We start from the raw sequence: 115,000 nt of genomic DNA, 5'->3' as shown, positions 1-115,000 counted from the left end.
TCGCCGAGTGTCCCGTCATCTTGGATCGGAAACGCCATCCAGATCGGGTTTTCGGGATCGCTTTGTGCGACGTACAAAGTTTTCTCGTCCGGTGACAAACCGATGCCGTTGGGACGCGTCATCTGCTTGGTCAACAGACTCAACTTTCCGTCGCTGCCGAGACGGTAAACCCCGCAAAAGTCTAATTCACGACGCGGATCCTCGGCACGTTCGGGCAACCCGTATGGCGGATCGGTGAAGTACAGATTGCCGGCCTTGTCGAACGTCAGGTCGTTCGGGCTGTTCAGCCGTTTGCCTTCGAACATGTCGACCAGTGTGCGTTTCCCGCCGCCTCGAGTGAGCACGGAGACACGCCGGTCACCGTGTTCGCACATGGTCAGTCGGCCTTGGGGGTCGCGGGTCAAGCCGTTGCTGCCAGGTTCCAACCCGTAGTAGCTGACACCGGTGTAGCCGCTAGGACGCATGAACAATTCCACGCCGCGGGCCGCCGACCAGCGAAAGATGCTGTTGCGGGGAATGTCGGAGAACAGCAGGTAACCGCCACCGTCACCACCGAACCAGACCGGACCCTCGGTCCAGGTGAAACCGCCGGCGAGAACCTCGATCTTGGTTTCCGCGTCGACAAACTTTTCCAGTTTGGGCGAGAGAACTTCGATGTGCCCCAACGTCGCGGGGGTCTGCGCGTCGCAGGGGACGGTGCACACGCAGGCGGCGAAGGCGGCGAGCAGGAAACAGAGATTTCGCATGGATCGGATCACAAAGACGGGGAGGAGGTTATTCCGCGTCTTGTAGTGTATCCAAATCGTTTTCCGGTTTCCGTATCTGGGCCCGAGGTTTTTCGGTGACGGTGCCCGGAACCAGCCAGGGACCCGTCCAGTTCTCTTCGATCACACGCATCAGTTCGGTGTTGTCGATCGATTCGACTTCCAACAGTCGCTGCGTGATTGCTTCCAGGACTTCACGCCGCTGCGACAAGATTTCGCGGGTCTGCACCAGCATGTCGTCGACGATCCGTGAGACTTCCTTGTCGATCATTTTGGCGGTGTCTTCACCGTAGGTCGAACTGTGCCCGTTCCCACCGCCGCCGGCCAGGAACGGCGACCCGGTGCTGCGGCGATAATTGATTCGACCCAGCCGGCTCATGCCGTAGTCCATCACCATGCTGCGGGCCAGCTCGGTACAGCGTTCCAGGTCGTTTTGGGCACCGGTGCTGATGTCCTGCAGCACCATTTCTTCGGCCAGGGTGCCAGCCAGCAGGACCTTCATCCGGCTTTCCAGTTCCAACTTGGTCATCAGGTAGCGTTCGGATTCGGGGCGTTGCATCGTGTATCCCAGCGCCGCGAAACCACGCGGGATGATGCTGACTTTGTGCACCGGGTCGGTGTTCGGAAGGGCGGCGGCAACCAGCGCGTGTGCGGCTTCGTGGTAGGCGACGCGGATCTTTTCGTCCTCGTTCATGACCCGATTCTTCTTTTCCAGGCCCGCGGTCACGCGATCGACGGCCTCGTCGAATTCGCTGGTGCTGACGGCGTTCTTGTCCGCGCGGGCGGCCAGCAAGGCAGCTTCGTTGACCAGGTTCGCCAAGTCGGCACCGACGAAACCGCTAGTGATCGACGCGATGTGCTTCAGGTCGACGTCTTCGCCAAGTTTCACACTTCGCACGTGCACCTTCAAAATCGCCTCCCGTCCGGCCAAATCGGGTCGGTCGACCAGCACCTGACGATCGAAACGTCCCGGCCGCAACAGCGCCGGGTCCAATGTTTCCGGTCGGTTGGTCGCGGCGACGACGATCACCCCGTTGTTGGAATCAAATCCGTCCATCTCGACCAGCAGCGCGTTGAGCGTCTGTTCGCGTTCGTCGTGGCCGCCGACGACCGAGCCGGACCGGCTTTTGCCCAGCGCATCCAGTTCGTCAATGAAGATGATGCAGGGGGCCCGGCTGGTTGCTTGCTGGAACATGTCGCGCACCCGTGCGGCTCCCACGCCGACAAACATTTCCACAAAGTCGCTTCCGGACAGACTGAAGAACGGAACGCCGGCTTCGCCCGCGATGGCTCGCGCCAGCAGCGTCTTGCCGGTTCCGGGAGGTCCGACCAGCAGCACACCCTTGGGGATTCGCCCTCCCAGGGCTTGGTACTTTTCACTGTTCCGCAAGAAATCGACCACCTCGCGGACCTCTTCGACCGCTTCGTCGATGCCCGCGGTGTCTTCAAAATTGATCGACAGGTCTTCCTGGCCGTGCAGCTTTCCCCGACTGCGAGAGAAGGACATCGGCGAACCGACTCCGCCGATCCGACGCAGCATCACCACGCCGATAGCGATGATGGCGGCCAGCATCACCAGTTCGAACCAGTGGTCATTCAGCCAGCGATTCGGACGGGCGTTGTCCCAGGTCACACCGGAATCTTGCAGCAACTTGTCAAATCGCGCGTCTTGCGTCTCATTGCGAACTCGAACGGTTCGAAAGTTGACCTTCTCGGGCTCGTTCTCCGGCACGTCGGCATTGGCACCGTCCAACCCCAGCGATCGGTACATGACCGTGCCGGTGATCTCCTCGTCGCCAAGCTGCACCAGCTGCAGGTCGGAGTATTCCAGCTGAACGCGAGGATCCTTTGGAGACGGGACAATGATCGAGGGCGTTGCCGTTTCTCCACCCGCTTCGGCAATCCGTCGCTGTTCGGCGTGTTCGGCCAACAGGCGAGCCAAATCAGGGAAACGCAGCGGCCGGCTGCCGTTGCCGAACAGCATGGCGCTCAGCAACACCGCCAGAATGACACCGATGATGACAAACCAGACGCCCCCGCCACGGGTTTCATTCGGACGGCCGTCGCCACCGCCGCGAGGGTCCAGGTCGCTCAGATTCTTGTTCGACTTTTTCTTATCGCTCATTCGATTCTATTTTTGCTATGAGGGGGGCCGGCGCCGGCCGGCGACCTCCCGATGATGCTTTGGTTGTTTCCAAAACTGAAATCCGGTCCGATTCGGATCCTTTGCTCAGCATTGTTCGACTGATCCAGGATCGGGGCAACCCGCGGCGAATTTGTTTGCCGACCGGGTCGGGTCGCCACAATGATGCCGATCGTCCATGATAGAGCCTTCGGGAGAGATCCCTGCGGTCGGAATTTGCCCTGCGACCGAAAACCCCTCGTCCGAAAACTCCTCGTCCGAAAACCCTGCGACTAAAAGCCCCGTGACCGAAACCCCCGCCAACCCGCCGCCAGCCGATCCATCGACGCGACCGGGCGTCCAGAATGTGGCTGTCTTGGGAGCAACGGGCAGCATCGGCACGGCCACCGCGGAGGTGTTGGCGCATTTGAATCGCGTCGACGATCGGTACCGGTGGCGGTTGTGGGCCGCGTCCGGGCACCACAACGTGAAGGGACTGACCGACCTGGCGCGCGATGCCGCACGATTTGGCGGTCCGCCCGAACGTCTGGTGTTTTCCGACCCCACCGTGCAAAGCTCGCTGCGGAATCTGGAAGGCCCGCTGCAGGCGACCGAACAACGTTGGGGCCCGGAAGAGCTGGTTGGTGCGGCGTCCCATCCGGAGGTGGATGTTGTGGTCGCGGCGATTGTCGGCCGTGCCGGGCTGGAGAGCACGTTGGCTGCGGTCGAATCCGGCAAACGCGTGGCTTTGGCGAACAAGGAAACCCTGGTGGTGGCGGGCGGTCTGGTGCAGGAACGCTCGCGGGCAACCGGTGCCCAGTTGCTGCCGGTCGACAGCGAACATTCGGCGATCTGGCAGTGCATCGCCGATTCACCGAACCGGGTCCGGCGGCTGATTTTGACCGCCAGCGGCGGGCCGTTTCGCACCGCCACCGCGGCCCAGATGGAAGCGGCCACACCGGAAACCGCGCTGGCGCACCCGACGTGGCAGATGGGGCGGAAAATCAGCATCGATTCAGCCACGATGATGAACAAGGCGTTGGAAATCATCGAAGCCCGGTGGCTGTTTGATTTGCCGGCCGACCAGATCGAGGTCGTCGTTCATCCGCAATCGATCATCCACTCGATGGTCGAATTTGAAGACGGCTCGGTGCTGGCCCAGTTGAGCCCGCCGGACATGCGGCTGCCGATTCAATATGCGCTGACGCATCCCCGCCGTCTTCCGTGCGAAGCCCCCCCGCTGCAGCGAAATCGCCGCTGGGATTTGTCGTTGGAGCCGGTTGATTTGGAACGTTTTCCCGCTTTGGATCTAGGGTTCCAGGTCGCCCGGGTGGGCGGGACGGCCGGCGCGGTGGTCAATGCGGCCAATGAGGTCGCAGTCGGGCTGTTCCTGAACGACCAGATTCGGTTTACTGACATCGTGACGGTTTGTCGCAAAATAATGGAAAACCACACGTTCGAGGAACGGCCGACGCTTTCGACCCTGCTGCGACTGGACCGCTGGGCTCGCGAGGAGGCGACCGAGTGTGCGGCCGGTGTCGGATGATTGCCGCGTAATTGCCCGGGCCAATATTGGCCGACTGCCGTAGAATACGAGATCAGTCGGGTCGACCTGGCAGACCGCCTGCACCGCATCAGACTGCCCCGCACGAAACCGTGGAGATCTGTCCGTGGGCGAGAACGCGGATCGACCCCGCGGGGGCTCGGTCCGTACGCATCAATCCTTCGTGGCTTCGTCCGCGGCCCGACGTCGGGTTCCTGCCCTGTTTCCGATCACCAGACCTGGCCCTGACACCTGACCAGCGACCACTTCCCTTCCCCAATCTTTCGTAGACAGAAACCAAGATGTTTAGCGACTTGCTCCTGATGCTGGCCGACTCACAACCGGACGGTCTGGCAGCCTTCGGAGCCAAATTCTTACTTTGGACACGGGTCGCCCTGGGCATCGGGCTGGTCATCTTTGTCCACGAATTGGGTCACTTCGTTGCTGCCAAGATGTTTGGCGTCAAATGCGAGAAGTTTTATGTCGGATTTGATCCGCCGTTGAAGATCGGTCCGATCAAGTTGCCCAGTTCTCTGGGAAAGTTCCGCTACGGCGAAACGGAGTATGGGATCGGGATCATTCCCCTGGGCGGCTACGTCAAAATGCTGGGGCAAGATGATGACCCGCGAAAGATGAGAGAAGAGGCTGAGCGGGCGCGGGCCGCCGCCGAAAACGACGACGACGAGGAAGAAAGCGCAGACACGCCGGCCCCGGTCGCGGTCAGCGATCGCGAATTGGACCCGCGGAGTCTGCCGGCCAAGCCGGTTTGGCAGCGGATGATCATCATGAGTGCCGGCGTGTTCATGAACGTGGTCACCGGGATGATGTTCGCCGCGGCGGCCTTCTTCTACGGCGTGCCGTACAACCCCGCGATCATCGGCGGCGTGTCACCGGGCGGTCCGGCCTGGAAAGCCGGCATCGAGCCGGGAGGGCGAGTCGTCTCGATCGATGGCCTGGACGATAAGCAAATGCACTTTCGTGAAATGCGCTCGGCGATCGTGCACGCCGGATTGGAGGAACCGGATCGGCCGATTCCGGTTTCGGTCAGCTACGACGGTGGAACCCAAAAATACAAACTGACCACCGAACCGCATCCGCTGCGGAAGAGCTTTCGGATGATCGGAATCACCAGCCCGACGTCCACCAAGTTGAGCGATACCGATCTTGCGGCTCCACTGAGTGCGGCCGAATCGGTGTTGAGCGATGCAGATCTGGGGGCTTCGATCATTTCGTACGACGGCAACGCCATCAACGAAAAGGCGATCGTTCCGGGCAACGCTTTCTTTGACTACCTGTACACGCACCCCTCCAAGCCGATCGAGTTGGGTCTGCGACGCGCCGATGGATCCGAACAGACGGTCACGCTGCCACCGCAGGCTTCCAAATGGCTTGGGCTGCGAACCGCGGTCGGTCCGGTCACGGCCTTGGTGTCCGAAGGGCCGGCGGAGAAGTCCGGGCTGCAGGTCGGAGATGTGATCGAATCGGTTCAATCCGCAGATTCGACCGCCGACCCGTTGGATGCAGAGTTGCTGTTGTTGCAATTGGCCAAACGCCAGAGTGTTGAACTGTCGGTGCGGCGCGGAAAGGAATCGTTGACGATCAAGATCGACCCGGATCGGTCTCCCCAGACCCTCTCGCCAACCACGGGAACCGGTCGCGAAGCGGCGATCAATGCCTATGGGTTCGCCTTTGAAATGCCCGCGGTCGTCGCGTCGTTTGATGCGGGCGCGCTGGTCAGCGGCGACCCGTTGCAGGCCGGGGACGTGTTGCAGGAAGCGATCCTGTTGCCCAGCAATGACTTTCCATCGCAATACAGCGAAAGCCCGCTGGATCAGGTCGTCGAAGAGTTGTCAAAGACTTGGGAGTTTGACGACACCAAGACGATCGCCGCGTTCCTGGAATCGATCCAATTCATGCCAGCCGGAACCAAGTTTAAAGTCTTGGCCGAACGTGCCGGTTCCGGCGTGATTGTTGAATCGACCCTTCAACTTCGCGACGACGAGGGACGTTTCCGATTCGAACGCGGATTGGGGCTGACCGCATCAGAGTCGGTTCAGACCGCCAGTTCGCTTGGCGAGGCGACGGTGCTCGGGATCCGTGAGTCTCGACGTCGATTGGGCGAAGTGTTCCGGTTCCTGAAGATGTTGGTTGGCGGACGCGTGGCGGCCGATCAGGTCGGTGGTCCGATTCGAATTTTCCAGGTTGCGGGCTCGGAAGCCGAACGCGGCGTGTCGGCCCAGTTGTTGTTCCTGACCATGCTGAGCATGAATTTGGCGGTTTTGAATTTCCTGCCGATCCCCGTGCTTGATGGCGGACACATGGTGTTTTTGATCTGTGAAGCGATCATGGGACGCCGTGTCAACGAAGAACTGGAGATGCGTTTGACGCTGGCCGGTGGGTTGATGTTGTTGGCGCTGATGGTGTTCGTGTTCTTCAATGACTTGATCAACATCTGAATTTCCAGTCGCATCAGAGGCATCGACGCGAGTCTGTCGCCGTGTCCGTAGGCCGCTCTTTGAAGTAGCGAAGTAACGAGTAGCCATGCTCGCCAGAGCGTGGACTTAGATCGCGGTCTGTTGAAAATGGCTCCAACGTGAGCGGTGCGCGATCGGATTCATCCCTCCATCGCAGCGCGGCTTGTCGGTTCAGTGAACTTCTTCTGTCCAAAACGCTCGTGATGTGGCTGACATTCCGCTTGTCACACCTTTGAGGGCGCAGACGAACGCAACGGTCGTCGTCTTGTGCCTGTTGCGACTGTCGTGCTCGTTGGGAGCATCTTGCCCAGTGCGCTGCCCGCCTGGCCGCGAGCTTGCAACTCTGACGGCACTTTGGTGCACCGCTGACGGTGTGGCGACGATACGTACCTTGTTCGACTGACTCTCGAACCGATTTCGACTGACGCCCCTCCCTCCCCACGTCGGTTGAGTTCGCGGTGCGCTTGAGCATCGACGTCTACCGTCCTGACTCCCTCTACCGTCTGACAACCCGGAACGATCCCGATTTATTTCGGGTGCGACTCCGGGACGCTCGACGGGTGGTTTGGTAGACGTCGCTGCTCGCCCGCCGCGTTCCCTGCCAACACTTTCCCCACGCGACCAGCCTCCCTGGTTGCCCGGCAAGCCTCGTTCGCCGGCAAGGGGAACAACGCAGCGGCGTCCGACGAAATCCGCGCATCCTTCCAACTCATGCGCCACCGAGAGTCATTCGGTCCTTCCCAATCCGAATCCTGCGCCACTCCCCGTTTTGGAGGCACCATGGCCAAAAAAGATACGTTCCGCGTGGTCACACGCGGCAGCGACGGTTCGCTCATGATTTCCGACTACCCGTCGGTCGATCCGTTGATGCAATCCCACCAGCAGATCGGTATCGATGATTGCAGCACCGATCTGGCGCTGCGGGGGATGCCGGTGTTTCGAGGCCTGGTCGGTCCGATGCCCGAGGGGAAAAACATCGTGCGGTATGAAACCCCGGAGGTGTTTGAAGTGCTGACCAAGGAATGGATGAACGCCAAGCCGAGGAAACGCCGCCGCCGCACCGCCGCCCAAATCGCCGAGGAAGCCGCGTTGGCGCTGGAGTTGGAAGCCCAGATGGCATCCAGCTCCTGACAAGATGGGCCGCGGGGCATTGAATCCGGCATTCGAATCCAAGGTTCCAACAATCATGACAAACGGCCGGGCCGTTGGCCCTGCATTCGTTGTTGTTGTCGATTTTCACCCAGCCCTGTCGGGCTGGGCTGGGCAAACCACGGACCTTCGGCCCGACGGATGTCCGGGAGTAACATAACATTCGCGTGTGCTCTGTCCCTTACCCGACCCGACCCTTACCCGACCGAATGCGGCTGATGCGGCGGTTGCGTCAATCGCAACACGGATTCCAGGCGTTCCAGACGCGGAGGCAGGTCGCTGTCGGACCACTTCAACAAGGGTAGCGAGACAGTCCCGTCACCGCGGATCGTTGTGCCGCGGTGGTGGACACCAGGTTGCGAGGCCGGGAGGTAGGCGTGGGCGTGATCGACCCCCGGATCGATGCCACCGATCTGAAGCTGGACTCGACCGACGGGATGGCCGGACGCCAGCCTCGGAGATCCGATGCGGATGTCGGCGGTTGGCGTCGCCGTCCAGGTCGAAGCCGCATCTTGGTTGGATCGCCATCGAAACACGCTTTGCAGATTCTGTTCCGCGGAGACCCACAACAGGGCCGCCCGCGATTTGGGCTGTGAATCACCGTCGTCAGAATTCGCCTCCGCCGGGAGGCGTTCATTGATCTGCTGAATCCAACGGTTCAACAGTTCTGCGGCGATCACTTCGGTGCCTGGATCAAACGCGTCGGCCCCCACGACGATTCCGGTGTAACGACTCCGGCGGAGCCGATCCATGATCGAGGCAATCTCGGTAGGGGGCGAAATTCGTTGCTTCGCTCCCGTACCCGTCTGAAGCCGGGCCGTTTGGAGCTCCGCCAGCAAACTGAGCGAAGCGGTGCCCAGATCGATCCGCGAAGCCGAACCCGCGGAGACGCGTTCTCCCAGCCGAGGCCAGGGACGCTGCAGATCGCCAAAGGTCAAGATCAGGTCCGCACGGTGGCAAATCTCCGCGAGGGTTGCCGCGATCATTCCATCGCGCGATACGGATTGGGCGAGCGCAAGCTCCGTCGGCGTCGCCGATCGGCACAGCCGCAAACCGTACGTCTGGACCAGGCGATGCAGCTGTTTGCATTCCTCGATCGCCAACCCGTTGGCTTCCACCAGCGGCCGGGGCGAAAGTTGAAGCTTGCCGGCCAGCGTCGGCAGATCAATCGCACGGAGCAGGTCGCTCTCCAACCGCGCCGGCGGTGCCCCGAGTGCTACGGCAAGTTCTGCGTCCGCGAGCTCGCATCCCACGTCCGTTGCCGCCGTATTGACCGTGACGTCGTCACAGGCCAGGGGGCAGAACGGACAGACGATCGAATGCGACGACATCAACAGGCTCAGGACTTCGGAGTCTTGCGCAGGTCCAGCCACTCGCTGTGGAAAGTGCCTTCCATGTCGACGCGTTTGTAAGTGTGGGCGCCGAAGTAGTCACGTTGCGCTTGCAGCAGGTTGGCAGGCAGGCGAGCCAGTCGGTAGCCGTCGTAGTAATTCAAAGCGGTGCAAAATGCGGGAACCGGAATGCCCAGCACCGAGGCGGTCGCCACGACCGCTCGCCAGGATTCCTGGGCCTCTTGGATCGCGTCGTCGAAGAACGAATTGAGCAGCAGGTTTTCCAGATTCGGCTCGGCATCAAACGCCTCTTTGATCCGATCCAGGAACTTCGCCCGGATGATGCACCCGCCTCGCCACAGCAACGCGGATTGACCATAGTCCAGATTCCAGTCGTGTTCGGCCGAGGCGGCTTGCAGTTGCACGAATCCCTGAGCGTAGCTGACGATCTTCGAGGCGTAGAGCGCCTTGCGCACGGCTTCGATGAAGGCCGGCTTGTCGCCGATCAACTTCTCCACCACCGCCCGCATCTCGGGATTCTGCGATTTGCCCGGGCCTTCCAGTTTCTCGCTGGCGCGGACGCGAGCTTCCTTTTGCGCCGACAGTCCGCGGGCGAACACCGCGGTGGTCACCAGCGTGCTGGGAACGCCAAGATCCAATGCCAGCTGGCTCATCCATTTTCCGGTCCCTTTGGCACCGGCGATGTCCAAAATCTTGTCGACCAGGTAGCCATCGCCGCCCTGGTCATCCTTGGCACTGAAGATGTCGCGGCTAATTTCGATCAGGTAGCTCTGCAGGTCGCCGTCGTTCCAGGAGTCGAAGACGTCGTACAGTTCGTCGTTGGACAGGCCACCGAGTTCCTTCAGCAATTGATACGCTTCGCAGATCAACTGCATGTCGCCGTACTCGATGCCGTTGTGGACCATCTTGACGTAGTGGCCGGCACCGCGGGGGCCCACCCATTCGCAGCATGGGATGTCGTTGTTGGGGCCGACCTTGGCGGCGATCGACTGAAACATGTCTTTGATTTCCGGCCAGGCGTCGGCCGAGCCACCGGGCATCAGGCTGGGGCCCTTCAAGGCGCCTTCTTCACCACCGGAAACGCCACAGCCGACATAGAGGAAACCGGCGTCTTCGACGCGTTTGGTTCGTCGTTCGGTGTCGGCGTAGTAGGTGTTGCCGCCGTCAATGATGATGTCGCCGGGCTCACAGAGCGGCAGCAGTTGGTCGATGATGGCGTCGACGGCCGGACCGGCCTTGACCAGCATCATCAATTTGCGGGGACGTTTGACCGCTTTGACGAAATCTTCGATCGTGTGGGTGCCGACAAAATCCTTCCCCGCGGCCCGACCGGCGATCAGGTCATCGACCTTGCTGGTGGTGCGGTTGTAGACGGCGACCTTGTAGCCGCGGCTCTCGACGTTCAAGGCAAGGTTCTCGCCCATGACCGCCAAACCGATCAAACCAAAATCGCAATCGCCGCTCATCTTTTTCAACTCGTTGGTAGGGGATCGTCGGAAACCGAGCGGAGATTCTAAAGCGTGGGAAAAAAACCGAAAGGGTACCGCGGGACCGCTATCGAAGAGCTATCGTTTGGCGAACGAATGTCCAACGGCCGAACACAGGCGTCGCCCGCCACGGGGGGACGCTCCGGGATTCCGGGCGTCGCCGATCCGACCCACCCACCGACAAGGCCGCTCCGACGCCGTCCGGAATCCACCGGCGGACTGGTCGCGGCCCCGGAAAGCCGTCAGAAGCCCTCCGACCGTCGCGGTGTGGTACGGAAATTGCCATTCGTCGCGCAGCGGATGACCGCTGGCGGCGGCGGAACGTCCGAATCCCAAACCCAACGCTGCGGCCAAATCCCCTCGATTTGTGCTTGTTTCTTGCCGTTTCGCGACAGACTGATTACTGTCACCAGTAGTGACTTTTCCCCATGCGCCGGCTTTTCCTGGTCGCAAAACGAATTTGGTTTTACCGATGACACGACTTTTCCGTCCCTTGCTGGGCGTGGCGGTTGCCACGCTGTGTGTCTTTGCGCAACCCGCCGCTTTCGCCCAAAACAATGGCGGTGGGACCAATATTAACTTCGCCCAGCCGATCGCCGGTGTGGACGTTGACGCCAAGGGTGTGCTGAAGATTCGGCAATTCGATCCGCGGCTGGCCAATCAGCGATTGATGGCCGCTCGTCAGGCCGGGGACAACGAAGTGATGCGTCCCAGCCCGCTGCGAAAGGTCTCGCTGCAGCGGTTGGAAGCCGCCGTCAAAGAACAACTGGCCACCGCCGGTCAGCCGAGCGAAGAACAGCAAGCTTTGGCCGGACTGACAGCGATTCAATACGTCTTCTACTATCCCGAAACGCAGGACATCGTCGTCGCCGGACCGGCCGAAGGCTATGTGGCCGACCCGACCGAACGCTTTGTCGGGATCCAGTCCGGGCGACCGACCGTATTGCTGGAAGACCTGACCACGGCCTTGCGAGCTTACGCACCGGGCCAACCCGGAACCGGCGTGATCAGCGTTTCGATCGACCCGACCCCGGAAGGACTGCAGCGGATGCAGCAGTTCCTGGCTTCGGTGCGAGGTCGCGTCCAACCGAGCGATGCGGCCCGTTTGGCCCAAGGGCTGAAAACCAATTTGGGTCTGCAGACCGTTTCTATCCGCGGCATCCCAGACGACACGCACTTTGCTCGCGTGTTGGTGGAGGCCGACTACCGCATGAAGTTGATCGGCATCGGCTTGGAACGTCTGCCGATGCGGTTTCAAAGCTACGTGGACCGGGCGAATCCCGCCGCGGTGGCTGCCAACGCGATGGAGCGTTGGTATTTCCAACCTCGCTACGATGGCATCGCCGTCAGCGAAGACGGCTTGGCGATGAAGATCAACGAGCGTGGTGTGCAGTTGGTCGGCGAGAACGAGCGCGTGGCGGGCGGGCAGCGGACCGCGACCAAACGCGTCAACAAAGCCAGCCAGGCCTTCTGTCAGGATTTCACCCGCCAGTTTCCGGAAATTGCCCAGCGGGTCAGAATCTACGCGGAGTTGCGGCAGCTGATGGATGTTTCGATCGTCGCCGCTTACATCCAGGAACAGGACTTTTACGGTCAGGCCGAATGGGCAATGCCCGTGCTGGGCGATGAATCCCAGTACTCGATCCAGACCCGCACGGCTCCCGAGCAAGTCGAAACGGCCGTCAATGCCGTCTGGCGTGGCAACACGCTGATGACGCCTCTGGGTGGCGGTGTTCAGATGCAGCCCCGCAAAGCCCTGACGCCCGAGAATCTGGTCGTGGACCAAGCCGCGACCAGCGACGTCAAACAGTCCGCCGGACCCTCCGATTTGCAGGACGGTCAGTGGTGGTGGGATTGATCCCGCTTACCGCCGATTTGTTCGGCGAATAAGAAAATCATTGCTACACTGGCGCACGACCGTTGTTTCGCGCGCCGGTGTTTTTTTATGGACCAACAGCGAATCACAGCTTCCCATCGCGCCTTTCCGGTTCGCTCGGGTTCGGATCGTTCCGCACCCCCACGACCGCCGCTGGTCGTCGTCTATGATTCGCTCCAGGCGTGTCCGTATCTGGATGGAAGGATCGCTCGAATGCCGTTGGAATACCCGCGGCATCCGCTGTCACCCTCGGATTTAGACGAACTGCTGGCGCTGGGATACCGACGCTCCGGCCGGATGCTGTATCGCACGCAGTGTCCGCAGTGCAGTGAATGCGTTCCCACGAGGGTGGACGTGCGCGAGTTTCAGATCACCCGCTCGATGCAACGGGTGCTCAATCGCGGCGAACGGGAACTGGAATTCGAATGGGCGGTTCCGACGGTCGACAGCGATCGCGTTCGTCTCTTCAACCAGCACCGCCAGCAACGTTCGCTGACCTCCTCCGGTCCGGTCGGACCAGCGGACTATCATGAGTTCCTTGTCGATACCTGTGCCGAGACCCGCGAGCTGGTGATGCGACATGACGGCGAAGTGGTCGCCGTGGCGGTGGCTGACTTCGGGCAACGTTCAATCAACGCCGTCTACACGCACTTTGACCCGGCGTTCGCCCGATACAGTTTGGGAACGTTGGCAGTCCTGAAACAGATCGAGTTGGCGCGTCAGTCTGATCGCCAGTTCGTCTACCTCGGATTGTACGTGGCTGCGAATTCCCACCTGAATTACAAGCAGCGTTTCCGGCCGCAGCAACGGTTGTTGTCGGGACAGTGGCGGACCGTGTGATTGCCAGTTCCGACAGAGTGATGCCCGGCCGTCTGATAGCCGACAGGGTGATGCAGAATGCGACAGCGGTGTTGTTCAATTTTGCAACGGATCTTCGCTCGCGTTCCCGCCGGGGACGACGCAATCCCAGGAAAGGTTGCTTTGGTATGATTTTTTCTCTCGTTCGTTTTTCCTATTCCCGGTAGTGATCTGTCGCTGCCGCTGCTCCTTTACATCGTCGTTGGGATTTGCCATGTCACGCCTGCGGAGTCTCCGTCCCATTCCCGCCGTGGGGTGCCTGTTCGCGGTGATGTTGACCTGGGGGTCTTTGACGGTCCCGGGCAATGTTCTGCGGGCTGAACCACCGGCTACCCAGAAGTCGGACAACCGGTCCTCCACGCCGATCGCCCAGGCCGCGGCCGCGGGTGAATTCGCATTGGCGAAGTCGCTGCCCGGGGCCGACCAGGAGGCATTGGCCGGGTTGGCGGTCCGGCAGTCCATGTTGGGGGAGACCGCCGCCGCGATTGCCACGCTTCGTCAAATCGATTCGCCTTCGTGGCGACGGGAAGTGATTGACCGAACCCGTCAAGCGGCGCGGGGCCAGTGGGGTGGCGACGACGGCCAGGGTCTCGCGGTCGAGGCTCCGATCGGAAAGCAAGCGGATCTGGCCGGCGGCAGTTCGTTCGCGGACTTCAGTTCTCTGATGAACCTGATCGAAACCACGGTCGCTCCGGACACGTGGGAAGCTTTGGGGGGCAACAGCACCATGGCTCCCTATCCCCAAGGGGTGTTTGTGGATCTGGAGGGGACGGTGACCTCGGTGCAATCGGCGTCCGATGGAGGGGAGACGCTGGCGAAACTGGCTCATGACCTGACAACGGATACCGATGGCGGGGCAACCGACTGGCGCGAGCCGTCGGACATGCGGTGTGTCTCATTGCGTCGTCTGCGAGACGAGATCGCGGCCCGCCGGATCACGGGCTTGCCGTTGGGGGATGATCTGACGAATCTGGCCGGTCTGTCGGAAGTGCAATACTTGGTCTTTGACGACCAGGATGTGGTGCTGGCCGGTCCGGTGGGCGGAATCGTCAATGACCGCGGTTGGTTGACCGATCGAAGCAGCGGTCGCACCACTTTGCGGGTCGATTTTCTGGCTCGCTGCCTGGCAGCGGCGCAAGCCCAAGCGGCCTTCGGATGCACGATCGATCCGACCCCCGACGGGATGCGATCGGCGGCCGAAGTGGCCGCGCAAATCCGCGCCGGGACCATTCCCATTGGCGCTGCCGCCGAGCGGTTGAAGTCGGCCTTGGGAGGGCAGCGAATTGAGGTTTTCGGGGCGGCAGGTGATACGCCGGTGGCTTTGCTGATGGTCGAAGCCGACCGCTTGATGAAACAGTTGGCCCTCGGCCAGCGGCCGATGCCCGATGGGGTGGGGAATTACCTTCAAATGGTCGATGCCCTGATTGATCAAGGGCCGCCGGACGGATTGTTGTTGCGGCTGTGGTTCAAGGCGGAGCCGCAAGCTCTGCGTGCAGACGCGAAACGCAAAGTCTTCGAACTTTCCGGGCGCGGCGTTTCGCTCAGCGGAGAGAATCAACTTGCCCTTCGCGATGGCAGCCGAGGCGCGGTCACCGTTGATCCACGCAGCCAACGATTTGTCGAAGAGTTCAATCAGCACTGGAACGCGATTCGGGACGACTACCCGGTGTTCGCCGCCCTGGAATCCTTGTATCGATTGGCCGCCGTGGCGCAAACCATTCAGCAGCACGGTCACCCCGATTCCCACGGGCGATTGGCGGCGGCGCTCGCCATCGAAGACGATTCGATGGACTACTCCCTGGTCGCCCCCAAACAGGTCGATTCCATCGCGACGATGCACACCGTCCGTCAGGGCAAGCAACGCCATCACATCCTGCTGGCTTCCGGCGGAGTCGCCGTCGATGTCGCGCGAATGGTTTCGAAGCAGGTGGAGGTTTACCCGACGTTGTCCGCTCAGCAGGGGCTGGCCTCACGAGCACCGCGAGCGGTGAATCGTTGGTGGTGGGATGCCCGGTCGGCGCCTTAGTCAGGCGGCGTCGATTCTGGCAGTGTCCGGGCGTGGAGTCTCTGGCTGGACAGCGCCACTTTGGGTGAGCCGCGTGGCGCTAGCCGCGGGTTTTCTCGCCTCGACCGGCGGCTAGCGCCTTGCCGCTCATGGCACTGCAAATCACGGTGTTTTTTGATTGAAAGTGGCGCTGTCCAGCTGGCAGGGCACTGTCTGGCGACGATAGCTACGGTTCGGAAGTGACGCGATGAACCCTTCGCAATCAGTAGCCACGCTCGCCAGAGCGTGGGAGAAACTCGAAACCGCCATTTCAATTCAGCGGCGATCAATCTTTTTCACGCGCCAGGTAGCGAGCCAATTCGTCCTGGTTGATGGCCTTGTTGCCGTCGCGATCGATCTGTGGCAGGTCCTCTTTTCCCAGGTACCCTCCGCCGCTGACTTCCTTTAATTCGTCGGCTTTGATCTGTTGGTCACGGTTCTGGTCGTGCCGCATGATCAACCGCCTCGCCATCGCCGCGTCGCTGTCCGAGTAGCCTTTTTCGTCACGTCGTTTGCTGAGCGTCTTTTCGATTTCCAGCAACTCAATCGTTTCGTCCGAATTCGTGTCGTAGCTGAGCAAATCAGAAATCGGGTCGGGGAAAGACTCCTGCAACGGTTTCCATTCCGGCAAAGTGACTTTGCTGTCGCCGTCGCGATCGAAGCGTCCGATCAAGGCTCTGGATGCAAGTTGGTCTTTGGCGGTCAGCCCCAAAGATTGACGGTGTTTGGCCAGCATGGTGGCGATCTCCATCAATGACAGACGGTCGTCTTTGTCTTCGTCAAACTTTTCGGGACGATCGGGCAAGGGGGCCGCATCCCATTCACGTTTGTTCAAGCCACCGTCCTGATTCTCATCGAATCGATTGCGAAGTTTGATCGCCCATCCCTGATCGACACCAATGATCCCGAACTCGCTCCGAACCACGCGTCGGAAGGCGAACGCTTCGGTCAATTCATTCAGCGTCAGAATGCCGTCGCCATTGACGTCGATTTCGTCAGGTTCTTCCGGCCAGGCACTGCTGATTTCGCCTGGATCGATCTGACCATTCCGGTTGGCATCATGTTTCCGCATCGCGCGGTTTGCGACCGTTCGATCGATCTGCTCGACGTCCTTCTCGTCTCGAACGGAAGCAAAGTGAATTGCGATTTCCAAGTGCGTCAGTTTGCCGTCTCCGTTCAAATCCACCTTCTTTGCATCATCGGCCCATCGCAATGAGGCCATCTCTTTTTTATCCAACAAGTCATCGTCGTTCAGGTCCTTCATCGCAAGCGTCTTATCGGCGTCCTCCAAGTCGGCCGAAATCAGCTTGAGCGAATAAACATCCGTGGGCGTTTGCAATTGACCGGTCGCGTTGGAAACGACCAGCAACGCCATCAATAACGCACCGGAAGGACAGCACGACCGTTTGATGAACCGACGCATCGGATCCCCCGTCAAAGAGAAGGTGTAGAAACAGACGAGCTCCGTCCTCCAGCTCAGAATCGTTGCAAGTGGGAACTGGAGGTTGAAATGTGACATGGCGTCTTGATCGCCGCAGCGGCGAATGATGGACGCGTCCGTCTTGTTGGAAAGATTCTAGCGGATTCAGGTGGTCCGGAGCGGTGCATTCGTCCGCAAGTCGATTGGTCGGTGGCGCGGGTTGGTTGGCCGGTCTGGCGGGAATCGATCCGGATTGGCATTCTTTCAAGACATGTACGAACGGCGTCGATCGCGAAGTAGACTAGGGAGACGGCGCCACTTTCAATCAAGAACACCGCGATTAGCAACGCAATGAGCGGCAAGGCGCTAGCCGCCGGTTGTGGCGAGGAAACCCGCGGCTAGCGCCACGCGGCTCACTTAGAGTGGCGCTGTTCCGCGAGGTTCTGACCGAAACGTGTCTCACCGCTGGCCCGAGCGTGAACGACTTACCAGATGATCATCGAGGATTGGCCGATAAGGCACCCGCAACCATGAAGCGGATTTTCTTGACCGGAGCGACCGGATTCGTCGGACGCCATCTCGCCAGCCATCTTGCCGGCTTGGACTGCGAAGTCGTCTGCCTGGTGCGGGATCGGAAGCGTGCCACCCACCTGTATCGCTCGGGGTTTGAGTTGATCGAGGGAGATTTGCAGAAACGTGCCACGTACGAGGATGCCCTTCGAGATTGCGACGTTGTCTTTCACGTAGCGGGTTTGACCCACGCCTTGCGCGCGAGGCAATTGTTCGAGGTCAATTGTGATGCCACCGAGCGACTTGCACGGGCGTGTATGAGAATGACGTTGCTTCGCCGGTTCGTCTTCGTGTCTTCGCTTGCGGCGGTCGGACCGGCGTCGAGGGTGGGGCAGCCGGTCGATGAAGAAACCGTCCCCGCACCGGTTAGCGACTATGGCCGGAGTAAGCTGGCCGGAGAGAACTCGCTCCGTGAGTTTGCCAAGGATTTGCCAACGACGATCGTTCGACCGGGGATCGTCTTTGGGCCCCACGATGCGGTCGCATTGCCGATGCACCAAATGATTGCCAAAACCGGTGTGCACATCACGATCGGATTCCGCACGCCTCCGTTGGCAATGGTCTATGTGGATGATCTGGTGAAATTGTTGATTGCCAGCACCACCGGAGAGTGCCTTTCGAGTGATCCAGCGGACGTCGGCCTTGGCGTCTACATGGCCTGCGACGACAGAGAGTTTCCGACCTATGGGCAACTCGGTCGCAGGATTGCGACGGCTCAAAACCGTCGCGTCATCGTCTGGCCGCTTTGGCGCTGGGTGGGAAGAACCGTTGCCTGGGGAAGCGAACAGGTTGGGAAACTGAAGGGCCGGCCTCAGTTTCTTTCGTCCGATAAAGCCCGCGAGGCGGTGGTGCGCAGTTGGGAATGTTCCAGTGAAAAAGCCAGATCGCAATTGGGGTTTGCCGCCAGCCAGTCTCTTCAAGAACGCATCGAGCAGACCGTCCGCTGGTACCGCGAAAATGGCCAGTTGTGATCAGCCGTTTCGCAACTTTTTGCGGCAGCAGTTCTTGTATTTCTTGCCGCTGCCGCAAGGGCATTTGGCGTTGCGCCGAATCCGTTTGGGACGACTCGGAACACCGGAGAGTAAACGCCGCGTGTTCTGGTGATAGATGCCCTGCATCATCTGGTACAACTCGGGAGCTTTCTTTTGCAGCACCTCGGGGGACTCGAAGAAGTACTCCGAAAGCACGGCGAAGTATTCCGCTTCGTTGGTGTACGCGTAGTCGTCGATGTGATTCCGGCCGGTCGGCCTGCTTTTCAGTTCTTCACCGACCCACTGGATCCAAGGGCCGGCGGTCGCGAGAGTCATTCCGGCGGGGATCCCGTCGACGTCGCCGTCTGCTTTGTCGACCAGGTGGGCAAACTCGTGGATGCCCACGTTGCGTTTGTCATCGGGGTTGGTGAAACCGGACCAGAGGTCGGGTTTGGACAGAATCATCACACCGCTGAGGTGTCCGACACCGACCATCCCCAGTGTTCGACGCTGCAACGCATGGTCACCTTCGGTGCTGAAGTCGTCTCCGAAGGCATTGGGATACACCAGCACCTCGCCCAGTCCAGAGTATTCCCAGTCCTCGAATCCGAACGTGGGGATGATCGCGCTGGCCGCGACCAGAACCCGCGTTCCCGCGTCCACGTCCGTGCGGATGCCGGTGATCGGCGTTTCGTCCAAGAAGACTTTGACCAGGTTGCGGAATCGCTCGCGTCCGGCATCGTCCAACGCGCGAAAAAAGGCCACATTTTGCTGCAGAACGGTTTCGTACTCCGGCGGAAACGGCTGGCCGATGATCTGCAGACGCCTTCGCGTGCGGCGTCGCCACAACCAGTACGCCAGTGCGGCCAACGGAAGTCCCAACAGCCACCACTTCCAGACAACTCCCAAACCCAAGAACACGGCCGCGACGACGGCCGATAACAGCCATGCGTTTCTGCGATTGGTCCGATTGGTGGCGTCTGTTTCAAGCATGTTGATCCGAATCAGGGTCGTGATGAAGTGTCAACCGCGATCGGAACGCTTGCAAGGCAGCGACCTGCCCCGGCAAATCCCGATGTTCGATCTGGCAGATTTGACCGGATTCGTCCAACTGGATCCATTGTTCGCAGCGAAAAGTGTGCTGCAGTCCTGCGTGGGTGATGTGGTCGACGAACGACACGTGGTAGCGTTCGGGTGATTCCGCGACGACTTGGCTTTCGTACCGAATTGCGTCGAATGACTTTGCCGCGTTTCCGTTGCCCTGGTAGGCAGCGATGATCGCCTCGGGGCCGATGTGTCGCTCCCCCCGGCAATTGTATCGGCAGCGTTCACTCAGCAGCGATCCGGCTGTGGCGTAGTCCTCCTTGTCGAGTGCCTTGGCGAATCGATTCGCGGTCTGCAGATGATTGGACATGGCAGGAATTCGCGGTTGAATCGGGCCCGGTTGGGGTGCTGTCGAATCGCCTGGGTGCGATTCTCAGGCTGGATGGCATGAGCGATCGACAACATTCTACGGGTTTGGCGTCGATTTTCAGGATTGTCATGCCGCCCGGGCGGCTTTCATTGATGCGAAGTTCGGAGACAATGGGCGGTCAGCCGGCCACCAATATCGCTTGGCCTTTTTGATTCTCCCACTTGGTAGCTTGAGACCGTGACCGAAACCACCCACCGCATCGGCGCCAAGAGCGCCGCCGCATTTCAGCGAGCCTGTCAATTGATGCCCGGCGGGGTCAACAGTCCGGCACGAGCGTTCGGTGCCGTCGGCGGATCGCCCCTGTTCATCGACCGTGCCGAAGGCCCCTACCTGTACGACATCGATGGGAATCGGTACGTCGACTACATCGGTTCCTGGGGGCCCATGATTCTTGGACATCGACCGCCACAGGTCATCGAGGCGATTGAGCGGGCGATCGCCAAGGGCACCAGTTTTGGAGCTCCGACCGAAGCTGAATCGCAGCTGGCCGAACAAATCATCGACGCGGTGCCCAGCATCGAGAAAGTCCGTCTGGTCAACAGCGGGACCGAAGCAACGATGAGCGCCGTCCGAGTCGCGCGCGGTGCGACGGGCCGAAACAAGATCATCAAGTTTTCGGGCAACTACCACGGACACGTGGACAGCCTGCTGGTTTCTGCCGGCAGCGCCGCGGCGACTTTGGGCGTTCCCGATTCGCCGGGTGTGACGCCGGGTGCGGGGCAGGACACGATCGTGTTGAACTACAACGATGTCAGCGCGGTGCAGAACGTCTTTGATCAGCATCCCGGTGAGATCGCGGCGGTGATCTTGGAACCCGTCGTGGGCAACATGGGCTGCGTCCCGCCGACCCAGACATTCCTGGAAACCCTCCGGGCAACGACGTTGAAGGACGGCGCCATCTTGATCTTTGACGAAGTGATGACGGGATTCCGGTTGGCGTTGGGCGGAGCGCAGGAACGTTTCGGCGTGGTGCCGGACATGACCACCTTAGGAAAAATCGTTGGCGGCGGATTGCCGTTGGGTGCCTATGGCGGTCGCGCCGACATCATGGACAACGTGTTGCCGGCAGGAAAGGTGTTCCAGGCCGGCACCCTAAGCGGGAACCCCGTGGCAGTTGCGGCGGGGAGTGCCACGCTCAGCTGCCTGGCGGAGGATCCCCCCTACGAATACCTGGACCAAATGGGCGACCGGCTGGCGACCGGGTTGAGTGCTGCTGCCAGCAAACACGGTGTTCCCCATCAGGTGCAGCACGTCGGCAGCATGCTGACGCTGTTCTTCAATGAGCATCCCGTCAGCAATTGGCCGCAGGCGGATCAGTCCGACCGCGACGCATTTGGACGCTACTTTTGGGGATTGATTGAGAAAGGCATTTACATGCCTTGCAGCCAATTCGAAGCGCTCTTCTTCAGCACATTGCACACGCCGGCGATCATCGACCAGACCGTCGCGGCCGCCGAAGAGGTGCTGGGGAACCTTTGACGCGATCCGACGTCGCCCAATCGTCTGAAGGTTGCCAGCCTGGAATTTGGAAACCGCGATGGTCTTGAACGAAGCCGCCACGAGCGAATCGGCGCCACCCAGCGTGTCCGTCGCCATTCCGCTGTACAACGAAGCCGACGGCGTGCAGGTATTGTTGGATCGTGTGTTGGCCGTGTTGGACCAGTTGCCCGGTGACGGTCACGAGGTCGTGCTGGTCGATGACGGCAGCACCGATGCGACCTTCCAATTGCTGCGTCGCGCCGCGGAGAAGGATGAACGCGTCGTCGCCATTTCGTTGTCACGGAATTTTGGGCACCAGGCGGCTTGCGCGGCCGCACTCCGTCACACCCGCGGGCAGGTTGGCGTGTTGATGGACGGCGACCTGCAAGATCCTCCCGAACAAATCCCGGAAATGTTGAAGCGGTATCACGAAGGATTTGATGTGGTTTACGCGATCCGCGCGAAACGCAAGGAAGGAGTCCTGTTGCGGTCGTGTTACTTTCTGTTCTATCGGGTGATGGGCGCATTGGCCGATCAGCCGATGCCGTTGGATGCCGGCGACTTCTGCTTGATGTCACGCCGCGTGATCGATTTTCTGAATGCGTCCGGGGAGCGGCAACGCTATCTTCGCGGGTTGAGGGCTTGGGTCGGGTTCCGCCAGGTCGGGATTCCCATCGAACGTGAGGCACGCCAGCACGGCGATTCAAAATACTCGTGGCGGGGGTTGCTGGGGCTGGCTGTCGACGGAATCTTTTCCCATTCGGTATTGCCCCTGCGTGCCGCGGCGTTGCTTGGTTTTGTGGCGATCTTGGTCAGCTTGTTGATTGCCGCGCACGCTCTGTACGGAAAACTGGTCCAAGGCGACTCCCCTCAGGGCTACACCGCGTTGGTCATCACGTTGATCTTCTTCTCCGGGGTCCAGCTGGTATTCTTGGGGGTGATTGGCGAGTACGTGGGCCGGATTTTTGAAGAGGTAAAGCGTCGGCCAAGTTTTATTGTGGATCAGGTCATTCGCGCGGACGACGCATGCAATCCGACTACGCCCTCCAGTACCGCCGACTCTACAACCAACATTGGTGGTGGCGAAGTCGAGAATCGGTGATCCTTTCGATCTTGGACCGCTACGCCGCGGGGCGGACGGATCTTCGAATCCTGGATGTCGGCTGCGGTGACGGGCTGTTCTTCGATGCTCTGTTGCGGTTCGGCGACGTCCAGGGGGTCGAGAAGGATCCAACGATCGTGGACCCCATTGGCCCCCATCGATCGCGGATCCACGTGGGGCCGTTCGAAGCTTCATTTCGGCCCCAGCAACCATTTTCCGCGGTGTTGATGTTGGACGTGCTGGAACATCTGGACGATCCCTGGACGGCGCTGCGGCATGCCTTGACGCTGTTGCGAGACGACGGACTGATGGTCATCACCGTCCCCGCGTTCAACGAGTTGTGGACGCAGCATGACGACATCAACCACCATCGCATCCGCTACACGAAACGCTCGTTCGGAAAACTTGCCGAAGAGTGCTCGTTGCGCGTAGACCGTTGCGAATACTTTTTTCACTGGGTCGCCGCAGCGAAACTCGGTGTGCGGCTGAAGGAAAAGATTCGTCCCACGGATCCGCGTCCGGCCGAAGTGCCACCGGCCGCGGTGAATCAGTTGCTGCGTTGGGGATCGGAAATCGAACGCCGACTGTTCGGCTGGATGAAGCTGCCATTCGGCAGTTCTTTGTTGGTCGTCGGCGGAAAATAGAATCGGTCGTCAATGCTACGCCGAACGGGCGTGAAGCGATCAGGGCAATCGCCGGTCATTGCCGGACCGGCACAGGATCAAGGCCCGCGTTTGTTCAGAACGTACAGCGTGCATTGTTTTCCTGCGGCGGCCCAGGATCGCCAGGAGATTGTTTTCTCCACCTCCCAGCCTGGCCGTGGGCCAATCGCCAACGCATGCTGCGCAAGGCCACGCCAAAAGGGCGTGTCGTCGCCCGGCCGACCGTGCGTGGCAACGTCTTCCGCCGATCGCAGCCAGCCGTTGATCCCGTTGCCCGCATCGAAGTCTCTGGCCGCTAGACCTTGGTCAAGCCAAACGCGTACCTGATCGTGTCGGGCGTCATTCCACGCCAGAAAGTCATGCACGAACACGAATGACATCGTGAACATCAACAGGATCATGGCCGCGACGGCCGCCGTCACTCCGCGAACGGTTCGCACTGGTGGCACCGCCGGAAAGATTCGCTGACTTCCGATCCAGGGAAACAGCATGGGATACAGCAACATCCAGTATCGGTCGTAGACCATTTCCACCATCGCCAACAGGGCCGCCGATGCCGCAAGCATGCACCCGATCAGTCCGGCGATGAACCAGTCACGTCGAAGCACGGCATCAACGGCTCCGGATTCATGGGGCCGACGAATCAATCGTCCGATGCTGGTTGCTGCCAAACCTGCCAGCAGAGCCAGGCTGATGATGCTGAGAGCCGTCACGATCTGCCAGATCCAGGGCGGCCAAGAGACTCCGCCGATGTCGCTCCACCTGCCCGGATCGTCCTGGTCGGCCAACAGGATTGGCCCCAGGTGAGCGTTGTAGAGGATGTAGCCCGTTGCCTGGGTGATGTAGGTTCGCAAACCGGTCACGGCGAACACCCCGGCCCACAACAGTCCCACCAGGCCCGTTGCCCACGATTGGGCCTTCCTCAGGGCGACATTTTCGGCGGGACGACAAACCCGAGCGACAAGCAGTGGCAACAACGGCAAGGCGGCCAAACCGGTCAGCAGGCCTCCGGCGTAGACGAAGACGATGGTCTGTTTTAACCAAGCCAAGTCGCGGGTTTCCACGTCAACGATACCCACCCGCGCGTCATCGCCTGGGACCAGCCAACCCAATTCGAAGACGAGGAAGCTGAGTAGTGGCAATGCGCAACTGGCCAGCAGGCCAAATGCGGCCCGTCGGAACCGCCGCCGATGCCAGGCGTCCCCGATCAACGCGATCGTCGGCACCGCGATCACGCAAAGATGCGTCTGACGCGACCACATGGCCAGGGATGCGCCGATGCTGCCGACAATCAGCCACGCCATGGAGTCACGCACGACGCCGCGGGCGTATCCGAAAACCGCGATGCTCGCCATGGACGCCGCCGTGACGTCGGTCATGAAGGTGAACGACATGCCGTAATAGAAGGGGCCAACCAGCATTGCCATAGCTGACAACAGGGCGATGCGATGGCTGCCGCCCAGCTCCCGAGCGGCCAGATAGATTGCGACGACGCCAAGCGTTGCCGCCAATCCCACCGCCAAGTGCAGCTGGTCGTAGCTAAATCCCGTCGGCAGGCAAACCAGGGCGCCCCACAGGCAGTGACTTGCCACGCTGGCGGCCAATTGCCCGTGTTGCGAAACGTGTTGGTAACGTCCTTCGTCAATCAGAATCTGCGTGCAACGCGCGTACAGAAAATCGTCATTGTGGGCGTACGCATCAAACGATTGAAAACAAAGCTGCCCGATCAGAATCGGACAGCACAGCGCCAAGCAGGCCAACAGAGACAGGGCGGCGGATCGGGACAAGAAAGTCTTCCAGATAACGGATTGAAAGTTCAGCCTGGTCCAGAATCCGGCCAGTCAAAATTCGGCCCGTCCCACGAGACGCCTCGGGAATGAGACGTTCCGCGATCGGACCTCGTCCGGAATCACTTCGGTTGATTGCGTCGTCCGGATGCCACCAAATCGTCTTCGTCGGAGTGTTCCTTGGAAATGACTTCGTCGGTCGTTTGCGGATCAGCCTTGCGGCACGACTCCGTCAAGAAGTCGGCCAGTTCATCCAGCTTGTCTTCCCAGGTTTCCACGGTGGTGCCTTCGGGAGGAACGTTGGCCATTTCGTCCAGGAACAAGATCATTCGCAGACAATGCCGCAGCAAGATTCCTTCTTCCTTTTGAAGCTTTTTGGTGGTGACGTATTTGTTGAAGTCACCGTCGTAGTTCAAGAGTTCACCAACGATCCAGACAGGCCGGATGCGGACACCGTCGACACGCGGAAACTCATGTTGGAACAGACGGTGAATTTTTTCGCCAATGGTCAACGGCCAGACTCTCGGTTCGTCAAACATCACGCGGCCAAATCCGCGATCGCGCACCTCGTCGTCTTCTTCGCCGGCTTTCGCGCCCAATTCTTCTGCAGTCGCCAGCCCTAGCGTCAGTAGTTCCGGATCCAACTTGGATACCGCCAGATTCCCGGGCGGCATCTCTTCCAGGGGTGGGACCCGGGTCAAACGGGCGACCGTGGCGGGAACTTCCAAGACACTCTCCAGCGCCGCCAGACGTTCTTCCGGATCTGCGTTGGCCAGCAAGTCCGCCAGGTAGACGCCGTACAGCGGATTGATGCTGCGAAGATGGACCAGCCGATCCAGTCGCTCGGTGGGCCGGGCTTCGATCGGTCGGTAATTGTCCAATTCAAAGGTTTGCCGCAGCTTCGGATTCTGATCGCCGGCTTCGCCTTTCGCCGCATCCGCTTGCGTTTCGTCGTCTTTCTCTCCGGCGGTTTCTTTTTCGACGTCGTCAGGCGTCTCATCACGCATCTGGTCCAGGATCTCGCCAAACAATCCGCCCGTCGCGGGTGGCGATTCTGGCTGGTCGTTATTGTTTGACGCCTTCGCCGGACCCGCGGGCGATGATTCTTTGGAAGCGGCGGGGACCGGAGTCGGATCTAGCTGGATGTAGTCGGCCTGCCACAGGGTGATCAGCATCCGATTCAGTTCCTTTTGGGACTCCTCGATTCTTTTCTGCGTCATCAGACGCTTGCCAACCAGATCACGCAGCTGTTGGACGTTGGGGGCCCGGCCCAGCAGGTAGGCCAACAACCTCCAGGGCAGCTGACCGCGGCTGGAGAGATCGGCTGCGTCCGCTTCGCGCAATTGCAGGAACTGCTGTTCGGTCCAGTACGTTTCTCCCGACCGACGCTTCGGCATCTTTTTTTTCAGTTGTTTCTTAGCCTTCAGCAGCCCGGGGTCTTTGGTGTCTTCGGGGATCGAGTCAAACTTCTCACGCCATTTGTTCAGTTTGACATCGTCTTCGTGTGCCAGCGCGTACACATAGCCTCGATCGTCAAACTGCGGTCGACCGGCGCGCCCGAAGATCTGTTGCGCCGAAGCGGTGTCGATCAGTTTCCGTTTCGTCTTGGGACCTTTTAATAGGCTGGGGAGAATCACGCTCCGGGCCGGCAAATTGATTCCAGCCGCCAGGGTCTCGGTGCAAACGCACATCGCCAGCAGTTTCCGCTGGAAAAGTTCTTCGACCATCCGGCGATAGCGTGGCATCACCCCGGCGTGGTGGACACCAACGCCACGCATCAGAATCTGTTTCAGCTTTGGGCCGGCACCGGCGCTCATCTCCGCGGCTTCCAGGTAGTCGGAGAGCTCCGCTTGCCGCTGTTTGTCAATCAAGCGTTTGCCCTTCAGCATTTCGGCCACGGTCCAGCATTGGGATCGGCTAAAGCAAAACACGAGGGCCGGTGTCCTTCGCTGCTCTTCATCTCCCGCGGCAATCTTCTCCGCAAAGTCATTCAGAATCTCGTCTTCGACCCATTCGTACTGAAGCGGCACCTTGCGTTCGTTTCCCGTGACCAGCTGCAGCCTTCGATCGTGGGCTCGTGAAAGCCAGGAGGTGAACTGAAGTGAATTGCCGACGGTCGCACTGAGCAACATGGTGCGAACGTGTTTGGGCAGCAGCCCCAACGTCAGCTCCCAAACGATCCCGCGTTCCGGATCGTTGAAGGAGTGAAACTCGTCCATCACCACCGAAGTGACGTCGGAGAAATCAAAGTTCTCCGGATTCAGGAGACGATTGAGCAGGATCTCGGCGACGACAACCAACACGGGGGCGTCCGCGTTGACGCGTCGGTTTCCGGTCACCAGCCCGATCTGATCGGGGGCGAAACCCCACCTGGCCGCACTCTCCCGCAATTCATCCAGCTTCTGATCGGTCAGGGCGATCAGGGGCGTCGTGTAGTACATCCGGCGGCCGGTCCGCAGCGCCTCGTAGACGGCCGATTCGGCGACCATCGTTTTCCCCGTCCCGGTGGGGGCGCAAACCAGCACCCCCTGGTCACCCCGGTCGGGATCTCCGGCAAAGTAGGCCAGCATCGCCTCCTCTTGCACGGGATAAGGTTCGTAGGGCAACAGCGAAAAATACTCGGTCGCCAAGCTGTCCCGATCCAGGTCCGGGTCGACAAGAGGGGACGCGGGGGAGTCGGCGGAAGGTTCGGGCGTGTGATTCATAGGTTCTGTTTTAACAGCCACAGGCTGGACTGTGCATGGCGACGGTGTGGGGCGGTCGAGGTCGGGGGGCTGGCGGAGCCAGGGTTCAGTGCGTTCCCAGGCGGGAGCCTGGGAACGAGCGGGGTGTGTTTTTCCTGGTTCCAAGGCTCCGGCCTTGGAACCCGCTGCGAGCCAGGCTTCGGCTGGCAACGAACCCTTTGGAAGTGGGCTTGGCTGCGGGGGCTGGACTTTGCTAATGCTGGCGGTGAATGCACGAATTGCGCGGCTGGTCCGACGCACCCCTTTCATTCTCGGCTCTGGAATCTGAATGTTTTCCGTCTCTGTGCTCTGCTCAGCGAAATCCGCGGTGAAGAAACGCGCTGTCGATCCCTTGCGGGATAACGGATCAGGCCTCAGGCCGCTGCGCCCTGGTGTTCCGCAGCGTTCACGTCCGCAGCGTTCACGTCGGCTGGGCCTGATCGTTGTCCTGGTGCTCGGTGTCATCACCGCATTTTCCGGCTGCCAGGATGGGCCAATGTACGCGCTCAAACACGTCAATCCTTATTTTCCGCTGCGCGAATGGAAGCGGGACCGGGCACTCGGGGTGACCGACAACCAACGCCGCGATGAGCTCGCCTCCTTGGCGTCGCAAATCGGCGACATGTCGCAAAAAGACCAGACCTTCTGGGCGGGGCACCTGAATCGCATCATGAACAACGACCCCAGTCCGGAGATGCGTCGCCTGGCGGTCCTTGCGGCCGGACGGATTCACGGATCGGAATCGCTTGAGTTGGTGCAGCGCGGTTTGGGCGATGAAAACGTCAAGGTCCAGATGGAGGCCTGTCGGGCGTTGGGAAGACGTTCCGAGCCTCAGGCGGCTCGAATGCTCGCATCCACGGTGGGCACGACCACCGAACTGGACGTGAAGAACTCCGCGATCGAGGCTTTGGGAAACCACAAAGGGGCGATTCCAATGGATTCGCTTCGGATCGCGCTGCAGGACCAGGATCCCGCGACCACGGATCTGGCCATCCAAAGTCTTCGTGGAGTCACCGGCAAGGACTTTGGCGACAGTCCACAAGAGTGGATTGCGGCGCTGGATCAGATGCAACCTCCCGCCGCCACTCCGGATCCGGTGGACGGAGACGCCGATCGAATTCGTTACGCCCAGGAGCAGCGAACGCTGCGCTAACTGGCCGGTGCCACTTTGCGTGAGCCGAGTGGCGATCGCCGCGGGTTTCTGCGTCTCAACCGGCGGCCAACATCTTACCGCTCATTGCACTGCCCCTCGCGTTCTATCGGCGGGGCAGACCACCGACTTCTGCGGGCCGAACAGATTGACTGTTCGGAAAAGTCGCCGTGCCAAAGGGGACGACCGGGCTAATTCCGGTGATCGTCACACTTTTCCTCAGCGGTTCTACCGGAAATAAGCAAACGTCCGGGGCCGTCTGTGCCGATAACTCCGCCTGAAGCGATTTTTCTCGACCTGTTGGTGATGCCTTTTGTGCCGCTCAATGCGGTGATAGCGGGCTGGCCACGATGGAGAGAACCGCAACAAAGTGACCTATCCGGGGGGAAGGGGCGACTGGTCGGCGAGCAGCCTTGCAGCACCTGCTGTCAGGGTTGAGAGCTGACGAGACGCCAGCCGTGCGGCTGACGACGGTGCTTTCTCCCAACTATATGTGGCTCGGGATTCCAGCGTGGCGAAATCGTCCACATTGGCTCGGGCGAACGAGCCCCCACTGCCAGGCGGCTGTGACCGCGGAGACGTTTGCGATGCACCGAATGATTCGAAACATGGCCAACCCCTACAGACTCTTGCATGACCCGGACCGAACCGCCCGATCGTCCGCAGCGGCATTGCGACGGCATCTGATCCCGGTGATCACGGTGATCGGCACCGCGATGGCGCTTTTGGCGGCCGAGCCGGCCAGCGCCCAAAGCCGCGTGTCGCAAGCCAACTACGATTTCGATGCCAGCGGATTTGTGGTGCCAGCCGGCATGCCGCCGCTGGCGTCGCCTTCGCAGGTCATGCCCGTCGGCTACAACGCTGGTGGATGTGCGAGCGGAGCCTGTGACAGCATGCCAATGATGATGGGCATGGGCGGCGGCTATCAACCCGCGCAGTCCATGCAAGTGTGCGGGACCTGCGGCAGCGGCAGTGGCTGTGGATGCCACAGCCTTCTGGGCGGCGGCGGCTTGCTGGAAAAATGGCGGCAGCATGGCGGGACGCCGTGTCTGTTCTGCCGCGGTGCTGGCTGCACGGCGTGCCGCGAGCTCCCCTTCGGATACTGCGGATCGGTCCTGGCCGGATGCCTGGACTGCTTGAAGCCCTACGAGGGTGCCAGCTTGTGCAACCAGCGATGGTATGACCTCAGTGTTGAAGCACTGATCATGGATCGCGAGCTGGGCGGCAGCGTCCCGGGGGTTGTCACGACACGTGGAATTGATGGTGATCCGGTCCTGTCTCTCGGCGACATCGACTCCAGCGATCTGCAGGGCGGTGTCCGCGTGTCGGCCGCAATGATCTTCGGCGTCGGCAGCAACCTGGAGTTGACCTACATGGGCGGCAACGAATGGAGTGGCGGGGCAGCCGCTGTTTCGGACTCGCCGAACCTGTACTCGTTCATCAGTGATTACGGGACCAACCCCAGTGGCGGCTTCGACGACACCGACCGGTCGCTGCGTCAGAGCCTGGATGCGGAAAGCTCCTTCCACTCGGCCGAACTGAACTACCGACGGCGAACGATGTTCCCGTACTGCCGGTTCCAAAGCTCCTGGCTGGTCGGGCTGCGATATCTCCGCTACGACGACTCATTGCTGTATCAAACGACGGGCTTGGACAACGACACGGTCAACGGCAACCTGCCCCGGTTTTTCTCCAGCCTGTCTGATACCGAGAACAATCTGTTCGGCCCCCAAGCCGGTTTCGACTTCTGGTGGAATGTTTACCCGGGGATCTCGATGGGCTTGGGATGGAAAGGGGCTTGGGTGCAGAATGACGTGGACCGTCGCGTGACGCTGCGAGCCAATTCGATCCCCACCGGTCAGTTCATCGACGAAACGCCGGTTTTCGTCGCTCGCAGCGAGTTCGCCGAAGAGGGCGACCGAAAAGGAACCTTCATCAGCGACTTTGAACTGAAGATGGTGTACCGCTTCGCCCACTCCTGGACCTTCCGGACCTCATACTTCGCCATCGCGGTCGACGACATCGCCTATGGCGGCTTGGATCCGAACACGCAACCGTTGACCCTGACCGGAGCCGTTGCACCGCCCCGCATCGCCTACGACGATCTGGTGCTGCAAGGTTTCACGGTCGGCCTGGAATACCTCTGGTAACCCAGTCTCCCGACAGGGATTCGCGAAGAAAGCCCGCGCGGCGCAATGCCGCGCGGGTTTTTTTTTGCTTGTCGGCAATCGGAATCAACGATCCTTCGATGGCGCGCCGCTGCAACGACTTCACCCTCCCATGCTCAGCGATGGGAGGGTCGAGCTGTAAGCTCGGGAAGGGGCCGCGCGGCCGCGGGATGGGCAACTTTGGCTTCGCGCAGGACCCGGCGTCAGCGACGGAGATCGATTGCGACGATCTCTTTGTCGTTGCGCATGAAAGCCGTTTGCCCTGCGTAGGCGGGGTAGGTCCAGACAACCGGACGTCCGAAGGCCTCATTGGTCGGTTCGACGGCGCGCATCCGGCCTTTCTCCGAATAACCCTTGGCCGTCAGTTCGGCAATGATCAGGTCGCCGTTCTCGCTCATCACCAAGTACCGATCGCTGGATCCGATGCGAGTCAGGAAGGCGGTGCCGTGTTTGATGAAGCGTTCCTCGCCCGGTTTGGTCGGTTGAAAGGTTTCCCACAAGCGGTCACCGTTTGATCCATCCACGGCGATCAAGTCCCCCTGGGTGCAGTCGGTGCCGTAGACGATGCCGTCGACGAACGCAGGGGGCGCATTGCTGCAGTGCACGGCATTCTTGTTTTCGCCCCGCCACAGTTCCTTGGCATCAGGCTGGGTGCTGTTCAGTTCAATCATCACCGCTTCGGCGTGAATGGAACTGGCGTACAGGTGGTCGCCGTCGCGCATCGGCTGGGCGATCGACATCTCATAGGAGGGACTCATGGGAACGTCCCAGTAGGACTGACCGGTCGCCGGATCCAAGCTTTGGACGCCTTGCGGGTGAAACACGATTAACTGTTTGGTTCCGCCGGCTTCGATGATCTGCGGAGCGCAGTATCCGGCGCTCACGTCCAACGCCTTCCAGCGCACTTTGCCGGTCGCCTTTTCGAAAGCGACGACGCCTTGTCCCTGGCCGTCTTTTCCTTTGCCGCCGACCATGGTGTAAACCAGGTCTCCGGCGACCAGCGGATGGGAAGCGAATCCCCAAATCGGGACTTCGGCGCCAAAATCGTTGGGCAAGTTGCGGCTCCACACCAGGCTGCCGTCGGCGACATTCAGACAGCGGAAGTCACCTTGGGCGCCCAAAATGTAGACCTGGTCTCCGTCGACCGTGGGCGTGCATCGCGGACCGGCCGGATAGCTGATTTCGTAAGGGCATTCGTAGGAGTGCTCCCAGAGTGTGTCACCCGACGACGCATCCAATGCCAGCAAGCGTTCACGTCCGTTGAGTTCGGCGCGGGTGTTGGGGTCATTGACCCGCTCGCCCGACGAGGTTTGATAGTCGAAGACAAAGACCTTCCCGTCGGCTACTGCCGGGCCGGCGTAGCCACCGGCAATCGGTTTCCGCCATTTGAAGGGCAACCCACCCTCAGGGATCTCGTCGACGATCCCCGATTCCCGGTAAACTCCGTCGCGTGACGGTCCCAGCCAACCCGGCCAATCGTCCGCGGTCGCTGTTCCGCCGGTGTGAAGGACGCCGAAGGTCATAAGCACGCACGTGGTCCGAACAAGGAAGGACGGTTGGGACATGTTGAATCACTCCGGAAGCGAAATGGGTCGGGCTTCGGGCGCCGGGGCACCCGCTGAATTTCATCATACCCGGGACAACCGGTCGAAGGGCACCATGGCAAACCAGCTGATTTTGATGCGTCACGCGAAAAGTTCGCATGACGATGCGGCGCTATCCGACCACGACCGCCCGTTGTCACCCCGCGGGCGTCATGACGCGCCGCGGATGGCCGACTGGCTGGACCAACAGGATGCGGTGCCGCACCTCATCCTCTGTTCCACCGCCACCCGGACGCGACAAACCGCCGAGCTGATGTTGACGCGGTGGGGGAAAACACCGATCGTTTCGTTTTGCAAGTCGCTGTACTTGGCTTCTCCCGAGGCGATGTTGGCAACGGTCCGCAGCGACCACTGCGACCAAGGTTCGATCATGATCCTGGCGCACAATCCGGGGATCTCCGAATTGGCGTCAATCTTGGCTGGTCAGTCGCTGCCAATGCCCACGGCGGCGGTGGCAATTTTTGATCTGCCGGCGACTCAGGCAGACAAACCGGGGCGGGAGTCGCGATCGGCGTTGGATCGCCTGTCGGTCGACAGCCGATTGCCGCTGGTCGCCTTCACGCGGCCCAAGGCCTTGGACCCATGACGGCTACCTTGCTGAATCTTTGCGGAACATGAGAGACGTCCTGCCGTGGTTGCTGTTGTTGCTGGTCCTGATCGGGCATGGCGGGCTGCACATCGCAATCTACAACCGGATCAACGCCATCGGATGGCCGCGGAAAGTCGTCAAAGGCCTGACCAAGTTTTTCCTGCTGACGACGATTGGTATTCCCGCGGTCGCACTGGCGTCGGCAATGGATCCATTGCGTACCTACCTCAGCGGTCAGGGATCCTGGAACGTGTTGCCCGTCTGGATCGTGACGTATTCGGTTTGCTGTCTGGTCAGCTTGTTGGTGTTGGGGATCCCCTGGCTGCTATCGCGTCCCCACCTGGCCTCCGATCGCGTCCGGGCACCCCGCGACGTCGATGTCATCGACGTCCGTCAACATCGAAGCGGACCGTTGACTTTGACGTCCAAGGCATCGTGGCAGTCACGCATGCCAATGAATCAGTTGCTGCAGCTTTCGGTCGAACGCGTGGAATTGCCCGTGATCGGATTGCCGCCGGAATTGGACGGCTACCGCATCGCCCACCTCAGCGATGTGCACCTGACCGGTGACATCCATCCCGAATACGCGTCTTTCGCGGTCGAGAAAGCGACGGAGTTGAAACCGAATCTGATTGCGCTGACCGGAGACATCATCGACCAGCGGTCTTGCATCGACTGGTTGGTCGATATTTTCTCACCTGCGGAAGCTCCGGACGGTTGTCACTTTATCCTTGGCAATCACGACACCCGCGTGGTTGATTCTTGGGAAACACGCGAAGCGATGGATCGCGCCGGCTGGATCGATCTGGGCAGTCAGGTGATGCCCCGGACGTTGAACGGCGTTGCCTGCGAGTTGATCGGCAATGAGCACCCGTGGTACGCGCGACCGGAATTGACGCCTGGGACCGATCGGTTTCGATTACTGCTCAGCCACAGCCCCGATCAGTTTAGCTGGGCACGTCGCCACGGCGTGCACCTGATGTTGGCCGGGCACACGCATGGCGGACAGGGCCGTTTGCCCCTAATTGGACCCGTGCTCAGTCCCAGTTTTCATGGCAGCCGGTATGCGTCCGGGCAGTTTTATCGGCGTCCGACGACTTTGTTTGTGACGCGTGGGCTCGGTGGCGTTCACTTGTTCCGCATCAATTGCCGTCCCGAATTGGCGCTGCTGACTCTCCGCCGGATGGAAGCCAGCGGACCGTGAGTCCGCTGCAAGTGTGAGAGGCGTAGGTGGATTCGAAGGTATGGTCAACGCACATCTTGGACTTGCCGCGGCGCATCGATCAGACCAAAGCTCTTAAAATACCGTTTCACGGTTCATGCGATGACCAGCGTTCATTGACTGGCGGACGGAAATGATCCCGCTTGTCGAGACGCCAGAAAACTCGCTTGTCGTCCAAACGGCGGAACACCGCTGGGGGAAAGGTTCGATGGAAAGTCTTCGATTTCGATTTGCGCGACTTAGAATCGCTTTGTCGATCATTGCACTTTTGATCTGGTTTGCCGTTGGCGCAGGAGCCCAGAACGCGGAGACGCCGGCATCCGGAGAGCTGACAGGCAACCGTTCGACGAAAGCGATTCCGGACGAGCAAGCCGCGTCAGAAATGGATGCGTCGATTCCCGCACCGCTTCGGCGGGACGACTTTGGGGCCAGCGAGATCGCGTCGGCCAATACCTTTGTGGAATCGTTGCATTTGGCCGATTGGCTGGGCCCTCTGGCACCCATCGCGTTGTCGCCGTTTTTCGGACTGACCGTCCTGTCCGGGTTGGCACTCTGGGGACCCGCCTGGGTGACCGACAACGCGTTGCTGTCCAACGCGGGGCCGCTCCATCACGAATCGGTCTTCGTGGTGTTCCTGATCCTGACAGTTTTGACCAGCATTCCGCGGCTGTCCAAGGTCAGCAAACCATTCGCCCAGGCGATGGACCAAGTCGAGGCGTACTCGGTGATCATCATTCTGTTGGTCATCAAGATTCTGGCCAGCGTGGATGCCGAACCGGCACCTGTCGCCGTGGTTCAGCTGGGCGTGCTGTCCTTTACCGCACAAACGCTGCTGATGATTGCGATGGTGATCAACCTGATCGTGATCAATAGTGTGAAGTTCTTTTTTGAGGTACTGATCTGGTTGACGCCGGTGCCGGCAATCGATGCCCTCTTCGAGATCGGCAACAAAACGATCTGCGCGGCGTTGTTGGCCTTGTACGCCATGAGTCCCACCATCGCGACCCTCGTGAATCTGGGAATCCTGTTTGCCGCGTTGCTGGTCTTCCGGTGGGTCAGCCGTCGGTTGACGTTCTACCGAACGATGTTTTTCGATCCTCTGTTGTCGATGGTTTGGAAATCCTACGGCCGACCCCATGCGGCTTCGCTGGTGGCGTTTCCAAAGGCCAGCCGGGATCCGTTTGTCGCCAAAAGCCGCTGGCGGCTGGCGAAGGACCAAGAACGTTGGGTGGCGTCCCCCTGGGGCTTGCTGGGAGGCCAGGACTATCCACTGGATGTCGTGAGCACCCCGGAAATCCGCCGCGGCTGGATCGCGCACACGTTGTGGATGGAAACAGCGGAGTACGGACCGCTGGAGTTTCACGTCAGCCGCCGCTATGACGGGGCATTGCAACGGTGGATGGAACTGTGTGAGTTCCGCATGTGCGAAGCCGAAGAATCGCAATCACGCGACGTGACGCAAGCCCGCACCGAGTTCGGCTGACCGAGTCTAAGCTGAACGTCAGGCTGTGCCTGACGAGGGATCTGATCACGTGGTACCTTGCCAGATGGGCCACACCGCCGGCCTTTTCCAGACGGCGGTGTTCCACCAGGCACTACGCCAATTGCGACTGGTCGTCGGCCAGAAGGCTGAGCAGGGCTTCGTCTTCGTCGCTACCGGCATTGAAGTCCAGCAGTTGCGTGCTCTCCGGCGAATCGCTGCTTCCGCTGCTATCGACGGTAACCAGCTTGCCGGGGCCGCTCAGATCCGCCAGAGCTTCGTCCAGCGGTGCCGAATCATCAACCGCGATCGAAGCAACTTCCAGTTGGTCGCTGACGACCGATTCGCCTTCGCCGGCCAGTGACAGTTCGGCGTCGCGAGCGAGTCGGTTGATCACACGCAGGGCATCGACGGCCGAGGTCACCTGGTCACCGTTGACGTCGGTGTATAGACCTCGGAAGCTGAGTTCACCCTCACCACCGCGAGCGATCGCATTGATCACGCTCAGGGCGTCCGACGGTGTCACGTTGCCGTCGTTGTTGACGTCTTCCGGCAGAGCCGTGTTTTGTTGCGGACCGGCCGGATTGATGGTGATGTTCAACGAGTCGTATCGGATCTGCGAAACTTCGACCGGGTCATCGCGGTCAAACAGCAGCGTGTCCTGGAACGGCGAGGCGTCCGCGGGGTCACCGACGATGCGGGTGGACGTCGGCGTCAGCACCTGTCCGGCAACGAAGTACACCGTGGCCATCAGGTTCGGTTCGATCACGCTGCCGCTTTCGGCAACGGTCTGACGCAACAGGGTTCCGAATTCGTCGATGATGCCGTCACGGGCGGCGGTGCCGACACCGGAGCTGGTATCAAAGTCGGAATCGAAATCCACGTCGAAGTCAAATCGGCCGCCGGGCGGGACGGAAGCCGGGCTGATCAAGCCGCTGTCGTACAGCATGTCCAGGTAGGCGGCGAAGACGTAGGTGTTGCCCTGCAATTCGGGCCGCAGGTCTTCCACCAAGACTTGCACACCGAAGGTGTCACCGGACCGTACCGAACTGATCGGATTGCCAAGTTGGTCCACCAGATCGAAGCTGATCTCCACCAGGTCGTCCTGGGACGCGTTGCCCAGTGCCAGCGATACTTCCGCGGTGCTGCGGACGCCGTCGTCGGTGACGATCAGGTAGGTGAAGGTGTCAAAGCCGTTGGCGTTGACGTCCGCGTAGTACTCGACGTAGTCGTCGTTCAGATTGTCCGGGGTGTTGTTGTCATTGATCAACACCGTTCCACGGCCGGCCTGGGTCGCGATCCCGAACTCTCGGATCTGGCCGGTCGGGCCAAGGTTGTCATTGGCCAGCACGTCCAACCGGTTCGGCGCGTTGCCGGCGGTGATGACGCGTCCGTCCGAATCGGTGCCCGACGGGAAGGAATCGTCAATCGCGCTGGAAAAGTTGTCGCTGGCGGGGAAGATGGTCAGTTCGGTTCGCCCCAGGCGTTGCTGGGCAACCGTCAATGCGACGTCTTCGCCGACCAAAATGGTTTCGGCCACCGGATCATCGGCCGGATCCGATGCAAACACCGCGACACCCGGAGAAACCGCGGTCATGGTGATCGTAAACAGTTCCGCCGGGTCACTGTGCTCGATCAAGTTGCCGTCCGACGGAATCGGTTGGACCGCACCGACGTCATTGATCAGACCGGGGATCGTAGCGTCACCCAGTTTGAAACCGCCGCCCTGGAAGTTGGGGCCGAAGGTGATGTCGAATCCGAAGGCGTCGTCCGGATTGGTGTCACGTGTGGAAACCAATTCGTCGGTGTACAGCAGGTCCAGGAAGGCCGAAGCCACGCCCTCGGGGCTGAAGTTCGGGTTGTTCAATTCCTCGACAAAGACGCGGACGTTGAACGGTTGGCCGACTTGAACGTTGCTGATCGGCTGGTTGTTGACCACGTCGTAGATGCCGATCGTGAAATCGATCAGGTCGTCGTTGCGTGCGCCCGGCAGCGTGTTGACGGTGACTTCCGCCTGGCTGGTGCTGCCGTTGGCGTCTTGAATGCTGTAGGTGAACTGTTCGGTTCCGGCGAAGCCCGGTTGGGGCGTGTACCGGATCGTTTGTCCGCCACCCTCGATCGAAACCTGTCCGCCCTGGTCGCCGGCACTGACGCTGGTGATCGACAGGCCGCCAAAGATGCTCGGGACGTCATTGTCCAGAACGTTCAGGGCACGGTTGGCCGAACCCTGTGGCACCTCGAAGGTGTCGTCCACGGCGATCGGGACCGTCGATTGGAAGTTGACGTTGACCGTGACCGTCGCGGTGTATCGGTTGCCCAATTGGTCTTCGACGGTGTACTGGAACACGTCGCGACCGGTGAAACCGTTCGGAGGCGTGTAGAAGATGCTGCGACCATCCTGAGCGATCACGACCGTTCCGGCCGTTCCGGCAACGTTCCGCCCGACGATCGTCAACTGGGTGACGCTGCTTTCGAAATCGTTGGCCAAGACATCCAGTTGGTTGGACAGCGAGTTTCGAGAAACGGTGAACTCGTCATCGTTGGCTACCGCTGCGGCTTCCAGGATGTCGAACTGGTAATCCTCGACCTCACCCAGGTCGGCTTCTCCGCCAACACCCAGGTTTTGCGTGGCGCTGTAACGGAATCGTGCGAAGGTCGATCCCACCACCGCGTTGTTGGGAACGTCGACGCTAAGCGTCGATGTCCCGGCCGCCAATTCGACGTTGGTGAAAACGCGTTCGTCGGATTCAAAGGTGCCGCTGGCATCGAAATCGATCCAGCCCTGCAGGAATCCCGGAGTGTTGGTGTTGTTCCGCGTGGTGACCTGCACCGTCGCGGTGCCGCCGGGACCAAGCGGGGAGAGCAATTGCACGCCGTCTTCGTCGTCGATGTTGTTGTTGTCATCCCCGAGAGCATCGTCGCTGGGGAAGCCGTTGGTTTCGCGGTCGACCGTCGCACCGAGTCCGAAGCCGGTGCTGATCCCGTGACTGGGGCCGTTGGCTGCCACTGAGGTGCGGTAGGTATCCGGAGCATCGCCGTAGTCACGCGACGGCAAGTTCCCAAAGTTGTAATTGTCGGCCAATGCGATGCCGTTGTAGGTCACCACGTGTTCGCCGTTGGTCGGGAACGTCTGGATGTAGCCCGGCGGGACGACTTCGCGAATGGTGTAAGTGCCTGGGCCCGGGAAGTTGATGGAGTAGCGTCCGTTGGCGTCGGTCCGGTCCGATGGCTCGCCCAAGTCCGGCCGGTCGTCTCCGTCCAAATCCAGATAGATGTAGAATCCTTCGATGCCCGATTCGCCTTCGTCGAAGAATCCGTTTCCGTTGGTGTCGGCAAACTTGGTTCCGGTTACATCCGGAATGACCTGAACGAAACCGAAGTTAACTCCGGAAGCTCCGCCCGACGTTGAAATCACGGTCTGGGTCGTGGGAGCGTATTGATCCGGAGTGATCGCGATCACGTTGCAAGTGCCGCCGGCGACGGCCAACGTGTAGTTGCCGTTGGCGTCGGTGACGTCCTGCGGGTCGGTCGGATCCAGCAGGCCGTTGTTGTTCGCATCGGCGTACACGGTCACGCCCGCCAGCCCCGCGTCGCCGCCAAACTTCGCGTCACGGTTGTTGTCCGCGAAAACTCGTCCGCTGATCGTGGTGCCGACCGTTCCGGTCGAAAGGGCATAGGACAGTGAAGCCGGAACACGCTCGACACCAAAGAACAAGCCTTCGGAGGCGGCAAACCGATCGTCGTTGAACATCGGGATGATGTCATCGGCGGTCCCGAATACTCCGTCCGGACCAATGCCTTGCAGGTAGTCATCCAGGCTGGCACTGCCTTCGTCCATGATGTTTTCGACGAAGTTGGTGCCGTCGGTGTGGTAGATCCCGAAGGAGTGACCGGCTTCGTGAGTGATCGTCCCGGCAAGTTGTTGCGCGACGGCATCGACCAGCGAAGCCGAGGGGGCTCGCGGATAGGTGGCCGCGAGAGCGGCGTGCGCTTCCAGGGTCACCAGGACCTTTTCATAGGGGCGAAAGTTCCCCACGTCGATGTTTTGCGCCAACCCAAAATCGGTCAGTCCCTGCGTCACTTCGCTGCCGATCACCACTCGCGTCACCAGACCATTCTGGTCTCCGGGGTCGGCGTGGTCCCGGCTGTTCAAAATCGTGATGCCGTATTCACCAGGAATCCCCGACGAATCGAAGTCGCCGTTGAATCCATTGATGCCCAGCGTCGCGAACTCTTGCTTCACCTTTTCAACCGTTGCGTCGATGATCGCGTCGGCATCACCCGGCAACGGATTGGTGAAGCCCAACACATCCAGGCTGTCGGGCAATCCCAATAGCCGAACCTGGCCGAACGGCAGAACCACACTGGGGAAGAAATCCGACGAGGGATAGGTGCCGCCGTCAAAGTCCAAGTACAAAATCTGCTTGGCGCCGATCGGTGCCTTCTCCATCACCGGCCGATAGGCTCGCAGTCCCAACGTGTAGTTTGCGTTGGTGAACGAGGGCGCCAAGTTGACGTAGTAGCGACCGTCCTCCGGCACGACCTGGGCGCCGACCGCATTTCCGACGGTCATCAAGGGCGACCCGTCGGAATAGGTCGAGATGGCGGTGTTGGTGTCGGTGCCCCACCAGATCCGGCCGTTTTCATAGAAGACCGTCAGGTTGGCACCAGCGCCGATCACGCTGACGTCCAGGATGTCGCCGGCCCGCAGGTCGAAGGCGTACGTATCGACATCCGTGACGATGTTACCTTGCGGCGTGGAAACGAAGCCCATGCTACCGGTGACATCGATGGTGTCTTGCTGTCCCGCCCCAGTCCCCAGCGGCAAGAAATCCGCGGAGAGCAACGAATCATTCGATCCGAACTGACCGCCCAATTCGCCTTCGTTGAGCTTGAATGACTGGACGGCACCGATGTTTCTCGGTTGAACCGCAGGAAACAGACCCGGATCGACGAATCCCGTTTCCGCCGCCAACAGCTGCCGCGTCTCCAGTCCTTCCATCAGCAGTCGACGACGTCGCCGCCGCCCCAGCGCCTTGTTCCGGGCAGATTGCCGAGAACGCGATCGGGCGGAATCGTGCGTGTTGCCCACCTTTCCGGAAGAGGCGCGGCGATCCAGGGATTCCATGTCTGTTCGTTGGGTCATCGAGGGTCTCTACCAAACGTGCCTGCTCTCAGGCCTGAAAAGCGGGCGGTTTCGCGGGTCGTTCGTGCGGGATAATGCTGCGGAAAGTGTAATTCCGCAGCGCTGAGCTGTCGTTCAAATCACCCTAGCTTTCAGGACATCGGGTGCGTTCACCAGAAAAACAGCCGTGTCGGGGAACCGTACGTCTCTATGCATCGGACAGATCAATCGCCGATCATTGCAAAATACGTAGCGGTCGCCCAATCAGAAGGATGGGAAAAATGCGAAGCTTAGGTTGATTGGATAAGGAATGTTCGCGATTCTACTCGGGGCCGATACAGTGTCAACGAATCGTGTCTTCTAGGACGTTTTCGCTGCAGGCAAGTTCCCGATTGGGATTCTGAATTCGATTAAAAGCATTTGGATCGTCAGAATCGTTCGATTCGGGCCTTTCGCACCCGTCAGGAACGGCGGCAACCCGTCATCCGGTTCCGCGGTGGATCCAGGGCCGATCGCGTGAGAGAGCTGGACAGAGCCCGGTTTTCCGCCGCAATCGCGATGGCAGCTACGGGGTTACCTGCGCTTTCATGCACAGCCTAGACTGTCGCTCCCGCTGGGCAGTCCTTTCGTACCGCCCAGCGGATTGTCTGGCCCCAACCTTGAATCTGTTCGGATGCCCCTTGTCCGCCATGACCGATTTCCAGCGATTTTCGCTCCATCTCCGCACGGAAACCTACGACTACCGTACGCCCATGAAGTTTGGCGGGAGGGTGGTCAAGGATGTGACGGTGTTGTCCGCCGACTGCGATGCCCACACCAAAGCCGGCCATGCGAGGGGGCTGGGGTCGATGACCATGGGGGTCGCCTGGGCCTGGCCGTCGAAGCAATTGGATGATCAGCGACGATTGGAGGCGGTATTGGAATTGTCGCGACGTCTGGCAAACGCGTTTTGCGACGGTGACCAGACCGGCCATCCGCTGGACATCTGCCATCGCCTGTCGGAACACCGGTTTTCGATCGCCGCCGATTTGGCGGAAGAGTTGGAACTTGGCGAGTCGATTCCGGAGCTGGCAACCTTGCTGGCCATTTCGCCGCTGGAGGCAGCGCTGTTCGATGCCCACGGCAAAGCCGCCGGTCGGAGCAGTTACGCGTTGCTAAGCCGCGAGCACTTGTCCAACGACTTGTCGGTTTACTTGGATTCGGAGTTCGCCGGCCTGCACCTTTCCGACTTCATTTCTGCCACGCCCTGTGCTTCGCTGCCGCTGTACCACCTGGTCGGCGCGCTCGATCCGTTGGCCGATGAAGACGTGGTCCAGCCGGTGCAGGACGGGTTGCCCGAAACCTTGGGGCAATGGATCCGACGCAACGGACTGACTCACCTGAAAATCAAACTGGATGGAGCCGACTTGGATTGGGATTGTCAGCGTGTCAGCCGGATCAATGCGGTCGCCACGGGGGAACGCCAAGGCGAGTGGTCCTTTTCGTTGGATTTCAATGAGCGATGTGAGGACGAGGAATACGTGCTGGCGCTGTTGGACCGTCTGCAACGCGAATCGCCTGACGCGTTGCGGTTCGTGCGCTACATCGAGCAACCGACCCACCGTGATTTAGAACGGCCGGGGCAAGCAACCATGTTTCGAGCCGCCGAGCGCCGTCCGGTCGTGATCGATGAATCACTGGTGGGTTTGAAAAGCCTGCGAACGGCGGTGGAGCAGGGGTACAGCGGCATCGCGCTCAAGGCCTGCAAGGGGCATGCTGACGCACTTTTGTTGGGCGCGGTCGCGCGGCACAAGAATCTGTATTTGTGCGTCCAAGACCTGACCTGCGTGGGCGCTTCCCTGCTGCACAGCGCTTCACTCGCGGCCCATATCCCCGGGGTCGCGGCGATCGAGAGCAACGGTCGGCAATATTCACCGGCCGGCAACCAACGATGGATGGACCGATTCGGCGAATTCTTCGAAGTCCGCAACGGATCGGTCCCAACCGCCAAGCTGGCGGGGCCCGGCTTGGGATACGGTGACGACCCCGCCGCGAATTCGCTTCAATGACAGACCGTGGCGTACGGCGCGGAGCGGAACCGTGTTCGCTCGCGCCACCGTCGGATCAACGACTTGCGACGCGGACGCTTTGCAGTGCGGGGCTGGCCAGAGCGAAACGGCGTCGCGAAAGCTCGAAAGCTCCAAACATCACGCCGCTGAACAACAGATCGCCAGCGAGCGTGTAGCCGTAGAACGGAATCGCATTGGTGAAACAGGCGACCAGTCCGCCCGTCGTTGCCGGGTACCAGGGCCCCAACCAGACGCCAAAATTGCTGACGATGAAAAAGATCGTTGACGCGGCCACGCTGGCCAACGGCAACTTCACCCACAGGCTTCCCTGTTGCAGTTTTCGCCCCAGCGGCACCGCCAGGGTGACACCCAAGTAGGTCGCTGCAAGCACCATGGGATTGTAAAAGCCCATGCCGGGAATGCCGGCCGCGTGTCCAATGATGTCGCTGATCAGCAGTGCGGCAGCCGGCACCAGCAGGGCGCGCCGCCCCGCAAAGTAGCAGCCCGCAAACAGCCCAAGAGCTCCCAGGCAGGCGAAATTGGGCGGATGCGGCAGAAAGCGGGTCAAGACGACCGCGAGCGTCAGCAAATAGATCATGACGATGCGAACAATTGGAGTGGGATTCGGACGCCTTTCGTTTTACCCAGCCTGTCCTCGCACCGGTAGTCCCCCCGTCTGTTTTGCCCGATCAAACGCGGGGCTTCGCGGCGATCATTCGAGCCCCGCGTGATCATTCGAGCCCCGCGTGGGCGCCCCTCGGCATCACGGGAGAGCGGCAACCGCTCCGACCACGGCTGCCGCTTGAGCCGCTGCGGCACTGCGTTTGTAAGGCGGCCGTTGCTTGAACGCCGGAACGCAATTCCCGGTACGGAAGTAACCCAACGTGTATTGGCATTCGCAGGGCGGATTGATCGTGCTCAGGTAAGGCAGCATGAACGTACTTGCCAGAAATCGGCCGCCGCTGATTGCCGGTTGCAGGTGCGGGAATCGCTGGTGGCCATGACGCTCCAGCATCCGGTCTTCAAAGTACAACGGGTGCGTGAACATGTTGGAAGCCGCCCACGGTCGAAGATGCCACTGCCAGGCCACGTCGCGGTCCATGCCTGACTCGGGCAGCGACATCACCGGGGCTTGCTCGCCCTCGCGGAATCCGGCGGGCAGTTTGCCGTCACCGATGTCGTCGGTGTTGGTCGTCAAAGCTTCGATCGGAGGCAGCGAAAACTGGCCGTCGACGTATTTGGTTTGTCGGCCGGAAAACAGCGAGGTGTTCTCCAGCGTTTTCTCCTCCACGTTCAGGTCTTCATTGCCAACCATGGGCGGATCAGTAAGGACGTCGATTGCATCGCGTTCCGTGGCTTTCTGCCCCGTCGAATCGGATTCGTCTTTGCCGCCTGCCTGATTCTTTTCCGCGATCCCGATCTCGTCATCAATTTGAAACAAGGTCGCCAGGCTCATTGGCCGATCCGAAGCGCTCGGCTGGGAGTCCTGCTGCGTCGGCGGACCGGTCTCCGCGCGCACCGCGGTGGCCGACGTTAAAATGCCAGAGGCTGCCAGGGCGACCAGGGCCCGTCGCAGCAGTCTCATCGTCGTGCGACTTTCGGCAGTCATCAAATGGCGGACGTGAGGTCGGAAAGACGTCTTCATCGCGAGCTCCGCGTTAACAAACAAATCGAAACCAATCCGTTAGTTTGGTTCGTCCGTCCGAGAGCGGATCGACACGAAATGCGAGAGGTTCCGCACCACGCAAAAAATGGGTGCGACTGTCCGAACCGGACAAATGGATACAGAACGCAGAATCGTTACTGTCGAGCCGTCGTGGTCGGCCGGTGACCATGGAACCACGGTCGTCGCTTCTTACACTGTGAACCTTGCGGTTGATTGCGCGGCGTCGACGGCGACATCCCCGGCACGCCCGGCCTAAAAATCAACGCGCTGCGACGGAGCGGAGGAACGTCGCGCGGCAACGTCTTCGACAGTGGCTGATTGCCCAGCCGTTTGGTCGTCCTCGGCCTGCTCGCTGCCGGCCTGCTCGTCCGCAGACTGTTCTCCGGTGTCGGTCGTACCGTCTTCTGTTTCCGTCGACGGTGCATCGGCCTTCGAAGCGGGTTTCGGCTCGAACTTCAGGGCTGCGCTGTTCATGCAATAACGTTTGCCGGTCTTGTCGCGTGGTCCGTCGTCAAAGACGTGACCCAGGTGAGCGTTGCAACGGCTGCAGTGCACTTCGATCCGCGTGTAGAACAGGTAGTTGTCGGTCTTGAAGCCCACCTTTTGTTTTTCGATCGGGTCGTAAAAGCTGGGCCAGCCGGTTCCCGATTTGTACTTGGTGTCGCTGGAAAACAACGCCTGGCCACAGACGATGCAGCGGTACACGCCATCCTTCTTGTTGTCCCAGTACTCGTTGCGAAAGGCCGGTTCCGTTTCCTCTTTTTGAGTTACTTTGAACTGCATCGGCGTGAGTTCCCGAGCCAGTTCTCGCGTCGATTTGGGCGTGTACGGCGGGTCCTTGATCTTCGGCTCTTGATCGCCTGCCCGTTCCAGTTGCATGCTGCGCGTGGGCCGCGTGATTTCCGTGTCGTCCGCCGCGGCTTTGCCCCCAACCACCGACCATGTGACGGCAGCCGCAGCAAGGAACCAGATGACGCTCGCACGAAGCCGGGTGCGAGAATGCAAACAGTTGCAGGTTCGGAAGGCTCGGAACATCTTGAACTCCGGCATCAGGGGCGTTCGAATCGCTGGGATCGGGTTGCTATGATCGGGCTGGCGCGTGATTTTGGCTCGGATGTGACGGGCGCCCGTTCGACGGGGCGACCGGATGCACAGTGCGTTCACCCACAGTGGCGTCAGCATGTCTGTTGGCGGGATCGGACCCGAGACTCACTTCCCGACGGGTTGGCGATCCCCTGTAGAAGCAGAACTGGGCCCAGGCGGACTTGGGGCGGGGCGGTTGAAATCCAAAAACGTCGCGGAAACTCCTGACCGCCCACCGGCGGCGAATCACCAAAAACAGCTCTCGTTTCCAACCTGTCTTCACCCTAATTGTATGTCAGCCGTCCAGATCCGTGAAATTTCTTTGAACTTCGGCGACGTCTCCGTCCTACGGGAGCTGGATTTGACCGTCCAGGAGGGCGAATACCTGGTGGTGCTCGGGGCCAGCGGCTGCGGAAAAACCTCCCTGTTAAGAATGGTCGCCGGCTTGCTGAGCCCGACGAGCGGGCGGATTTTTTTTGGGGACCGTGACGTGACCTCGCTGCCACCTCGCGAACGCGACGTGGCGTTTGTGCCGCAGCAAGACGGCTTGTACCCGCATCTGACGATCGCCGAATCGATCGCGACGGGGATCCGAGAGAATCTCAGCCGGCGGGAGCGTGGCGATCGAGTCCGCCAGGCGGCCGCGCGGGTCGGACTGGAATCATTGCTCGAGCGCCTGCCACATCAGCTCAGCGGTGGGCAGCTGCGGCGGGCGGCCCTGGCCAAAGCCCTCGCCCGGCAGGCGACTGTACGGCTGCTGGACGAACCGCTTTCGGCGATCGATTCGCATCTGCGATTTCAAATCGAGGACGATCTCCGCCAGCTGCATCAAGCCTCGCCCGGCGTCACGCTACACGTGACGCATGACGGACAGGAAGCCTTGCGTTTGGCGGACCGGATCGCGGTCATCGAGGACGGCCGTGTGGTGCAGGTCGATCGGCCCGACGCGGTGCTCCGGCAACCGTCTTCCCTGGGTGTTGCCGCGGCCCTGGGGGCTTCACCGCTGCACACGGTGCGCGTGGTTCGACAAGGCGGGGAGTGGCAGGCGGCCGACGGAGTGTCGGTCAGTGGACCGCAAGCCGCCGAGGGGACGACGGCGACGTTGGCCTACTACCACGGCGATGTCAGAGACTCGGATGAGGTGGCGGCTGTCGATTCTGGAGACTGGCGCGAACCGGACAGCGGGCGGGTCGTCGCGGCAAACGATCTCCGTTGGTTCATCGGCTGAACCAGCCGGCAACCGTTTGTTATTCATCCCGACGCAAGATGCCGGCATCCCGATGCAAGAGGCCGGGTCGGTTCTGGCGGCCCGACACGGCTCAGGCCGTCGTGGCGGCCACCGGCATGTCGGCGACCTGGTAAGCACGCGATCGGAACAGGAAATCGATGATGTTTCCTTCGTGCGGCTGCAACCAGTTCAGGCGATTGGTGGGGATGGGCCCGAAGTTGACGCGATCAATTTCGACGCATGCCGCGGCGGCGCGAGAGAAATTCTGATCGCGAGTCAGCACGGTTCCGACCAAGGTCGGGCCGATGCGCCGCAGCATCTCCGCCTGCGGGCATTCGACAACGCTGACGAATGGGAACATGTATTCCTTCATCGCCACGCCACGGTCGGGAGAGTCGGCGTGCAGGACCATCGGACGCAGGTAGGCGCAGTGTTCCCGCTCGATCAGCTTTTCGCCATAGTCGGCGGTCATGTCGGTCACACCGGACTCAGCCAAATCTTGCTGGACCATCGCGTACGTGCCGGTGGCCATTGCGGGCACGGTAAAGGCCGCCAATTGAGCGTTTTCGTCGGTCGGCGGCAGCACATCGACCGGACCGATCCGTTCGGCGATCGCCTGGGCAATTTCACGGGTGTGACGGCTGGCCCAAATCCCGCTGCAATTGATGCAGGAACGGCCCGAGTTGCTGAGCACGCTTTCGACCATCATGTCCAAGTACATTTCCCAATCATCGACGACGTCATCGCCGATCAGGATTTTGGACCAGCCCGGACCGTGTGCCTGGACCTTAGGATTCCCGGCATGTTGCGCCACGGTCTGGGCGCTTCCGAAGATCATGCTCCGCGAGGTCTTGGCCATGATCGCACCACCGGCATCGTGTCCACCGGGATACAGACCGAACGCCTCGGCCGGCACGCCGGCTTCGATGAACGCGGACACCATCCGATAAGGCGTCCACGGTTCCTGCGAGCCGGGCTTGAGCGCCAAACCGATTTGCAGCGGGATCGCGGGCAACCACAGCGTGTGCACTCCGGGAGAATTGTTCGGCAGCACGGCACCGAGGATCGGGGTTTGCGCCTGATAGCTGACGATGACGCCGCGTCCCTCTTCTCCATAACCTTTGCTCAGGATTGACAGGTCCAGACCACGCGTCAGGCAGTCCAGGATTTCGTCCATGTTGCTGAGGACGAAGCTGTTCTTTTTCAAGTTCGACCGGCACATGTGTTCCGGCAGCCCGGTGCTGGCCGACTGTTGATGAACGAACTGGTCGACCGATTGCATCGAGTCGCCGACGGGCAGCTCCGCATTCTCGAACAAGTCGGCTGCCTTTTTCGACATCTCGATCAATTCGGCGCAGGAGTACTTCAGCAACGCCTCGCGCGCCTTGTCCGCCTTCTTCATGTCGCGTCCGACGATCCCGCCGCCGACGGTTCCGAATTTCGCGATCGGTTCACCGGTGTCGAAATGAACGACGTCTTTCAGTTCGATGGATTCGTAGGGCTTGCCCCAGCGGAGCGGTTGTAGCGTGATCATGACCAAACAGCGTATCGAGAATTGAACGAGATCTTGTCGAGATTAACGGCGTGGAAACGTTCGCGCGTCGACGTATTCAACTCGCAAACGTTTGCGTCACACGACCCGCGGCATGCCGCTTGACCGCGGGGGCTGGCGAGGCGGAGCGTTCAGTACACTCCAACGGTCGTGGCGCTGGCCAATTCGTGGAAGGGGCGAACGCCGCTGACCCCGTCCCAGGGATAGGTTGCGAAGGGAGCTTCCCGTTCGCCTTCGTCACGTTCCATGAAGCCCGGGACGAAGAACTCATCGGTCAGCGTGTACAACTTCACGCGACCGGTTTCTCCGTAGCCGACGACCTGATTGTAGTCGTCAAAGCTGACGACTTCGGTGACCGCACGTGGTTGGGGCGCGTAGTAACTGATTTTGTAGCCGTCGTCGGCGGAGATCGGTTTGCTGCAGGCAAGTCCCATCAGCGTGTTGCCGTACGTCGGGGTCATGAAGACGCCGCCTTCTTCGACCGGGCCGCCCAGCAGTTCTTCGACGCAGAAGCGCGTCCACTGAGGCGTGAATTCCGTCCCGCCGGAGAAAATTCCTTTGATCCCGATTTCCTGCAAGCTGGTCCCGCGATCCTCCAGTGCTTCGCCCAATGACTCCAGCAACTTCGGAGTGGCAAACATGCACTTCACGTCGTGCCCGGCGGTCAAAACGGTGATCGCCTGGTCGATGCAGTGCTTCTTATATTCCTCCAAGTGTTCCATCCAGCCCTTCTTGATCAACTTCACCACCCAACGGGGATCCAAGTCGATGCAGAAGCAGATGCCGCCCCGATGTTGGGCCAAGTGTTCGACGGCCAAACGCAAGCGTCGCGGGCCGCTCGGCCCGAGCATCAACCAGTTGGATCCGCGCGGGAAATACTCATCGGGCAGTGTGTCGCTGAACAGCTCGTAGTCTTTCCAGTGATCCTCGATCACCATCCGGCTTTTCGGAATCCCCGTGGTGCCTCCGGTTTCGAACACATACACCGGCTTGCCCGCGTGGCCCTTGGGTACCCAGCGATTGATGGGACCGCCGCGAAGCCATTCGTCTTCGAACAGGGGGAACTTCCGCAAGTCATCAAACGACTTGATGTCCTTCAGCGGGTCAAAATTGAACTCGGATTTCTTCCCCAGCCAGAACGGGCTGCCCGTTTCCTCGCTGAAATGCCAGTGCACGATCTTCAGGGTGTGCTCATTCAACCGATCTCGGGCTTCGGCGGCACTCTTCGCAACGGCTTCCGGTATCGAGGACTCAACAGAGCTCATGGTCTTCCTAATCTCTCAACGGGGCGGGTGGCTTGGCGGGGATGAATCCGGGAATCGCCGACGCAGCAAAGCGTTCGAAAGCGACGCGCGGGGACGGATCATGAACCCCAGATTGTTGCGTTCCGGGAAGCGTCTCGGAAGAACCCCCCTGGCATGGTTCCCGATAATATAGCGAACCCACGAAAAAAAGCCGTGCGCAACAGCACACGGCTTTTGATCGGATAAAAGATTTGGTTGGCCGATCGGAATCGGCCAGGCGTTGTCTGAAAACCAGTAGCGACACTCGCCAGAGCGTGGTTTTTCGTCGCGAAACGCGACGTCTGCTAACGGGCCCTTTGCGACTTTTCTGCCGGGGTCCTAATTGTCGCTTTCTTCGCTGGCGACCACGGGCGAGGCCGGGCTTGCCGGAGGCGGTGTGACCACGGCGTTGTCGTCATCGGAAGCGGCAATCGCAATTGCAGCACCGATGCCACCCAGAGCGGCGATTCCGCCCAGGCCACCGCCACCGCCGATGCCGCCGCCCGCACCGCCGGCGCCGTATCCGCCGCCAGCGTAGCCGCCCATGCTGCCGCCACCCAAGGGTGACGTGTAACCGTCGATCGGGACGCCACCATCAATGATTTGTTCGGACACCACCACGTCTTGGACCATCGATCCGCCGGCGGGCAGCGGTGCGACCTGCATCGAGAAGGAGTCACAGCAGGCGGCGCCCTGGTTGACGACCAGTGACCGTTCAGCCAGTTTGCCAGCGGTTTGAAGTGCGGCGGGATCGACCAATTCCAGGCCCAGCAGTCCGACGCCGTCGCGGCCCAGACCCAAAACGCTGTAGCTGCCCAGTTCCAATTCGTCGATGTTGAAATAACCCTCCGCGTCGGTCGTCGTCCGTGCCACTTCGATGTCATCTTGGAAGATGATCACGTTGGAGTTGGCAGCGCCACGATTCTTGGCTTGGCCCGCGCGGGTCAAGCGGCCTTTCATGCCGCCGTCGAACTGTGCCACGCGGACAGCTTCCAGCGGTGCTTCCGGCGCGGCTTCAGGAGCCTTGGTGGGGTCGAATTCGATTGCCGCGGGCTTGCCAGCCGGCTGGTAACGAATCATGGCTCCGCGAACCACGCTGTAATCGATCGATCCGGCGGCGATTTCAAAGCTGTTGGCAACCGGTACCGATGGCATTACCACGTGCAGGGCACAGCAGGCGAACGCTTGGTCGCCGCGAACCATGACGTTGTAAACGCCCGGCTGCACATCACTGAGGACGAATTTTCCGTCCTTGTCCGTGCTGACCGGTGCGGACGCTTCTTTTCCGTCCAAAGTCATCAACGAAACTTGCGCATCGCCGAGCGATGAAACGCTGTAATCGCGAGCAATCACGACGTTGCCCGTCACCGTACCGTCCGCTGAGCTTCGCACCCACTGGTGCAGCGTGACGTCTTGGGCCGACACGATCGTGGCCGAAACCAACATCGCCAAAGTGGCCAGACCGCATGTCAAACCTTTCATTGCCTATACCTTTGCTATTTTCTTGCTTAGATCTATCCAGCGGATCCCCCGACTGTGCTCGACTATAGAACCGTCAAAAGGCGCTTTCAACGCTACAAACGCAATTTTGGCAATTTAGGAAGGTCTTGATGGCGGTGTTGTGTTCGAACCGATTCGATCCGACTGACCCAGAATCTCGCTGCAGACCAAATGCCCCTTCTGGGGTTCTGTTGGTTGGTCTGTTGGGGTGGTTTTGGGTTCCGCAGAATCTAGCGGCGGGCGGGCGAGGCCCTGTCCGAAATGTCGGACCTCAAAAGCCAGAATGCCCCTTTAGGTGCTGCACGTTATTGACGCCTAGCCCCTTATCAGGGTGGGTGAGCCGCGTGGCGCTAGCCGGCGCTAGCCGCGGGTTTTCTCGCCTCAACCGGCGGCTAGCGCCTTGCCGCTCATTGCACCGCAAATCACGGTGTTTTTGATTGAACGCATCGCTGTCCAGCTATTCGACAACGCCCAGTAAAACGACCCCTGTGAACCAGATTAGCCGTCGCCTTGAAAGCATGCCGGGAAATCTCGATTTGTCTCGGTCAAATCTCCGATTGACGACCCCACGCCGATGACCAATCCCTACGCCGTGACCACCGCCACCGCCGGCCAACCTGGCTTCTTCGGTGAACACGCCGAATTAGTCCGCGGCACTTTCCTCTATCGGGTGGTGCAAGTTTCCCATCCGGTCAGACTCCGATTTGTCTACTCCGGTTGGTGGTTCCGCCAGACCATCGAGCTGGACGGGCACACGGTCTGGGGCCAGATCAGCTGGATGGCGATCCGGCGCCAAGCGGAGTTCCGGTTGCCGGTGGAGTTGGACCCGCAGCAACGCAGTGGCCGGATGGAAATCGAATTCTCCCGCGGTCTGCGGATCCGCCGGTTTCGGATCTGGATCGATCAGACGCTGATTTACGACGAAGTCGCCTGACCCGTTTGCGGAGTGAGCTCCAGCGGACGCGTCTCCGCGAACGAACCTGGATGGAAACGACGAAAAGCTCGAGGCACCTTGCGATGCGACTCGAGCTAGTCGTTTGCAGGATCGGCATGGTTCCCGACGCGAATTCGGGGCCGGCCTGCGGTTCCTCCGCCCTACGGATGGATGGTGATGCGATCGCCTAGTCGGCGGTCGTGACGGTCGTTTGACCGGATGGGTTTGGACCCGATGCGTTTTGACCGGGCAGTGGTTGGCCCAGCGGGATTCGGTTGACCGGCGCGGGAGCGGCTGAGCCGCCCGAACGCAGTCCCGTGCCGACCGGAGTCTGATAGCTCATCGGAGCGACCGCTTGGTTGCCCGATGGGGCCGGCAGTGCTTCCGGGGTCAGGATGCTTTTCTCGCCCTGACCGGCCGGTGCCGCGTTGCGGGGTTGCGATAGCGGTTCCAACGAGGGAGCCTCGCCGGCCGGTTCGAACATTTCTGCGGGCGTTCCCATTTCGCCCAGCGGAATGTCTTCGACCGGAACCGGCGCGTCTTGGTTGGGAGCGTTCAGTCCTTGCGGAGCGTTCAGTCCCGGAACCGACGGTTCCAAGTCCATCGGAGCGTTGGCACCCGGAATCATCTGACCGGGGACCAGTTGACCCTCCGAGTTGTCGCTCAGACCCATGATGCCCACAGCCGCTTCGGCATCTTTGACAGGACCACGACGCACGACCTCGGGTCGGGTGACGCCGTATTGCAGTTGATGTCCGGCGGCACGCTCACGTGCCCGTTCCAATGCGTCGCAGTAAGCCTTGCTGTTCCAGGGGCCTTCGCGAAGGGTGATGTTGCTGTTCGCCAGCAGCGTGCCCTTGAGATAATCGACGTAGTTGAGTGACTTGTTGTATTCGGTCAGGGCTCGGTAGTAGGCGACGCGAGCTTCCGCCAATCGTTCCTGACTTTGCAGCACGACGTTGACCGGGCTGAGTCCCTTCTGGTACTCGACCAGCCGGGTTTCCACTTCCTGTTCGGCGGCTTGCCAGCGTTGAGCGTTGGTTCGAATCAGGCCATAGTGCGACGCCGCTAAGGCCACCGCGTCACTCAGCTGGCTGACCGCGAAGCGTTCCTGATCCTGCAGGTAGATTTTTTCGCGTTTGAGTCGGATTTGTGTGTTGCGGATGCGTGCCAGTTCACGCCGCACGCCGACCGGTTGCGAGATTTCCAATCGCACCGCACCTTCCTGGTAGTCACCGCTGGTCAGTTCCCCCAGGGCGCTGCTACCCGCGGCCGGGAATCGTTGGTCACGTCGTCCGGGAGGTCCCAGCGTGTCGCCCACGCCGACCCAGCGATATAGCAGGGACAGGTTCACGTCGGGCAGCACCTGATTCTTTGCCAAGGCCATTTCCAGTTCGGCTTGTTTGATGCGGTACTTGGTGCGACGCAGTTCGGGCATCAGGTACAGCATTTGCGCGATCGAATCGGTCCATTCAAATTCGACCCGCGCGACAGTGGGTTCCTGGATCGGTCGGATCAGCCGGCCGTCGGTGGCGGACAGCCCCATCAGCTCACGCAACGCTCGTTCCCGGCCGTACACGCCGTTGCGATCGTCGCCGGGAAGGTTGGAACCGGCCAAGGCCGCTTCCAGCCGGCCGCGAAAGGTGTAGTACTGGCCGACAGCCTGGGCCAGTTCTTGGATCGTGCCGACACCGGCTTCCAGATTCAACTTTGCGAATTCGGCGGTCGCCAAGGCACTGTTGCGGGCGATGATCCCGGTGGAGACGTTTCGGTAAGCCAGGTACAGGTCCCAGTAAGCGACTTCGACGTCGCGAACCAGGTTGCGGATCTGTCCTTCGAATTCGGCGATCGAGATATCTTCGTTCAGGCTGGCCAGGACGACGGGGATTCGGTTGATGTAGGTGCCGCGATTACGCATCAGCGGGTGCTGGACTTGGGCTTCCAGCACGGCGGTGTAGTCGCTGGGCACGGCGCGGGCGTTGGCGTTGATCGGCGTGTTGTTGCGCGAGTACAGCGTTTGCTGCCGCAAGGTGGCGACGCCACCGGTCGCCAGCCGTTTGCTCAGAGCGGCCTGTTGCGTGGTGTTCTGCGCGACCAGGTTCTGCGGGTTGATGGTGTTGTTGGCACCGACGTTCTGCGGACGGTCGGTCGTCGACAGGTCGATGAATCCGCTGGCGACCGCGTCGAACTCTGCCAAGGCGTCTTCCACGCCGCCGACCTGATTGGCACGCACCACGCCGCGAGGCAGCAGGCGGTTGCCGTTGCCGTCGGTCGTCAGCGGAACCGATTGGGTGGTCGTCTGCTGGACGGCGACATCGTAGATGCTGCCGAACTGGTCGGGCGTTCCACTGACAAACTGGGCGGCGATGTTTTGCCGCAGTTCGGCCGTCCCGCCGGTGGTCGGAAAGATTCGCGCATTTTCCAGCGCGATCGAGACGCATTCTTCCAGCGACAGATTCCAGAATTCGTAGTCGTGATTGCCCAGCGTCAGAGGCGGCAAGGCCTGGGTGGTTTCCGCCAGGCTTGCGACTTCGACGTCGGGATATTCGATCGACGTGGCCGAATTGAGATAATGCTGCAAGTCCGGCGACTCGTTGACGAAGAACGGTTGCGTTGGCGTACATCCAGTCGCCAACACAATCGCCAATGCGAGTTGCACGTTTGCCGCAATGCGAAACAGCAAGCTGTTCATGCCCTGAGCTTCCCTAGGCCGCAGCGTCAACCGGCACTCCGATGCGAAGGAGGATCGCATCAAGACCAGATTCGCCACGGGCAGTCCAAATGGAAGCCCCCCACCAAGATTCCACCGGAGCGTCACGCGACGTCGGCAGGAACCTTGTCCGAGAGTTGGTATCGGAGTCGGCGGTGGTAAACTTTGACGGTTCTAAAGAAAAATCTGAAGAATCCGATCAGACGCTCCGGCGGCCGCCGCCGGTGGGTGCTCGGCCGCCAATTCTATCGCGTGGTAACGTCGGGCACCGCCCGTACGACTGGGCTTAAAGTCCCAGCAATTGCCGAAACGAAGACGGTTTCGACGTCGTGCCGGTGGGGCGTGAAACACTGCGGCGCGAAACACCGGCGGCCGAAGCATTCCGTGATGCGGTCCGCACGCCACTGCGGGCCGGACCCAGCAGGGCTCCGCTGTCCGTGTCAGGACCTTGCAGAACCGGCGATCCCTCGGCGGCTTCGGCACCCGGAGCGTCGGCGGGCGGAAGGTCCAATTGCGATTCGATCGCGTCGGCGGGAATCTCTTCCGGGACGTCCAAGGTTTCCTCCAAGACTTCCGGCGCGATCGTGTCGTCGGATTCTTCCACATCGACTTCGGGAGCGTCCATCATTTCCGTCTGATTGATGTCGATGGTGCCGTAGACGTTGTCGGGATCGTTGACTGGACGGCGCGGACCGACCGTCAGGGCTTGCCAAGGCTTGGGATAGAAGTAGTGCTGCTCCAGACGCAGGTGTTTTTTGGGCTTCTGGTACGCGCCGGCATGGACGGCTCGGTGCCAGGCCATGGCTTCCTGGCTGCTGGGGGCGATCCAGTAGGCGATCTTGCCCTCGATGTAACTGGGGCGGTTGTACTTCCGCCGGTATCCAATGGGCAGGTTGTTGCCCAGCGGGGGAATGCAGTCGATCCGTGGCCAGACCGGTTGGCACTCCTTGTTTGGATGGTGCCCGTGGGCGGCGGACGTTCCGACCAGCGACCCCAGCAGGACCGCCGCGAACGGAAGGCAGGTTCGAACACGCGATCCAAGCGACGCGTGATGGGGCATGGTGGTGCGTTTCATCGGGGCATCCTGTTCCCAGTCAACATTTCAGTAAGGCGACGATTCCGCAGCGAACGGCAACCGCGGCGTGACCTGTCCGCGTCCACCGACGAAGGTTCGATTCGGCGGATTAGCCGCGTTCTTTCCTTCGACCGGATTTGGTTCGTCACCTTCGGTTTTTGGCAAAACACGCATTGCGCCACTTGTAGTGATTGACCGGTTTGGCGGATGAATCGGTGCGGCCGATCGATGCGTGCGACTGCGGCACGCTTCGCGACGCTTTCGGTCGCAGCGGTTGTGCGGATCAAGGGACGGTCCCGCCCGACTTCGTTGACTTTGACGGCAAATCGGTTCAGCGAGTCTTTCAGGTCGGGTCGATAGCTCACCGTGATACCCCATCCAAGAACGGATGTCTTTCGACAGCAAACGGACAGCCGCCCCCGTCAGGCAGCGGCGTTCCGGCTCTCGAAAGCAACTCGGCAAGGACTGCCTTGGGCGCGGCTCATTCGGACAGAGTGTCGCGACCGGATTCATCCAAGCATTCCTCAAGCCCGGGTTCTTTTTCGTGACTACACCACCGGTCCCCAATTATCTGCGCGTCCATCGCGGTGATGACCGTTCCCTCGCGCGTTCTTCGCAGCCGTCTTCGAAGGAGCAGTTTTGGAACGCGTTTTCGGCGGCGACCGGGTGGCGGATCGACGATCAGCACGGCGGCGATCAGATCGACGTGTTACCGACGGTCGACCTGGACCTGATGGGGGACCAGCCGGGACCTTCGCACCCGCCGGTGGTGCGGGCCAACGCGGCCGAGCTGGCAAAATTGGCCTCATCAATGGTCGCCGAAATCGATCAGTTGCAATCGGTCATCCGGCGTCAGGAAGTCGAACTGGCGGCTCATGCGACCGCGGCGATCGGGTTCCAACCCTCCCAGCGAGGCGCCCAGGCCGTTCAGGAGACGCTTCAACTGGCCGTCGAATCGATCGGCTTCGACGCCGCGGCGATCTACATGCTGGACGATCAAACGCAGTATTTAAATTTGCGCGCGATGACCGGCCTGCCGGCCGATCGGTTGCGCGCCCAACCGCGATCGCTTCGGGGAAGCCGCGCCGACCTGGAAGCCCTGGTGCAGGATGTGGTGCTGATTGATGATCTGACCGGACCGGCGGCAGCCACCTGGTGCGCGCCCGAACCGGCCGGCGCTGCGGTGTGCGCGGCGCTGTACAAGGGAGACCTTCCCATCGGGACCCTGTGGCTGTTTCGCGACAAGCCGATCCCGCTGGGAGAATCCGTGGCCTCAGTCGCGAAGATGGCAGCGGCGCAAATCACGCTGCACCTGTCCGAAGCCGTCTCCGCGCGTCACGAAACGTCGCGCCGCCAAGCGCTGGAAGCCGTCCGCGACGTCGCCGCATGGCAATTCACTTCGCTGCCGGTGGGCATCCAGTTGGCGGAAGGCTGGTCCGTCGACGGGATGATCGAATCGCACAACGACTGGGCCGTCGGATGGCATGCCTGGGATGTCCTGCCCGATGGTTCCCTGATGATCGCGTTGGCGCAGGCGGAGGATTGCACGGCCAGCGGCGCGATGGTTGCCGCGATTGCCCGGGCCGCCCTGACGGCTCACTGCGGGTACCGACACAGCCTGCCGCAACTGATGCAGCGCACCAACGACACGCTGTGGCAGACCAACACGGCGGAGCAGTTGTTGGGAATGCTGTACGCGCGACTGGATCCCGACACGGGCGAAGGCGAAGTCGTGTCGGCGGGGCAGTTGGGCGGATTGGTCGCCAGCAAGTACGGCTACCGTCCCCTGATCGGCTCGGGCACCACGCCGTTGGCCAGCGCGATGGACGCAGAATTTTTCCACTCGACCTTCCATCTGGGCAGCGGCGAAACCCTGCTCGCCTACGGCCCCGGGTTGGCCGCCGACGGCATCGGTCAGGATCTGCTGGGGTGTTGCCTGAAGAAGGCGGCCGGCGGTTCCGACAGTCCGCTGGCCGTGGTCCGACGCGAGATGGCCGCGTTTCCCACACGGAATGAACGGGGCCTGGTTGCACTCACGCGCGAGTGAACCCGCGGGTGAATTAGATCTGTCCCGGTGACGGCAGTTGCCATGGTGCGGTCATCAGCGGCGAAGAACCGACAAGCGGAGCGCTGGGCGGCAAACTTTAGAACGATCTGGCGTACTTTGCGGCAATCCGGTCGCACGGATCGCACGATCGACCGCGAAGTCGATATCATCGGCGACGAACCGTCCGACGCCGATTTCGACCGGCAGGCGGTTTGACGTGCCGAATGCCGTTTCCAGCTCTGGACCACCGTGCCCCCGTTTCCAGTCTGTGATGTCTGTCAATCCAACCGAACAGGACGTTCTGGATGCCGTCAATCGGCGTTGGAGTCCGTATCGATTCGAACGTCGCGGCGTCGAGCCGGAGAAGTTACGACGCTGCTTTGAAGCGGCTCGCTGGGCGGCCAGCAGTTTCAACGAACAACCGTGGCGGTGGATCCTCGCCGAACGCGAGGATTCGGCGGCCTTCGACAAGGCGCTGGGGTGTCTATTAGAAGCCAACCGTGCTTGGGCCGCGAACGCCGGCGTGTTGATTCTGACCGCCTATCGCACGAAGTTTTCACGTAACGAGAATCCGAATCGGGTCGCGTTGCATGATCTCGGACAGGCCGCCGCCCACCTGGCCCTGCAAGCCGCGGCCCTGGGGTTGCAAGCCCATCAGATGGCGGGAGTCAATCTCAGCCAAATCCGCACGGAGTATCAGATCCCGGAAGATTTTGAGCCGGCAACCGCGATTGCGATCGGATATCCCGTTGTTGATCCGCCACAGAACGATGAGGATAAAACGTTGGCGGCACGTGAGGCTGGGCCGCGTCAGCGGCGGCCGATTTCGGAGCAAGTGTTTGCCGGAACCTGGGGGAATCGGTTCCAATGGTAATGAAACGATCACGTTTCTTGGTATTTTGGCTAGGTGCTGTGTTGGATCCGCGGCACTTGGACGGAAATACGGTAGGGTTCGATGGCCAGGCGGCATGCGACCGAGGCGCGGACGGCAAAGGGGCGGTCGACGCATGGCAGAGAGCCAGACCACGACAGGGGGACGGGCGGTCCACCGCGGGGGAGTGCGGATACGGCACGCCGTTGACGCGTAGCACAATGGACCGGCGGTGGCGGTGTCGCTCGGAACCACATTTTGGCAACCCGGTGTTGCCGTAGGGCCTGTGTTGTCTCCAGCCGATCGCAGGAAATCCGGATCGGCGGGCAAAGCCAACTTCACATCCACGACCACTCGGAATTATCAATCGGTGTCGGAATCCTGGAATCCTGGAGTCGCCTGCGCGTCGCGAACCGATGTCGGTATGCGCCGGACGAACAACCAGGATTCCCATTCGGTGATTCCCGCCGGTTCGATGGACCGGTTTCAACGCCGCGGGCACCTGTTCATCGTCGCCGACGGAATGGGAGCCCACGCCGCCGGCGAGCTGGCCAGCCGGATGGCGACCGAGTTGATCGCCATGCATTACTTCCGGGCTTCGCCGGAGGACGCCAAGGACTCTTTGCGGTTGGCGGTCAGTGACGCCAACAACGAGATCTACCAGCGCGGTCAGCAAAACCCGGAATTTCATAACATGGGGACGACCGCCAGCACGTTGGCGCTGTTGCCTCAGGGAGCGATCGTCGCCCACGTCGGTGATTCCCGCGTGTACCGGTTGCGCGCCGGCGTGTTGGAACAGCTGACGTTTGACCATTCCCTGGTTTGGGAAGTGCAAGCCAGCGGCCAGGTCCATCCCGATAGCGCGCTCGGTCAGGCGTTGCCAAAGAACGTGATCACACGCTCGCTGGGGCCCAATGAGAACGTCCAGATCGACATGGAAGGTCCGTTCGAAGTTCATCCCGGCGATCGCTTTCTGTTGTGCAGCGATGGTCTTTCCGGACAAGTCGATGACGTCGAAATCGCGACGCTGTTGGACTGCTTGCCCGATGAGTTGGCTGTTCAGGTGCTGGTCGATTTGGCCAACCTCCGCGGCGGCCCCGACAACAGTACCGTCGTGGTCGTGTCGGTGACCGATGGTCCCCTGGTCGATCATCACGTCCCCGCCCCTCCGTCAAACTCGGGCGACAACAGTGCGTTCTGGGGCACGGTGACTTCGGCGACCGCGACGGCCCTGTGCTTGATGGCCGCCATCGCGTTCCGGTACCTGCAGCTGCAGGGTTCCATGATCATCACGCTGGTCGGTGCAATCATCGCCGGTGTGATCACGACGACGTCGTACACCGCGCTCCGACGTCAGACACGGCGGCGCACCTACCACGGCGATTCGGTGTCGTCCGGTCGGTCGCGGTGTAACGGCGGCAAAGGTCCCTATCGACGTTACCGATCCGATCCCGGCCAGGCACTGTTTGATCGTTTGGGCAAGACCGTCCAGGAGCTGCGCGAAGCGGCGAAGCTGAAGAACTGGTCGATGGAATGGAGGGACATCGATCAATTCCAAGACGAAGGAATGGAGGCGATGCGGAGTGGCGACGGGAAGACGGCGATCCGCAGGCAGGCCGAGGCGATCGTGGAAACGATGCAGCAATTGAGGGAACAGCACGACCGGGCCGCCGGTGAGACGGCGGTCGAACCCTGAACGCCGTCCCGACCCCGTCCGACGCCCACGCCAAGTCGCTTCGTGCCCTGTGAATGCAACTCCCCATGAAGCCGTCCTCCCCAGCGAACGCATCAACCGTCTCGCGCTGCCGATGATCCCCTCGGCGCGGCTCGGATCGTCCACCTGGTTGCTGCACCTTCGCACGTTTGCCGTTGCGGGTCAGTTGGCGACGATCCTGTTCGCCGGCTGGTTTGTCGGTGTCCAGCTCTGGTACACGCCGCTGCTGGCCCTGGTCGCGCTAACTGCGGTCACCAACATCGGGTACGGCTTCTGGTTGCGGCGGTTTGATCCGCAACTGCGTGACTCCGCCGAACCGTTGATCGGCTCGGGGCGTCCGGCCGTAATGGATCTGGAAGAGTCTCCGGGCGTACGTTCGGTGGCGTTGGGATTGATGCTGCTGGATCTGATCACGCTGACGGCGATGCTGTATTTCAGCGGCGGGGCGGCCAACCCGTTCAGCTTCTTTTACTTCGTCAACCTGGCCGTCGGTGGCGTGATGATTCGGCCTCGCGCGGCGTGGTCCTTGACGCTGGTCGCGACGCTGGGCTACGCCTTCGTGCTGCGGCACAGTGTTCCCGTGATGGGATTGACGCCGCCGGACGCTTCCGGCGAATTCGACCTGCGTTCGGTGGGCATGATGTTGGCGTTCGCCGCCTGTGCCTCGGTGGTCACCTACTTTGTCACCCGAACCAGCGGTCTGTTGCGAGAGCGGGAACGCGAACTCCGCGAAAAAGAGCTCGCCCAGGCGGCCGACCGTCGCCTCGAAGCGCTGACCACGTTGGCGGCCGGAGCGGCGCACGAACTGGCGACGCCGCTGTCGACGATCGACGTGATTGCCCGCGAGTTGACGCATCACCTGGAAGGAGTCGACAAGCCGCCGTCGGTCGATGAAGACTTGAAACTGATCGATCATCAGTTGGAATTGTGCCGCCAAATTCTGCAGCGGATGCGCGGCGCAGCGGGCGATTCGATGGCCCAGCAATGGTACCGGACGACCGTCGGTGATCTGATCGATGCGACCCTGGAAGGCATCCGCGATCCGCACCGGGTCGATGTGGTCGACGGCGTCGACGCGGTGGAGAACCAAACGCTGTGGATGCCGGAAGAGGCCGTTGCTCAAGCGATTCGCAATCTGATTCACAACGGGTTGGATGCCAGCGGTGCCAGCGGACGTGTCCGAGTGGAATCGTTGCTCGATGGCAACGGGGTGCGAATCATTGTCACCGATCAGGGTCAGGGAATGACCGACGACGTGTTGGGACGATTGGGCGATCCCTTTTTCACGACCAAGGAGCCCGGCCGCGGAATCGGCCTGGGCTTGTACCTGACCCGCAACGTCGTCTCGCAACTGGGCGGCAGCCTGGTGTTTCAATCACAGCCCAACCAAGGCACCTCGGCCGTCGTGACCTTGCCGGTCAGCAAACCCGACGGCGTTCAGTAGGCGGAAAAGGGGACGGACCTGGAAAAGGGGACGGGGAAAAGGGGACGGGGAAAAGGGGACGGGGGTCAATAGTGCAAAGCACCCGAAGGGCCGTTCCGGCTATTGAACCCCGTCCCCTTTTCCGCCCCCCCCACTATTGACCCCCGTCCCCTTTTCCTACCCGCGAAGGCTCAGGGTGCGGGTGGTTGGCTGGACAGCAGCGTGAGCGCTTCCATCACGCGCGGCTTTTGGTCCTCGCGAATGATCAGGTAGCGATCGCGTCCGTCTGATTTGGCGTTGTGCCGTGTGTAGCCTTCCGGATCGACCGTGACCGTTCCTGCGGGTGACAGATCAAAGTACTGATGGTCCGGACGGACCGCATGCAGGACGGACGTCAAATCCCAGGTCGGACGGTCGTGGGGCGGCTCGCGATAGAGCCGGTAGGCTTCGGCCACCGGATGGTGCTCCACGTAGCCATAATCCTGATCAATGCTCTGGTGGGGGTATTTTAGGTTCAAACCGATTTCGAAACCGCTCCAAACGATCTCGGTGGGCCAGTGCTGCGACAGATACCGGGCCGCGTCCAAGTCCTTGATGACGTTGTACTCCCGGTACGGCGCCGGCTTTCCCGTTTGGCCGTTGGGAATGTCGCGAAAGGCCCCGGCCATGATCGATAGCAAGCGAACTTTCTTGCGGACCAATTCCGGGCCGGCCAACGGAGAGATCGCGTCGGCGTCCGATCGCAACAGGTTGGCCAAATTGGTGGAAAAGCCGACCTGGCAGATCACCACGCTGTTGTCCTTTGCATCGGCCAGCGTCTGACGCAGAACGTCGACCGCCGGAGGGGCATCCTGGCCCGAACGCAAGTCATGCGAGTATCGGTCCTGTCCGTCGTCCTGAACTTCGGCCAGCGTGTTGAACCGGCCCGCTTCCGGTGTGACGCCGCTGTCGCAGACACCAATCGGGACGTCGCCGCGGCCGTAAAAAGTGTTGACGACGTCGGTGAACGCGGCAGCCAACGGGTGGTCTTTCGTGATCGTCACCGCCTTCAATTCGCATTCGCCTCGCGATTGCAGCGAATGGATCATGGCCAAGGCCAAGACGTCGTCGCAGTCGTTGCCGATGTCCGTATCGAACACCAAGGGGACGGGATCGTTTGCGAACAGTTGCGGGACGGCGGCAAGCATCAGGATCAACGGCAACAGACGCGGCACAGCGTGAAACATGATCGTCGGGGCGGGGTGCGGAGGAGCAGGGTGGGAAAGCCTGCGACGATAACCTCGGCCTGTTGCCGGTGCAACCATCGCGACGATTCCCTCGGCGCAGACTCGTTCGGCGGCGACTTGGATCCCAGAATTGATCACGGGGATCAACGTGTCGTTCCGGGCGCCCGTGCGACGCGGCCGCGGGTGCCGCGAATCGTGTGTCGGTAGTAGGACTGCAGGCACAACGCCGCCATGGACGTGGTGTAGATGGTTCCCCCGTAGCCGCCCCACACCGTTCCTGCGGGCCAACTGCCGTCGGGACGTTGCGTCGAAAGCAGGCGTCGTTTCAACGCCGCGTTCCACCGCTGCCAGGCATCATCCTGCAACTGGTGCAACGCAATCGTGGCATAGTACCAGCAGTAATAGTTGTCTTGCCCCGTCCCGGGCGGTCGGTCCAACAGATAGCGTTCCGCCTCATCGATTTCTCGCTGTGGGACGGCTTCACCGATCAGCAGCCGCGTGGCCAAGGCTTCGGCGGTCATCGTGCGGCTGGCCGCTTCGCCCGGCCGATAGCTTGCCAGGCCGCCCGAACCGGCACGCACGCTGTGCAAGAACCTTGCGATCCCGTCGAAACGCTCGTTGGGAATCGCGACGCCGGCGCGTCGGGCGGCATCCAGCACCATGGCCTGCCAGCCCAGTTGGCTCAGGTCGCCGGGATCACCACGGGTGTAGCGCCAACCGCCGGTGACAGGATGCTGCATCCGAATGGTGTGACCGACGGCCCGCCGGGAGGATTCGACCGCGGACGCGTCTCGGGTCATCACCGCCGCTTCGCACAAGGCGAGTGCCGCCATCGAATGACAGTAGCTGGCGGCGTACAACGTGGCGTCGCCGCTGAGCGAGCCGTCGGGGTTCTGGTTTTGGATCAGGTAGGATAGGCCGCGGTAGACGTTGTCTTTGTAGTCGCCGTCCAAATGCGTGTTGCCGGCTCCCATCATGGTCAGCAGCGCCAACCCCGTCAGGGCATGCGTGCTCTTGGTCCCCGCCCCGAAACGGTGTTCCCCCAAAGGCATGCGTTCGACACCGGCGCCGGACGCCCGCGGATCCCAGGATCCATCATCCCGTTGTGACTCAGCCAGAAAACGAAGCGCCGCGCGCACCGCCGCTTCGGTTTGGGCGTCACCACCCGTTTCCGCCAAAGCGATCTGTTTGGCCGATCCGACGCGGTTGGCGAAATCTGACGCGGTTTCGCCGGGGACCGTCGCCGCGGCGGCGGTGGTAGCAGCCTGACGCGACGCGTTTGCCGCGGACGGTCGGACAGTAGGCGATGCCTGGGGGCGGACGGCGGGTTCGCGCTGTTCGGTAAGCATCGACGGATCCGCTGCCGGCTGATCGTCCTGCTTCGGTGGATCCGCTGATGGCGCCGACGGCTCGATCTGTGACGGGGCCTCGGCGGGGCTTTGAGCGATTTCCAGCTGCGTCTTCAGCAACTGATCCAGGGCCGAATCCAATTCCGCGGCCAGCTCTGAATCCTCGACGGCAGGTGGTTCGAGCGTGCTTGCCAGGGCCGCAGGCGGTGGCGGAGTCTCCGCCGGCGGTTCGGGAATCGACAAGGCATCTTCTTCGACCGATCCCGCGTCGACCGCCGATTTCGCGTCATCGGGAACGGTCGGTTCGGCGAGCAGTTCCTGCAGCGAGTGCACCGGTAGCGGCGCGATCGGCATCGGATCGCTGTATCCGGACGCTTCGGCGATTTGCAGGTCCGACTCGAAAGTCGAAAACGTGATCGCATCCACACCGACGTGGTCGGGTGAGTCATCTTCGGTCGACGAGCCGCCGGCGTTTTGGGCCTGGTAGGGAACCAGCCAAAGCAGCGCCACGTGCAAGGCAACCGACAGAATCAGACAGACAATCCCGGCACCCCGACCGTCGCGTTTGGTGCGGCGAAAAAGCCACACCGTGGCCGCCAGCAAGACGATGGCAGCAATCGCGACCGCATACACCAGACGCGGATCTGCCCATAACGGAAGATCTGCACCGATGCGATTCAACGGCGCATCCCTCCGCCGCTGGGATCCACCTTGGCGGCGATTCCCAATTGCTCGATGCCGCTTTGGCGAACCACGTGCAACACTTCGGCGACACGTTGAAAGGAACTGGATCCGTCCCCGCGCACGGCGACTTTCAGATCCGGATAGTTGGCGTGCTGCTGACGAAGCGATTCTGCCAGCTGGTCGACATCGATCGTTTGGCCATCCAGCAGTATCTTGCCGTCGGCGGTGACTTCGATCACGCGTTCATCCGGGACGCGCGAGATCGCGTTCATGCGTCCGACCGATGGAACACTGACCTTGATGCGACTTTCGGATTCACTGAACTTGGTGCCGACCATGAAGAAGATCACCAGCAGGAACACGACGTCAATCATTGGCGTCAGGTTGATGGTAACGTCGTCGGCGGACCGATTTCGATTTGCCATGTCAGGCCGCCCTGCGTTTCTTGGCCCGGGATGAACCCGCGTCTTCCAAGCCCTCCGCGGAGATGCAATCGATGACGCGCTGACAAAGCCGCTCGATTTCTCCCAGGTAGCGGTCCGACTTGCTGCTGAAGTACATGTACGCCAGGTAGGCAGGAATCGCGACGGACAGACCGCCGGCGGTCGTCATCAAGGCGGTGCTGATGCCGCTGGCGAGCATCTCCGGGCGACCGAGCGATTGTTGATCGCTGATGACTTCGAACGCCTGGATCATGCCGATCACGGTTCCCAGCAGTCCGATCAGCGGGGCCACGTTACTGATTGCGTGAAAGACACGCAGGTATTTTCGCAAACCGTCGGACACGCGGTCACCGGCATCCAGAACCGCCTGTTCGATTTCCAACATCGGTCGCCCCCAGCGACGCAACGCCGCTCGGAATACTTCGCTGACCGGGCAATCGAATTCTTTGCAAAGCTCGGTCGCTTCTTCGTAGCTGAGCACTCCGTCTTCGACGCACTCGGTGAACCGGCGGACGAACGGCCGCGGAATCACGCGTCCGCGTCGCAACGCGATCATGCGTTCCAGCGACAGGGCGAACACGATCAGCGAACAAATCGCCAGCGGCAACATCAGCCAGCCGCCCGACATCACCTTTTGCACCACCGCCGGTGTTTGGAACCATCCGGAACCTTCGCCGTCTTGTGCGTCTTCGCTGGCGGCGTTGGCCTGTTCGTTGGGCAATGCCGGAATCCCGGAACCACCCCCCGCCGCCGCACCGCCACCTTGTTGGGCGACCCGAAACGCGGGTTGAGACGAATAGCCCTGCGCGGCATTCGGATTCAGTGGCGCCGCTCCGGAGAACTGGCTTCCAAACTGGTTGTTTCCATACGGAGATCCGTTCTGAGCCGCGGCATTGTCGATCGAGACCAGCCAACACAGCAGTCCGGCGGAAAGCACGACGACCGGCAGCAGGTGCGACAGCAGTCCGGCCATCCGCCGACGGGAATTCTCCGGTCGCAGCTTCAGCGTGGATCGATTGGGGGAAAGGTGTTTCATGTCAGTCGGCGATCATCGTCGCAATCGAGAGCCGGCGGGCTGGGAGTCGCGGGAGGACGAATCCTGACCGGCCGGGGCGGTTTCTGCCCTGCCCGACAGCACCGCCATCCGGTGGCGCGCCTCCGTGGCGTACGAACTGTCGGCAAAACGTTCCATCAGTGTTCCGTAGCAAACTCCGGCGTCCCGTGTCCGCCCCAATTGTTCAAACGCCTTGCCGGCTTGAACCAAAGAAGCCGGGGCAAACTCGCCGCCCGGATCCAGACCGTCGACGCGGCGGTAGGCGTCAATCGCGTCGGCAAAGCGATGCTGCAAAAAGTAAGTTTCGCCGATCATCCACTGCGCCCGTCCACGCAGCGCCGCGGTCGTCCCCGGAGCTCGAACGACCGCATCGAAGAGCGTTCGGGCACGATCAAAGTCCAATCGCCGGATCGCCAAGTCGGCGTCCAGCAAATCGATCAAGTGTGTTTTTGCTTGCAACCTTCCGTCGGAATCCTGGATGCAACGGCGGACGCGATCCAGTCGCCGCGTCGCTTCGTCGATCGGGGCGTCGGCCACGGCGGTTTCCGCACACCGCAGCAGACTGGCGAAATCGGTGGCTCCGCGGACATCGACGACCCACGCCCACCAGGTGCATGCCAAGTCTCCGCGACCGGTTTGCAGCAACGCTTCGGCCAGCAAGCGGTCGACGTGAATCGTCCTCGCATCGGCTTCGCCCGGCAGCAGGTTGACGGTTTCCGCGGCCAATGCCAGCAGCGTCCAGCGTTGAGTCCGCGCCGCCCAACGACAAGCCGCTTCCATGCTCATCGGAGTCGGTTGCTCGATCGAACCGCCGATCACTGCCGCGGCAATCCGCTCCGATGCCGCGTCCCGGCCACTGTCGCTGAAAGCGTTCAAGACCATGGCAATGATCCGACCATCCGAGCTTTCGGTGGCCGCGCGGCGCTGCAACGCGGCATACCGTTCCGCCGGCAGGGAATCGCCCCGAAGAATCAGCGCGTGACCGACCAGTTCCAACGGCCAGCGGTCGAGATCACCGTCGCGATCCAACCATCGAATCACCACTTGTTGCAACTCGGATCGCTCCGGATCCGACTCGGCGAGCAACTCCGCGACGATTTCGGGAGCCGTCGGATCGTTCGGCCAGCGTTGGAGAAACTCCGCGATCGATTCTTTCCACGCTGCTTCGTTTCCAGCGGACTTTAGACATCGGATTCGCATCGCCTGGGCACGCGCCGCGTCGGCGTGGGTGGGATAGGCGTCAATGAATTCCTGCAACCGCTGTGCGGCTTGATCGGCTTTGTCTGCCTGCATTGCAGTGGCCCAGCCTCGTCCCAGCATTGCGAGAGCTCGCTGGGAGTCCCAGGTTGCTGCTGGCGGATCCTCCGCCGAAATACGTCGGCCGAGCAGCTCGAGAATCGCCACGTACAGGCGTTCGGCGGCGGCCGGTTCCGATCGGGTCAGGTGGGACCACGCGGAACGCAGCGAGATTTGGACCAGCGACGTTTCCCTGGCAGTGGAGGCTTGGATTCCCGGCTGGCTGAGCTCCGCCAAGGCGTCCGTGAGGATCGGGGTGACCTGCTCGGGGGCCTCCAGTCGCGTCGCCGCCGCCATTCGAATCAGCAACCGCCGGTCGGCGTGGTCCGCCGACGGCTCGCTGCGAGTCAGCGATTGGGCCGCCATGCGGTACAGCGACCGAACCTGCTCGGCGTCCAACTGTCCCTCAGCCTTCCGGGCCAACACCACGAAATCAACCGAATTGTCCTGCCGCGTGGTTTCGTGCAGGCGAACCAGCGACTCGTAGGCGGACTGGATGTCACCCGAGTTTTGGTCGTTTCGGATTTCCTGCGAGGCCGGCTCGTCGCTTTGGCTTTGCAGGGGAGACAGCATCGGCGCAGCCAGAACCGCAACAAATGTACAGGTGCGCAAGCATCGATCGCGGTGTCGCAAGGGAAAAAGGGACGTCACGAGCGGCCGGCGGCGGTCGAGAAAGGATCCGGGATCGGGCATGAGACCAGCGATAAAATCGGTGCATTCCGGATTACCGGAAAACTCGCTTCGCTGGCAAGCGGAATCGCGGCTCCCAACCGCTCTCCCGGGGCGATTGCGACAATACCAACTATCCCCAACCAGGCGTTTTATCTACGCTTTAGGGTGTCTCCTTCGTCCCTTCGTCGCCCCACCCGCGAATGCTCAAAGCTCTCGAACTCGCCGGCTTCAAAAGCTTTGCAGATCGCACGCGGTTTGATTTTCCCGACGGCATCACCGTCATCGTGGGGCCCAACGGGAGCGGGAAATCCAACATCGTCGACGCAATGAAGTGGGTGCTCGGATCGCAGAGTGCCAAGAGTCTGCGGGGAAAGGAGATGTCGGATGTGATCTTCAAGGGGTCCCAGACCCGTCCGGCGGCGGGTGCGGCCGAAGCGACCATCATCTTTGACAATTCGTCCGGCAATCTGCCGGTCGACGCCCCCGAGGTCCATGTCACCCGCCGGGTGTATCGAAGCGGAGAGAGCGAGTACCTGATCAATCAACAGGCTGTTCGCCTGAAAGACGTCCGCGATCTGATTCGCGGAACCGGCGTCGGCATTGATGCCTACAGCCTGATTGAGCAGGGCAAAGTCGACCGGATGCTGCAGGCCAACGCCAAGGACCGCCGCGCGATCTTTGAGGAGGCCGCCGGCATCAGCCGGTTCAAGGCCAAAAAACTGGAGGCCGAACGACGCCTGGCCCGCGTCCAATCCAACCTGACTCGGTTGGGCGACATTGTCGAAGAGGTCGGTTCCCGGCTCAAACGCGTCCGCAGCCAAGCCAGCAAAGCGGAAAAGTATCGCCAGGCCAGCGAGCGGTTGAAGGAGTTGAGGACCGTAGCGGCCTGGAACGATTGGGCCAACCTGACCTCCGAAATCGAAGGCTGCGAAGGCGAACTGGCCGAAGCGGTGCAGCGGCAAAAGACGTTGCAGGCCGAGCGCGAGTCGATGACGGAGCGTCGTCAGGCGGCGGACTTGGAATTGCAGCAGATCGCCGACCAGGCCCGGCAATTGGAAACGCAGCGGAGCGATTCCTTACAGCGGATCGCAGCACTCTCGGGGCGCCGCGATGCCGACCAGGCGTCGGTCGAAGAGCTTCGCGCCGGAATCGCCAAGTCGTTGCGGCGGGTCCGCGCGATGCAAGCCCAAGCCGGCGCCGCTGCGACCCAATTGCGTCAGGCCGTCGCACAGCAGGATGCTTGTCGTGCGGATCTGATTGCGGTTCGCCAACGGGCCGCGAAAGCCGAATCCGATCGCGATCGGGTCCAGGCGGAGGCCGATGAAATCATCAAGCAACGCGACCAGTTGCAGCGCCGTCACCTGATCACCGTGCGTCGCGTGACGGAAAAAGAGTCCGGTTTGCAACGCGTCGAGATCAAGCTGGCCGAGGCCGAACGGGCCTTGGAGAATCTGACGGATCGTCAACAGGCCGCTGAAACGCAGCTCCGCCAGGCGGAACAAGATGCCCAGGAGCATGCGCGACGGGTGGAGGAACTGACCGGGACGATTGAAACGTTGGCCGGCGAGATTCGCGATGCGGAAACGGAAGCGAACGAGAACCGTCGGGTCTTGGACCGTCGCAGCGGAGAGACGGCAGAGCTTCGAGCGCGTCTGGAAGGTGTTCGGCAGCGGTACCTGGTCCTGGAAGATTTGCAGCATCGTCAGGAAGGTGTTTCCGGCGGCGTCCGGGAAGTGCTTCAACAGTTGGCACAGTCGGAGGAGTTGGCCGACAAGATCATCGTCGACGGGATGGTGGCCGACTTGGTCAGCGCAGACATGCACACCGCACCGATGATCGATGCCGCTTTGGCGCACCGGGCACAGTACCTGGTCACCTCCGGGCCGGCTCTTTCCGAAGCGATCCGCAGCGGCCAAGTCACGGCCGACGGGCGCGTCGGAATCATCCGCACCGATCAGCTACCGGAACCACCAACGGAAAACCGGATTCAGCTGGCGGGTCTGCGTGGCGTGATTGGCCGCGCCGATCGGGTGATCGAGTGCGCACCGAATCAATTCAAGCTGATCTCGCACCTGCTTTCGTCGACGTGGCTGGTCGAAGACCTGGATGCGGCCCACAAGATTTGCAAACTCGGCGGCCGCGGCCAACGGTTCGTGACCCGTCAGGGCGAAGTCTTGGAAAGCGACGGGACGATGATTCTGGGGACCGTGGCTTCAGCCACCGGATTGGTCAGCCGCCGCAGCGAACTGACCGCGGCTGCGGAGCAGATCGAAGATTACACCCTCCAGATCTCTGAGAACGATCAAGAGATCGGCACCCTGGCGCAGCTTGTCGACCGGCAGTCCGCCGAGTTGGGGCGGCTGGAACGACGGCACCGGGATGCGCTGACCGAGCTGGCGACCGCCCAGGCCGATCAGCGTCACGCCGGCGAGCGTGTCGAATCCGGTCGCCAATTGCACGAGGGGATCGCGTCGGAAATTGAAGCGAATCGCGCCGAACAGGCGCGCGGCCGCGAGGAAGCCGCTGAGATTCAGGCGGAAATCGCATCGGCACGGCACGAGATCGAACTGCTGGAAAGCGAGTCGGCGGAGATCGAAGAGATGTTGTCGGAGACGCAACAGGCGTTGCAAACGGCAACCGCGGGCGTGATGACGATTTCGGTTGATTTGGCGCGAGCCGAACAAAAGCATGAAGCATTGGTGAGCGCCATCGAGAAACAGCGGCGCGATCAGGCGGAACGCGAAACCGCCGTTGGCGAGGCACGCGCCGGGGCCGATGCGGCGCGCGGGCGGATGGAATCATTGGTCCAGCAAATGCTTTCGGCGACCACGGAATTGGCAACGCTGCACTGGGAAAGCGAGCAACACCAAAAGGCCTTGCACGATCTGGCCCGCCAGGCGGATGCCGTGCGCGAGGCGAATCGCGAAACCGCACGTGCCAGCGAGCAGATCATCAAGCTGGCCGCCGAGGCCAGTGAGTCGGTGCACGCGATCACCAGTCGCCGCGACAACGCCCGACACCGATTGGCGACGTTGGCCGAAAGGTTGCAGGAGGATTATCAGATTGACCTCGAGCATGATGAACCGCCGGAAGAAATTGCCGACATCGACGATCGCGCGGCGATGGATGCGGAAATCAATCGGTTGCGTGACCAACTGCAGCGCACCAGCAGCGTGAACATGGAAGCCTTGGCGGAGTTGGAGGGCTTGCAAGAGCGATTCGATCATCTCAACGGCCAGTATGAGGATTTGACCGCCGCCAAGGATTCGTTGCAACGCATCATCGGGCGGATCAATGCCGACAGCCGACGGCTGTTTTTGGATACGTTGGAAGCGATCCGCCAAAACTTTCAAAAACTCTATCGCAAGTCGTTCGGGGGCGGGCACGCCGATCTGGTCCTGGAGGAATCCGAAGACCCGCTGGAAGCCGGCGTCGAGATCCTGGCAACGCCGCCCGGCAAGCCCAGTTTCAGCAACTCGTTGTTGTCCGGCGGGGAAAAGGCATTGACCGCGGTCGCGTTGCTGATGTCCATCTTCCAATACCGTCCCAGCCCGTTTTGCGTGCTGGATGAAGTGGATGCACCGTTCGACGAAGCGAACATCGGCCGCTTTGTGACGGTGCTCAATGAGTTTCTGGATCACAGCAAATTTGTCGTCGTCACGCACAGCAAGAAGACGATGACGGCGGCGACGACGTTGTACGGCGTCACGATGCAGGAATCGGGTGTCAGCAAACGCGTCTCCATCCGTTTCGAAGACGTCAGCGACGACGGCGAAATCAGCGAAGGCGAAGCGGCCTGATTCGCTTGCCCCCGCAGTTCCCACGGGCTCGCCTGTTTTGCCGCCCTTTCGCTCCTTATCCGATCGGCCCGCGCGGTTCGCTACAATGAATGGTCTTCCTTTACCGTCGGGGTTGTCCATGCGATTTCCGTTGCTGCTGTTGACGCTGTTTCTAGCCGGATCGGTCGAGTTCCTGGTCGGGGCGAGCAAGGCCCAATCGGCTGAATCATCGATCGCTGACTTGGCCGAGCAGCAGCGTTGGAAAGACGTCGTCGCCTCGCTTGGCGACCAGGGACTCGGCGACCAGGGGAAGGTCGACGCACCGCAGCCGGACGGGATGACGGCTTTGCACTGGGCCGCGTTTTGGAATCAACCCAAGGTGGTCGAACAATTGCTGGCGGCCGGCGCGAAAGAGGACGTGGCGACCGAATACGGCATCACGCCGCTCGCGGTTGCCTGCCGCCTGGGACATGATGAAGCCGCGAACGTGTTGCTGGGGGCCGGAGCCGACGCCCAGACGGTTCTGGCTGGCGGCGAAACCGTGTTGATGCATGCAGCTCGGGCAGGCAACGCTGCGTTGGTCGAAGCGTTGATTGAACGCGGCGCGGCGGTGGATGCCAAGCAACGCGACGGCCAAACGGCGTTGATGTGGGCGGCCGCACGCGGCAATCTGGAAGCGGTCGACGTGTTGCTGGAGCACGGCTGTGATTGGCAGCACGATTTGCGCAGCGGCTTCACTGCCCTGCATTTTGCGGCTCGCCAGGGACACGCCGACATCGTGCGGCGGTTGCTGGACGCCGGCGCGGACATTCAGGCGACGATGAACCCGTTAAGGACGTCGGGCCGGGCGCCGCGGAAGGGCATGTCGCCGCTGCTGTTGGCGGTCGAAAGCGGGCATTTTGAGTTAGCACTGATGATGGTGGATTGGGGCGCCGATCCCAACGACCAACGCAGCGGGTTTGCTCCGCTGCACGCGCTCTCGTGGGTTCGCCGACCGCCGCGTGGAGACAACGCGATGGGCGATCCGCCGCCGGTCGGTTCCGGACAGGTTGGCAGCCTGCAATTTGCCCGGGAATTGGTCCGGCGTGGCGCGGACGTGAATTTGCAGTTGGAAGACGGTAAGTACCGCGCGGCCCGCTTGAATGATCGCGGCGCGACGCCATTGTTGTATGCCGCCTACACGTCGGACCTGCCCTACGCGCGGCTATTGGTCGAACTTGGCGCGGACGTTCAACTGGCCAACGCGGACGGCACGACGCCCCTGCTGGCCGCAGCCGGTGTCGGGATCTTTGTCGCTGACGAGTTTCCTGGGACCGAAGCGGAGACGTTGGCCATGGTGCGACAGCTGGTCCAGTGGGGCGGGCATTTGGATGACCGGGATGAACATGGCGAAACGGTGGTCCACGGTGCCGCCTACCGCAGCTTTCCTCGGGTGGTGGATCTGTTGGTTGAATTGGGGGCCCAGCCAGAACACTGGAACCGAAAGAATCAACTCGGCTCGACGCCGAAACAGATTGCCCAGGGGAAACGACCAGGATCGTTCAAGCCGAACCCGGAAACCGAGGCAGCGATCGATCGGGCACTGCAAGCGTCGGACGGATCGTAGCGACCTTCGTTGAATTGCATCGGAGGTCACGAACCGCCGACAGCCCCCTGCGAGTAGCCACGCTCGCCAGAGCGTGGTTTTCTTCGGGTGAGCCGCGCGGCGTTAGCCGCGGGTTTTCTCGCCTCAATCGACTTGCCGCTCACCGCACTGCAAATCACGGTGTTTTTGATTGAACTTCGCGATGTCCAACGAGCCGCAAATCGGCGACAGCAACGCCGTCCGCGAGCAGCCAGGCGATTCTTCCCCGGCTGCGCTCGACCTTTAGGGTGAAACAGCGTCACAACCTCCAAGACGCAAGGTGAAGGTCGTTCGCGAGCATCTGCATTGATGTCGACTATTCGCGACGCGGTGCTGCCGGTTGTTGTTCGCCGCCGTTGGGCTGATTGGCAATTTGTGGCGGGACAAAGTTTTCGCGAACCACTTCCCAGTCGGATGGCGGCTTCTTCGGAATGAAGTTGCCCATGAACTGCCGCAAGGTGGCTGTCAGCGCGTTCCGTTTGACGTTGCTGAACTGATAGTGATCCCACTGCGGCGCCAACTTGGCGTGAAAATTCGGGGCATACATGATTAGCACTTCGGGTTCGAACTGCTGGTTCAACACGACCTGGACGGTTTTGTACTGGGCGCGGTCTTCCTGGCGTTTGGGCCAGGCTTCGATCAGAAACGTGTTCGGCTTGGGCGACTTGAGTGTCCGGATCCAATACCGTTGTTTGATTTCCGCTGCGTCCAAGTTGAAGACGAACGGTAGCGGGCTGTTGAAGATCTGTTGCCCTCGCATGTTTTCGGGCAAGGTTTGAACGGTGCATTTCTTTTCACCGCGATCGTATTCAATCAATTCGGTCCCGTTGCACACCCAGTACTCTCCCTGTTTCGTCGGATCGGCTCCGTACTGAGGCTTCTGGTCCTTCATGCCGTTGTAAAACAGGATGTTGTCGACACGGAAGACACCTTTGTCCGGCTTGGCATAGGCCACAAAACCTTCGGCTTTGTGCGCGTGCACGCCGGCCGGAGCGGCCAACAGGTCGTAGTGCCAACGTTCGAATTTGCATTCCAGGGTTCGCGTCCCCTGGCTCTGCTCCTGCCACTTCAGCAGGATTTGATCGAGCTCCGCTTGTTTTTCCGCAGGCAACGGGTCAAACGGTTGCTTGACGGCCGCCGGTGCGGCCGTTTGCGGTTGTTGGGCTGACAGTTCAGCCGAGTGGATCGGGAAGCCCACGCCGAATGCAATCAGGCAACCGGCGGCAAGCAGTCTTTGATTCTTGAGGCGGCGTTTTCCCATCACCAGCATCACCATCCTTGGAGTTCTCGATCGGTTTCCGTTGCACGCTCACGCGGCCCAGCGGTTCTTCCGCCGCCGCGATGCCGGGGGGTTTTAGCAATTTGGCTGCCATCAGGAATAGGCCAATGCCGGTTTCCGGCAAGAAGGTTTTGTGCCTCAGAGATTTTGGTTGCTAGCAAGGCGTCGGCGGCAGGCGGAGCCTGCGTTGCGGTGGGTTCCAAGGCGGGAGCCTTGGAACCAGACAAACCTCCCGCTCCCTCGTTCCCGGGCTCCGCCCGGGGACGCACTGCTGGGATGGCTCCGCCATCCGCGGCAGGCGGAGCCTGCGTTGCAGTGGGTTCCAAGGCGGAGCCTTGGAACCAGGCAAATCTCCCACTCCCTCGTTCCCGGGCTCCGCCCGGGGACGCACTGCTGGGATGGCTCCGCCATCCGCGGCAGGCGGAGCCTGCGTTGCGGTGGGTTCCAAGGCGGGAGCCTTGGAACCAGACAAACCTCCCGCTCCCTGGTTCCCGGGCTCCGCCCGGGGACGCACTGCTGGGATGGCTCCGCCATCCTCGCTCCGCCCCCTCAACCCACCCGTCCGTTCCCCCGCGACGCGACCAGAAGGCAGCCACTCTGGCGGACGCCAGGTGTGCTTTTATTCAGGTCCGAAGTTCTCGCTTGGTAAAGATTTCCGAATGATCCGGTCATGCGTGCCGGGCAAATTGGCCGATGGGAGAAGCGGGTGTAGCCGTGCGCAGGGCGCGTCCGGCGACTTCGTCCACCATTGGCAGATTCCGTCCCGCCCCGGGAGAACCTTCACGCATGCCCCAGCAACTCGTTGCACCCCCGCGGATCGGAACCGTCTCGCGTCGGTCTCTGTTGCTTTCATTGGCAAGTGGGATTTCGACCAGGGGGACGTTCGCCGGCGCACTCTCCGCGGACGAGGGAACCGATCCGTCGGATCCCTCCGCCACCTGGACCAGCGGTCGAGCCTCGCGGACGATCGGACCGGTGCGTCAAAAAACGATTGAGCTGCAGCCGATCAGTGCCGACTACGGTCGCACGGTGGTCCGGTCGATCGCGGCGGATCCGCGTGGGCAACTGATTGCGGTGGCCGGCGACGACCATGCGATCCGCTTGCTGAACGTGCAGACACTGCAAACGGTCGCCACGCTCCAGGGGCATTCCGATCTGATTCGCACCTTGGCGTTCGATGCCCAGGGGCGGCGACTGGTATCGGCCGGTAACGACGGGCAGTTGATCGTCTGGGACCGGCAAACCGATTTTCAGGTGTTGCAGCGGATGGCCGCAGGGATGGCTCTGACGTGCGTGCGCTTTTCGCCGGACGGACGGGAGATGGCAGCCGTCGGTTTTGAAAGCGATCTGTATCTGATCGGCCGTGCCGACGGAGACTCGCCGCGATTGAACTGTGCTTGCAATGACCTGCGGGCGGTGGCGTATCGTGGCGACGGGGCAATGTTGGTCGTCGCGGGTCGAAGCGGTGATCTGCATCTGTTTGATCGCGGCAGCAACCGATTGGTGGGCGGCTTTCCCGTCCATCGCGGCCGGGCACACGCCTTGACCTTTGCCCCATCCAGCCCCGTCGTGGTCAGTGTCGGGGAAGACGGTGTGGTGGGATTATTCGATACCGAAGCGAAGCAAGTGGTTGCCAAGGTTCCCGTGACAAGCGGAAAGTTGTTTTCGCTAAGCATTGTGGATTCCGAGCACTTGGCGGTTGCGGGCAGCGACAACGTGATTCGAATTGTCGATGTCACCGTGGGGCGGGTTGTCGAACAGTTGTCGGGTCACGTCGGTTCCATCGCAGCGCTGGCATCGCACGGAGGCCAGCTGTTTTCGGGAGGCTACGATGCGACGCTCCGCCGCTGGATTCTGGAGGGCATTCAGAATGACCGCGAACGGATTGCCGAACGCGATCGTCCGATCGATCGCTAAGGACATTCGCGGACGGGGGATTGAACAAAGGGCGGATCCTGATGGACGTGTGGGCAACCGCAGTTCCTGAGGGAGACAGTGAGTGGTGAAGGGGCATGTGATTTAACCGGTGGCCGGTGACCGGACCGGACGCAGATCGATGAAGGCGATGATCCGAATCCGATTCGGACGCTTGATTCGGATCGTGTCCGGATTCGTTCGGTGCGGGCAGCGGTTGGGTGTATCGGGCACACGGAGGTGCCAACGCGTGATTTGGAAACCGAAACGAACTCGTCGAACTCCGCGTGCGGTTACGGCGGACATCAAGCGTCGTTCGCTCGGTCCGCAGATACTTGAGCGGCGAGAATTGCTTGCCGCCGATCCGATTCACGTCGGTGTCGTGTATCTGGAAACCGACTATCTGGAAACCGACAACGATGTCGGCAGCGATTCTCAGGGCGACCGTTTTCTGCTGTCGTTCACCGGGGGGGCTGAAAACACGGAACTGAATCAACTGCGGATTCGCACCGACAAGGACGGCGACGGGATTTCGGTCGGTGATCCGATCTTCGACACGCAGGCGGGAGGACGAGGAAAAAGCGGCTGGCACGATTTCAAGGTCGTGCGGATCGAAACCTCCGACGGGCGACAGGCGACCGCGACCGCCAGCGTGTCCGACGGCGGCCAAGAATTGGTGCTGGACCTGCAAAACTTTCGCGCCGGCGATCGCTTGGAATTCACGCTGGACGTTGACGAGGTGTTGCGCAACTCCGTTGACCTCGCGATTTTCAATGACCGGCTGGACGTCATCACCTCCGGGCAAGAGTTTCAAGATTCAATCTTGGAGGCGGTCTTCGAAGCTCCGCACTTCGAGTCGGCAACGGCTGATGCGATCTTTTTGAATGACTACGGATCCCCCGGCGATGAATACGGGTTGGATCTGCCGCCTGACGAGGGAACGGACCTCGACAGCCGACCCAACCGCAGTGCCGCGGCCATCGGCTCGACCGTCCAGACACCTCGTCCCGTTGCCATCAGCGGCAACGTTTGGTTGGACAACAATCTGGACGCCACGCGTCAGTCGGGTGAGGCCGGATTGTCGGGCGTCGAACTGGCCCTGTTTGCGAAAAACTCCAACGGGCAGTATGTCGACACGGGACATCGAACCCAGACGGACGGGAACGGGACCTATCAATTTCCCAAGTCCTTGGGGCTGATGCCCGGTGAATACCGTGTCGTGCAGACACAGCCGGACGGCTATTACAGCGTCGCGGCGGTTCCGGGATCGGTCGCCGGTCAGCCCACCGGGTTGGCAACCAGCGTGGACGTGCTGTCGTCCATTTCGATTCCGCTTGGCGACACCGAAGCGGTCGAAATGAATTTTGCGGAGGCGGCTCCGTCTTCGATCGCCGGTTTCGTCTACCAGGACGACAACAACAACGGCATCCGGGACCCCGGTGAAGCACCCATCTCCGGCGTCTCGATGCGAGCGATTCCCAACGGCACGATCGCTTCCCAGCCGACGGTGACCGCCGTCACGGATGCCAACGGTGCGTACCGGTTCGACGGACTCGTTCCGGGAATCTACGACATCGTCCAAGTCAATCAGCCGGCGGACTTCGTGGACGGATTGGACACTGCCGGAACGGTCGACGGGATTCGTGTCGGCGTGGCCGACAATCCCGGCGACGCGATCCGCGGTATTCAGCTTGGCGGCGGTGTCGTCGGATTGAATTACAACTTTGGCGAACTGGCCTACGGACAGATTTCGGGGAACGTGTACCTGGTCGCGCCGGGGCAAGATTGCGACGGGGACCACGATGACCCGGGCAACGAGCCACTTTCCGGCGTGATTGTCGAACTGCAGGCTCCTGACGGCAATGTGATCTCACGCGTCACCACGACGCCGGCGGGCACCTACCATTTTGGCCGGGTGGCGCCTGGGACCTACCAGATCGTGCAGTACACGCCTGAAGGACTGATCGACGGCGGTTCACACGTCGGACGCATCGATGGCGTCCAGGTCGGCGATTCGATTGATGGCACGACGATCACGCAGATCACCATGATCCCCGGCGGTGTCGGCGTCGAATATGACTTTTGCGAATTGGCTCCGGCCAAGATTTCCGGGTACGTCTATCACGACGCTTCCAACGACGGTCGTCGTGACACGGGCGAGCAGGGAATCCCTGCCGTGACGGTGTCGTTGGTCGATTCCTCCGGAAACACCGTTGCAACCACGAAGACAAATTCGCTGGGCCGGTATGAGTTTGAAGGGATACCGCCGGGAACCTATGAACTGCGTCAGGTACAGCCTGGGGACTACCTGGACGGCATCGATTCGGCCGGACGTGTGGACGGGCAACGCGTCGGTGTGGCGTTCAACGACTTGATCTCGCAGATCGCACTTCCACAGGGCACGGTCGGTGTCGAATACAACTTTGGCGAACTGATGCCGGCGTCGCTCTCCGGATCGGTCCACGTCGACACCGATGGGGATTGCGTCCGTGACGACGACGAAGTCGGATTGGGCGATGTAGTGATGCGGCTGTTGGACGCTGACGGGAAAGAAGTGGCACGCACGACGACGTCACCCGACGGGCTGTACCGATTCAACCATTTGACGCCCGGACGGTATTCCGTCGTCCAAGTCCAGCCCCAAGACTATTTCGACGGCGGTGTCAGCGCCGGATCGGCGGGCGGCCAGGTGGGCGTCAATCGAATCAGCCAAATTGAGCTTGGATCGGGGATCGACGGAGTCGACTACGATTTCTGTGAAGAACCGCCCTCCAGCCTGTCCGGAATCGTCTTCGTCGATCTGGACGACGATTGCGAATTGGATGAAGCGGAGCAGGGGATCGCAGGCGTGCGGATCGAACTGCGCGACGCCGACGGGCAACGCGTTGCCACCACCACCACCGATGCGGAAGGAAAGTATCGATTCGAAGGACTTCGTCGTGGTGAATACACGGTCGTGGAATTTCAGCCCGATGGATACTTTGACGGCAGTGCGATCCCAGGATCGGAAGGTGGAACGATCGGCGTCAACCGGATCAGCAAGATCCAGCTGGCCGCCGGGATCGATGCAGTGGACTACGACTTCTGCGAACAGCCGCCGTCCAGTTTGTCCGGAACGGTGTACATCGATCTGGACGACGACTGTTACCAGGACCCCGACGAGGATGGAATTGCCGGCGTCACCATCGAACTCCGCGATTCGGATGGTAACCGCGTTGCAACGACCGTGACGGACGCGAACGGAAACTATCGTTTCGAAGGACTCCGCAGCGGCACCTACACGGTCGTCGAATTGCAACCCGACGGATTCTTTGACGGCCATGCCCAAGCAGGTTCGGTCGGCGGGACCGTCGGCGCCAACCGGATCCGTGACATTGATCTTGCCGCGGGCGTCGCCGCCACCGACTACGATTTTTGCGAGCTGCCACCGGCCAGCCTTTCTGGATCGGTGTACGTCGATTCCGACCAGGACTGCGTCCGCGACGTCGGTGAACGCGGTCTGGCAGGTGTGACCATTGAATTGCGTGATGCCGACGGCAACCGGATCCGGACCACGACGACCGATGCGTCGGGACGCTACCGTTTCGAGGGGTTGGCCGCCGGCGACTACATGGTTTTTGAAGTCCAGCCGGACGGCTATTACCAGGGCGGACAAAAGCTGGGATCGGCTGGGGGCGCGATCGTTGGCGTTGACCTGATGTCCGTCTCGCTGAACCCCGGCGTCGATGCGGTGGACTATTTGTTCTGCGAATACGAGCCCGGATCGATTTCGGGCTTCGTGTGGGCGGACGTGAACGAAGACCAGGACCGAGATCCCGACGAAGGCGGTATCGCCGGCGTGTCCGTCGAACTGATCGACGGGCAGGGAAACCGAATCGACATCACGACGACGGACGGGCAGGGTAGCTACGCGTTCGACCAATTGCCGCCAGGTGTTTACTCCGTCCGCGAATTGCAGCCCTCGGGCTATTTCCACGGCGGGCAGCAGATTGGGAATCAGGGAGGAGTGATCGCCGGTCCGGACTGGATCGAGGGCATCGAAATCTTGAGTGGCACGGTCGCGGAGCATTACAATTTTTTCGAGATCCCGCCCTCCGTGATTTCCGGTTTCGTGTTCATTGATGGCCCGCCGATCGAAACCGAAACGGAGATCGCGGCGGAGCAGTTGCGACAGTACAAGGACGGCGTGCTGACCAGTGACGACACGCGGTTGGCCAACATCCAGATTGAGATCCGCGACGCCGTCGGTCAGCCGCTGTCGGACGACGCGTTTCTGGGCGGTAATGCCCTGGCGAATTCCGTCGTGATGTCTGACGCCGAAGGCTTTTATCGCATCGGTGGTCTTCGGCCCGGGACCTACACCCTGTTCCAGAGTCAACCCGACGGATTGACCGATTCGCTGGATACCCCGGGGACGACGGGCGGCCTGGCAGTCAACCTGGCCGATCTTTACACCGACGCGCAGTTGGCCATGATCGATGCGGTCGTCGGAGACCATGGTCCGGACGCGATCCTGGCGATTTCGGTTGGCGCCGCGAACCACAGCCAGCACAACAACTTCAGCGAAGTCCAGATCGTGATCGTCGATCCTCCGCCGCCAAGTGACTTTTTGCCGGGACAGGAACCGGTCGATGAACGGTTGCCGCCGCCGCCGCCGGAATCCTTTGCCGCCAAGCAGATTCCTTTCTCGGCAGATGTTCCGTCCGACCGGCTTCCGCCGAAGATCTACGGCGACGTTGCCGAAGTGACGTGGCACTTGAGTGTCATCAACGCAGGCTACCCGCGTGGTTCCGTCATCGCGGAGGGCGTCATCCGTCACGTGGCGGCACAGATCGGCAAGCGCGATTTCAGCGAGGGCCGTCACGATCAGGGACGTTGGCAACTGCTGACACTGGAAGGAGAGGTCCACCAGGAAAGCCAGAAGATGACCTTGGGGCATGAAGACGGTGTCGCCTTGGTCGGCGACTTTGACGGCGATGGCGACGACGAAGTTGCGATCTTTGTCGCCGGTGAATGGTTTGTGGATCTGAACGGCAATGGCGTGTGGGACGAAGGCGACTTGTGGATCCGACTGGGCACCGAACGCGATCGACCGGTCGTCGGTGACTGGGACGGGGACGGCAAGGACGACATCGGGATCTATGGACGGAGTTGGGAACGGGATCCCCAACGAATCCGTTTTGACGCCGGACTGCCGGACCCGGCCAACCGCACCCGCCGATTCCTGGAGTCCAACAAGCGGATGGGGTTGGTCTCCATGCGGCTCCGCGGCAAAGCCCAAGAGCGGTTATTGCGCCGGGGTGACGGCCAACTGCGTGCCGACGCGGTCGACCATGTGTTCCAATTTGGCGAGGACGTCGATACGCCGATTTCGGGAGACTGGAACGGGGACGGGATCGATCAAATCGGGACATTCCGGGGCGGGAACTGGGTGTTGGATACCGAAGGCGACGGACGGAAGAAGAAGGGCGAAGTGATGTTCGAGTTCGGCCGTCCAGGGGATCAACCGATCGTGGGCGACTTCAATGGCGACGGCATCGACGAAGTCGGTGTGATTCGCGGTGGTCAGTGGATCATCGATTCCGACGGCGATCGGCGGTTGACCGCGGCGGACCAACGCTTCGATCTGCCGGCCGACGCCCCGGAAAGTCAGCCGATCGTCGGGGACTGGGACGGCGACGGCAGGGACGAACCCGGGTACTACCACCGGGCTCCGTGACGCCGCCAAGCAGACGCCGGTGGCTGGCTGTGAATCCGGTGCGTTCAGGACACCGTGTTGCCACTTTGCAACCTGCGATGAGGTGTCCGGTCAACATTGGCCGACGTGGACAGGTACAACCAGCCGGTTTCTCCCACGATTGAGCGGCCGGCATGGGAAGTGCGAAGAGCAAACGGACGTGGTCGTCTTCACCCGTTCGACTCCCCTTCGCCACCGCTTTCCCATGCATTGTGTCACCCTTGCCGATCTGGCGGCCATGCTCGCACAACACGGACCCAGTCTGTTGGAGCGGCACCGCGGAGTCCCGACCGAAACGATCTTTCGCTACTGGACCGCGTCACGCAGTCGACATGAGTTATGGCATCGGGTGATGGCACGCTACCGCCAAGCTCAACGGGGCGGTGACTACTTTGAAATGCGGCAATGGTGGTCCGATCACCTGGTGGTGCTGGAGGAAATCCTGGTCAGCGAGTTGCTGGCCCGCGTGGTTGCCGCCATCGGACGCGAAACGGCGGAACGTCATGGCTTCTCGGAATTGCCCTGCGAAGGCAAGCAGGATCCTTCCAGCCTGGCTGCGATCACTCATGGCGTTTTCGAAGCTCAGCTGGAGGCCAGTCACAGGGTGGGCCAATTGATCTTGGAAGCCAGCGGGGCACGTGTCTCGGACCTGGTCCGGCTGAATCGACTTCGTCACGGCGTGGAGCGATGGACGGATTGGCTGATCGGGCGTGTCAGCGTCGATCTGAATCGATCGTTCGCCTACAGCATTCGGCCCGAGCGGGCCCGTGCGTTCTGCCAGGAGGTTCACGAAACAGGCGCCGATCGCGGTGACGATTTGAGTACTTGGCTGATGAACGCGGCGATGCGAGACATGTTGTACCGCCGAACCAGTGAATCGAGTGCTCTGCCCAATGCCAATCACCAGGTCGCCGCAGCGGCCCTGGCCCTGTTTCGGCCGGAGTTGTTCGATCAGAGCGGGGTGCCAAAGCTGGTCTGGCTGCAACGCTTGCAACATCAGGCGGCCAAGAGCAAACCGTTCGATTTCGCCGCGGTTTCCGCCGACTAAGCGACGCCCGACCGTTTGCATTCGAGGGGCCGAGCGGAGGGGCAACGCCCCGACATTTTGTTTAGCCCAGCCAGCAGGGCTGGAGAACAGCCCGCCACAGAATGCGAGGGCCAACGGCCCGGCCGTTTGTGTGCGATTGGCGTCCAGACGCTCCGGGTCTGGTCACACGATCAGGGCAGCTGCAACAAACGCCGGGCGTTCTGCGACGTCAGTTCCGCCAAACTTTCCGCGCTGACACCTCGGACGTCGGCCAGGCAACGCAGCGTGTGTTCGACTCGAGCGGGCTCGTTGGGACGTTTTCCACGAAGCGGCTCGGGGCTCAGGTACGGCGAGTCGGTTTCCACCAGCAGCCGATCGTCCGGAACGTGGCGGGCAACCTCTCGCAGTTCATCGCTCTTTTTGAACGTCACCATGCCGGCGAAGCTGATGTGCAGGCCCAAGTCCAGGCACGCCTCGGCCAGCGGCCAATCGCCGGTGAAGGAGTGCATCACCCCGGGCGGGACAGAATCCTGGCGCCGCAGCTGTTCAACAATCAGTTCCCCGCTTTCTCGCATGTGGATGATCATCGGCAGGGAGGTGTCGCGGCACAGTTGCAGATGCCGATCGAAGTAGTCGTGCTGCATCGGCATCGGTGTGTCGTCCCAATAACAATCCAGCCCGGTTTCGCCGATCGCACGGACACCCGGATAGCCCGCCAGGTCTTCGATCACCGCAAAGTCGGCGGTGTCGGCTTCGGCGGCGGAGTTCGGTTGGATGCCGACTGCCGCGAACAGGTAGCCGGGGAATTCCGCCGCCAACTCGCACGCGCGGCGGCTGGATGCTGCATCGATCCCGATCACCAGGATGCCTTCGACTCCGGCGTCCCGGGCGCGGTCCACCACCTGATCGATCTGGTCGGTGAACGGATCCAGATTCAAATGAGCGTGCGTGTCAAACAGGCGAAGCGTCATCAGGCGGAAAAGAAGTAGCGTGTCAGGTGATAGAAGACGGGAGCGGCGAAGCAGATGTTGTCGATCTGGTCCAACACCCCGGCGTGGCCTTGAACCAGGGTGCCGGTATCGGTCACGCCACGGTCGCGTTTGATCGCACTCATTGTCATCGCCCCGCCGCACGCCATGGCCGTGACGACCGCGGCCATCACGCCAGCTTCCCAAGGGTAGAACGGTGTGGCCCATGCCAGCGAGGCCGCGATCAAGCCGGTGGTCACCATGGAGCCCAGGAAGCCCTCCCAGGTCCGCGAGCCGTTGATCTTTTCGGCGATCACGTGGCGGCCGGCCAGCTTGCTCCAGCCACGCTCCAGCACCGATGCCAATTGGGCGATCACGACCAAAAAAATCAGCACGCTGACATTTCCACCGTCCCACGGTTCACCCCCGGTGCGAACCAGATCCAAATCCAACAGCGCCGGTGCGTAGGAAAGTGAATACACGCAAATCAGCAATCCGGCCTGGATCTTTGCACAGCGTTCGAGGAATCGCTTGTAATCGCCGGCGATCGCCGCCCGGGCCGGAATGAACAGGCTGGCGTAAACCGGGATCATGATGCTGTACAGGCCGTAGTAGTCGTTCTGAGGGACGAAACTTGGCGGGTGGCTTCCGAACGCGATCAGCACGTATTGCAGCGGTGTGAAGATGAAAAACACCCAGAACAATGTTCGGTGGTCACCCCGTCGGGTCGGGGTCATCGTGATGAACTCGCGGAGCGCCCAAAACGAAACCAGTCCAAACAGAATGACCACGCCGATCCGCTGCAGCAGAAACCCGAACACGAAGATCGCCGTCATCAACCACCACACCCGCACCTTCTGGTTGAATCGGCGGACGATGGCGGATTCGATCCCCATCGTTTCGCGGCGCGACAGCAGGAAGCCGACCAGCGTCGCGATCCCCAGCACCGTCAAGATGACGGCCAACAGAATCATCGATCGCGTCGACAACCAAACGGTTTCGGCGAACAGCTCGGTCGGCGCGGCTTGTTCCAATGCGGTCATTCCTGGATTTCGTGCTCAGACGCCGTGGCAGGCAGCCCCGGCCGGAGACATCGCTTCGAGAATGGTCAAGATCGGATGCGTTTGAGCACTTCGTCCGCCATGGCCACGGTGCCGATCGACTCGCCACCGCGCGCGATGTCCTTGGTTCGCAACCCGGCCGCGAGCACTTCCCCGACGGCCGCTTCGATCGCGTCGGCTTCGGCGTTTGCCGACAGCGAATGTCGCAGCAGCATGGCCGCTGCCAGAATCGTTGCCAGCGGGTTGGCGATGCCGTGACCGGCAATGTCCGGCGCCGAACCGTGGATCGGTTCGTACAACCCAGGGCCGTCGCTGCCCAGCGAGGCACTCGGCAGCATGCCCAGCGAACCGGGAAGCATCGACGCCTCGTCGGTCAGGATGTCCCCGAACATGTTTCCGGTGACCACGACGTCAAAGTCGCTGGGGCGATTGATCAGGTGCATCGCCATCGCGTCCACCAGCACGACGTCGTAATGCACATCGGAGAACTCCTCCGCCATCACGCGGGCGGCAACCTGACGCCACAACCGGCTGGGTTCCAAAACGTTCGCTTTGTCCACACTGGTCAGACGATTCTTTCGGCCGCGTGCGGCTTCGGCGGCCAGCCGCACAATCCGCTCCACCTCACCGACGGTGTACACCATCGCCTGGCTCGCCGATTCTTCGGCGCCGCTACCGCTGCGCTCGGAGGGACCAAAGTAGATCCCGCCGGTCAGTTCACGCAGGAACAGGATGTCGGTGCCTTCGATGATTTCCCGCCGCAGCGGGGAGGCGTCGGCCAATTCATCAAACATCTTGATGGGACGCAGGTTCGCAAACAGCCCCAACTCCTTGCGGATTCGCAGCAGCCCCGCCTCGGGACGCGTCTTGGCCGAAGGGTCGTCCCACTTCGGACCGCCCACGGCGCCCAGCAGGATGGCGTCGGACTTGCGGCACGCCTGCAACGTCGAATCCGGCAGCGGGTCCCCGATTTTGTCGATCGCGATGCCACCGATCAGGTGCGATTCAAAGTTGAATTCGTGACCAAAGGTTTGGCCCACTTTTTCGAGAACACGTCGGGCCTGGTCGATGATTTCCGGGCCAATGCCGTCGCCCGGTAGGAGAACGATGGAAGCTTTCAAGGTCGATGTGCGCGTCGTTGGAGGAAGGGAACTCGATTCGCGGCGGCACCACGAACGAATCCTGGGGGAATGCGAGGCCGATAACTTAGCCGACGCGTCGTGATTACCACAGAGGCGGGACGAATCGGTGCCACCGCGCCGGGCGATTTGTCGCCCGCCAGCCCATCCCACTCGGAGCGAGAATCCGGCCGAACAACCGTTGCGACCCGTGTCGTCCACGGAGCTGGACGTGGCAACCGACCGGAGCCGACGAATCCTGGCCCGAAAGACCACCCGATGACGGATTCACGACCCACCGTTTTGGTGCGCCGGGATTCCGCCCGGTTGGTGCGCTGTGCCACGGGGCGGTTGACGCACCTGGGCCTCCGCCCGGTTGGTCCGCCGGCTCCATTTCCCGACGACGAGTCTCCGTCATGCACCCTGGAAACACTCACACTCCCCTCGCATCCTGGGCACCGACCGCGGCACCCATCGTGATCCGACCCGCCGACGCGGAGCCCGCGGTCGGCTCGGTCGAGAGCGGGTTCGTGTGCGATGCGCGGGTCCTGAACGTGGTCAACGGCGAGCATTTTTCCGGGGCCGAACGCGTCCAATCTCACCTGGGCCGGTGCTTGCCGACGTTTGGCGTCACAGCCGATTTCGTCTGCGTCAAACCCGGGCGATTTGCCGAAATCCTGCGGGGGCAAAACGGTTGTTGGGGAAAAGGATTCCAAGCTCCGATGAGAAGCCGTTTCGATCTGCGGGCGGCCTGGTCGATCGCGGCGTTGGTTCGCCGAGGCCGTTACGACGTGTTGCACGCCCACACCCCGCGGACCGCGATGCTCGCGTCGGTCGCGGCACGGTTGAGCGGCGTGCCCTGGGTTTACCACGTGCACAGCCCCGCTTCACGAGATTCTTCTCGGTCGGTCTCCAATCAGGTCAACGCCACGATTGAACGGTTGTCGCTACGTGGCTGCGCCCACCTGATCACCGTCTCGGAAAGTCTGCGGATGAATTGCGTTTCCGGCGGTGTGGCAGAAGAACAGGTGACGGTGGTCCACAACGGCGTTCCGGCCGTGCGTCCGCTGCGTTTGAGAACTCCCGAACCGGAGGGGCACTGGGTGCTGGGAATGGTCGCCCTGATGCGGCCTCGAAAAGGTCTGGAAGTCGTGCTCAACGCGCTGGCCAGGTTGCGAACAAAACATGACCTGACGCTTCGCATCATCGGACCTTTCGAATCGGATTCCTATCGAATCGGAATCGACGATCAAATCGAACGCTTGCGGATTCGCGACCTGGTGGAGTTCGTCGGGTTCACCGACGACGTGCCCGAAGAACTGGCCAAGTTGGATGCCATGGTTCTGCCCAGTTTGTTCGGCGAGGGCCTACCGATGGTCGTCCTGGAATCCATGGCAGCCGGCTTGCCGGTGATTGCCACTCGCGTCGAAGGCACGCCGGAAGCGATCACCGACGGCGTGGAAGGATTGTTGGCAGAGCCTGGTGACGCCGAAAGCCTGGCCGGCAAGATGGATGCATTGGTCAGCGGACAACACGATTGGACGCGGATGTCCGATGCAGCGGTTGCCCGGCACCGCAAAGATTTCTCCGACCTGGCGATGGCTCAGCAAACCGCTCGGGTCTACCAAAAGGTGCTCGCCGGCGCCCGCGTGCCGGCGTAGCCTCACCCGCGGTCTTGATCGTTGCGCACTCAGCCTTCCAGCAAGCTGTCACAGACTTGCACCTGTTGCCAGTTTTCCTTTTGACGCTCGATGAAGGTCACATGCTTTTCGGCGGTCTGATACGCGTCATGGGTGGCGCGGTCGCGGAAGATCACGTGCAGTGATACGTCGTACTTTGCGTTGACGGGACGGTCCAATTCCACGTCCCGCCGGCCGACGGCAAAGTCGACCACGCCGTCATGATCTTTCAAGTAGGTTTGGCAATCGGTGATCAAGCTTTCGACGGCTTCATCGCTGTTGTCTTTCAGCGTGAAGAAAACGTGGTGTGCCAGACGGGCCATGAATCAAGTTCCTCGGTGAATGGGATTCGGGGGAAGGTCGGCGGGACGGCGGCTATCGTAATGGAATTGATCCGGTTCGCGAGCCCCCGATGCGGGTCTCATCGGCCTCGGATCTGATGGGCTCGGAGCAGGCTCCCTCCGGGGCGTTTGCCGTCTGCCACCGCGACCCGTCGGCCGCTAAAGTGTTCGGCTGCGTCGACTCAGACGCCGTCGCGGGCGGACATTCTGCGGGAATGGCCCGCTTCCGCGTCCTGCGTCGAAAAGTTTTCGGGGCGTCCGCAGAGGCGTCGATGGATCCGCGTCGCCGCCAAAGCCGAACGGGTGCCCGTTGGCTCCGCTACTGGATCTGTCGTCGTTGGGAACGCCGGCCGGACCTGGCTTTTCGATGATCATTATCAACGCTTTCGGTGATTCGATGGCAGCAGCAAAGAAATCGCAGTCGAACCAAACGCCGGCCCAGCGGGTTGACACCCTTCGGCAAGAAATCCGACGTCTGGATCACCTGTACTACGTTGACGCGAAACCCGCCGTCAGCGATCTGGAATACGACCGGCTGGTGGAACAGCTAAAGGATCTGGAACAGCAACATCCGGAACTGCTGACCGCCGACTCCCCCACGCAACGTGTCGGCGATCAACCCGTCGAACATCTTCGCCAGGTCGATCATTCGGTACCGATGTTGTCGATCGACAACACGTACAGTCGCGACGAATTGAAAGCCTACTTTGACCGCACCGAGAAGTTGCTCGACGGAGAATCGATTCAGTGGGTGATGGAATACAAGATCGATGGGGTTGCCGCGAGCGTTCGCTATGAATCCGGCGAGATGACGCTGGCTCTGACACGCGGCAACGGCATGGTGGGCGACGACATCACGCACAACATGCGCACCGTGCGGGATCTTCCGCTTCGCTTGCGCGGTGACGCGCCGCCAGACGTGTTGGAGGTGCGGGGCGAAGTCTACATGACCAACGAGGATCTGGCGGATCTGAACGAACGCCAGGTCGCGGCGGGATCCGAGCCGTTCAAAAACACTCGCAACGTGACCGCGGGAACGATCCGGCTGTTGGACCCCGCCATCGCGGCTGAACGTCGATTGCGATTCTTCTGCCACGGCGTCGGGCTGGCGACGGGGATCCGCGCCGACAACCACATCGATTTTCTGTCCGAAATTGCCGGCTACGGCATTCCGGCGACCCCGGACGTGCAGGTGTTCGATTCCGCGGCGTCGGCCATGGAGGCGGTCGCAGAGCTTGAAGAATCGATGCCCGATCTGTCGTTTGAGGTCGACGGCATCGTGTTCAAGGTCAACGACTTTGCTCAACGCGAACGGCTGGGGGTACGCAGCAAGAGTCCCCGCTGGTTGATCGCCTACAAATTTGAACGCTACGAAGCGACGACAAAGCTGAACGACATCACGGTGCAGGTCGGAAAAACCGGCGCCGTCACGCCCGTCGCGCATCTAGAACCGGTCAACATCGCCGACACCACCGTCTCGCGTGCCTCATTGCACAACGCCGATGAAATCGAGCGGTTGGATGTTCGAATCGGCGACGTGGTGGTCGTGGAAAAAGCGGGGAAAATCATTCCCAAAGTCGTCCGCGTCGAGAAGCACGAACGCAGCGGCCCGCTGGAAAAGTTTGAGTTCCCCACGCACTGTCCCGTGTGTTCGACGAAGTTGGTTCGCGACGAAGGCGGCGTCTACATTCGTTGCCCGAACCCGCAGTGCCCCGCGCAACTGAAACAACGATTGATCTACTTCGGCAGCCGTCCCGGCATGGACATCGACGGTTTGGGGGAGGAAGTTGTCGACCTGCTGCTCGGCCACGGACTTATCCACGGCTACGCGGACCTTTATCGGCTGACCGTGGATCAATTGGCCGATCTCGATTGGCTCAAGCAACGGAAGGGAAAGGACGGTCAGTTGATCGATGTGCAGTTCGGGCGTCGCAACGCTCAGAACCTGATGAACGGAATTGACGAAAGCCGCGACCGTGGGCTGGCGCGGGTGCTCGCTTCGGTTTCGATTCGTCACGTTGGACCGCGCATTGCCAGCTTGATCACGGCCAAGTACCCCACACTGGAGAAACTACGGCAGGCTTCGGTGGAGGACCTGGCCGGGATTCACGAGATCGGCAACCGCATCGCCGAAAGCGTTCACGAGTTTTTGCACAGCGACTACGGTGCCGACACGATGGCGTCGCTGCAGGAGGTCGGGGTCAAGCTTTCCGACCCGGAGCCCGAATCGGACTCCGGCGATCGACCGTTGGAGGGCAAGACGTTGGTTGTCACCGGCACGCTCGCGCATTACAAGCGGGATGAAATCAAGAAACTGATCGAACAGCTTGGCGGTCGCGCGTCGAGCAGCGTCAGTAAGAACACCGATTACCTGGTCGCTGGTGAAAAGGCCGGCAGCAAGTTGACCAAGGCCCAAGAGTTGGGTGTCACCGTGCTCAGTGAAGACGACTTTCGTCAATTGGTCGAATAACCCCATTCACGCTGCAGCGCACGGCGGTATGTCGTCCAAACCAGGATCGCAGCCAGCACGATCGCGACCATCACGTGCAGCCAAACCACCCGCAGTTGCACCGGTTCGGACCAACTGGCGTGATCAGCAAACCATCCCAGGGCCCCCAGCCACACGCTCGGCAACAGCATCATCACGGTCGCGTAAGCAATCAGCACCCAGCCGCGACGGATGGCGAAGACGGCAGTGCTGAAAGCATAACACCACGCCACCGCGACCGGCCCAAAGCCAATCAGCCACGCGGATTGCTTTTGCTGCGTCGTCGGATCCGGAAACCAGAGCAGCAGCGCGGCAAGGATCAGCATCGGGATCATCGCGATCGATTGGTCGACCGCCAACGCCGCAAATAATTGACGAATCATTCTGGACCGTTGGACGGGACGTAGCGATTCCACCTGAAAAGTGCGGCAGCGTCGATACCAGACGTTCAACGGAAGAATCAATCCAATGGCGGACAGTTGAACCGCCACGCCGAACCAGGCCGATCGACGAAATAGGCTTTGCCCGCCGCCCAGCATCCCTTGAATCCCGACAAATACCAGCAAGAAGATCCCCACGAACAGCGTTACCGCCAGCGGTCGATACGCGTTGCCGATCCGCCACAATTTGGCTCGGTCCAACAGCCCATCGCCCTTGGGAAACTGGAAGGGTGATGACGGGTTTCCCAACCAAGACCGGCGAGGCGGCGATGAGAAAACCGCGCGACGCTGTTGTTGCGGGTCCCACGGCGACAACCCAGGCAATAGCGGAGACTTCTCCCGGACTTCCCGCGCCAGCGTCGGCAAGGCTCGGCATGCCCACCCCAGCATCAGCAATTCGCTCAACAAAACGCCTCCGGCAACCCAACCGAATGCTCCTCTCAGAAACCAAGCGGATTCGCCTGCGGCCGCTGGCGGCAGCGAGACGGGAATTGCGATCGGAAACCACAGCAGTGCCGCGCCACAGAGCCCCAGGAGCGTGAAGGCAATCCGGGTCGTGCGGAATGGCGATTGCGATGCGATCATGCAGGCAGGAATCAACGACGCGAAAACCAAGGCAAACATCATCGCCGGTAGCAAGGCCACGTCCACGAACCGCAGCACGCCGCCGGTGAGGAGTGCCGCGAGCAGCAGCGGAATCAACCCGGCCCATCGATGGGCTTGCTGATAATCCGGAATCAGCATGGACCGCTGGCCGACAAAATGCACCCACCACTGCAGCGTGACCAACACGCTGACCGCCGCCGTGAAGAACAAGCCCAGGGAAATCGCGTTCAGCGCCGAACGAGAAATACTGGCGGGGTACAGTCGCACGCCCGGCAATGTCGTCGACCGACGGTCCACGCCGGGTTCCCAGTCGGCATAGATGGTTTCAAGCGAAGGATGGTTGGCCAAGGCTTTCAGGCTGTCCGGGGTCAGTTTCAGGATTTGCGTGGAACCGGCCACGTTGCCTTGACCGGAAATTTGCTGCCCCGCGAATTGGTCGTGCACCCGCGTGGTGATGACCAACGTCTTCAGCTGCGGAAAATTGGCGATGCACGACAAACGCTTTGGCGTCATCCCATACCGATCGACGATCAGCGTTTGCAACCGGGTGCATGTTGACAATTCGTCGCCTTCTGACTCCAGCAATCTCGCCGGGATCTGCAACGAAACCAATCGTCCTCCGATGGTTGTCAGGGCACCATCCGGCAGCTCGGGGGCTTGCAGAGACAGAGCTTGCAGTTCCGGCAGCGATCGCAGCGACGCAAGCTTCTGCGATGTCAAATCCCGCGAGTTCAGTTCCAACGCGGTCAGGTTCACCAGCGGACGCAGGTCTGGGAACGGATGGTAGCCGTGGTCGGACAGTCGCAGTCCGGTCAGATCGGCGGGCTGCCGCGACGTGGACGCGGTGCCCCAGTCGGAAACGTCGATCCAGGTCCAGCCGCCGGGCGGATCGATTTGCGGGGCGATCCAACGGGCCCCACCTGCCGGTTGGACCGTTTGCAGCAACAGACCCAAGGACAGGCAAGCCGCGATCACCCCGATCAACAAGACCAGCGGTCGCCGCAGATAGCTGCGCCACACTTGAAACAATTGATGCCTCATGATCCCACCTCGGTCGCGACCGTCGACGGAACCTCCGCGGCGCCCGACCACTCCAGGAAAATTTCTTCCAGGTTCATGTCTTCGACGCGGACATCGCAATTCCAACGTCGATGCAATGCGTCCAGCAAACCCTGGTCAAATGACGCGACCGTCACGACGGCATGGTTCTGATGTCGGTCCCATCGAACCAGGCCGGGCAGATCCAGATCGGTTGGCGCACCGTCGGCGAAGTACAACCGCAACCGTTTACAGCCGTCCTTCAGTTCATCCAGAGGCCCAAACCAGGCCAATTTTCCGGCGCGGAGAATTGCGACGTGCGAAGCGATCCGTTCCAAATCCGAAGTGATGTGAGTCGAGAACAGGATGGTGTTTTGTTCCACTTCGACGCGGTCAATCAGCGTGCTCAGGAATTGACGCCGCGCCGAAGGATCCAGGCTGGCCACCGGTTCGTCCAACACCAGCAAGTCCGGGTGGTGACCCAGGGCCAGAATCACACCCAGCTTTTGGCGTTGTCCGACCGACAAAGCGCCCGTGCGTTGGTCCGGTGACAGTTGCCATTGGCAGATCAGCGATTGCACGTCGTCGGCACGCCAGTGCTTATAGAAGGCTCCCGTATAGTCGCACATCTGTTGCACGGTCATCCAGGGAAGCAGTTCCGCCTCTTGCGGAACGTAGCCCAGCCGCGACTTGGTCGCCGGGCTCATGTCCCAGGCGTCTTCGCCGAACACGCGGCAAACGCCTGCCGTGGGTCGCAGCAGCCCCAACAGGCACTTGATCAACGTGGTCTTTCCCGACCCGTTGGTCCCCAACAGCCCCACGATCTGGCCGGGGGCGATGGCAAGGTCAAGTCCGTCCAGAACGGCTTGGCCGTCAAACGATTTTTCCAAGCGTTCGGCCTGGATCACTGGAAGGTTCACAGCGGATTCTCCCGGAGGACTTTGCGGATCAGATCAAGGATCTGTTTGTCGGACAGGCCCAACTGGCGTCCGCGAACGATCGCGGATTCCACGCTGGGATACAGTTGCTTCAGCCGCTGGGCCGCGCTGCCGTCGACGGCGGGACGCAGGATTCTCATGCCTTTGCCGCGGACGCGTTCGACCACCCCGTCAGCCTCCAATCGTGCGTAGGCTTTGGAGATGGTCATCGGGTTGACGCCCAGTTCGGTCGCCATCGCGCGGACACTCGGCAGCATTTGCCCATCGTGCAAATGCCCCCCGACGATCAACGCCTGGACCTGATCGATGATCTGGCGATAAATCGGGATCCCCGAAGAGGGATGAATTTCAAACTGCGACGGCTGGACGGTCATTCCATGAATCCATGTGTATTGCTACAGTAATACACAGGCGACGCGGCGTGGTCAAGCGGATTCTTTCGGAGAAGATGAATCGGCCGCTGCGTTTACAGTTCGCCCATGTTGGCGATCGCGGCTCGGACGGCTGCGGCGGATTCCCGGAAGGCGGCCTGTTCCTGCTCTGACAGCGTCGGCCGCAGGACGCGGGTCACGCCGGCGCGTCCGACCACCGCGGGCAACGACAAACACACATCGCTGACTCCCACAAAGTCTTCAATCAGCACGCTCAGCGGCATCGTGTGCCGCAAGTCATAGGCGATCGAGTCAAGGATCAGCATGGTGGCCAGTGCGATCCCGTAGTTCGTGTGCCCCTTCAGTTTGGACACGCGGTACCCCATGCCCACGGTCTCGCGAAAGATTCGTTGGGCGGTGTCATTGCTGTAGAACCGTTCGCCACCGGTCATCGCCAGCGAGCTGGCGGCGAATTGGGTGTCCCCATGCTCGCCCAGGATGTAGGCGCGGATGTCGTCGGAGTGGATTTCCAGTTCCTTGGACAGCATTTCACGGTACCGGACACTGTCCAGCAGCGTGCCGGTGCCGATCACGCGTTGGGCCGGAAAACCGGACAGTTTCAAGGCAGCGTAGGTCAGCGGGTCAACCGGGTTGCTGACCATCACCAGGATAGAATCGGGACTGACTTCGGCCAGCCGCGGGATCCACTCTTGGACAATCGGAAGGTTCTCCGCGCCCAGATCCAACCGCGGCCGTTGCGGATCGCGATAGGGTGCCGACGCGGTGAAGACGATCACGTCCGACTCCGCCGAATCGGCGATGTCGCCGGCCCGGATTCGCATGTTGCTGTTCCTCAGGGCGCTGGCGTGGGAAAGATCCAACGCATCGCCTTCGGCTTTGTCTCGCGTGCGATTGAGCAGCAGCAGTTCGCTGGCGATCGGGTTCATCACATTGGCAAACGCGATCGCCGAACCGACGCGTCCCAGGCCGACGATGGTGATCTTCATCCGGTCCTCAATTCGTGGAACCCACAAAGGTTCGCAGGGGTGGTTATTCTCGGGCGTTCTGCACGGCTCATCCCGACGATCGGTCGACAGACTTTTTTGATGCAAGGAGCGTGTGCCGGCACGCATCTCGCATTGCTTCGATGCGTTGGACCTGCAGGTTGAAACGATCGGCGACGGTGTGTTCGCCCGCCTCCGCATGGCAGTCGCGCAGATCTTCGCACAACCGCAGCAACTCGGGGCAGTCTTCCGGCTGCGTCTTCAAGCGTTGCGACCAAGCCGACTTCAAGTGGCGGATCGCCGAAGGCAGGTCGCCCCGAACCCGATCCGCCGATCCCCAAAGATGATCGATCGCAGCCAACGATAAATGTTCCGCCGAAACTTCCGGCACCAGGTCTTGTCGCAGTTGCCGAAGTTGAAACTCGGCCGGCTCGGTGGAGCCGGTGGCAATCTGGTAGGCCGCGCTGACTTCATCCAACGTGCTTCGGGCGTAGGCGTTGCGGCGATAGGACCCGCGAATCGCGTTCTCCGCAATGCGTATTTCCGCTGCGGCGTCCTCCAGCCGTTGCTGTCGGAGATACAGACCGGCAAGATTCAAGCGATACTCGGCGGTCATCACGTGGGCTTCGCCAAACGCGTCGACCAGATGGCTCAAGGCCGACCATGTCAGCTCGCAGGCCTCATCCAGCAATCCCAACTCTCGATGGTGGATCGACTCCAGCAACAGCCCGAACGCGGTCTGGCGCGGGTGGTACTGCAGCGCAGCCGTTTGTCTTGCCTGGCTGAGCAATGAAACGGCGTCGTGATAGTTGCCCGTTTCCATCTGCAGCAACGCCAGCAGTTGATGGAAGGTGGCCGAAACCCGCCCCGGATCTCCGGTGAACCGAACGGCGTTTTCATGCGCCGACTGCATTTGCTCAAGCGCTTCGCTGTACGAGCCATAGCTTCTCAGGGCGCTGGCGTAGCCCAATTGTTCATTTGCCAAGGAGCCATCGTTGTGCGGTGACGCTTCGGCGGCGAGCAACAGCGACCGGTGCGTTTCGACGCTGCGGCGAAGCGACCCGCAAGACTCTTCGTGGTAGGCCATCAAGCGGTTTCCTTCGCGCATCTTCTCCGGCGGCAGGGACCACCAGACCGAACTGCCGTACAGGCGGTCGAACGTCTGCTTGACGGACACGTAGTCGCCGATTTGGATCGCGATCAGGGCGTCCGCCAGCAGCGATTCAACCCACAGCCATTGCCGGTCGCGGGAGTCCGTGTCGGGTTCATTCCGGTCCGAGGTGGGCGGCGGCGAGTAAGCGTTGGTGGAGCCAGCGGTTGGCGGCCGCGTCCCGAGGGTGGATTCGGCACCGCCGAAGATTTTTCCAGCGGGTTGGGCCGTTTCATCTGCGGGCCCGACAAATTCGGTCAGTTGCTGCAAGAGCTGACGCCCGGTCTGGGCTAGCGCGGGCGTGTGGCAAGCACCGCCGAGCGTTTGAAAGACCTGGCGCAGTGCCGCGGGTTGCTGCGCCGGATCGGTTTTTCGGACGAACGCCACCAATTGTTCCATCGCCTGACGCGGCGCTTCCGAGTCGCCGCTGGCGGCTCGGCACAAGATCTTCTCCAGCCTGGCGGCGATCTCTGACTGTGGAACCGGCCGAAAATCCTGGTCGATCAAGGCGAAGGCATCGCCCAGTCGTCGCTCCGCGTCATCGAATCGTCCCTGGAATCGCAGAATCGATCCACAGGCTTGGCCGGAGGTGAACTGAAAGGCCTTGCGGACGGCGTCGTTGCGGATCCGCCCGGCGTCGGTTCCCAGTTGCGCAAAGCCGGCCAGGGCGGCTTCGATCCGCCCGCTTTCCCACAGATGGACCGAGCGATGGGCCAACTGATTCAAGCGGTTGACCCGATGGGACCGATAGGCGGTCGCGACCACGACCAGCCCCGCGACGGAAAAAATCGCAATTTCCAGGGTCCCGAATTCGAACATCTTGACCGGAGGCGGCTGGCGGAAACAGATCAGGGCCAAGTTTATCAGAACCCGACCAATCGGCAGCGACCTTGCAGGCGAAGTCGACGAATATCCGCCGCCCGCGTGCCATCCCGCAGGCCACGTCGGACGCGAGCGGCGGGGGTGGGAGGCTGAGGATTCTGTGCCCAGCATTGGGGCGTGGCGGCTGCGACTCAGGCACACCAACCGCCGCGCCGGCGGCGGCGATGCCAGTCGACGAACCTCGACCGCAGCGAGGAACTCTTGTGGTTGGATGCCTTTGCGAGGCGGCGCGAATTCGCTAAAGTTCCCCCTTCGCCGAGCCGATCGAAGCTCCAGCGATCCCACCAGGCGGCATAGCTCAGCTGGTTAGAGCAGCGGAATCATAAGACCAGCTAGCAAAACTCTAAATGCGGTTTCGCCCCGCAATTTGCGGCACTTCGAAGTCTCAGGCACCGCTGAAAAAGCCGTTGTAAACGATGGAGCCGGGCAGTGTTGTTGTATTTGTTGTACAACTCGATATAGCCGCCCGGATAACCCGGAATCGCCTCACTGCCACGCCCCTTCCCCCCTTCGGTTAGATGGTAAAACCCGTACTCCAGGCGATGGTGCTTGCTGACCACGTCTACCAGGACAGGCAATCCGGAAAGCACATCATTGCCGGTACTTTCACGCAAATTCAGTTGAGGCAGCCGCCCAAAGTTACTGAAGAGGTTCAGGAGGACGGAGAAAAGAGGAAGCGGTTTTCCGGGCCAATAGGAGGCATGGGGTCGCCGTACCTGTACCTCGCGTTCACTGGGCTACGCAATTCGCAGCAGTTTTGCCTTCAACTTGTCGATCTTTCCGATGCAAAAGTACTGATGGAGTACCCTTTCAAGTTAGAATTTGAAGATCCGGTTGCAATCGCCGAAGTCAGTCTTGGAATGCCGCATCTACAGTTAGCGATGCCGAGAAAGTCCGGAAGTTATTCGCTTGACCTGATTTGGTCTGACGAACAAATAGGGTCCTGGCGTATTGAAGCGGTTGCTGACCCTGTCGAACATAGCGGTGAAAAAAATGATTCATGAAGTCGTTTCACATAACGAGATCCCGGTTTTTGTTGAGCCTGGTGTGCGGCGGCACGTCTTTCAGGCTCTTCTTACCCCCGATGAGGAATGTGGAGGTTACACGATTTGTGCCCTGCATTACCCCGGCGTTGTTAGCGAGGGCGAGACGCTCGAAGAGGCAAAGGAGGGTATCTCGGAAGCGTTCTTGGCGATGCTAGAGAGCCGGGTGGCTCACGGGGAATCAATGATGTATTCGGATTTGCCAGTCGTCGAGCAGGAAGAAAACTCGCGAGTGATCCGAATAGTTGTTGATGGGTAGTAGGCCGCAACTCAATTTTCGCCAAGTGGCAAAGAAGCTCAAAAAATTCGGCTTTGATAAAGACCGGCAACGGGGCAGCCATGTGGTTTTCCGGAATGAGACTTCGAGTCGCACGACCACGGTTCCAGACCACGGCAAGAAGCCGCTCAAGACGGGCACCCTAAAAAGCATCATCGAGCAGGCAGGTATCGACGCTGACGAGTTCTGGAAAGCGTAGGGGCCCAACAAGAAACCGGCGGAGCAACAGTTAGCCCGGGGGCAATCGGGCTGGTCGTCACTCCGCCGGCAATGGCGATTAGAACCGCTGGGTTCTGCCTCAGTCAATCACCGCATCGGGCTTTGATGCGAGCCAGACAAGCAAATCCCGGCAGGCTGAAAACATCTCCGGCGGGTTCTTGGACTTTTCGAAAGCGTTCCGAAGTCGCTGCATCGCTGGCTTGCTTACGATGCCACGGTTACGAAGCTTCAACGGCACCGACTCGGGCTTAGGCTCCGAATCCGGCTTTCCGCTCGCCCGTGCCCATGCGAGCCGCAAGAGGGACGCTAGGACGCTTCTCGCAATCGGCACCGCATCCTTCGGTTGCTCCGTCGCCAACAGTTCCGCCGCTTGCAACACGTCGTAATAGTTGGCCAGTTGGGTCAGGGTCAGAACCGGGTGCGGCTTTTGATGAGTTAGAGCATTCATGCGACCGCCTCCACGGGACGAAGGGCACGAAGCTCGGCAGCCATTGACCAGATTTCATCTTCGGTCGGGTCGTTGGGCTGACGGTCAGGTGACTCATCCAAGTGCCACAGCACAATCCGCAGCAATGGAAGGTCGCCTTCGTCGATGGCTAGTCCTTTGATGCCAGGAACGCCCACGTAGCCGTCAAGCTCGCCCTGATTAATCAGAGACTTGATTCGGTGGGCTTTTACGCTGGAACGCTTTTCCGCGTCCGAGATAGACAGGTAAGGCATAGGTGCCTCCCGTGTACAGATTTTCTGCACACATACGCGAGCGGCCAACTACCCGTTGCAAACCTGCTCGCCGGGGTCACTACACCCCAACGAGAGGCCGGGCCCTTCCACTCCGACCGATTCGCCGGAGCTGTAGCCCACGAATAGTTGGCCGCTCGCATTTTCAAACTTGTCCGAAAGATGGTGTAGTGAGCCTCGGGGCATTTAGAAGCCGCCGGAGGGTGTCAGCCACGCTTGCAGGCACAGCCGACCGTTCCAGTATCATCCGACCGGATTTCCGGGTCAACCTCGGATGTTCGCCCCACCATCACCGCCCCGCCTCGGTCGCCGCCCATCCGGCCAGCCCTTGCGAATTTCCTCCCATCGCTGCCGAGAGTATTCGCTGACGACGATTCGCCCCTCCTGAATCGCCAGACACATCTCCCGGATTTCCTCGGGGGTCGGTGGCTGTTCCCTGGGGTCGTCGTCGTCGTCAATCACTATTTCACCAACTCCACCCGGAAGGTGTCGTCGCTCTGGCTGGTGTCGGTGTCGGTGTTGTCAGCTACCCGTTTGACGTTCCTGGCGATGTTCTCGACCAGCTTTCGCATCTCCCGGGGGCCGTTCTGAGTCTGTCCACGGGTCAGCAGTCGGGACTCAACGCCGGTGGTCTGGTCCTTCTCGCTGCCGCCCTTGGGCTTGGAGCCGCCCAACTGCAACGCCAGGTTGCCGAGTCCATTCGCCCCGCCGTCAGCCGTCAATCGCTCGGCGAGGTTCCGTTGGTACTCGCTTCCGATTTCGACCGCCAGTTGTGCGAGCCTTGATTTCATCTCCTGTTCACCTGCGGTCAGATTCCGCATGGCGATTTCCGGTAGTGCCTTCGTCTGGGCTTCGAAGCCTTCCAGTAGACTCCGACCGGCAATCTCGCCAATCTCGTTCATCAGTCCACCGATGCCGCCCTGTAGCCCGTTGCGGATGGCTTCAACCACCGCACGGATGATGTCCGCCGCATTGGTCATTGCGTTCTTGATGACCGTCACTGTCCCGTTGAAAACATCGGTGATGATGTTCAGCCAGTTTTCAGCAAACCAGTTCAGGTAAGTCGGGATGGTCGTGATGAACGTATGCTTGACGTCTTCGACTATCCCCGTCATCGCAAGGTTGATTTTCAGTTTGATAAACTCCCACACCTTGCCGAAGTTGGTGATGATCGTTTCGGCGAACGCCAGGACGGGAATCAACTCGCCTTGAATCTTTTCAATGAGTGCCGACAGTCCGTTGTTGATAAACACGCGGACCGGTGCCAGGGACTCGCCTACAACCTCCAGGAAGTCGCCCCAAGTGTTGGACAGCCTCTCCGCACTACCGGCCGCCTCGTTGGCTCTGGACGCCTTCTGAGCCAATCCCTTCTCCGATGCCGCCAGGACAATCGCCAGCTTCTCTTCGTCCGTCTTGGCTTGTCTCAGTTGGGGCAGGAACTCGGCGAAGGCTTCGGTGTTGCCGTGGATAGTCTCATTCACCTTCCGGAGCGAGTCTTCCAAGCTTGCCCCGGTCGCTTCACTCATCCCGATAGCCGCACGGGTCGCATCCTGTAGCTGTTCGTTGTTGATGCCCAACATGGATGCCTGCTTCATCAGCCCCAGCGTCACCTCATCGCCCACGTTCGCCAGATCTTGCAACTGAGAAGCGAAGGCGGCATGTTGCTCGACCGTTGGCCCCATCGCATCGCCGTTAAGCTCGAGGGCTTGCGTCAGACCCCGCACGGCTTCCCGTTGCGTATCGAAGGCTTCCGCCGCATTACTGACGACTCGGAATCCAGCCGTTGTCACCTTCACCGCAGCGAACGCAGCCAGCAGGGGTTTCAGGGTCGCTTTCAGCCCCTTGAACGCACGGTCCATCTTCTCGGTGGAACGCTCGGTGCGTTTGCTCATTGTCTGGATGTTGCGTGTCAACGCGCGGGTTTGACCACTCACCTGTTCCAGGATTCGCGTGGCTTGGTCTTTTGCTCCGACGACGATCTCATAGTCACTGGTTGCCATTGGTTAGTTTCCTTTGTTGACGGCTGCGGTAATCACTCGAATCGCCGTGAGCGTCTCCCGCTCGGTTGCGTGGTCATCGTGGAGGACTTCGTAGCACAGCTTCAGGGACCGTTCCTGTTGCTCTGGCGACGTTTCCCAGCCCTGGTTGATTGCTCGCTCAATCATTCGCATCTCGCCCCGACGATGGAGCCCTGATTCAGTTCGCATAGTTCTCGCCCCAGCCCCACGGGGGTTTTTCTGATTAAAAAACGCCGGACTTTGTCTTAGATTTCTGCACGAAAACCAAAACCGCAGAGGGACGATTGACCGCAAAGAACCTAAAGCCGGCAGGGGTGGGTATGGGGGCGGCAGCTGCGGGGAGAAACCAGTCCGCAGCCGCCGCTTACCCAGCCCACAGCAAGGAGTCGTCACTGCACGTAGTGGTCAAGCAAGCGTTCCAACTCCGACCACTCTTGCTCATACATCTTCTTGGCTTCTGCCAGTTCCCGTTCAAGCTCGGGGATACGCTTACGCTGCTCGGCAAGGTACTCGCCCCACTTCGGCGTGACCCGCATCCGACCGTCCTGGCCGAGGGCAACGTAGCTCGGACTCTTCAAGCGAATCAGGTCAAGTCTATGGCTGTCGTTGGTGTCCCAGTTGCAGTAAGTGTCGATGCACTTCAGCTCACTCTCCAGAGCCATCACGTCAGCACGTGTGGAGGCCTTGATGTGGCGTTTGCGGGAGTTGTATTCGCTCCGCACGTCAGCCCGTAGCATCTGCTCATTACGCAGTGACTCAACCGCCTGTTGCGTCTCATCGAATCGACGTTGCTTGGTTTCGGCATCACGCTCCATCGCTTGCAATTGCTTTTGCAGTTTCTCGATTTGCTCCTGAAGCTCTTGCCCCTTGGTCTTCAGCAGTTCCGCGGCATCGTTCGCAGCCGCTTCCAGTTCGTCACGCTGTTGCTTGGTCCCGCTGATTTGCTGAAGGCGGACAACGTGGTGCATCCGTCGCCGCTGCCGCTTCAGCTCCTTTTCGTCCCAGCCGCATTCGGAGGTGAAATACAACACCTCTTCGAAGTCGGGCTCTCCCTCATCCACAACGATGGACCGCAGGATTTCGTCAGCTCGTTCAAACTTCTTTTTGGTGGTCGTCGCCATTGGTTCGTCCTTGGTTAGTTGGTGTGTGTTGTTTGAAAAGCCCCGGGGCGGTGCATGTCCAGGAAGAAAAGGAACCAGACCGCAACGACGCCCCGGGGCCGCGAGGATTACCCGTCGCCATACATGGCGTGGACTTGCTTGGCGAACATGTAAACGTCCACCGCTGTTTCATGCTCGCCGATTTCCTTCATCGCCCGCCGTGCTGTCCGCTCATCGCAATAGGGCAGGGCTTCAGCCGACGATACGGTCTTGGCTTCGCTCCAGCGTCCCAGATGAACTTCGTAGTGGCTTTCAGCAGGGTCGCAGGTCGTTTGCCATCGCTTGGCGATCGCTTCGCCTGGCGTCTCGGCAGTCGTGACGAAAGGCGGATCCAGTGGGTCGCAGCCCATCACGTAGAGTTTCATCGTCGCCGTCCCTGGTTGGATTCCTCAATCATCCGTTCACGCAGTCCAGGGTTAGCCCTGTTGACCGCCTGAACGGCTTTGGGACGTGTCAGCCCCTCGCGGACCAGTCGATTGATTTCAGCTCGCCAGGTGGCCGCTGCGGAGCTCAGAGAGGCAAGGGAGTGGGGACCATAGCCGCCCATTGCCAGGGGACGATTGCCCCGGGCTCTTGCGCGGGCTTGTTCGGTTTCTTGGGCGTCGTCGGTTTCCTTCATTGCGGCGAGCTCGGTTTGCAACTCGGCAATGCGACCCTTGAGCCATTCGTTCTCAACCTTGGCATCCTTGTAGGCTTGCTCGCCAACCTCTTCCTCGGTCATCTCCTTTTCGATGCACCTGACAACACGGTCGTCTTTCATGCGGGGGAACGTTCGGCGAATCCATTGGATGTTGGCGGGCTTCATGTTGGGCTCCTTGCCGGGGGTGAGGTGATCGTCAGTTGGTGGTGATTGTCGCATGACAACAGGGGCATTCAATGATCTTGTTACCAGACGTAGTAACAGGAAAAGAACGCTTGGCGGTGTCGTTGCATTTACCACACTTCAACCATTGCGTCCGCCGTAGTCCCGATGTCCTGGTGCGGTAGACTTTCCACTCGTGGTCGCATTCATCATCCGTGGTTGTCATCTCGCCTTTCTCCGCTTCCGTGGTTGCTTCTGACACGTCGTCAGAATCGCTTTGGTTAGCTCCATGGCTTCCGAGTCATCCCCGCTAACGAATGACCGCAGCGAGGCGTCTAGGTCGCTTACCGGGACGCTGAACAGTTGATAGTCACCGCCGTCGGTCTTTCTCAAAACGAACACCGATTCCGAGTCCGCCGAGTGACCGGCGAGAATCTTCTGACGCTCGCTTAGCTCAACTAGGGTCATGCGTGCCAGTGGCTGCGGGTCACTGGTTCTCGCCATCTTCCGCCGCCCTGCGTTTGGATTCTTTAACCATGAACCGGACGATAGCCCCCATGCTGTCGGTGATGCGGTGCATCTGGTTCGTTGCTAAGTTGACGTTGACCACGATTTCGGATTCAAACCAATGAACTAGCCGTGTGTAGTCCTCGCATTGGATGGACTGGAGCCGTTCGTCAGATAGCCACGCCTTCATCGTGTCCAGCTTCCGTTCGATGTCATCCAGGTCGATTTGTTCGCAATCCATTTCGGATACTCCTTTCATGGCGTTGGTTGGTTACTGAGTTTGCGACCGAAGGCGGTCCAGCGAAGCGACCGGACCGACCCGTCGTAATGTTCTGTTCTGTATGGGGTGCACTGGAGTGCACACTAGCGTGCACTGGGGTGCACCATCCGACGCACTGGAGTGCACCATTAAATCGGGGGGCGGGTATTTTCATTTGCCACCTCACCGGTGATTCGGTGTTTGCGTGGAATCGGTCCCTTGTGCTCCTCGGTGATGGCCACGACGCCGAGTTCAATCAGTTCATCGAGGACGTATTGAGCTCGCCGGCGTTTGATGTTCACCGCATCGGCAATCCGCCGTGTCGATACCTGGAACGCTCCACCCTGCCTCGCATGCCGGAAGCAAACGAGCAGGACGGCAACGTGGGTGCTGGTCGGCAACGTCGGGGCGATAACGTCAACAATCCGATTCAACTGCTCGAACCGCCGTTGTGACTTCCGCTTGGTCATCCAGACGCCTCCGCAAACGGATTGTCGATGCCGTTGTTGAAGTCATCGAAGTCGCCTTCGTATTCGTTGACCACCTCGGCGGGGCTGAACAGCATTTGCGGACCGTTGAACAGCACGTCAATGCTTCGCAGTGGCCCGTTGCGGTTCTTCACGTTCCGCAACTTCATCGGGCGAATGGCGGGCTTGTCGTCGTCGCTGTCGTACTCGGTCGCCTCATCGAGCATGTAGGCGGATGTGCCGCTGTACTCGATTGACGACGTATCCCGGAATGATGAGATGTCGCTTTTGCTGTAGCTCATTCTGTTCACCGCAGAGACGGCGATTACCGCCCACCCTGCCTCGCAGAACCGCCGAGCCGTTGCCATCGTCGCCAGCCCCCTGTCCGCCGCCGTGGCGTCCATTGGTCCGAACAACTGGACGTAATCCAGCAACAGCAAACCGGGCTCATTGGATGCCTTCATCATCATTTCAAGGTCACCCAATCCAGATAGCTCCGGCCGCAGAAAGCCGACGCGTTCCAACACGGTCCGGAATCCATCCAACTTGGACAGTTCATCCCGCTGATAATCATTCAACGTGTTGAACCGGATGGCGTTGAAACTGACGCCAGCCAACATCGCCAGCCGCCGCTTCAGTAGCGTTTGCGGTGTCACCTCCAGGGACGCCACAACGGCTCTCAGGTCGCTTTCGTTGGCGACCGCATCGTAAACCGCCTGCATCGCCAGAGCGGTCTTGCCGCGTCCAGGTGGAGCCCCAATCACCGCCATGAGCCCCGGACCGATTTCGATACTGGGGAACGCAACCCCGCAGTTGAACAGCTTGTCTCTCTTCTCGGCAACGAGGTCCGCGACAACCTGGTCAAATAGATTCGCACCGTTGAACACGTATGGTGCCGTGCCTAGTTTGTCACTGCGTTCCTCCATCCAATGGGTAAGGAACTGAGACGCCCCGCCAACCGCTGCATCAAAATTGTTGATGAAGTTGCTGATTTTGGGGTCGCTGCATTGGATTCCGTCGCCGTTGTCATAGGGGATGGCTCCCTTTTCCAACGCTTCGTCGAAGATTCCAAAGTAGGTCCGCCGAGTCATCTCTTCGGATGGGGTGTAGTTCATCGCCGCCCCTCCATCACGAGTGACCGAGCGTCATCCCATTCGGTCCGGGCATCGGTGCTCCGCCGTTCGCCGAGATAGATTGAAACGACAATCATGGCGAGCTGTTGGGCGAGCGTTCCGGGCTCTCCCTTCGCCGGCTTTGGCTTTGCCGGCTCTTGATACTCGGGTATCATTGGGGTTCCTCAAAATCGTCCGTGGTTTTGATGCCCGCCGGCTGTTGCTTCCAGCCGAGCGGGCTTTTTCGTTAGACCCACTCCCGCTCCGGCGTGACTGACGCCAGCCGTTGCCGAGTCTTCGGTTGCTGCTTGTTGGACCGCCGCTCTTCGAAGGCTTCCACTTCGTCAGCTGGCACAATCCAGGTCTTGCGGGTCTTCGTTCCGATGTTGATTGCCCGAAGCTCCCCCATCGCAATCAGATTTCGCACGTGGTCGATGGAACACCCGCCCCACCGCTCCGCCAAGCTCGGCACACTGAATCCCTTTTTCATTCGTTCACTCCTGTCAGCCCATGAAAAAAACCGCACCGCCCAAAGGCGATACGGTCTTTCTATTCATCCAGAACCGATACAAAAGACTCAGAAAGCCCGACTGTCCTCGGCTGTCCTAAGGTGTCCTAGGTTCGGGGCTTCTCAACCAGTTTTTTGTTGTTGTCGATTGCCCAAACGTTCGTATCACACCACTCCTGAACCTCCCCGAGTGATGCCGGAGCCGTCGGAAAATCGTGGCTCGCCCGCCATCGCCGGATGCTCCGGGTGTCGGTTTCGAAACATCTCGCCCAGGTCGGGTCTTGGTACCGGGGTTCCGCTGGCGGTCCTTCGATGTCGTGGACCCACTTTGCAACCTCGGGCATCAGTTCATCCAAAACATCGAGCCGTTTTTCGGTTGTTCGCCGGCTTGCTGCTGAATGCTTGCGGGAGATTGTTTGGAGCGTGGTTGCGTCCCGACCGTTCCGCTCAAAATCAAGCACCATCACGGCGATGACGTCACCCAAACGGTCCAGGTGCGAGTGTTCGTCCTCACTCGCTGTTGAATCATTCTCGCACAGCTCCCGCCATTGCCCCATCCATTCGGTGAGCATGTCAATTGATTCGGGGGTGTTCATGCCTCATCCTCCGGTTCACGCACAACCACGGTTCGGCAATCAGGCGGCAGCGTCATCGCAACGCCGTGGTAGCGTCCAGTCAGGAACCAACGCCGGATGAACTTACAGACAGCCCGTACACGCTTTCTGCCGTCGGCCGGCAGTTCCCCGTGGTCTTCGACGTAGATGGCGTCAATGGAGTCGTCAACGTGCCCCATGATGCGACGTGCCGCACCAAGGTCCCGGGCTTTGTTGGCAATGGTCCGGTGAGTGTGGCGGACAGCGTAGAACGAAAGACCGGTGCGGTAGACTCCGGCTTTTCTGGTCAGCTTGGTGAACGCTTGGCTGATTGCATTGGTGCGAGAGCCGTCTTTCAGCCAGGGACCCTTGTATTTGGTGATGAACACCCGGTCTGCCAGCTGGTCGTCTTTCGGCTTGTATCGGGAATCAATCGCCGCCTTCAAGGCTTCGACCGTTTCCGGCCACAGCCAGGCGTCCCGGTCCATCCCGGTTTTCCTCCGAGCCCCTGAAATCCACTTGCGGCGAAAGTCGATGTCGCTGATTTCCAGTAGGTGGCAATCCCGGTTCCCGAACCCGCAGTTAATGGCGAGCAGGGTCATCGCTCGTAGCTGGGGGCAGGCATGGCGGAGAACTAGATGAAGCTCCCTTGCTGTGAACATCTTCTTGCCCTTCGCCTTCCGCTCCAGGCGTTTCAGCCGCCGCGGCTGCATCCCGTAATCGGGACCCACGTTCACCCGACCGAATCCAGACTGTGCCGCCCAATTTAGAACCGCACGCACCATCCCGATTTCCCGGTCGATGGTCGATGATGCCCCTTTGTAGGTCGCCCGCAGGTTCTCGAAGTCTTTCGGGGTCAGCGATTCGAAAGGGCGGTCACGCCCCACGTAGGACGAGAACCGTTTGACCATTGCGTGGTAGTCTTCGAGCGTCCGGGGGTCCAGTTTGCCCTGAACCACCTTCTTCTGCTGGGCGTCCATGTAGGCATTGCAGACAGCCCGAACACTCACTCGCTTTTCGTTCGGGTCGAAGCCCGCCAGGGCGTTCTGGTATTTCCTTAAAGCCTCGTCATGGTCCCGTCCGAAATACCTAATCTTCCCAGCGAGGCGGGCACAGTACTGTCCCGTTGCGTGTGGGGTGAGCGGGCTTCCCTTGATTTTGGGAGGCTTGGAGCGGACAGACTTTCCGCGTACACTTCGTGCCGTCATCTACTGGTCCTCAAATCGAGTAGGTGGCAGCCGGAATCGGTGTGACAGCACCGGTCCGGCATTTTTGCTAGCCTTTGTTGTACAAGTTGTTGTACACGCTCGAAAGAGGGCGACGCAAAACCCCGTAAAAAACGGGTTCGGCGGCATAGCTCAGCTGGTTAGAGCAGCGGAATCATAATCCGCGTGTCGGGGGTTCGAGTCCCTCTGCCGCTACTTTGCAGAATGCCCTGAGATTCCGTGTTTCTGTGCGGTTGTCAGGGTTTTTTCATGCGCCGGTCGGTGTTCTTTCGGTCATCCGACCGGCTCTCGTTCGAACCGACTATTGCCAGCTCTGATTGAGCGTCGGGCCCAAGGACTTTCGTTACTGGCGGGCCGAATCGGCACGCTCGACCCGATCAAGGGACGAAGACGCACTTCGCCGGCTTTCCAAGAGCTCTGGACTGGCAACGGCGCTCAGGCTGTTGCGGCGGTCCGGTTGCTGCTCCGCCGGTGCGTTCGATCCCGCTCAGAACCGTGAGACGCCCGCGACTGAATGGGTGACGGACTCGTTCAATGGCTTGGGTGCCAATGGCTTTTGTGGGGCGAGACGATCGGGGCTCGTGACGAGCATCCGAGTAATCTGATCTTTCGAGCGATAACCGATTACTTTCCCAACGACGGTTTCACCACGCAAGAAATAGATCGTGGGAACCGAGCGATGGGAGTACTTCAGCTTGTCGGCGTCTCTGTCGATGTCCAGGTGCTCCACCTTGTAGCCTTCCTGCTTGAGCGTTGCCAGGACCGGCTTGAGTCTTTGGCAGGGGCCACACCAGGTCGCCGAGTACACGACGATTCGATCGGCTTTGTGGTCGCGGACCGCATGCGGTGTTGGCGTAGGCACGACTTGATTTGCTGCGTTGACGGTTGTTGGTTGACGGGGAACGACGTCTTCAGCGATTTGGTGCGAACCGGCGGCTGAGGCTGACGCGATGAGGGCCATCAGATTGCAGGTGATTGCGAATGCGAACTTCATTGGAAAACTCCTTCGTCGGATATTGGATTCACTGGGACATTCCCCCCATGCCGTGATCCCCCATGCCGTGATCCCCCATGCCGTGATTCCCCGTGCGATGGCTGCAGAATGAGCGCGGATCGATCGCAATCCCGGTCGGCAGCAATCACCCGATCAAACGTGTGATCGTCCAGCGAAAGTTCCGAGCGGAGATTTGATTTGTTCAAGCGCGAGCGAAACCGACTGTCGTCGCGGTCAACCGGGCGCGGCCCGGGCGCACACTGCAACCTCAAATCTGATGTTGCGTGAAGCTGCCTCTCATGGTTCGTGGTCAATTCGGTAGCCTGGCGATCTCGGGGAGACCCATGGCTTTGCGTCCCGACTTCGCAGTCGGTTTGCCTTTCTCGTTGCCTTCGCGAGGCGACAGAGGAGTGATGAAAAGAGTGGAAGCAAAGCATGGCTCTGCTCAATCGGAAAACTACTATGTCAAGCGACGATGTCAAACCAATTGAAAGATTGCCATGGGGTTACAAGATCACTTTGTGACGTTTGATTCGGTTCGATCCCTCTCGTCGCTGACATTGGATCCTCCTGCCGGGCATGCGTATCCGTACAGTTCAATGGCTCTGCCGATCGTATTCTGAGCAGCATGTGGAAAACCACATGTCCACTCGATGCACGCGCGCCTGCGACGCAAGCAATCGGTCAACGGGTCAAGCTCGCTCGCGACGACGCTGCGCGGCGGCCCGGATTCCGCTAGGATTGGATGCCAAACCAGTCAATCAAACAGGTCAGTCGAGATTTGACGCAGACGTTGGAAGGGAAGATGCAATGAAGCGATGGTTTCGGTCGTGGATTGGTTTGTCGGTTCTCAGTGCGTGGTTCGCCAGTGCATGTTCCGCATTGCCCGCCCAAGATGCTCCCGAGGTGCCGCGGATCGACAGCCTGGTGATTCTGGAGCAGCAGCCCGCGGAATCGGATTTGAACGTGATTTGGTTCGACGACTTTGACAGCGCCGAACGGCAATCGCGTTACGCCGAGAAGAGTGGCGATCTAGTGGACCAGCCTCGATTTGGCGGACGTGGAAGATCGCTCCGGATGAACTATCCGAAGGGAAGTCGCGGGATCGGTGGTCGCAAAGTTTTCTTTGGCGACTCGCCCACCCACCGCCCCCACGTCGTTCGTGCCGGGGAAACTTTCAACGATGTCTACTGGCGAATCTACGTGAAGCATCCTCACGATTGGGAGGGAGGCGGTCCGGCAAAACTTTCTCGAGCCACCAGCTTGGTGCCCCCCGGCTGGCGACAGGCAATGATTGCTCATGTCTGGAGCAGCGGCGAAGCTCTCACCCTGGACCCCGCCTCGGGAGTCCGAGAGAGACGTGTCGTGACGACCAAATACAATGACTTTGACAACCTGCGTTGGCTTGGAAACAAGCCGGCCTCGCGTTTTAAATTGCACGGCAGCGATGGGGCCGGATGGTGGGTTTGTGTCGAAGCCCGCGCGCGTCTGAATACACCTGGCAAGAAAGACGGATTGAACCAGTTGTGGATTGACGGCCGGCTGGAAGCAGAACGAAGGGATCTCGATTGGCGAGGGGACTTCGACGAACGCGGAATCAACGCCGTGTTCCTGGAGGCCTATTGGAACCAGGGATCGCCGGTCGATCAGGCTCGCTGGTTCGACAATTTCATCGTCTCGACGAAACCGATCGGTCCGGTCGTCTGCTCAAGAAACCCCGTCCTGATCAAGACACCTTATCGGGGACCGGGAAAACAGCGGGCGTGGCAGGTGGAACTCGCGGTTGACAGTTTGGGAGAGGACGTTGTTTGGAAGTCTAAACCTGTCGAATCGTCCGATCGACTGACGATTGACGCTGCGACGGGAGCATTCACAGATGCGTCAGAATCAAAGGGGCAGTTGGATGCGGGACGGGTCTATCATTGTCGGGTTCGTCAGCAGAGCGACGCCGGACTCTGGTCCGCGTGGAGCCCCTGGCATCAATCTTTTGTGACACAGTGAGCGAGTCGGACTGATGGTCGAAAGTGGACAACGAATGGCTTTGCGCATCGCGGGGATCATGCTGATGATAGCCGTAAGCGGTCTTTCGATGACGGTTGCAGCCGACGAGGCGGGATCCGACACGCAACCAGCCGTTGATGAAAATCAATTGCTTCGCGTCGCCGCGGTGCAAACCAAACCAAGAATGATTGACTGGCGTCTCAGAGATCCTCAGCAAGTACTCGCTGCGGTAGACAAGAACTTGGTCGCACTCGAATCCATCGTTGACGACGCGGGTGACCTGGGGTGCGACGTCCTGACTTTCCCCGAGGATACTCTTGGCCTGCTGAACTGGCACGGGATGAACGAGCAACTCGCTCCGGAGGTGCTTCCCGCCGCGGTGGCGCGAATGATCAATCGCTTGGGGAAGGCCGCGGAGAAACACCAGATGTACCTCGTTCTATGCAGTGACTTGGTCGAATCGGACGGTGACACCTACAACACGGCTTTTCTTCTGGACCGCGCCGGGAAAGAGATTGGTCGGTACCACAAGGTGTGCCCCACCTGGAGTGAGGCGGCGTCAAGGAAGCGTGGCCAGTCGTTTCCCGTTTTCCAAACGTCCGATCTGGGGACGGTGGGGATGTTGATTTGCTACGACCTTGTGTTTCCGGAAACGGCCAGATGCCTCGCCTTATCCGGTGCGGACATCATCTTTTTCCCCACCATGGGCGGCGGAGCGGTGGGTGACGGAGACATCGGAATGCAGGCCTTGCGCGTCCGCGCGGCAGAGAATCATGTTTATCTGGTGGTCGCGTTCCGGGGATCGGGAGCAATGGTGATTTCGCCGCGAGGCGAAATCCTCTCGCGAGCGGAAGGGCCGGACGGAATCGTGTACGCCGACATCAATCCGTCCCAAGGCCGCCGGAGCGGCGATGCCATGAACATCCAGAGCGACATGCGGGCCAGGTTGTTTCGTGAACGCAATCCATCCGCGTTCGCGATGCTGACGGATCCCCACCCTCCAATTCTGGACAAGGTGCCGATTGAGATTTCTCAGCAGGAAGCGGGACGGATCGCATCCGAAGTCCTGACGATCGGCGAAGAAGAGTTCCGTCAAGCGGAGTCGCTAGTGCGGGCGGAAAAGACGGCCGAGGCAATCGAGGCCTTTGCCCGCTTGCGCAAGAAGTACCGCGGCAGTTGGATCGATCGAGTAGCCCAAGAACGATTGACCACCCTTCGAAACAAGTGACGCTTGGACCCATCCGCAATTTGCTCTAATTGGTGCCAGGCATCAATAAAGTCAATTTGGTGCCATCCACCATTCTTCTATCCACTTTGAAGGAGCAACACTCAACCAGATCATCCATTCGTAACCCTTTGTGAGCTATTGGCGGGTAGAGAACGGACCTCGCCCAAGGACTGGCCGGGCAGGTGATACCCGGGACGGGCACGACGGCTTTGATCCGCAGCGTTGATCCGCAGGGCGATGCTAAGACGGGCATGACTTGGTGCCAGGCAGCAGATGGTGATTATTCATCTGGCACCACTTTTCAATCGATCGGTCAGCGGGGGCATCGGTGATTGTTTTCGTCTTCTTTTTCACCGGTTCTCCGTAGCAGACCTTGGAAATCCTCGCTTGGGAGTGTGCTTTCAGAGTTTTCCGCACACTCCAGCCCGACCGAATGAGGACCGAAACAATGCTTTCCGCCAAACGCATAATGCCAGCGTTGTTGTTGTTGGCAGGTTTCTATGCCGCGCCGACTGCACAGGCCCAAACATCAATGCCGCTTTACACGACCACCTACTGCGTCCAAGTGCAATGGTCGTTTTGGCGAAGCGGAGGTTCCTACTGGTCCACCGAGTACGAAACAAGTGATCTCGGCGACGCGCAATTGGTCTTCAATCTGTTTGAGTCCGCTTTTGAGAACGGTACTCTTTGCGAGATCCTCGGCTGTGACGTGACGAGTTGGGTCCCAGTTGATGTTCGACTCAAAACCGTCTACGAATGGAACTTCTATCCGGTCGCGACTCGATACGCCAACGTGACGAAGCTTTACACTTCGAAGTAGCAACACGCAACCAGATCACCGAGTTGGTGCCAGTCACCAGATCGCCTCGTCATTTGGTGCCAGGCACCAGCTTGAAATCGGATTGCCTTTCCCGCGCCCGTCTCCCGACGAAGCTTGGACGGGAATTCGTAGCCCTTTGTGAGCTATTTGGCGCGTCGAGAACGGACGTTGCCCACGAATTTGCCGGGCAAGTAATACCCGGTACGGGCACGATGGCTTTGATCTGCAGGGCGATGCTAAGACGGGACAAAGCACTCGGCGGCTTGCCGGTGCCCTTTGACCCAATGGCGGCCGGTGGATTCTGCAAACCGTGCCATGCTGTTCGGTGAACCCACGCAACTGCTGCCGCCGAAGTAACGCTGGAAGTCCCAAACCAGATCCCGCCACATCGACAGGTCGATTCCCAGCCTGGACACTAGCTCTCGCAGACCGGGCGGTAGACGACGACCGCTGCCCTGGAAGTTCTGCTTGGCTGTCCAATTCAACAGGCCCAGGTAGTCGCCAAGCGACACGTCCAGAAAGCCTTTGTCA

The 115,000-nt window shown here is 60.7% G+C and carries 84 protein-coding genes, 1 tRNA gene, 1 pseudogene and 1 riboswitch (1 of these 87 cut by a window edge); of the genes and pseudogenes, 36 read left to right on the top strand and 50 right to left on the bottom strand.

All coding sequences use genetic code 11. The features are described 5' to 3' along the window. Window positions 1–746: the 5' portion of an SMP-30/gluconolactonase/LRE family protein gene (locus FYK55_RS10610; protein WP_150076398.1), read on the bottom strand. It extends 250 nt beyond the left edge of the window; 746 of the gene's 996 nt are visible here — the first part of the coding sequence; the start codon lies at window positions 744–746; the stop codon falls past the left edge of the window. A 28-nt stretch (window positions 747–774) separates the two neighbouring features. Beyond that, on the bottom strand, window positions 775–2,889 hold the full coding sequence (gene ftsH, locus FYK55_RS10605) for an ATP-dependent zinc metalloprotease FtsH (protein WP_150076397.1): 2,115 nt from the start codon (window positions 2,887–2,889) through the stop codon (window positions 775–777). A gap of 301 nt (window positions 2,890–3,190) precedes the next feature. Here ftsH and dxr point away from each other — a divergent pair, with 301 nt between their 5' ends. The 3 genes from dxr to FYK55_RS10590 all read left to right on the top strand — a co-directional run bounded on the left by dxr (window position 3,191) and on the right by FYK55_RS10590 (window position 8,034). Next, entirely contained in the window at window positions 3,191–4,432 is a 1,242-nt protein-coding gene (gene dxr, locus FYK55_RS10600; RefSeq protein WP_390621721.1) for a 1-deoxy-D-xylulose-5-phosphate reductoisomerase, read from the top strand. Window positions 4,433–4,731: 299 nt separating this feature from the next. Next, the gene (locus FYK55_RS10595) at window positions 4,732–6,885 is read left to right on the top strand and encodes a site-2 protease family protein (RefSeq protein WP_150076395.1); all 2,154 of its coding nucleotides are present in this window, start codon (window positions 4,732–4,734) and stop codon (window positions 6,883–6,885) included. A gap of 798 nt (window positions 6,886–7,683) precedes the next feature. Further along, window positions 7,684–8,034, top strand: coding sequence for a hypothetical protein (locus FYK55_RS10590; protein ID WP_150076394.1), 351 nt, complete (start codon window positions 7,684–7,686; stop codon window positions 8,032–8,034). Window positions 8,035–8,249: 215 nt separating this feature from the next. Here the strand turns inward: FYK55_RS10590 and FYK55_RS10585 are convergent, their stop codons facing one another. Further along, window positions 8,250–9,383, bottom strand: coding sequence for a hypothetical protein (locus FYK55_RS10585; RefSeq protein WP_150076393.1), 1,134 nt, complete (start codon window positions 9,381–9,383; stop codon window positions 8,250–8,252). Window positions 9,384–9,391: 8 nt separating this feature from the next. Then, window positions 9,392–10,870, bottom strand: coding sequence for a decarboxylating NADP(+)-dependent phosphogluconate dehydrogenase (gnd, locus tag FYK55_RS10580; protein ID WP_150076392.1), 1,479 nt, complete (start codon window positions 10,868–10,870; stop codon window positions 9,392–9,394). Between the two features lie 493 nt (window positions 10,871–11,363). Between gnd and FYK55_RS10575 the strand changes: the two genes are divergently transcribed. From FYK55_RS10575 to FYK55_RS10565, 3 genes are all read left to right on the top strand, one after another. Next, the gene (locus FYK55_RS10575) at window positions 11,364–12,749 is read left to right on the top strand and encodes a DUF1598 domain-containing protein (protein ID WP_150076391.1); all 1,386 of its coding nucleotides are present in this window, start codon (window positions 11,364–11,366) and stop codon (window positions 12,747–12,749) included. 87 nt (window positions 12,750–12,836) lie between these two features. After that, complete coding sequence (locus FYK55_RS10570) at window positions 12,837–13,607, top strand: arginyltransferase (RefSeq protein WP_150076390.1); 771 nt, start codon at window positions 12,837–12,839, stop codon at window positions 13,605–13,607. A 232-nt stretch (window positions 13,608–13,839) separates the two neighbouring features. Then, on the top strand, window positions 13,840–15,651 hold the full coding sequence (locus tag FYK55_RS10565) for a DUF1598 domain-containing protein (protein WP_150076389.1): 1,812 nt from the start codon (window positions 13,840–13,842) through the stop codon (window positions 15,649–15,651). A gap of 304 nt (window positions 15,652–15,955) precedes the next feature. Here the strand turns inward: FYK55_RS10565 and FYK55_RS10560 are convergent, their stop codons facing one another. Continuing rightward, window positions 15,956–17,188, bottom strand: a complete 1,233-nt coding sequence (locus FYK55_RS10560; protein ID WP_150076388.1) for a hypothetical protein — start codon at window positions 17,186–17,188, stop codon at window positions 15,956–15,958. Between the two features lie 431 nt (window positions 17,189–17,619). Here FYK55_RS10560 and FYK55_RS10555 point away from each other — a divergent pair, with 431 nt between their 5' ends. Continuing rightward, window positions 17,620–18,630, top strand: a complete 1,011-nt coding sequence (locus tag FYK55_RS10555; protein WP_150076387.1) for an NAD-dependent epimerase/dehydratase family protein — start codon at window positions 17,620–17,622, stop codon at window positions 18,628–18,630. On the opposite strand, the gene FYK55_RS10550 is transcribed toward FYK55_RS10555, so the two are convergent. Next, the gene (locus FYK55_RS10550) at window positions 18,631–19,623 is read right to left on the bottom strand and encodes a zinc-dependent peptidase (RefSeq protein WP_150076386.1); all 993 of its coding nucleotides are present in this window, start codon (window positions 19,621–19,623) and stop codon (window positions 18,631–18,633) included. Further along, complete coding sequence (locus FYK55_RS10545; protein ID WP_150076385.1) at window positions 19,616–20,044, bottom strand: hypothetical protein; 429 nt, start codon at window positions 20,042–20,044, stop codon at window positions 19,616–19,618. Before FYK55_RS10545 ends, FYK55_RS10550 begins: the two co-directional genes overlap by 8 nt. A 237-nt stretch (window positions 20,045–20,281) precedes the next feature. Between FYK55_RS10545 and hemL the strand changes: the two genes are divergently transcribed. From hemL to FYK55_RS10530, 3 genes are read left to right on the top strand one after another with little or no spacing between them, the layout of a single operon-like run. Further along, a complete protein-coding gene (gene hemL / locus FYK55_RS10540; RefSeq protein ID WP_261344952.1) occupies window positions 20,282–21,583 on the top strand; it encodes a glutamate-1-semialdehyde 2,1-aminomutase in 1,302 nt (433 codons plus the stop codon). Between the two features lie 58 nt (window positions 21,584–21,641). After that, entirely contained in the window at window positions 21,642–22,685 is a 1,044-nt protein-coding gene (locus FYK55_RS10535; RefSeq protein WP_150076384.1) for a glycosyltransferase family 2 protein, read from the top strand. Then, entirely contained in the window at window positions 22,610–23,329 is a 720-nt protein-coding gene (locus FYK55_RS10530; protein ID WP_150076383.1) for a class I SAM-dependent methyltransferase, read from the top strand. Before FYK55_RS10535 ends, FYK55_RS10530 begins: the two co-directional genes overlap by 76 nt. 77 nt (window positions 23,330–23,406) lie before the next feature. Here FYK55_RS10530 and FYK55_RS10525 read toward each other — a convergent pair whose 3' ends face one another. Next, entirely contained in the window at window positions 23,407–25,134 is a 1,728-nt protein-coding gene (locus FYK55_RS10525) for an ArnT family glycosyltransferase (RefSeq protein ID WP_161604423.1), read from the bottom strand. A gap of 122 nt (window positions 25,135–25,256) precedes the next feature. Continuing rightward, on the bottom strand, window positions 25,257–27,839 hold the full coding sequence (locus tag FYK55_RS10520) for a DEAD/DEAH box helicase (protein ID WP_150076381.1): 2,583 nt from the start codon (window positions 27,837–27,839) through the stop codon (window positions 25,257–25,259). A gap of 514 nt (window positions 27,840–28,353) precedes the next feature. Between FYK55_RS10520 and FYK55_RS10515 the strand changes: the two genes are divergently transcribed. Together FYK55_RS10515 and FYK55_RS10510 are read left to right on the top strand one after the other, a co-directional pair. Next, window positions 28,354–29,010, top strand: coding sequence for a HEAT repeat domain-containing protein (locus FYK55_RS10515; RefSeq protein ID WP_235908586.1), 657 nt, complete (start codon window positions 28,354–28,356; stop codon window positions 29,008–29,010). Between the two features lie 605 nt (window positions 29,011–29,615). Next, entirely contained in the window at window positions 29,616–31,157 is a 1,542-nt protein-coding gene (locus tag FYK55_RS10510) for a BBP7 family outer membrane beta-barrel protein (RefSeq protein ID WP_161604422.1), read from the top strand. Window positions 31,158–31,378: 221 nt separating this feature from the next. Here FYK55_RS10510 and FYK55_RS10505 read toward each other — a convergent pair whose 3' ends face one another. After that, window positions 31,379–32,740: an outer membrane protein assembly factor BamB family protein gene (locus FYK55_RS10505; RefSeq protein WP_150076378.1), complete on the bottom strand. Its 1,362-nt coding sequence runs from the start codon at window positions 32,738–32,740 to the stop codon at window positions 31,379–31,381. A 94-nt stretch (window positions 32,741–32,834) separates the two neighbouring features. Here FYK55_RS10505 and FYK55_RS10500 point away from each other — a divergent pair, with 94 nt between their 5' ends. The 3 genes from FYK55_RS10500 (at window position 32,835) to FYK55_RS10490 (ending at window position 36,073) form a co-directional block, all read left to right on the top strand. Further along, window positions 32,835–33,365: a SixA phosphatase family protein gene (locus FYK55_RS10500; protein WP_161604421.1), complete on the top strand. Its 531-nt coding sequence runs from the start codon at window positions 32,835–32,837 to the stop codon at window positions 33,363–33,365. A gap of 28 nt (window positions 33,366–33,393) precedes the next feature. Continuing rightward, window positions 33,394–34,572 (top strand): metallophosphoesterase, encoded by a 1,179-nt coding sequence (locus FYK55_RS10495; RefSeq protein WP_150076376.1) that lies wholly within the window; start codon window positions 33,394–33,396, stop codon window positions 34,570–34,572. 226 nt (window positions 34,573–34,798) lie between these two features. Further along, a complete protein-coding gene (locus FYK55_RS10490; protein ID WP_150076375.1) occupies window positions 34,799–36,073 on the top strand; it encodes a hypothetical protein in 1,275 nt (424 codons plus the stop codon). Between the two features lie 112 nt (window positions 36,074–36,185). On the opposite strand, the gene FYK55_RS10485 is transcribed toward FYK55_RS10490, so the two are convergent. Further along, window positions 36,186–41,216: an Ig-like domain-containing protein gene (locus tag FYK55_RS10485; RefSeq protein WP_150076374.1), complete on the bottom strand. Its 5,031-nt coding sequence runs from the start codon at window positions 41,214–41,216 to the stop codon at window positions 36,186–36,188. A 668-nt stretch (window positions 41,217–41,884) separates the two neighbouring features. On the opposite strand from FYK55_RS10485, the gene FYK55_RS10480 reads away from it, so the two are divergent. After that, a complete protein-coding gene (locus FYK55_RS10480; RefSeq protein WP_150076373.1) occupies window positions 41,885–43,243 on the top strand; it encodes a mandelate racemase/muconate lactonizing enzyme family protein in 1,359 nt (452 codons plus the stop codon). 55 nt (window positions 43,244–43,298) lie between these two features. Here the strand turns inward: FYK55_RS10480 and FYK55_RS10475 are convergent, their stop codons facing one another. The 3 genes from FYK55_RS10475 to msrB all read right to left on the bottom strand — a co-directional run bounded on the left by FYK55_RS10475 (window position 43,299) and on the right by msrB (window position 45,959). Further along, on the bottom strand, window positions 43,299–43,841 hold the full coding sequence (locus FYK55_RS10475) for a DUF6580 family putative transport protein (RefSeq protein WP_150076372.1): 543 nt from the start codon (window positions 43,839–43,841) through the stop codon (window positions 43,299–43,301). A gap of 165 nt (window positions 43,842–44,006) precedes the next feature. Then, entirely contained in the window at window positions 44,007–44,888 is an 882-nt protein-coding gene (locus FYK55_RS10470) for a hypothetical protein (RefSeq protein ID WP_150076371.1), read from the bottom strand. Between the two features lie 273 nt (window positions 44,889–45,161). Continuing rightward, window positions 45,162–45,959, bottom strand: a complete 798-nt coding sequence (gene msrB / locus FYK55_RS10465) for a peptide-methionine (R)-S-oxide reductase MsrB (protein ID WP_235908585.1) — start codon at window positions 45,957–45,959, stop codon at window positions 45,162–45,164. A 325-nt stretch (window positions 45,960–46,284) separates the two neighbouring features. Between msrB and FYK55_RS10460 the strand changes: the two genes are divergently transcribed. Next, a complete protein-coding gene (locus FYK55_RS10460; protein ID WP_161604420.1) occupies window positions 46,285–47,220 on the top strand; it encodes an ABC transporter ATP-binding protein in 936 nt (311 codons plus the stop codon). A 91-nt stretch (window positions 47,221–47,311) separates the two neighbouring features. Here the strand turns inward: FYK55_RS10460 and FYK55_RS10455 are convergent, their stop codons facing one another. From FYK55_RS10455 to FYK55_RS10445, 3 genes are all read right to left on the bottom strand, one after another. Further along, window positions 47,312–48,754, bottom strand: a complete 1,443-nt coding sequence (locus FYK55_RS10455) for an aldehyde dehydrogenase family protein (protein ID WP_150076369.1) — start codon at window positions 48,752–48,754, stop codon at window positions 47,312–47,314. Between the two features lie 149 nt (window positions 48,755–48,903). Next, a complete protein-coding gene (locus FYK55_RS10450; RefSeq protein WP_150076368.1) occupies window positions 48,904–50,037 on the bottom strand; it encodes a hypothetical protein in 1,134 nt (377 codons plus the stop codon). A 357-nt stretch (window positions 50,038–50,394) separates the two neighbouring features. Continuing rightward, complete coding sequence (locus FYK55_RS10445; RefSeq protein ID WP_150076367.1) at window positions 50,395–51,537, bottom strand: carboxypeptidase-like regulatory domain-containing protein; 1,143 nt, start codon at window positions 51,535–51,537, stop codon at window positions 50,395–50,397. A 592-nt stretch (window positions 51,538–52,129) separates the two neighbouring features. Between FYK55_RS10445 and FYK55_RS10440 the strand changes: the two genes are divergently transcribed. Next, window positions 52,130–52,489 (top strand): hypothetical protein, encoded by a 360-nt coding sequence (locus FYK55_RS10440; RefSeq protein WP_150076366.1) that lies wholly within the window; start codon window positions 52,130–52,132, stop codon window positions 52,487–52,489. Window positions 52,490–52,676: 187 nt separating this feature from the next. On the opposite strand, the gene FYK55_RS10435 is transcribed toward FYK55_RS10440, so the two are convergent. The 3 genes from FYK55_RS10435 to FYK55_RS28980 form a co-directional block, all read right to left on the bottom strand. Beyond that, window positions 52,677–55,181, bottom strand: coding sequence for a TolC family protein (locus FYK55_RS10435; RefSeq protein ID WP_150076365.1), 2,505 nt, complete (start codon window positions 55,179–55,181; stop codon window positions 52,677–52,679). A gap of 304 nt (window positions 55,182–55,485) precedes the next feature. Continuing rightward, the gene (locus FYK55_RS10430) at window positions 55,486–56,274 is read right to left on the bottom strand and encodes a hypothetical protein (RefSeq protein WP_150076364.1); all 789 of its coding nucleotides are present in this window, start codon (window positions 56,272–56,274) and stop codon (window positions 55,486–55,488) included. A gap of 27 nt (window positions 56,275–56,301) precedes the next feature. Then, entirely contained in the window at window positions 56,302–56,448 is a 147-nt protein-coding gene (locus tag FYK55_RS28980; protein WP_161604419.1) for a hypothetical protein, read from the bottom strand. 370 nt (window positions 56,449–56,818) lie between these two features. Here FYK55_RS28980 and FYK55_RS10425 point away from each other — a divergent pair, with 370 nt between their 5' ends. The 4 genes from FYK55_RS10425 to FYK55_RS10410 all read left to right on the top strand — a co-directional run bounded on the left by FYK55_RS10425 (window position 56,819) and on the right by FYK55_RS10410 (window position 62,350). Next, window positions 56,819–58,321, top strand: coding sequence for a SpoIIE family protein phosphatase (locus tag FYK55_RS10425; RefSeq protein WP_161604418.1), 1,503 nt, complete (start codon window positions 56,819–56,821; stop codon window positions 58,319–58,321). A gap of 271 nt (window positions 58,322–58,592) precedes the next feature. Continuing rightward, window positions 58,593–59,195, top strand: a complete 603-nt coding sequence (locus tag FYK55_RS10420) for a nitroreductase family protein (RefSeq protein WP_150076362.1) — start codon at window positions 58,593–58,595, stop codon at window positions 59,193–59,195. A 421-nt stretch (window positions 59,196–59,616) separates the two neighbouring features. Next, a complete protein-coding gene (locus FYK55_RS10415; RefSeq protein WP_150076361.1) occupies window positions 59,617–60,888 on the top strand; it encodes a protein phosphatase 2C domain-containing protein in 1,272 nt (423 codons plus the stop codon). A gap of 49 nt (window positions 60,889–60,937) precedes the next feature. Next, the gene (locus FYK55_RS10410; RefSeq protein WP_235908584.1) at window positions 60,938–62,350 is read left to right on the top strand and encodes an ATP-binding protein; all 1,413 of its coding nucleotides are present in this window, start codon (window positions 60,938–60,940) and stop codon (window positions 62,348–62,350) included. Window positions 62,351–62,520: 170 nt separating this feature from the next. Here FYK55_RS10410 and FYK55_RS10405 read toward each other — a convergent pair whose 3' ends face one another. The 5 genes from FYK55_RS10405 to FYK55_RS10385 all read right to left on the bottom strand — a co-directional run bounded on the left by FYK55_RS10405 (window position 62,521) and on the right by FYK55_RS10385 (window position 68,954). Further along, on the bottom strand, window positions 62,521–63,516 hold the full coding sequence (locus FYK55_RS10405) for a nucleoside hydrolase (RefSeq protein WP_390621724.1): 996 nt from the start codon (window positions 63,514–63,516) through the stop codon (window positions 62,521–62,523). Window positions 63,517–63,698: 182 nt separating this feature from the next. Further along, a complete protein-coding gene (locus FYK55_RS10400) occupies window positions 63,699–65,585 on the bottom strand; it encodes a prenyltransferase/squalene oxidase repeat-containing protein (protein ID WP_235908583.1) in 1,887 nt (628 codons plus the stop codon). Continuing rightward, window positions 65,582–66,013 carry an ExbD/TolR family protein gene (locus FYK55_RS10395; RefSeq protein WP_150076359.1) on the bottom strand — a complete coding sequence of 144 codons (432 nt, stop codon included), beginning with the start codon at window positions 66,011–66,013 and terminating at the stop codon, window positions 65,582–65,584. The genes FYK55_RS10400 and FYK55_RS10395 overlap by 4 nt, the downstream gene beginning before the upstream one ends. A 1-nt stretch (window position 66,014) precedes the next feature. Then, window positions 66,015–67,067, bottom strand: coding sequence for a MotA/TolQ/ExbB proton channel family protein (locus tag FYK55_RS10390; RefSeq protein WP_150076358.1), 1,053 nt, complete (start codon window positions 67,065–67,067; stop codon window positions 66,015–66,017). Between the two features lie 12 nt (window positions 67,068–67,079). Then, a complete protein-coding gene (locus FYK55_RS10385; protein WP_161604417.1) occupies window positions 67,080–68,954 on the bottom strand; it encodes a tetratricopeptide repeat protein in 1,875 nt (624 codons plus the stop codon). 299 nt (window positions 68,955–69,253) lie between these two features. Here FYK55_RS10385 and smc point away from each other — a divergent pair, with 299 nt between their 5' ends. Then, a complete protein-coding gene (smc, locus tag FYK55_RS10380; protein WP_150076356.1) occupies window positions 69,254–72,853 on the top strand; it encodes a chromosome segregation protein SMC in 3,600 nt (1,199 codons plus the stop codon). 118 nt (window positions 72,854–72,971) lie between these two features. Beyond that, window positions 72,972–74,438, top strand: a complete 1,467-nt coding sequence (locus FYK55_RS10375; protein ID WP_150076355.1) for an ankyrin repeat domain-containing protein — start codon at window positions 72,972–72,974, stop codon at window positions 74,436–74,438. A 334-nt stretch (window positions 74,439–74,772) separates the two neighbouring features. Here the strand turns inward: FYK55_RS10375 and FYK55_RS10370 are convergent, their stop codons facing one another. After that, the gene (locus FYK55_RS10370; protein ID WP_235908582.1) at window positions 74,773–75,717 is read right to left on the bottom strand and encodes a TIGR03009 domain-containing protein; all 945 of its coding nucleotides are present in this window, start codon (window positions 75,715–75,717) and stop codon (window positions 74,773–74,775) included. Between the two features lie 804 nt (window positions 75,718–76,521). Here FYK55_RS10370 and FYK55_RS10365 point away from each other — a divergent pair. The 3 genes from FYK55_RS10365 (at window position 76,522) to FYK55_RS10355 (ending at window position 84,434) form a co-directional block, all read left to right on the top strand. Then, a complete protein-coding gene (locus FYK55_RS10365) occupies window positions 76,522–77,652 on the top strand; it encodes a WD40 repeat domain-containing protein (protein WP_161604416.1) in 1,131 nt (376 codons plus the stop codon). 148 nt (window positions 77,653–77,800) lie between these two features. Further along, window positions 77,801–83,368, top strand: a complete 5,568-nt coding sequence (locus tag FYK55_RS10360; protein WP_161604415.1) for an SdrD B-like domain-containing protein — start codon at window positions 77,801–77,803, stop codon at window positions 83,366–83,368. Between the two features lie 223 nt (window positions 83,369–83,591). Then, complete coding sequence (locus tag FYK55_RS10355) at window positions 83,592–84,434, top strand: hypothetical protein (RefSeq protein WP_150076351.1); 843 nt, start codon at window positions 83,592–83,594, stop codon at window positions 84,432–84,434. A gap of 170 nt (window positions 84,435–84,604) precedes the next feature. On the opposite strand, the gene FYK55_RS10350 is transcribed toward FYK55_RS10355, so the two are convergent. The 3 genes from FYK55_RS10350 to leuB all read right to left on the bottom strand — a co-directional run bounded on the left by FYK55_RS10350 (window position 84,605) and on the right by leuB (window position 87,563). Further along, window positions 84,605–85,384, bottom strand: coding sequence for a TatD family hydrolase (locus FYK55_RS10350; protein ID WP_150076350.1), 780 nt, complete (start codon window positions 85,382–85,384; stop codon window positions 84,605–84,607). Beyond that, the gene (locus tag FYK55_RS10345; protein ID WP_150076349.1) at window positions 85,384–86,424 is read right to left on the bottom strand and encodes a phosphatidate cytidylyltransferase; all 1,041 of its coding nucleotides are present in this window, start codon (window positions 86,422–86,424) and stop codon (window positions 85,384–85,386) included. Before FYK55_RS10345 ends, FYK55_RS10350 begins: the two co-directional genes overlap by 1 nt. Before the next feature lie 65 nt (window positions 86,425–86,489). Further along, entirely contained in the window at window positions 86,490–87,563 is a 1,074-nt protein-coding gene (gene leuB, locus FYK55_RS10340; RefSeq protein ID WP_150076348.1) for a 3-isopropylmalate dehydrogenase, read from the bottom strand. Window positions 87,564–87,976: 413 nt separating this feature from the next. Here leuB and FYK55_RS10335 point away from each other — a divergent pair, with 413 nt between their 5' ends. After that, the gene (locus FYK55_RS10335; RefSeq protein WP_150076347.1) at window positions 87,977–89,221 is read left to right on the top strand and encodes a glycosyltransferase family 4 protein; all 1,245 of its coding nucleotides are present in this window, start codon (window positions 87,977–87,979) and stop codon (window positions 89,219–89,221) included. Between the two features lie 29 nt (window positions 89,222–89,250). Here the strand turns inward: FYK55_RS10335 and FYK55_RS10330 are convergent, their stop codons facing one another. Further along, window positions 89,251–89,562 carry a Dabb family protein gene (locus tag FYK55_RS10330; protein WP_150076346.1) on the bottom strand — a complete coding sequence of 104 codons (312 nt, stop codon included), beginning with the start codon at window positions 89,560–89,562 and terminating at the stop codon, window positions 89,251–89,253. A 415-nt stretch (window positions 89,563–89,977) separates the two neighbouring features. On the opposite strand from FYK55_RS10330, the gene ligA reads away from it, so the two are divergent. Beyond that, entirely contained in the window at window positions 89,978–92,050 is a 2,073-nt protein-coding gene (gene ligA / locus FYK55_RS10325; protein ID WP_390621723.1) for an NAD-dependent DNA ligase LigA, read from the top strand. On the opposite strand, the gene FYK55_RS10320 is transcribed toward ligA, so the two are convergent. The 5 genes from FYK55_RS10320 to FYK55_RS10300 all read right to left on the bottom strand — a co-directional run bounded on the left by FYK55_RS10320 (window position 92,035) and on the right by FYK55_RS10300 (window position 98,473). Next, window positions 92,035–94,155 (bottom strand): hypothetical protein, encoded by a 2,121-nt coding sequence (locus FYK55_RS10320; protein ID WP_150076344.1) that lies wholly within the window; start codon window positions 94,153–94,155, stop codon window positions 92,035–92,037. The genes ligA and FYK55_RS10320 overlap by 16 nt on opposite strands. Beyond that, complete coding sequence (locus FYK55_RS10315) at window positions 94,152–95,072, bottom strand: ABC transporter ATP-binding protein (RefSeq protein ID WP_150076343.1); 921 nt, start codon at window positions 95,070–95,072, stop codon at window positions 94,152–94,154. Before FYK55_RS10315 ends, FYK55_RS10320 begins: the two co-directional genes overlap by 4 nt. Continuing rightward, complete coding sequence (locus tag FYK55_RS10310; RefSeq protein ID WP_150076342.1) at window positions 95,069–95,464, bottom strand: GntR family transcriptional regulator; 396 nt, start codon at window positions 95,462–95,464, stop codon at window positions 95,069–95,071. The genes FYK55_RS10315 and FYK55_RS10310 overlap by 4 nt, the downstream gene beginning before the upstream one ends. Before the next feature lie 92 nt (window positions 95,465–95,556). Then, the gene (locus FYK55_RS10305; protein WP_150076341.1) at window positions 95,557–96,468 is read right to left on the bottom strand and encodes a lactate/malate dehydrogenase family protein; all 912 of its coding nucleotides are present in this window, start codon (window positions 96,466–96,468) and stop codon (window positions 95,557–95,559) included. Between the two features lie 67 nt (window positions 96,469–96,535). Further along, window positions 96,536–98,473 carry a hypothetical protein gene (locus FYK55_RS10300; RefSeq protein ID WP_150076340.1) on the bottom strand — a complete coding sequence of 646 codons (1,938 nt, stop codon included), beginning with the start codon at window positions 98,471–98,473 and terminating at the stop codon, window positions 96,536–96,538. A 542-nt stretch (window positions 98,474–99,015) separates the two neighbouring features. Here FYK55_RS10300 and FYK55_RS10295 point away from each other — a divergent pair. Genes FYK55_RS10295 through FYK55_RS10285 form a run of 3 tightly spaced genes read left to right on the top strand, consistent with a single transcriptional unit; the run spans window position 99,016 to window position 100,016 of the window. Beyond that, window positions 99,016–99,501, top strand: coding sequence for a hypothetical protein (locus FYK55_RS10295; RefSeq protein WP_150076339.1), 486 nt, complete (start codon window positions 99,016–99,018; stop codon window positions 99,499–99,501). Continuing rightward, entirely contained in the window at window positions 99,482–99,799 is a 318-nt protein-coding gene (locus FYK55_RS10290; RefSeq protein WP_201743677.1) for a type II toxin-antitoxin system HicB family antitoxin, read from the top strand. Before FYK55_RS10295 ends, FYK55_RS10290 begins: the two co-directional genes overlap by 20 nt. Before the next feature lie 25 nt (window positions 99,800–99,824). Beyond that, on the top strand, window positions 99,825–100,016 hold the full coding sequence (locus tag FYK55_RS10285; protein ID WP_201743676.1) for a type II toxin-antitoxin system HicA family toxin: 192 nt from the start codon (window positions 99,825–99,827) through the stop codon (window positions 100,014–100,016). A 99-nt stretch (window positions 100,017–100,115) separates the two neighbouring features. Here FYK55_RS10285 and FYK55_RS10280 read toward each other — a convergent pair whose 3' ends face one another. From FYK55_RS10280 to FYK55_RS10215, 13 genes are all read right to left on the bottom strand, one after another. Further along, complete coding sequence (locus FYK55_RS10280) at window positions 100,116–100,484, bottom strand: hypothetical protein (RefSeq protein WP_150076338.1); 369 nt, start codon at window positions 100,482–100,484, stop codon at window positions 100,116–100,118. Next, a complete protein-coding gene (locus FYK55_RS10275; protein ID WP_150076337.1) occupies window positions 100,481–100,756 on the bottom strand; it encodes a hypothetical protein in 276 nt (91 codons plus the stop codon). Before FYK55_RS10275 ends, FYK55_RS10280 begins: the two co-directional genes overlap by 4 nt. A gap of 479 nt (window positions 100,757–101,235) precedes the next feature. After that, window positions 101,236–102,774, bottom strand: a complete 1,539-nt coding sequence (locus FYK55_RS10265; protein WP_150076335.1) for a hypothetical protein — start codon at window positions 102,772–102,774, stop codon at window positions 101,236–101,238. A gap of 3 nt (window positions 102,775–102,777) precedes the next feature. Next, entirely contained in the window at window positions 102,778–102,939 is a 162-nt protein-coding gene (locus FYK55_RS28975; protein ID WP_161604414.1) for a hypothetical protein, read from the bottom strand. A gap of 242 nt (window positions 102,940–103,181) precedes the next feature. After that, window positions 103,182–103,913, bottom strand: a complete 732-nt coding sequence (locus FYK55_RS10260) for an OmpH family outer membrane protein (RefSeq protein ID WP_150076334.1) — start codon at window positions 103,911–103,913, stop codon at window positions 103,182–103,184. 107 nt (window positions 103,914–104,020) lie between these two features. Continuing rightward, on the bottom strand, window positions 104,021–104,317 hold the full coding sequence (locus FYK55_RS10255) for a hypothetical protein (RefSeq protein WP_150076333.1): 297 nt from the start codon (window positions 104,315–104,317) through the stop codon (window positions 104,021–104,023). Beyond that, window positions 104,314–104,757: a hypothetical protein gene (locus FYK55_RS10250; protein WP_150076332.1), complete on the bottom strand. Its 444-nt coding sequence runs from the start codon at window positions 104,755–104,757 to the stop codon at window positions 104,314–104,316. The genes FYK55_RS10255 and FYK55_RS10250 overlap by 4 nt, the downstream gene beginning before the upstream one ends. A gap of 484 nt (window positions 104,758–105,241) precedes the next feature. Further along, the gene (locus FYK55_RS10240; protein WP_161604413.1) at window positions 105,242–105,502 is read right to left on the bottom strand and encodes a hypothetical protein; all 261 of its coding nucleotides are present in this window, start codon (window positions 105,500–105,502) and stop codon (window positions 105,242–105,244) included. Between the two features lie 167 nt (window positions 105,503–105,669). Further along, window positions 105,670–105,990, bottom strand: a complete 321-nt coding sequence (locus FYK55_RS10235) for a hypothetical protein (protein WP_150076329.1) — start codon at window positions 105,988–105,990, stop codon at window positions 105,670–105,672. Further along, window positions 105,987–107,102, bottom strand: coding sequence for a DnaB-like helicase C-terminal domain-containing protein (locus FYK55_RS10230; protein WP_150076328.1), 1,116 nt, complete (start codon window positions 107,100–107,102; stop codon window positions 105,987–105,989). Before FYK55_RS10230 ends, FYK55_RS10235 begins: the two co-directional genes overlap by 4 nt. Before the next feature lie 244 nt (window positions 107,103–107,346). Further along, a complete protein-coding gene (locus FYK55_RS10225; protein ID WP_150076327.1) occupies window positions 107,347–107,589 on the bottom strand; it encodes a helix-turn-helix domain-containing protein in 243 nt (80 codons plus the stop codon). A 125-nt stretch (window positions 107,590–107,714) separates the two neighbouring features. Continuing rightward, entirely contained in the window at window positions 107,715–108,203 is a 489-nt protein-coding gene (locus FYK55_RS10220; RefSeq protein WP_150076326.1) for a hypothetical protein, read from the bottom strand. Continuing rightward, window positions 108,200–109,210: a tyrosine-type recombinase/integrase gene (locus tag FYK55_RS10215; RefSeq protein ID WP_161604412.1), complete on the bottom strand. Its 1,011-nt coding sequence runs from the start codon at window positions 109,208–109,210 to the stop codon at window positions 108,200–108,202. Before FYK55_RS10215 ends, FYK55_RS10220 begins: the two co-directional genes overlap by 4 nt. A gap of 337 nt (window positions 109,211–109,547) precedes the next feature. Between FYK55_RS10215 and FYK55_RS10210 the strand changes: the two genes are divergently transcribed. Continuing rightward, window positions 109,548–109,621: transfer RNA gene (locus tag FYK55_RS10210), tRNA-Met, on the top strand. Between the two features lie 292 nt (window positions 109,622–109,913). Here the strand turns inward: FYK55_RS10210 and FYK55_RS10205 are convergent. Beyond that, window positions 109,914–110,420 carry a thioredoxin family protein gene (locus FYK55_RS10205; protein ID WP_150076324.1) on the bottom strand — a complete coding sequence of 169 codons (507 nt, stop codon included), beginning with the start codon at window positions 110,418–110,420 and terminating at the stop codon, window positions 109,914–109,916. A gap of 314 nt (window positions 110,421–110,734) precedes the next feature. Beyond that, window positions 110,735–110,809: riboswitch (cyclic di-GMP riboswitch) on the bottom strand. A 421-nt stretch (window positions 110,810–111,230) separates the two neighbouring features. On the opposite strand from FYK55_RS10205, the gene FYK55_RS10200 reads away from it, so the two are divergent. The 3 genes from FYK55_RS10200 (at window position 111,231) to FYK55_RS10190 (ending at window position 114,469) form a co-directional block, all read left to right on the top strand. After that, entirely contained in the window at window positions 111,231–112,421 is a 1,191-nt protein-coding gene (locus FYK55_RS10200; RefSeq protein WP_150076323.1) for a hypothetical protein, read from the top strand. A 64-nt stretch (window positions 112,422–112,485) separates the two neighbouring features. After that, window positions 112,486–113,649 carry a nitrilase-related carbon-nitrogen hydrolase gene (locus FYK55_RS10195; protein WP_161604411.1) on the top strand — a complete coding sequence of 388 codons (1,164 nt, stop codon included), beginning with the start codon at window positions 112,486–112,488 and terminating at the stop codon, window positions 113,647–113,649. Window positions 113,650–114,118: 469 nt separating this feature from the next. Further along, on the top strand, window positions 114,119–114,469 hold the full coding sequence (locus FYK55_RS10190) for a hypothetical protein (protein WP_161604410.1): 351 nt from the start codon (window positions 114,119–114,121) through the stop codon (window positions 114,467–114,469). Between the two features lie 236 nt (window positions 114,470–114,705). On the opposite strand, the pseudogene FYK55_RS28970 reads toward FYK55_RS10190, so the two are convergent. After that, window positions 114,706–115,000, bottom strand: a pseudogene (locus FYK55_RS28970) (hypothetical protein); the annotation flags it as partial.

It is taken from the genome of Roseiconus nitratireducens (assembly GCF_008629675.1).
Taxonomy (GTDB): Bacteria; Planctomycetota; Planctomycetia; order Pirellulales; family Pirellulaceae; genus Stieleria; species Stieleria nitratireducens.
This window is presented reverse-complemented; position numbering and strand designations above follow the sequence as displayed.

Bases quoted from the DNA above. Each gene is read 5' to 3' on its own strand.
- FYK55_RS10220 (WP_150076326.1), bottom strand. From the start codon at position 108,203: ATGAACACCCCCGAATCAATTGACATGCTCACCGAATGGATGGGGCAA.
- FYK55_RS10235 (WP_150076329.1), bottom strand. From the start codon at position 105,990: ATGACCAAGCGGAAGTCACAACGGCGGTTCGAGCAGTTGAATCGGATT.
- FYK55_RS10345 (WP_150076349.1), bottom strand. From the start codon at position 86,424: ATGACCGCATTGGAACAAGCCGCGCCGACCGAGCTGTTCGCCGAAACC.
- FYK55_RS10250 (WP_150076332.1), bottom strand. From the start codon at position 104,757: ATGAAGCCCGCCAACATCCAATGGATTCGCCGAACGTTCCCCCGCATG.
- FYK55_RS10595 (WP_150076395.1), top strand. From the start codon at position 4,732: ATGTTTAGCGACTTGCTCCTGATGCTGGCCGACTCACAACCGGACGGT.
- FYK55_RS10310 (WP_150076342.1), bottom strand. From the start codon at position 95,464: ATGACCGTCCAGCCGTCGCAGTTTGAAATTCATCCCTCTTCGGGGATC.
- FYK55_RS10515 (WP_235908586.1), top strand. From the start codon at position 28,354: ATGTACGCGCTCAAACACGTCAATCCTTATTTTCCGCTGCGCGAATGG.
- FYK55_RS10360 (WP_161604415.1), top strand. From the start codon at position 77,801: ATGATCCGAATCCGATTCGGACGCTTGATTCGGATCGTGTCCGGATTC.
- FYK55_RS10255 (WP_150076333.1), bottom strand. From the start codon at position 104,317: ATGAAACTCTACGTGATGGGCTGCGACCCACTGGATCCGCCTTTCGTC.
- FYK55_RS10405 (WP_390621724.1), bottom strand. From the start codon at position 63,516: ATGCTTGCCGCCGTCCCGCAACTGTTCGCAAACGATCCCGTCCCCTTG.
- smc (WP_150076356.1), top strand. From the start codon at position 69,254: ATGCTCAAAGCTCTCGAACTCGCCGGCTTCAAAAGCTTTGCAGATCGC.
- gnd (WP_150076392.1), bottom strand. From the start codon at position 10,870: ATGAGCGGCGATTGCGATTTTGGTTTGATCGGTTTGGCGGTCATGGGC.
- FYK55_RS10585 (WP_150076393.1), bottom strand. From the start codon at position 9,383: ATGTCGTCGCATTCGATCGTCTGTCCGTTCTGCCCCCTGGCCTGTGAC.
- FYK55_RS28980 (WP_161604419.1), bottom strand. From the start codon at position 56,448: ATGCGTGTTTTGCCAAAAACCGAAGGTGACGAACCAAATCCGGTCGAA.
- FYK55_RS10475 (WP_150076372.1), bottom strand. From the start codon at position 43,841: ATGATCTATTTGCTGACGCTCGCGGTCGTCTTGACCCGCTTTCTGCCG.
- FYK55_RS10535 (WP_150076384.1), top strand. From the start codon at position 21,642: ATGGTCTTGAACGAAGCCGCCACGAGCGAATCGGCGCCACCCAGCGTG.
- FYK55_RS10365 (WP_161604416.1), top strand. From the start codon at position 76,522: ATGCCCCAGCAACTCGTTGCACCCCCGCGGATCGGAACCGTCTCGCGT.
- FYK55_RS10485 (WP_150076374.1), bottom strand. From the start codon at position 41,216: ATGACCCAACGAACAGACATGGAATCCCTGGATCGCCGCGCCTCTTCC.
- FYK55_RS10545 (WP_150076385.1), bottom strand. From the start codon at position 20,044: ATGTCCAATCATCTGCAGACCGCGAATCGATTCGCCAAGGCACTCGAC.
- FYK55_RS10395 (WP_150076359.1), bottom strand. From the start codon at position 66,013: ATGGCAAATCGAAATCGGTCCGCCGACGACGTTACCATCAACCTGACG.
- FYK55_RS10305 (WP_150076341.1), bottom strand. From the start codon at position 96,468: ATGAAGATCACCATCGTCGGCCTGGGACGCGTCGGTTCGGCGATCGCG.
- FYK55_RS10520 (WP_150076381.1), bottom strand. From the start codon at position 27,839: ATGAATCACACGCCCGAACCTTCCGCCGACTCCCCCGCGTCCCCTCTT.
- FYK55_RS10555 (WP_150076387.1), top strand. From the start codon at position 17,620: ATGAAGCGGATTTTCTTGACCGGAGCGACCGGATTCGTCGGACGCCAT.
- FYK55_RS10260 (WP_150076334.1), bottom strand. From the start codon at position 103,913: ATGGCGACGACCACCAAAAAGAAGTTTGAACGAGCTGACGAAATCCTG.
- FYK55_RS10330 (WP_150076346.1), bottom strand. From the start codon at position 89,562: ATGGCCCGTCTGGCACACCACGTTTTCTTCACGCTGAAAGACAACAGC.
- FYK55_RS10225 (WP_150076327.1), bottom strand. From the start codon at position 107,589: ATGAAAAAGGGATTCAGTGTGCCGAGCTTGGCGGAGCGGTGGGGCGGG.
- FYK55_RS10370 (WP_235908582.1), bottom strand. From the start codon at position 75,717: ATGGGAAAACGCCGCCTCAAGAATCAAAGACTGCTTGCCGCCGGTTGC.
- FYK55_RS10390 (WP_150076358.1), bottom strand. From the start codon at position 67,067: ATGAAACACCTTTCCCCCAATCGATCCACGCTGAAGCTGCGACCGGAG.
- FYK55_RS10495 (WP_150076376.1), top strand. From the start codon at position 33,394: ATGAGAGACGTCCTGCCGTGGTTGCTGTTGTTGCTGGTCCTGATCGGG.
- ligA (WP_390621723.1), top strand. From the start codon at position 89,978: ATGGCAGCAGCAAAGAAATCGCAGTCGAACCAAACGCCGGCCCAGCGG.
- FYK55_RS10240 (WP_161604413.1), bottom strand. From the start codon at position 105,502: ATGGATTGCGAACAAATCGACCTGGATGACATCGAACGGAAGCTGGAC.
- ftsH (WP_150076397.1), bottom strand. From the start codon at position 2,889: ATGAGCGATAAGAAAAAGTCGAACAAGAATCTGAGCGACCTGGACCCT.
- FYK55_RS10435 (WP_150076365.1), bottom strand. From the start codon at position 55,181: ATGAACAGCTTGCTGTTTCGCATTGCGGCAAACGTGCAACTCGCATTG.
- FYK55_RS10385 (WP_161604417.1), bottom strand. From the start codon at position 68,954: ATGCTGTCTCCCCTGCAAAGCCAAAGCGACGAGCCGGCCTCGCAGGAA.
- FYK55_RS10590 (WP_150076394.1), top strand. From the start codon at position 7,684: ATGGCCAAAAAAGATACGTTCCGCGTGGTCACACGCGGCAGCGACGGT.
- FYK55_RS10190 (WP_161604410.1), top strand. From the start codon at position 114,119: ATGCCAGCGTTGTTGTTGTTGGCAGGTTTCTATGCCGCGCCGACTGCA.
- FYK55_RS10280 (WP_150076338.1), bottom strand. From the start codon at position 100,484: ATGAATGCTCTAACTCATCAAAAGCCGCACCCGGTTCTGACCCTGACC.
- FYK55_RS10200 (WP_150076323.1), top strand. From the start codon at position 111,231: ATGAAGCGATGGTTTCGGTCGTGGATTGGTTTGTCGGTTCTCAGTGCG.
- FYK55_RS10470 (WP_150076371.1), bottom strand. From the start codon at position 44,888: ATGAAGACGTCTTTCCGACCTCACGTCCGCCATTTGATGACTGCCGAA.
- FYK55_RS10430 (WP_150076364.1), bottom strand. From the start codon at position 56,274: ATGAAACGCACCACCATGCCCCATCACGCGTCGCTTGGATCGCGTGTT.
- FYK55_RS10350 (WP_150076350.1), bottom strand. From the start codon at position 85,384: ATGACGCTTCGCCTGTTTGACACGCACGCTCATTTGAATCTGGATCCG.
- FYK55_RS10420 (WP_150076362.1), top strand. From the start codon at position 58,593: ATGTCTGTCAATCCAACCGAACAGGACGTTCTGGATGCCGTCAATCGG.
- FYK55_RS10415 (WP_150076361.1), top strand. From the start codon at position 59,617: ATGCGCCGGACGAACAACCAGGATTCCCATTCGGTGATTCCCGCCGGT.
- FYK55_RS10275 (WP_150076337.1), bottom strand. From the start codon at position 100,756: ATGCCTTACCTGTCTATCTCGGACGCGGAAAAGCGTTCCAGCGTAAAA.
- FYK55_RS10530 (WP_150076383.1), top strand. From the start codon at position 22,610: ATGCAATCCGACTACGCCCTCCAGTACCGCCGACTCTACAACCAACAT.
- FYK55_RS10565 (WP_150076389.1), top strand. From the start codon at position 13,840: ATGTCACGCCTGCGGAGTCTCCGTCCCATTCCCGCCGTGGGGTGCCTG.
- FYK55_RS10570 (WP_150076390.1), top strand. From the start codon at position 12,837: ATGGACCAACAGCGAATCACAGCTTCCCATCGCGCCTTTCCGGTTCGC.
- FYK55_RS10480 (WP_150076373.1), top strand. From the start codon at position 41,885: ATGACCGATTTCCAGCGATTTTCGCTCCATCTCCGCACGGAAACCTAC.
- FYK55_RS10500 (WP_161604421.1), top strand. From the start codon at position 32,835: ATGGCAAACCAGCTGATTTTGATGCGTCACGCGAAAAGTTCGCATGAC.
- FYK55_RS10510 (WP_161604422.1), top strand. From the start codon at position 29,616: ATGGCCAACCCCTACAGACTCTTGCATGACCCGGACCGAACCGCCCGA.
- FYK55_RS10560 (WP_150076388.1), bottom strand. From the start codon at position 17,188: ATGTCACATTTCAACCTCCAGTTCCCACTTGCAACGATTCTGAGCTGG.
- FYK55_RS10205 (WP_150076324.1), bottom strand. From the start codon at position 110,420: ATGAAGTTCGCATTCGCAATCACCTGCAATCTGATGGCCCTCATCGCG.
- FYK55_RS10575 (WP_150076391.1), top strand. From the start codon at position 11,364: ATGACACGACTTTTCCGTCCCTTGCTGGGCGTGGCGGTTGCCACGCTG.
- FYK55_RS10450 (WP_150076368.1), bottom strand. From the start codon at position 50,037: ATGAGCTCTGTTGAGTCCTCGATACCGGAAGCCGTTGCGAAGAGTGCC.
- FYK55_RS10195 (WP_161604411.1), top strand. From the start codon at position 112,486: ATGATAGCCGTAAGCGGTCTTTCGATGACGGTTGCAGCCGACGAGGCG.
- FYK55_RS10375 (WP_150076355.1), top strand. From the start codon at position 72,972: ATGCGATTTCCGTTGCTGCTGTTGACGCTGTTTCTAGCCGGATCGGTC.
- FYK55_RS10440 (WP_150076366.1), top strand. From the start codon at position 52,130: ATGACCAATCCCTACGCCGTGACCACCGCCACCGCCGGCCAACCTGGC.
- FYK55_RS28975 (WP_161604414.1), bottom strand. From the start codon at position 102,939: ATGATTGAGCGAGCAATCAACCAGGGCTGGGAAACGTCGCCAGAGCAA.
- FYK55_RS10335 (WP_150076347.1), top strand. From the start codon at position 87,977: ATGCACCCTGGAAACACTCACACTCCCCTCGCATCCTGGGCACCGACC.
- msrB (WP_235908585.1), bottom strand. From the start codon at position 45,959: ATGCCGGAGTTCAAGATGTTCCGAGCCTTCCGAACCTGCAACTGTTTG.
- FYK55_RS10455 (WP_150076369.1), bottom strand. From the start codon at position 48,754: ATGATCACGCTACAACCGCTCCGCTGGGGCAAGCCCTACGAATCCATC.
- FYK55_RS10550 (WP_150076386.1), bottom strand. From the start codon at position 19,623: ATGCTTGAAACAGACGCCACCAATCGGACCAATCGCAGAAACGCATGG.
- FYK55_RS10490 (WP_150076375.1), top strand. From the start codon at position 34,799: ATGGAAAGTCTTCGATTTCGATTTGCGCGACTTAGAATCGCTTTGTCG.
- FYK55_RS10230 (WP_150076328.1), bottom strand. From the start codon at position 107,102: ATGAACTACACCCCATCCGAAGAGATGACTCGGCGGACCTACTTTGGA.
- FYK55_RS10445 (WP_150076367.1), bottom strand. From the start codon at position 51,537: ATGAAAGGTTTGACATGCGGTCTGGCCACTTTGGCGATGTTGGTTTCG.
- FYK55_RS10505 (WP_150076378.1), bottom strand. From the start codon at position 32,740: ATGTCCCAACCGTCCTTCCTTGTTCGGACCACGTGCGTGCTTATGACC.
- FYK55_RS10320 (WP_150076344.1), bottom strand. From the start codon at position 94,155: ATGAGGCATCAATTGTTTCAAGTGTGGCGCAGCTATCTGCGGCGACCG.
- FYK55_RS10295 (WP_150076339.1), top strand. From the start codon at position 99,016: ATGGTAAAACCCGTACTCCAGGCGATGGTGCTTGCTGACCACGTCTAC.
- FYK55_RS10265 (WP_150076335.1), bottom strand. From the start codon at position 102,774: ATGGCAACCAGTGACTATGAGATCGTCGTCGGAGCAAAAGACCAAGCC.
- FYK55_RS10460 (WP_161604420.1), top strand. From the start codon at position 46,285: ATGTCAGCCGTCCAGATCCGTGAAATTTCTTTGAACTTCGGCGACGTC.
- FYK55_RS10355 (WP_150076351.1), top strand. From the start codon at position 83,592: ATGCATTGTGTCACCCTTGCCGATCTGGCGGCCATGCTCGCACAACAC.